The following is a 114407-nucleotide window of genomic DNA, read 5'->3' on the forward strand; positions in this document are numbered from 1 at the left end:
GGATGCAGTTGTGATTGTGTTTGTTGTCGCGGTCGGCAAGCGAGAACATTCAGCCGTCTATCACGATGCAAACAAACGGCTTTAGCGATCAACGCAAATGATGCACGACCTGGTTGCTGCTACCGCGCCAGATAAGCGCCGGGTCTTTCAGGTCCTGCACAAATTTACCATCGACCAGCACGTTGATGAGATCGACCACCTGCATCTGTGCGGCGTTGAGTTCATCGAGCTTGTAGCCGGTCCACACCCAGATATCTTTCCCCGGACACTCAGCGTGAATACGCTGTACCAGTTGCAGAATATCCGGCACGTTTTGCGGATGCAGCGGATCGCCGCCCGACAGCGAGATCCCCTGACGGTGAATTCGCGTGTCGTTCAGATCGGCAATGATCTTATCTTCCATCTCTTTGGTAAACGGTTCGCCGGAATTGAGCCGCCAGGTGCTTTTGTTATAGCAACCGGGGCATTCGTGCACGCACCCGGAAACAAACAGGGTACAGCGGGTTCCTGGGCCGTTAACGATGTCGACGGGATAGTATTGATGGTAGCGCATAGCGGGTGTCCAGAAAGCATGTAGGCCGGATAAGGTGCTTGCACCGCATCCGGCAACATTGTGATGCCTGATGACGACGCGATTGCGTCTTATCAGGCCTACGGCCTTTGCAAACGGATATTAACCGATCTGCCCATTGCCTAAATGCTTAACGCGGCGCTTCACTTCTTCCTGTTTGCCGGCGTTAAACGGACGTGCGTCCGGGCTGCCTAAATAACCGCACACGCGACGGGTGACCGACACGCGCGCGGCGTCGTGGTTACCACATTTCGGGCAGGTGAAGCCTTTGCTGGTACACTCGAACTCACCGGTAAAGCCGCACTCGTAGCACTCATCGATTGGCGTGTTGGTTCCGTAATACGGCACGTGCTGATAGCTGTAATCCCAAACATCTTCCAGCGCTTTCAGGTTGTGCTGAATATTCGGGTATTCGCCGTAGCAAATGAAGCCCCCGCTCGCCAGCGGCGGATATGGCGCTTCGAAATCGATCTTATCGTACGGGTTCACCTTCTTCTCCACGTCGAGGTGGAAGCTGTTGGTATAGTAACCTTTGTCGGTTACGCCCGGCACCACGCCAAACTCGGCGGTATCCAGACGGCAGAAGCGGTCACACAGGTTTTCACTCGGCGTGCTGTACAGGCTAAAGCCGTAGCCAGTCTCATCTTTCCATTGATCGACCGCCTGACGCAGACGTTCCACAATGGCGATACCTTTGGCGCGCAGCTGCTCGCTGTCATACACATGCTTGTCGCCAAACAGCGCGTTGATGGTTTCGTGAATACCGATGTAGCCCAGAGAGATAGATGCGCGACCGTTTTTAAAGATTTCAGACACGTCATCGTCCGCTTTCAGACGCACGCCGCAGGCACCTTCCATATACAGAATGGGTGCAACGCGGGCTTTTACGCCTTCCAGACGCGCGATACGGGTCATCAGTGCTTTACGCGCCAGCACCAGACGGTCGTCGAGCAGTTTCCAGAAGGTGGCTTCATCGCCATGGGCTTCCAGCGCGATACGCGGCAGATTGAGGCTGATAACGCCGAGGTTGTTGCGACCATCGTGAACCTGTTCACCGTTCTCGTTTTCCCACACGCCGAGGAAGCTGCGGCAGCCCATTGGTGTTTTGAACGAACCAGTGACTTTGACCACCTGATCGTAGTTCAGGATGTCCGGATACATACGCTTGCTCGCGCACTCCAGCGCCAGCTGCTTGATATCGTAGTTCGGATCGCCAAACTTGTGGTTCAGACCATCGCGAATCGCGAACACCAGTTTCGGGAACACCGCGGTTTTACGGTTTTTACCCAGGCCAGCAATGCGGTTACGCAGAATAGACTGCTGAATCAAACGCGATTCCCAACTGGTTCCCAGGCCAAAACCAAAGGTGACGAACGGCGTCTGACCGTTGGCGGTATGCAGGGTGTTCACTTCATATTCGAGGGACTGGAATGCGTCGTAGCACTCTTTCTCGGTACGGGAATGGGCATAACCGTCGGCGTCCGGGATCTGCCATTCTTCAGCGGTTTTACGATGTTTATTAAAGCTCTCGGTCACGAACGGCGCGAGAACCTCGTCAATACGGTTAATGGTGGTACCGCCATAAATATGGCTGGCAACCTGCGCGATAATTTGCGCGGTCACGGCGGTCGCGGTAGAGATGGATTTTGGCGGTTCAATCTCCGCGTTACCCATCTTAAAGCCCTGCGTCAGCATGCCTTTCAGGTCGATCAGCATGCAGTTAAACATCGGGAAGAACGGCGAGTAGTCGAGATCGTGATAGTGAATATCACCACGCTCGTGCGCCTGGACTACATCACGCGGCAGCAGGTGTTGGCGCGCATAGTGTTTGGCGACGATACCGGCCAGCAGGTCGCGCTGGGTCGGGATCACTTTACTGTCTTTGTTGGCGTTTTCGTTCAGCAGAGCAGAATTGGTTTGCTCAACCAGACCACGAATTTCCTGGTTCAGACGGCCACGTTTTTCACGCTGGATATCACGGTCGTGGCGATATTCGATGTACGCACGGGCGAGTTGTTTGTACGGGCCAGACATCAGCTGGTTTTCTACCGCTGTCTGGATCTCGTTGATATCGACCTGGCTGCGCTCATTCATCAGGCTACTAACGACTTCTGCGACGGTGGCACAGTAATCTGCGTCATCGACTCCCGCTGCTTTAGCTGCACGCAGAATGGCTTCTTTGATGCGCTCTGATTTAAACGGCACTTTACAGCCATCTCGTTTCATCACATGCGGTGTCATGATCACTCCATATTTATAAGAACAGGTTATCCACAGAGGTTGGGGAAGCGGCCATGGCTTTATTCATCTCTATTGCCAATGACTTCCCGCAATCCTGACCCACGTTATCCACAATTCCACCGTGAAGCGGTGCATTGTAGTTGTAGCAATTATAGGCGATTAATACAACATATTGGGTCGGCGTGCATTTTAAGTTCTATATGTAGTGATTTGCATCAAGGATGTTTACGATTTTTTTGATGTAGCGCAAAGTAAAAATCGGAGCGTACAGATGACGGGCGCTACAGCCGATTGTAAATTACCCTTGGAAAATTCTGATTATTTATTCAGCAAAAACAGGAAGGTAAAGCTGGACGTAGGCAACAACGCCCGGCAGCGCTATTCGCACCGGGCTAACAAGAGATTGCAAGCTATTTTTGCAACCACCAGACGGCTTCAAAAGGACGCAGCGTCATGTCAACGGGTTGGCTGGCGACCTCGTCATAGTTGTGCATAAGCACCTGCCAGTTTCCGTTGGTATGAGTCGGTTGCCAGTTCTGGAAGGTATCACTCAGGTTGGCAATGACCAGCAGCCGCTGTCCTTGCCATTCGCGCTGATAACACCATACGAGTGGGCTGTCTGGTAACAGATCCTGGTAGTCGCCCCAGGTAATAACCGGCTCCGTTTTGCGCAAGGCGATCAGCTTCTGATAGGTGTAAAACACGGAATCGGCATCATCAAGCGCGGCTGCCACGTTAATATCCGTCGCATTGTCGCACAGTGCGATCCACGGCTCGCCCTGGGTAAATCCGGCATGTTTGCTGCCGTCCCATTGCATCGGCGTGCGGCTGTTATCGCGAGATTTACTGGCGAGGATTGCCAGCAACTCTTCGGCATCGCGTCCCTGAGCGTTCAGTTCCGCGAACATGTTAAGGCTTTCTACGTCGCGGTAATCGGTAATCTGGCGGAAGTGCGGGTTGGTCATGCCAATCTCTTCCCCCTGGTAGATATAGGGCGTGCCCTGCATGCCGTGCAGCACCATCGCCAGCATTTTGGCGGCTGGCACACGGTATTTCCCTTCCTCGCCAAAACGCGACACGATGCGCGGCTGGTCGTGGTTACACCAGAAAAGCGCGTTCCATGCCTGATTGTGCATCCCTTGCTGCCAGTGGCAGAACAGAGTTTTGAGCGCCACGTAGTCCGGTTTGGCTAACGTCCATTTTTCACCGTTGGGATAATCCACCTTCAGGTGGTGGAAGTTAAAAGTCATCGACAGTTCGCTGCCGTCCAGCGCGGCGTATTGCTGACAGTTTTCCAGCGTGGTGGAAGACATTTCGCCGACCGTCATCAGGCTACGTGGGGTGAAGACGTCGCGGTTCATCTCGCGTAAAAACTCATGCGCGCGCGGGCCGTCGGTATAAAAACGGCGGCCATCGCCGTCGGGATCGTTCGGGAAGTCCTGATCTTTGGAGATAAGATTGACTACGTCGAGACGCAGGCCGTCCACGCCGCGAGCGGCCCAGAACTCGCAGACTTTTTTCAGCTCGGCGCGTACCGCCGGGTTTTCCCAGTTCAGGTCGGCCTGCTCCGGGGCAAAGAGATGCAGATAATACTGCTCGCTTTCGGCGTGCCAGCCCCAGGCGCTGCCGCCAAATTTTGACTGCCAGTTGTTCGGCGGGGTGGTCGGTTCGCCGTCACGCCAGAAATAAAACTGACGATACGGGCTGTCTTTATCCAGCGCCTCACGAAACCAGGAATGCTGGGTTGAGGTGTGGTTAAACACCATATCCAGAATAATGCGTATGCCGCGCGCTTTCGCCGCTGCTACCAGTTCGTCAAAGTCTGCAAGCGTGCCGTAAGCCGGATCGACAGACATGTAGTCGGCGACGTCGTAGCCGTTATCAACCTGCGGCGAAATGTAGAAGGGTGTCAACCAGATGGCATCAACGCCCAGTTTTTGCAGATAGTCGAGACGCTGCGTTACGCCGCGTAAATCACCCGTGCCGCTGCCGGTGGTGTCCTGAAAGCTCTTGGGGTACACCTGATAGATAACGCCGTTTTGCCACCAGTGTGGAATATTCATTGCTGTTTCCTGGAGATACGATGGGGCGCAACTGCGCCCCGAAGAAAAGTTAAACAATCTGTAATGTGCCCTGACGGTATTTACGCTGGTAGACGAATGAGGTCAGTACCATCGGGATAACAATCGCGATGACCATCGCCATGCCAAATACCTGCCAGTAAGTTGGCTGAATGGAGAGGATACCCGGCAGGCCGCCGACGCCAATGCCGTTCGCCATCACGCCGTTCAGGCCGCACAGCAGACCGGCGAGACCGGAGCCGATCATCGCGCACAGCATCGGGAAGCGGTATTTCAGGTTGATGCCGTACATCGCCGGTTCCGTTACCCCGAGATAAGCCGAGATCGCCGCAGGTACTGATATTTCGCGTTCATTGTGTTTGCGGCTGGAGATAATGATGCCGACCACCGCGGAAGCCTGAGCGATGTTTGACAGCGCAATCAGCGGCCATACCGGCGTACCGCCCATGCTCTGGATCATCTGCATGTCGATAGCCAGCGTGGTCTGGTGTACGCCGGTGATCACCAGCGGCGCATACAGGAAGCCGAACAGCGCCGCGCCAATCGGCGCAAAGCTGCCGGTCATCAGATGACGAACCGCGAACGCCACGCCGTCGCCGATCATGCGGCCAAACGGACCGATAAAGGCGTGCGCAAGGAACACCGCGAGGATCAGCGAGCACACCGGGACGATCACCAGATACAGATAATCCGGGACGATGCGTTTCAGGCGCGTTTCAATAAACCCGAGCGCCAGACCGGCCAGCAGGGCCGGAATAACCTGCGCCTGGTAGCCCACTTTCTCAATGCTGAACAGGCCGAAGTTCCACACTTCCGGCACCTGTTGACCGAGCAGATAGGCGTTCATCAGCTGTGGCGAAACCAGCGTAACGCCCAGCACAATACCGAGGATCGGCGTGCCGCCCATTTTCTTCACCGCTGACCAGCAGATCCCGACAGGCAGATAGAAGAAGATCGCTTCGCCAATTAGCCACAGGAAGTCGTAGAGGGTTTTCAGCGACGGATGCATCTGCGCCAGCGTCTGCCCGTTACTCATTGGCAGATCGCCGATCACATTGCGAAAACCCAAGATCAAGCCGCCGCTAATCAGCGCTGGCAGCAGAGGGAAGAAGATCTCTGCAAAATGGGAAATCAGCTGTTCATGCCACTTCATGTTCTGCCGCGCGGCTTTTTTCGCCTGCTCTTTGTCGGCACTGGCCTGGCCGGTGGTCGCCAGCAGTGCTTTGTAGTAATCGCCCACCTCGGTGCCAATCACTACCTGAAACTGCCCGGCGTTGGTGAAGCAGCCTTTGACCATCGGCAACTGCTCGATCTCTTTCGGCCTGGCATTCGCAGGCTGATTCAGTACAAAACGCAGGCGAGTGATGCAGTGACTCACCGTAGCGATATTGTCGCGCCCGCCTACCAGCTCAATCAGCCGGTCGATGTCTGCTTGTTTTACTTTGCTCATTATTAAGCCCTGTTGTTGACCTGCCGCCAGAGTATCTCTTCGATGAATATTTAAAAATGGGAACGTTCCCGAAACGCAGCGAAGATCACAAATTAGCGCTCAGAAAGCGATCAGGCGAGGGTGGAGGGAATAACGATTTGTCGCAGTTCGCTACGGCCGTTGATCTGCTCGATCAGCTGTGAGGCCGCTTGTCGTCCGGCCTCAGCGTAGCCTGGATCGACGGTGATAATTTCCGGATGGAGGAATTTCATCAGCGGTGTGCTGCCCACACTCGCCAACTGCAGATTTTCAATCCGCTGCTCCTGCAGATATTTGCTGACCCCAAGGGCAAGGGTATCCGTCGCACAGACTAAGGCGGTGGTTTCCGGGGTGATGACACTGGCGGCCTGCTCATAACCCTGCTTCATGGCCAGACCCGGCAGTGCGGCAACCGGATGCAGTTTGTGTTTCTTACAGAATGCCAGGTAGGCTTCATGACGGCGCTTACCAGTGGTCACGTCGCTATGGGGAACACCAAGAAAGCTAATATGGCGGTGGTCGCGATCGTATAAACGCTGCATCAGGTTATGAATAGCACCCTCATCGTCATAGCAGACGGAGGCAAAGCCTTTGGCATCTCTGGCCAGCAGTACCAGAGAATCCTGCCAGGAAGTGAGCATCGTTTCGGTAATGCCGGTAAAACCAAACAGCACCACACCGTCAATATTGCGGCGTCTGAGCATGCCCAGATGTTCTTCGACCAGTTCAGGCGAGAACTGGCTTTCCATCATGATCGGATCGTAACCTTGCTCATAAAAAGCGGGCAGCATGGTCTGCACGGCGAGATTTTCTGAAAGCGAATCCAGGCGCGTGACGATAATCGCCACCACCTTGTCGCTTTGCCCACGCATGGCGCGTGCGGAGCGGGAAGGGGAAAAACCGTGCTGATTCATCACCGCTTCGACGCGTTCACGGGTACGTTCGCTGACGCCGCTTTCGTTGTTGAGAACGCGGGAAACCGTGGATTTCCCCACACCGCTTAAGCGGGCGATGTCTTTAATGGTCAGCCGATTTTGCATCCTGTTTTCCCGTGTCGCGTGTGAAGTTATGCCAAAAGAGAATAACTTTACTCAAGCACAGTGCAATGGGCAAAGTCTGGTATACGTTTGGTTTAGTTTCTATGGTTTATCATACCGCCATAATTGCCACAAACCTTATGGTTTTCTGCGTATAATCCGCAGCGCTTATCTTTCACTTACCGGAGGCTATATGGATCCCGATCCCACCCCTCTCCCGAGACGGAGAAACAAAACTTTCCGGTAAGCCTGTCTTTCACTGTCTTACCGGATGCGTAAGACAGTGACGTTCTGACGTCCCTGTTGTGATTTGAAAATTGCCATCAGGCAAGGCTTTGCCACGCCTGAAGGATTTACTGCGCCCGTTAAGACTGGCGCAGGGGGACTGCCTATGTTCAAAAATATGACTCGCCAGCTGTTTGCCCGGCTTAACCGCCATTTACCGCATCGTCTGGTACATCGCGATCCGTTGCCCAATGCGCAAACCGTTGCCAGCACGCCGATCCCGCCCTCACTGAGCGAACATTGCCTGAAAATGGCGCTGATGGACGAAGCCGCGCTGTGGAAAACGTTTGGCGCGCACCCGGAAGGATTAAACGCTACAGAGGTCGAGAACGCTCGTGAAATCCATGGCGAAAACCAGTTGCCGGCGCAGAAGCCGTCGCCGTGGTGGGTGCATCTGTGGGTCTGCTATCGCAATCCGTTTAATATTCTGTTGACCATTCTTGGCGCCATTTCCTATGCCACTGAGGATCTGTTCGCTGCTGGCGTCATCGCGCTGATGGTCGCCATCTCGACGCTGCTGAATTTTGTGCAGGAGGCGCGTTCTACCAAAGCAGCAGACGCGCTGAAAGCGATGGTCAGCAACACCGCCACGGTGCTGCGTGTGATCAACGAAAAAGGGGAGAACGGTTGGGTTGAACTGCCGATCGACCAGTTGGTACCCGGTGATGTTATTAAGCTCGCGGCAGGGGATATGATCCCAGCGGATTTACGTATCGTCCAGGCGCGCGATCTGTTTGTGGCGCAGGCTTCGCTGACCGGTGAATCGCTGCCCGTGGAGAAGGTCGCAACCAGCCGCGACCCGCAGCAAAGCAACCCGCTGGAGTGCGATACCCTGTGCTTTATGGGCACCAACGTGGTGAGCGGTACAGCGCAGGCTATCGTGATTGCGACCGGAGCCAATACCTGGTTCGGGCAACTGGCGGGCCGCGTCAGCGAGCAGGAAAGCGAGCAGAATGCCTTCCAGAAAGGGATCAGCCGCGTCAGCATGTTGCTGATCCGCTTTATGCTGGTGATGGCGCCCATTGTGCTCATCATTAACGGCTATACCAAAGGCGACTGGTGGGAGGCGGCGCTGTTTGCGCTGTCTGTTGCGGTGGGGCTGACCCCGGAAATGCTGCCGATGATCGTCACCTCGACGCTGGCGCGCGGGGCGGTGAAGCTGTCTAAACAAAAGGTCATCGTCAAGCACCTTGATGCCATCCAGAACTTTGGCGCGATGGATATCCTGTGCACCGATAAAACCGGGACCCTGACCCAGGATAAAATTGTGCTGGAGAATCATACTGATATTTCCGGCAAACCCAGCGAGCACGTTCTGCATTCTGCGTGGCTGAACAGCCATTACCAGACCGGGCTGAAGAATCTGCTGGATACGGCGGTGCTGGAAGGCGTGGATGAAGAATCTGCCCGCCAGCTCTCTACCCGCTGGCAAAAAATCGATGAGATCCCGTTTGATTTCGAACGTCGCCGCATGTCGGTGGTGGTTGCTGAAGAAACTGATGTACATCAGCTGGTGTGCAAAGGCGCGCTGCAGGAGATCCTCAGCGTCTGCACCCAGGTGCGCCACAACGGCGAGATTGTCCCCCTGGATGAGGGCATGCTACGTCGGGTAAAGCGCGTCACGGATACGCTGAACCGTCAGGGGCTGCGCGTAGTGGCGGTAGCCACCAAGTACCTGCCCGCGCGTGAAGGTGATTACCAGCGTATTGATGAGTCGGATTTGATCCTCGAAGGCTATATCGCGTTCCTCGATCCGCCGAAAGAGACCACCGCTCCGGCGCTGAAAGCGCTGAAAGCCAGCGGTATTACGGTGAAAATTCTCACCGGTGATAGCGAGCTGGTGGCGGCAAAAGTGTGCCATGAAGTGGGGCTGGATGCGGGCGATGTGGTGATTGGCAGCAGCATTGAAGGGTTAAGCGATGACGAACTGGCAAAACTGGCCCAGCGCACCACGCTGTTTGCCCGCCTGACGCCGATGCACAAAGAGCGCATTGTTACGCTGCTCAAGCGTGAAGGCCACGTGGTTGGCTTTATGGGCGATGGCATCAATGACGCTCCTGCGCTGCGCGCGGCGGACATCGGTATCTCTGTTGATGGCGCGGTCGATATTGCGCGTGAAGCGGCAGATATTATCCTGCTGGAAAAGAGCCTGATGGTGCTGGAAGAAGGGGTGATCGAAGGACGCCGTACTTTTTCTAACATGTTGAAGTACATCAAAATGACGGCCAGTTCTAACTTCGGTAACGTGTTTAGCGTACTGGTGGCGAGCGCCTTTTTGCCGTTCCTGCCGATGTTGCCGTTGCACTTACTGATCCAGAACCTGCTGTACGATGTATCTCAGGTGGCGATTCCGTTTGATAACGTCGACGAAGAGCAGATCAAAAAGCCACAGCGCTGGAATCCCGCCGAACTGGGCCGCTTTATGATCTTCTTTGGGCCGATCAGCTCGATCTTTGACATTCTGACCTTTTGCCTGATGTGGTTTGTCTTCCATGCCAATACGCCAGAGCATCAGACATTGTTCCAGTCGGGCTGGTTCGTGGTGGGCCTGCTGTCGCAAACGCTGATTGTGCATATGATCCGTACCCGTCGTGTGCCGTTCATCCAAAGTCGCGCCGCATGGCCGCTGATGCTAATGACGCTGGTCGTGATGGTGGTGGGCATTGCATTACCGTTCTCGCCGCTGGCCAGCTATCTGCAATTGCAGGCGCTGCCGCTGACCTACTTCCCGTGGCTGATTGCGATTCTGGCGGGCTACATGACATTGACCCAATTAGTGAAAGGTTTTTATAGCCGTCGCTACGGTTGGCAGTAAACATCAAACTTCTCAGCAGGATGGTGTAAATACCATCCTGCATTTCTCTTTTTCATTCGAAAGATATTCCCACGAAATATTAGTGTTTTATTTTTATTGAAATACTAGCGGAGGGAATTAGTATCAAATCGCCTTCCTTGCGTTGTTTTTTTATCAAGAAAACGATCTGCGTTGCAAAAATGAAACACTGTGCTAAAAATTATTATCATCTGCGATTTTTTGTGAACACAGTCATCGAAATAAATTGTTACACCAGCTAGTCTGCACAGGTAACGTCGTTAAGAAAGTTTCTCGCTGCCCGTTTTAATTCCGGCAGTCATTTGCTCTGCAAGCTATTCCTGTTAATGGATATTATGAACTTCTGGAGAAGGACAAATGAAACTGACAAAAAAACTGTTAAGTCTGTGTATTGGCGCGTCCGTATTACTGGCGAGTCATGCAACGCTGGCACAAACTTTTCGCGCCGCGGATGTGCATCCGGCTGATTACCCGAACGTTGTCGCAGTGAAACATATGGGGGAGAAACTCAGCGCTGCGACAGATGGCCGTCTGGAGATTAAAACATTTCCAGGTGGCGTGTTAGGTGATGAAAAACAGATGATTGAGCAGGCGCAATTAGGCGCTATCGATATTATTCGCGTCTCAATGACGCCTGTTGCCGCCATTCTTCCTGAAATTAACGTGTTTACCCTGCCGTATATCTTTCGCGATGAAGACCATCTGCATAAGGTCCTTGACGGCATGATCGGTCAAGAGATTGGCGACCGTCTGACGGCTAATACGAAATCGCGGTTGGTATTTCTTGGTTGGATGGATGCCGGGACGCGCAACCTGATTACCAAAAATCCGGTGGTGAAACCGGAAGATTTACACGGTATGAAAATCCGCGTTCAAGGGAGTCCGATAGCACTGGATACCTTAAAAGCGATGGGAGCTAACGCCATCGTGATGGGCGTCAGTGAAGTGTTTAGCGGTATGCAAACCGGCGTTATTGATGGCACAGAGAATAACCCGCCAACATTTGTTGCGCACAACTATTTACCGGTCGTTAAAAACTATACCTGGAGCAAACACTTTATTATTCCTGAGCTTTTTCTGTTCTCCAAAGCCAAATGGGATAAATTGAAAAAAGAAGACCAGGAACTCATTATTAAGCTCGCCAAAGAAGCGCAGATAGAACAACGCAAACTTTGGCAAGAATATAATGCGAAATCTTTGGAGACCATGAAAGCCAATGGCGTTCAGTTCCACGATATTGATACTGACTATTTCTATAAAGCCACGCAGTCAGTGCGGGATAATTACGGTAAAGACCACCAGGATTTGATCAAACGTATTCAGGATGTGAAGTAATTCATCAGGCGGAGGGAAGCAATCCTCTGCCTGAGTCTTTTGATTAATTCGAGGTGATAATTATGGGTGAATGCTATTCATCGGTAATGGATTTTCTTTATCGGGTCTCTATGTGGATTGCCGGTGTCGCATTATTGGTTATGGTCGCTATTATCCCCATTGGCATATTTGCACGCTATGTCCTGAACAATGCCCTGTCATGGCCTGAACCGGTCGCCATTCTTTGTATGGTGACGTTCACCTTTATTGGCGCGGCGGTGAGCTATCGTGCAGGTTCACATATCGCGGTGAGCATGGTCATTGACCGTCTGGGGGAGTCCGCCCGTCGTTACTGCTCGATTGTCGCAGATATCATGTTGGTGGCGATCAGCCTGTTTATTCTCTGGTATGGAACCAATCTGTGTCTTGAGCTGTGGGATCAGCCCGTAGCGGAATTCCCGCTTTTAAGCGCCGGGCAAAACTATCTGCCGTTGCCTATTGGCTCCGCTATCACGCTGTTGTTTATCGCAGAAAAGATATTTCGCGGCCCGCAGTATCAACGTCCCGTTGTCATGCTGGGTTCAACCAGCTAGTTACCGCCCCCATTTCATTAAGGAAAGCAGATGGATGCATTTATTCTCGTCTTTACGCTTGGCATTATGCTGGCGATTGGGGTACCGGTAGCGTACGCGGTTGGCATTAGCGCCATCATTGGAGCCTGGTATATTGATATTCCGCTGGAAGCAGTAATGATCCAACTGACCAGCGGAGTAAACAAGTTTTCGCTACTGGCGATCCCATTCTTTATTCTGGCCGGGGCAATCATGGCGGAAGGGGGAATCGCGCGGCGACTGGTGAATTTTGCCTATATTTTTGTTGGCTTTATCCGCGGTGGGCTGTCGCTGGTAAACATCGTCGCCTCGACCTTTTTTGGCGCAATTTCAGGATCGTCGGTGGCCGATACCGCTTCTATCGGTTCAGTGATGATCCCGGAGATGGACAAAAAAGGCTACCCGCGCGACTTTGCCGCGGCGGTAACGGCCAGCGGCTCGGTGCAGGCGATCCTCACGCCGCCCAGCCATAATTCGGTTATCTACTCGCTGGCAACGGGCGGGACGGTGTCGATTGCCGCGCTGTTCATCGCCGGGATCCTGCCGGGCCTGTTGCTGAGCTTTAGCCTGATGGTGATGTGCGTGGCTTTTGCCCATAAACGCGGTTATCCAAAAGGGGAGCGCGTACCGTTTCGCCAGGCGCTGAAGATTTTCGTCGATACGCTGTGGGGATTAATGACGGTAGTGATCATCATGGGCGGGATCCTGTCAGGTATCTTTACCGCAACGGAATCCGCGGCGATTGCCTGTCTGTGGGCCTTCTTTGTCACTATGTTTATCTATCGTGACTATAAATGGTCAGAGCTGCCGAAGCTGATGTTCCGCACGGTGAAAACGGTCACTATCGTCATGATCCTGATAGGTTTTGCCGCCGCGTTTGGGGCCGTCATGACTTATATGCAGTTGCCGATGCGGATTACCGAAGCCTTCACCAGCATCTCGGATAACAAATATGTCATCCTGATGTGCATTAACATCATGCTGCTGCTGATCGGTACGCTGATGGACATGGCGCCGCTGATCCTGATCCTGACGCCGGTGCTACTACCGGTAACCAACGCGCTCGGCATTGATCCGGTCCATTTTGGCATGATCATGCTGGTGAACTTAGGGATCGGTCTGATTACGCCGCCGGTGGGGTCGGTGCTGTTTGTGGCCAGTGCGGTGAGTAAGCAGAAAATCGAGCAGGTGGTGAAGGCGATGCTGCCATTCTACCTGGTGCTGTTCCTGGTGCTGATGCTGGTGACGTACATTCCGGCGATTTCTCTATTCCTGCCGAAACTGTTTGGCGTGATGTGATAAATGCCCGGTGGCGCTCGCGCTTACCGGGCCTACAAACTACGCTTGCGTAGGCCGGATTACGCGAAGCCGCCATCCGGCACAAGCAGATTTAGCGACGAACGGCGATCGCTTCAATCTCGATTTTCACGTCTTTCGGCAGACGGGCAACTTCCACGCAAGAACGCGCCGGGAAGGTCGCGTTGTGCTCAGTGAAGAACGCTTCGTAGGTGGCGTTGACGGTAGCGAAATCGTTCAGGTCTTTCACGAAGACGGTCGTTTTTACGATGTCGCCCACTTTCAGACCTGCTGCTTCAACGATAGCTTTTACGTTTTCCAGCGACTGACGCGCCTGAGCGGACACGTCTTCCGCTACGGCGCCGGTTTTCGGATCGACTGGGATCTGACCGGAAGTGATTACCATGCTACCCAGGTCAACACCCTGTACGTATGGGCCGATTGCTGCTGGTGCATTTTCCGTCGCGATAGTCTTGCTCATGATTTCTCCTGAATTACAGCGGTAATAGAATGTTCCCGGCCATTATAGAGAGGCCACATTTCATAACCAACCCAAATTAGTTGGCCAGCACCACATAATGCGAAAACTCTTTTTCACAGTATTTGCATTTGAGTGCGATGTCATCAGCACGCTTTTTCACTGCAAAACTGGAAGAAACCGGCTCAGCATGACTGATACAGTTGCTGTTCGGGCACACCAGCACGTTGTCGATGCGCTCTGGCAGACTCGGACGTGATTTACCCACAACATCGTAATCGTCAATGCGGTTCACCGTTGCCTGCGGGGCATACAGAGAGAGCTGGTTAACCTGCTCGTCGGTCAGGAAGGTATTTTCGATTTTAATCAAGTCCTTACGACCCATCTCACCGGACGGCAGGTTCAGACCGATGGTGATTCGCTGGTCGGTTTCTGTCAGCTTGAACAGCGTCAGCAATTTAAAACCAACCTGTGCGGGAATATGGTCAATCACGGTGCCACGTTTGATGGCTTCAACCTGCAGTTTGTTATCGTGTGTCATCTCTTTTTCTCCCTTACAGTGCCAGTTCGCTATTCAGTACCAGTGCCAGTAACGCCTGGCGGGCGAAGATGCCGTTGCCAGCCTGCTGGAAATACCAGGCGTGCGGCGTCTTATCGACGTCGGTGGTGATTTCATCAATACGCGGCAGCGGATGTAGTACCTTCATGTTGGCTCTGGCGCCGTTCAGGTCGCTGGCGCGCAGGACAAACTGGGCTTTCACGTTGGCGTATTCGGATGGGTCCAGACGCTCTTTTTGTACGCGGGTCATATAGAGGATATCGACCTCCGCCATTACCTCTTCGATAGTGCCATGCAGGCTCCAGGCGATGCCCTTTTCAGTCAGCATATCCAGAATGTACTGCGGCATGGCCAGCGCATCCGGGGCAATGAAGTAGAAGCGGTTGCCTTCAAATTTCGCCAGCGCCTGAGTTAAGGAGTGGACAGTGCGGCCATATTTCAGATCACCCACCATGGCGATTTGCAGATTGTCCAGGCGGCCCTGTGTCTCCTGAATGGTAAACAGATCCAGCAGCGTTTGGGTTGGATGCTGGTTAGAGCCGTCGCCCGCGTTAAGAACCGGAACGTTACCAGAGAATTCTGTTGCCAGACGCGCGGCGCCTTCCTGCGGATGACGCATGACGATGGCGTCGACATAGGTGCTGATGACGGAAATGGTGTCAGCCAGCGTTTCGCCTTTTTTGCCCAGAGACGTGTTGCTGCTGTCAGAGAAACCTACCACGCTGGCACCCAGACGGTGCATTGAGGTTTCAAAGGATAAACGGGTGCGGGTGGACGCCTCAAAGAAGCAACTGGCGATGACCTTATGCTTTAACAGCTCCGGCTGTGGGTTCGCTTTTAATTTCGCCGCCGTTGCGAGGACCAGATTGAGGTCATCGCGGCTGAGGTCGTTTATGGAAATGATGTGTTTTTGATAGAGCGGGTTAGCCATGTTTATCTCCTGACGCCTGGGCAAAAAAAAAGCCCCTCAATTGAGGGGCTCGGAATGGGTGATCAACGGAAAGAAAAACGGCAGGCCAGCGTCCTTTTTCAGACGCGGTAAGACAAAATGTCGTACACACTGAACCATACATCCTCCCGGCAAATTGTCCGCGATTATACTCAGCTACGTTATGGGATCAAGCGAAAAATGCACGATTTATTCATCGCAAACGGTTCTTCTGAATTTTAATTCATTTTAAAGAGATAATTAATCTGCTTGTGAACCAGGCCCGTTCGCTGCACGACGCGCGGCGCGACCCAGACGATACTGCTACCGGCAATGACGCCCAGAACTTCCGGCAAGGCGTGATAATCGAGGATTCTGGCAACCGCGCGACCATATCCTGCTGCGGTGTGAATGAGGATAAACTCGCTATTGTGTTCTATGCTGACCACCATTTCAGCGATCGATCGCGCGGCATCTGGAGCGGGTCGTGACTGAGGATTCACAGAATAAATTTTTTGCCCTTTTGTGTTTCTTATTTTTATGGCCCCGAGCAACTTCAGCAAACGAGACACCGTCGACTGACTAATACTGGTAAAGCCGTGGCTTTGCAGGTCGCGGCGCAGCGCTTCCTGAGACAGGTAGCTTTTTTCGCTAATCAGGCGCTGACACATCGCCAGCTGTTTTTGCTCTTTGGCAGAGTAATCATCGAATTCCTTCATAAAATCACCTTATATTTATTATCTGTATCAATGCGATGGCGAAATTCACCACATTTGCAGTATCAATAACGGCTCAAACGGGCGGTTGTGCAGAAAAACGAGAGAACGATCAAAAAAGCCGCCGGTATCCGACGGCTAAAAGGGTTACAGCATCGCGCCGATACTCAGGACGACCATGTTCAGTAACGTCAAAATGAGCAGTAACGGAGCGACCCATTTCAGGTAACGCACATAGGGAACGCGCGCGATGGCCAGCCCACCCATCACAACCGCAGAGGTGGGCGTAATCAGATTCACAATGCCGGAAGCGGATTGATACGCGGTGACGACCAGATCCCTCTGTACATGCGCGAAGTCGGCCAGCGGGGCCATAATGGGCATGGTGAGGACCGCCAGCCCAGAGGACGATGGGACCAGGAAGGAGAGCAAAACTTCCAGCCAATAGGTCACATTGATGAAAATGGTGGTGGAAAGGCCGGAGACTAAATTTTCAGCGCTGTGCAGAATGGTGTGAGTGATCATGCCGTTATCCATCACCACGACGATGCCGCGCGCAATACCGATAATCAGCGCTACGCCAAGCAGATCCCGCGCACCGTCAATGAACGTACTGGTAAATGCCTCTTCACTCATGCGGGCGATTACGCCGACGATAATCGCAGCAGCCAGAAAAACACCGGATATTTCTGCCATCCACCACCCGAGTACCGCTACTCCATAGATCATTACCGCAAAGGCGGCGGCGAAAATCAGCAGGATCCATTTCCGCGTTGCCGTGAATTCCAGATTGGTATTGGTGCGACTACCGAGAAAATGGGCGCGGTTTTCCTCCATTTTATCCGCCACGATAGACAGCTCAGGATGGCTGCGAACTTTCCGGGCATAGCGCATGACCCACACCACACAGATCACATAGCCGATGACCAGCAGCAGAATGCGCATCAGCATTCCCTGAGTGAAGGGGATCCCGGCAGCGTTGGCAGCGATAACCGTTGCGAAAGGGTTAATTGTCGAACCGAGTGTGCCGATACCTGCGCCGAGCAAAACGGTCGCAGCAGCAACCAGTGGATCAAAGCGGGCCGCCATCATTACCGGGACGAGCAGCGTGTAAAAAGGAAGCGACTCTTCCGCCATCCCGTAAATCGTACCTCCGGCAGCGAAAAGTCCCATCAGGATGGGGATCATCCACTCTTCTTTGCCGTTAAGCCTGACCGTCACGCGTTCGATACCGGCGTCGATGGCCCCCGTTTTGTTTACTACGCCGAGAAACCCGCCGATGATCAGGACAAACAGCGCCACATCAATGGCGCCAGCGGTGTAGGTCTCGTGATTATAAAGACCGTCAATCGGTGCCAGCAGTACAGCGGTAATACCTTGGGGATGCGCCTCGGTGGGGGCATAAGTCCCGGCAACCGGCACTTCTTTGCCCAGGGTCGCATTCATCGCCATCTGATATTTCCCTGCCGGGACAATCCAGGTCATAACAGCGACGAGTGCAATAAGAATAAACAGGATGGTATACGCGCTGGGAAATTTGAATTTGCCCATGATGTTCTCCGGATAACTCGGGCATATGCCGTCAGGCGACATATGCCCGCAGGGGTTAGTCGCCGAGTGTCGCTACCATGACCGCTTTAATGGTATGCATCCGGTTTTCTGCTTCGTCGAAGACGATGGAGTGTGCTGACTCGAACACCTCCTCCGTGACCTCAAGCCCTTTCAGGCCGTAAGCCGCTTCGATTTCACGTCCAACTTTGGTGTGTTCGTTATGGAAGGCGGGCAGACAGTGCATAAATTTCACATTGGGGTTGCCGGTTGCGTTGATGACTCGCTGGTTAATCTGATAAGGCGTCATCAGGCTTACGCGTTCTGCCCATGCCTCTTTGGGTTCACCCATGGAGACCCAGACATCGGTATAGAGGAAATCCACGTCGTAAACGCCTTCCTCAACGTCCTCCGTGAGCGTAATGCGCGCGCCCGTCACGCCGGCGATCTCACGGCATTCGGCAACCAGTTTTTCATCCGGCCAGAAGGATTTAGGGGCGACGAGGCGGATGTCCATCCCCATTTTCGCCGCGCCAACCATCAGTGAATTACCCATGTTATTGCGGGCGTCACCGAGGTAGGCGAAGCTCAGTTCAGGTAAGGTTTTGCCCGGCGCGTGTTCCAGCATGGTCATCAGATCCGCGAGGATCTGCGTAGGGTGAAATTCGTTGGTCAGCCCGTTCCATACCGGAACACCGGCGAACTGCCCCAGCTCTTCCACGATCTCCTGGCCATATCCGCGATATTCGATGCCGTCGTACATACGGCCTAACACGCGGGCGGTATCTTTCATCGATTCTTTGTGACCAATCTGTGAGCCGCTTGGGCCGAGGTAGGTCACCTGTGCGCCCTGATCAAAAGCGCCAACTTCAAAGGCGCAGCGGGTGCGGGTTGAGGTTTTTTCGAAGATTAGCGCGATATTTTTACCGACCAGCGTCTGTCTTTCGCGTCCGGCCTTTTTCGCCGTTTTTAATTCGATAGCCAGATCGATCAGGTACTGGATCTCTGCCGGGGTGTAGTCGAGCAATTTAAGAAAATTGCGATTTTTTAAGTTAACAGTCATCAGAATGTCCTTGTGTAGGCCGGATAAGGCGCAGTCGCCCATCCGGCAAAATGGGTCATGCGTCGTAAGCAATGGTTTCGGGCCGAATCAATGTGCCTTTCTCTCCCGAGAGAATGGCCGGACCGTCGGCCAACGAGCCGATGCCTGCTATCCCATGGCATTGAGAGACAAAATTCGCGCAGGCGGTAACTTTTGGACCCATAGAACCGGCGTCGAACTGCATCTCGCCGAGTATCTCGGGGGTGACCTGAGCCAAAGGCCGTTGGGTGGGTTTGCCCCAGTCGAGGTACACCGCGTCGGCGTCGGTCAGGATGAGCAACGCATCAGCATGAAGCTGGCTGGCGAGTAGGGCGGCGGAGAGATCTTTGTCGATCACGGCTTCAATACCGTGGTAGCCATCGGCCTTTTCCACGACCGGCACACCGCCACCGCCGTTGCAAATGACCAGATGATCGCGGGCGATCAACGCCTGGATCGCGTCACTTTCAACAATGCGTTTGGGCTGCGGAGAGGGCACAACGCGACGGAACGCTTTACCATCGGCTTTGAAAACCCAGCCTTTTTCCACCTGCAATGCATTGGCCTGGGTTTGGTCGTAAATGGGGCCGATATATTTGGTTGGATTGCTGAAGGCTGGATCGTGGGCATCGACTTCAACCTGAGTCAGCAGGACGCTAATTTCCCGCTGTGGAAGCTGGTTTTTCAGCGCCTGTTGCAACATATAGCCAATCATTCCCTGACTTTCCGCGCCGAGAATGTCGAGCGGATAGGGGGTGACGCTGGCGTAAGCGCTGTTTTGTAACGCCAGCAGTCCAACCTGTGGGCCATTGCCGTGTACCAGAATCACACGCCACTGTTGCGTAAGCCGGGCGATGGTTTTTGCCGCCAGCTCAATATTCTTACGTTGGATGTCAGCTTCCAGCGGCTCGCCGCGTTTGAGCAGCGCATTGCCGCCCAGAGCCACAACCAGGGTCGGTTTATTTTCCATGACGTCTCCTTAAATGCCGTCGCGTTCCAGTGGGCAGCTCATGCAGCGCGCGCCGCCGCGTCCGCGTCCAAGTTCGTCGCCAGGAATGGGTAAAACGGTGATGCCGGCTTTGTCGTATTTCTCGTTGGTCCAGATATTGCGCTCGTAACCTACAACCACACCGGGACGTAGCGTCAGGACGTTGTTGGCGTCATTCCACTGTTCACGTTCGGCTTCGAAGGCGTCACCGCCGGTAGTAATCAGGCGAATTTGATCGAGCCCCAGCGCTTTTTCCAGGGCATGGACCAGCGTACTTTCCTGCGTCCGTTTCAGGCCGCCGCGCCCGTCTGGCGTCAGAGTCCAGCACTGCACGTCCGGGCGCACCACTTCCGGGTAGACAGAGAAGGTATCGATATCGATGTGGGTCATCACGGTGTCGAGATGCATACAGGAACGATGCTTAGGCAGTTCGACCGCGATGACGCGCTCTGCCTGGCGATGCTTGAAGAGTGACTGGGCAAGGAACTCGATTCCCTGTGGCGTGGTGCGCTCAGACATGCCAATAAGTACCGCACCGCGACCAATGACCAGCACATCTCCACCTTCTAATGTGGCGTGGTCGTAATTAATATTTTCATCACCGAAATATTTAATAAATTCGCCATCGGCAAATTGTGGGTGCCAACGGTAAATCGCCCGCAGATTATTAGTTTCTCGTTGCCGGGCAGTTTTAGCCATCGGATTAATCGACACGCCGTTATATATCCAGCAGGAGGTGTCGCGGGTAAATAAATGGTTGGGCAATGGCTTCATAATAAAATCATTAATATCATGAGTATCCACCACCATATTTTTTATAGAGGCAGGGATTTCGCCATAGGTCAGCCCGCCGCTTAAATGCCGTGCCAGTTCCCGGTGCTGCATGTCCGCAAGCCAGGCGCGGACATCGGCGGCGAAAGTGGGGCCAAGGCGATAATCAGAAATTTGCGTATCCAGCAGCCAGCTTTTAGCGTCGGGAATATCCAAGGTTTGTGTTAATAAATCAGTGAGTAACAGAACCTCAATTCCCTCCTGGCGCAGCGTGTTGGCGAAAATGTCGTGCTCTTCACCTGCACGTTCTACCGAAAGCACATCATCAAAAAGCAGCTCCTGACAATTGGATGGCGTCAGCCTTTTTAAGCTGAGATTAGGGCGATGCAGCATCACGCTACGTAATTGACCGATTTCGGAACCGACATAATGCTTTTCCATCATTATTCCTTTAATACGATTTTAAAAAATAAAGAGGAGATGGCTGCAAATGCAATTTATTGCAGTCATGATTTTTCAGCTGATTTCAGAATCTATATTTAGATCTTATTTGATACGGAAACGTGATTTGTTTCACAGTCGGTTCGATATTTGAATTTGCTTTCCTAATATATGAGATGGCTCTGAGATTTTAAAAAATAATAAATACAATAACTGAATTGCTACGCATGAATATGTCTTGTTATTTATCTATGTTAATTTTATGTACATTTTTAAAAATATATACACTTAATAATCAATTGATTTTTATGTGTTTTTTATTATGAGGTGAATGTTTATGCGGTTCTGTGATTCTATTATTTGTACGGGACAGTTTATTGCCAAATAAATATGGTGGCGAACAAAGCGAGTGGGGGAGGTGTGAATTGTGATCGACGGCTGGGTTTTATCATAACACTTTCAAAACCAGCAAGTTACCAGCAAAGAGAAAAATGAGAGGGTAAGAGTTATGCAGTGTTTATGCATAACCTGATGTGTTAGGTTAACAACTATCTAACATCATCAGCGATAAACATGCGTTGCCGCAAAATATCGGTAATTAGGAGTGGTATGGCAGGCCGTTTTTTCGTATAACAACAAAAATGAAACGATGTTTTAATTAAGGGGTTTGAGATGATTGTCGGCAATATTCACAACCTGGGTGCCTGGCTGCCGGAAGAGCTGCGTCAGGCGATTGAGCACATTAAAACGCATGTTACGGATGCGACGGAAAAGGGTAAGCACGACATCGATGGCGATCGCCTGTTTTATCTGATTGCCGAAGATATGACGGAGCCGTTTGCACAGCGCCGTGCCGAATATCATGCCCGCTATCTGGATATTCAGATCCTGCTCAAAGGGCAGGAAGGCATGACCTTTAGTACGCAGCCTGCGGGCGCGCCGGAAACTGACTGGCTGGCGGATAAAGATATTGCCTTCCTGCCGGAAGGGGCACAGGAGAAAACGGTGGTGCTGAACGAGGGTGACTTTGTGGTGTTCTATCCGGGGGAAGTGCACAAACCGCTGTGCGCAGTCGGTGCTCCGGCGCTGGTACGCAAAGCGGTGGTTAAGCTGTTGGTTGAGTGACGGACCGTAGGCCTGATAAGCGTAGCGCCATCAGGCACAACGGTGCAGATTGCCGGATAAGATGCTTAGCATCGCCATCCGGCAAATCAATCATGCAACGTTATTTTTTGGAAAGCGTCGCCACCATTACCGCTTTAATAGTGTGCATCCGGTTTTCCGCCTGATCAAATACGATGCTGGCGGGTGACTCAAAGACGTCGTCGGTCACTTCCATCCCGCCGTGCAAACCGTACTGTTGCGCCATTTGTTTGCCAAGCGTGGTTTGATCATCATGGAACGCGGGCAGGCAGTGCAGAAATTTCACCTGCGGATTGCCGGTGAACGCCATCATCGCGCTGTTTACCTGATATTTGCGCAGCAGCGCAATACGCTCGGCCCACTTCTCTTTCGCTTCGCCCATTGACACCCATACGTCGGTGTAGATGAAGTCTGCACCTTTTACGCCCGTGGCGATATCTTCGGTCAGCGTAATATTGCCACCGTTTTTCTGTGCCAGCGCTTTGCATTCTGCCACCAGACTCTCTTCCGGCCAGCAGGCCTGCGGTGCAACCAGACGCAGATCTAACCCGGTTAACGCGGCGGCTTCCAGCATTGAATTGCCCATATTGTTACGGGCATCGCCGGTGTAGACCAACGCCATCTCATTAAATGCTTTACCCGGCAGGTGCTCCTGCATAGTTAACAGATCCGCCAGTAACTGGGTGGGATGAAACTCGTTAGTTAATCCATTCCACACCGGCACCCCGGCATATTCCGCCAGCGTTTCCACCACTTCCTGACCGTGACCCCGATACTGAATACCGTCGTACATGCGGCCAAGCACGCGGGCAGTATCTTTAATCGACTCTTTATGTCCAATCTGGCTGCCGCTTGGCCCGAGATATGTCACACGAGCGCCCTGATCGTATGCGGCAACTTCGAAAGAGCAACGAGTACGAGTCGAGTCTTTTTCGAAGATGAGCGCGATATTTTTACCGGTGAGTTGAGCGACCTCGGTGCCGTTTTTCTTATCTGCCTTGAGCTGCGCGGCGAGCTTGAGCAGTGACGTGAGTTCAGCAGAGGTGAAATCGAGCAATTTCAAAAAGTGCTTCTGATAAAACGTAGACATGGTTTCCTCACATGGCTTAAGCCATTTATTGAATTAAAATTCAATTTATATGGATGTTTATTCACTTGCAACCTTGTTTAACAAATCTTTCCTGGAAAGGTGGAGGCAATGACAGCGGTATGTGACAATAAGAGTATCGGCAGGACATTATGAGGAACGAGCCATGGCAAACCCGGAACTACTGGAAGAGCAGCGTGAAGAAACACGCTTGATTATTGAAGAGTTACTCGAAGATGGCAGCGATCCAGACGCGCTGTACACCATTGAGCATCACCTTTCCGCGGACGACTTTGAAACCCTGGAAAAAGCGGCAGTAGAAGCCTTCAAGCTGGGTTATGAAGTGACCGAGCCGGAAGAGCTGGAAGTGGAAGAAGGCGACACGGTTATTTGCTGTGACATCCTCAGCGAATGCGCCCTGAATGCCGAGCTGATTGACGCGCAGGTTGAGCAACTGATGAACCTGGCTGAAAAATTTGAAGTGGAATACGACGGTTGGGGCACTTATTTTGAAGACCCGAACGGCGAAGAAGGTGAAGACGGCGACGATGAAGACCTCGTCGACGAAGATGATGACGGCGTGCGTCACTAAGTCATCTGCTGACCTGCGGTAGCACAGGCTGCCGCAGGCCAAGGACAACGTATGGATTACCCGCAAATACTCTCCCCGATCCACAACTTCCTGAAATGCAAAACGCCCCAGGCCTGGCTTGATAAAGCGCGAGACCCGGCGAATCTGCCGCTGTTATTGACCGATCACCTCGTCTGCGAACTGAAAGCGGCGCAAACGGCAATGCTGCTGGTGCGTAAGTATGTCGCGGATAAACAGGGATCGCAGGCGCTGTTGGACTGGCTGAAACCCTATGAAGCGTTTGCTTTCAGAGAAGGGGATGAGCCGGATTTTATCGCGCTGAATAAACAGATAAGCAAAAGCGTCATGCCGCAGACCGACGACCCGTGGGGACGAAAGCTTATCGACAGCATGGTGTTGCTGATTAAAGAAGAGCTACATCACTTCTCGCAGGTACGCGAGGCGATGATGAGCCGCAATATTCCTTACATCAAAATTACCGCCAGCCGTTACGCCAAAGGCATGCTCAAAGAGGTACGCACCCACGAGCCGCTGACGCTGATCGACAAGCTGATTTGCGGGGCGTATATCGAAGCCCGCTCCTGTGAACGTTTTGCCGCGCTGGCACCGTATCTGGAGGCTGATTTGCAGGCGTTTTATCTGTCGCTGCTGCGATCCGAGGCGCGGCACTATCAGGATTATCTGGCGCTGGCGCAGCAGGTTTCTGCTGATGATATCAGCGACCGGGTGCGATTTTTTGGCGAAGTCGAAGCCGCGCTGATTACCTCTCCTGACGACGAGTTCCGCTTTCACAGCGGCGTACCGGCTTGATTCTTTCCGTGACGTGCGGTGTTCAATCATCGCGCGTATTACCTCTTCCCCCATTTCCGCTAGCAAAATCTGGTGGCTGGAAATCGCTCGCCGCTGCCGTAATAATCAAAACACACAAAGGGGGAAATATATCCCCTTACCAGAGATTGTTTTGCATAAGGATGGTTAATGAACTGGGCACACGTATGGTTAGCGTGCTATATCGGGGTGGTGATTGCCATCGTCGTTGGCATGTTTCGTAAAAAAGGCTGGCTGGGCAAGATCTCAGGCGCGGTGGTCTTTGTGGTGGCGATTATTGCGTGGAATCTGTTTGATGTGCACTACCTGATCCCACGTGAAAACCCGGATTATGGTCTGACCGAAGAGCAGCAGTTTGAAAAGGCGATGCTCTCTAATCCGGCGTTTCAGGTGATTAAGGAACAGGAGCCCGCGCTGACACAAAAAATTATCAGCCAGGCAGCGCAGATGAAGAAAGCGGGGAGCAGCGAACAGCAGGTTATCGACGCGATACAGCCGCAGATTCTTCAGTTGCAGATGGCACGATTGCAGCAAGCTCCTGATGCCAATGTCATTGAATATATGAAAATTAATCTTGAGCAGATCGCCGCCGTGGCCAAAATAGGTGATGACGAATGCTTCCGCTTCCTGTTTCCGGCAGTAAAAGGGGGGATTAACCCGGCACGTCTGGTTCCGCATGAGATCATGAACCGTCGTATGGCGAGTGATATGAGTATGATGCGTGCTGCCTATGGTCCGAACAAACATACGGTCACGGCAGAAGAGAAACAGCTGGCGTTGCAGGATCTGCAAGCAATAAGTCCTGGACTAGTACAGCGCTATGGACCGGATATTCAAATCATGGCCGATCCGACTAAAGCTGTCGGCAAAGAGAAGATTGCCTGTGAGATAGTGCAGGATCTCTGGTCACAGGTGTTGAAGCTGCCGACCGCGCGTTCGGCCGGCGTGATTCGTCTGATGCTTTCAGCTGAGATGCAGTAAGGTTGCCATAGCCCCTCAGCGTAAGGTCAGAGGGGCTTTAACATCCGTACTTCACAATCCACGTGCCCAGTGCAGCCCAGCGCTTCGCTGATATGCTCAAAGCCTAAATGTTCATACAGGCGTATAGCCTCGGTCAGAAACGCGGTCGTTTCCAGATAGCACTGCTTAAAACCCTGCTCACGGGCGTGATCCAGCGCCATCAGCGCCAGCTTTTTCGCCAGCCCCTGACCGCGTGCGCTCGACAGGAAGTACATCTTTTGCAGCTCGCAAATGTCCGGTTCGCTACACCCTAACGGAGCAACACCGCCGCCGCCCACGATTTCACCGTTTTGCTCCACCACCCAGTACGCCGCGCCAGGCTGACTGTAAACCTGGAATAGTTCGTCCAGGTTAGGATCGGCAACGGTATAGCCTTTATCAGCGGTAAGCCCGTATTCTGCGGAAACCTGACGGATTACCGCAGCGATGGCGGCATTGTCTGTTTCGGTGATTCGACGTAGCTTCAGCGTGGAGGACAGCACAATATTCATAATATGGCTCAATTCTAAAAATACATTTATATATTTATTTAATACCACTCTCTTCTGTCGTGTGCAAGACGTTCCTTAATTGGAGAAAAATAAAAAACATTAAGTAATTAAAAATAGTATCGTAAGCGAACCAGTAATTAAATGCTGGTTTTTATTTTTTCTATTAATAGAATGCATGTTAGGGATATTATTCATGAATGAGTTTGTTCGTGGTCAGGAGAATCAAAGCCACACATTTGTTTTTACCGGTAAAGGATGGCAGTATTTTGTGCTTTGTCTTATCAATTTTTTGTTGAGTTGCATTACCCTGGGTATTTATATGCCGTGGGCGATAGTGAAATGTCGCCGTTATATTTATGAGAATATGACTCTTAATGGTCAGGCTTTTACCTATAAGGCAACGGGTGGCGCTATTTTTGTTAGCTTCCTGTTGATCATGGTGATTTATGGCGCGAGCGTGAGTTTCATCGCTCACGGTAGTCATCTCATTGGATTTACTTTGATCGGCTTACTGATAGCGGCCATTCCGTTAATGGCAATAAAAAGCCTGCAATATCAGGCGGCGATGACATCGCTTAACGGTGTCTGCTTTGGTTTTTCCTGCTCAAAATTACAGGCCTGGCTCTTTATGCTGCTCGTGCCAGTGGTGCTTTCTCTGGTTAACTGGGGTGTGGTTTATCTTCTGAGCCTGGCTACAGAATGGCTGGATGGCAGCACGGGAACGCTGATCAGAATAGCGTTTATTGCGCTGGTGGGCATTGTCGGTATGGGTATCACCTATGGTATTACCTATGCAAAATGGATGCAGTTGGTTGGTAATGGCGGGAGTTTTGGTATTCACCGTTTTGCCATTGACGTTAATATGAAAGCGTGCGTTGTAGGTTGTATTAAAGCCGTGCTGGTACTGCTGCCATTTGTTGTGGTGATAGCCTGGCTGATTGCTCCTATTTTTCTGCAAATGGTGATGCTGGCTGTGTTAGGCGTGGCTGATGACGCGTTTATCATGGAAAATCACAGCAGAATAATGGCTTGCTATTTCCTCTATTTCGTCGGGATTATTGTCGCCGTAAGTTATTTATATGTCACGCTACGCAATCTGTTTATGAATAACCTGGTACTGGCAGAGGGTAAGATTCGTTTTCATTCTTCAGTAACGGCGCATGGTCTGGTCTGGCGTTTTGTGCTGGTGATGTTTATTTCGGGTATAACGCTTGGGTTGGCTTATCCGTGGATGAAAATGTGGCTTGTCAGTTGGCTGGCCAGCAACTCCCATGTTCAGGGCGATTTGGATTCGCTGGCGCTGACTAACGACGACAATGCGCTGGAAACCGGCCCGGCGATGTGGCTTTCTCGTGGTGTGATGACCTACTTCCCGTTCATCTGATACAACAAGGCCGGAGCATGCTCCGGCCTTAAATTTTTGTGCCTGTTTGCCGGATTAGCGTAGCGCCATCCGGCAAACAGTGTTACAGCGCGGCGATGACCGCCTGCTGCTCAATCAGCTTCGCTTTCGCTTCTGCGTAACCGTCCAACTTCTCACGCTCTTTGGCGATCACCGCTTCCGGTGCGCGAGCGACGAAACCTTCGTTGGAGAGTTTGCCTTCGATACGGGCAATCTCACCTTCGATTTTCGCCACTTCTTTCGCCAGACGCGCCAGCTCATCTTCTTTGTTGATGAGGCCAGCCATCGGGATCAGCAGTTCAGCTCCGTCGATGATTTTGGTCACGGAAACCGGACCTTTGTCATCGGCAGGCAGCACGGTGATGCTTTCCAGACGCGCCAGGTTCAGCAGGAAGCTGCGGTTGTCGTTCACACGACGCATCGCGTCAGCGCTGCAACCACGCAGCAGCAGCTCCAGCGGTTTACCCGGGGCGATGTTCATTTCCGCACGAATGTTACGCACGGCAACGATCGCCTGCTTCAGCCATTCGGTATCGGCCAACGCGGCTTCATCAACCTGCGCGGCGTTATATTCCGGGAACGGCTGCAGCATAATGGTATCGGCGGTAATACCGCAAATGACCTTCACGCGCTGCCAGATGGTTTCAGTGATGAACGGGATGATTGGGTGCGCCAGGCGCAGCAGACCTTCCAGCACGGTGACCAGCGTATTGCGGGTGCCGCGCAGTTCAGATTCGGAACCCCCGGTCATTACCGGCTTGGTCAGCTCCAGATACCAGTCGCAGAACTGGTTCCAGGTGAACTCGTACAGAATGCCCGCGGCGATATCGAAGCGGAAGTTATCCAGCGCTTCGCGGTACGCTTTCACGGTCTGGTTGAATTCAGCCAGGATCCAGCGGTCAGCCAGCGACAGCGTCATTTCACCGCCGTTGAAGCCGCAATCCTGATCTTCAGTGTTCATCAGCACGAAGCGGCTGGCGTTCCACAGCTTGTTACAGAAGTTACGGTAACCTTCCAGACGCTTCATATCCCAGTTGATATCGCGGCCGGTCGAAGCCAGCGCCGCCAGGGTAAAGCGCAGGGCGTCGGTGCCGTGCGGCTCGATACCGTTCGGGAACTGCTTCTCGGTACGCTTGGCAATCTTCTCAGCCAGCTGCGGCTGCATCATGTTGCCGGTACGTTTTTCCAGCAGCTCCGGCAGGGAGATGCCGTCGACCATATCCAGCGGGTCAATAACGTTACCCTTGGACTTGGACATCTTCTGGCCTTCGTCGTCGCGAATCAGACCGGTCATGTAGACGGTATGGAACGGAACCTGCGGCTTGCCGTTTTCATCTTTGATGAAGTGCATGGTCATCATGATCATGCGGGCAATCCAGAAGAAGATGATGTCGAAGCCGGAAACCATCACGCTGGTTGGGTGGAACTGACGCAGGGCGTCGGTATTTTCCGGCCAGCCGAGGGTGGAGAAGGTCCACAGCGCGGAGGAGAACCAGGTATCGAGAACGTCTTCGTCCTGACGAAGCGCAACGTCGGCGCCGAGGTCGTTTTCCTGACGCACTTCGTCTTCTGTACGGCCAACGTAGACGTTGCCGTCGTTGTCGTACCATGCCGGGATACGGTGACCCCACCACAGCTGACGGGAGATACACCAGTCCTGAATATCGCGCATCCAGGAGAAGTACATGTTTTCGTACTGCTTCGGCACGAACTGAATGCTACCGTTTTCAACGGCTTCAACCGCTGGTTTCGCCAGCACGTCAGCACGCACGTACCACTGGTCGGTCAGCATCGGTTCGATAACCACGCCGCCACGGTCGCCGTAAGGGACAGTCAGGTCGTGCGGTTTAATTTCTTCCAGCAGGCCCAGCGCGTCAACGGCAGCGACGATCGCCTTACGGGCAGCAAAACGTTCCAGCTTCTGGAATTCAGCCGGGATCGCGTTGGAGTAAACGTCAGACTCTTCGCCTTTGGTGTCGTACACTTCCGCGGTTTCGCGGATGTCGCCGTCAAAGGTCAGAATATTGATCATCGGCAGGGCGTGACGACGACCGACTTCGTAGTCGTTAAAGTCGTGCGCCGGGGTGATCTTCACGCAGCCGGTGCCTTTTTCCATATCGGCGTGTTCGTCGCCAACGATTGGAATACGGCGGTCAACCAGCGGCAGCATCACGAATTTGCCGATCAGATCTTTATAACGCGGATCTTCCGGGTTCACGGCCACGCCAGTATCGCCGAGAATGGTTTCCGGACGGGTAGTGGCGACGACCAGATAATCTTTACCATCTGCGGTTTTCGCGCCGTCGGCCAGCGGATAGCGGATGTGCCACATCGAGCCTTTGGACTCGCGGTTTTCCACTTCCAGGTCAGAGATGGCGGTGCGCAGTTTCGGGTCCCAGTTCACCAGGCGCTTGCCGCGGTAAATCAGGTCTTCTTTGTACAGGCGAACGAAGACTTCTTTCACGGCATTGGAAAGACCTTCGTCCATGGTGAAGCGCTCGCGCTCCCAGTCAACGGAGTTGCCGAGACGGCGCATCTGACGGGTAATGGTGCCGCCGGATTCCGCTTTCCACTGCCAGATTTTGTCGATGAACGCATCGCGACCGTAGTCGTGACGAGTTTTACCTTCTTCAGCGGCAATCTTACGCTCAACCACCATCTGGGTAGCGATACCCGCGTGGTCGGTACCGGCCTGCCACAGAGTGTTTTTGCCCTGCATGCGCTGGTAGCGAATCATGGTGTCCATGATGGTTTGCTGGAAAGCATGACCCATATGCAAACTGCCGGTGACGTTCGGCGGCGGGATCATGATGCAGAAGGACTCTTTGCTTTCATCGCCGTTAGGTTTGAAATAGCCCTGCTTTTCCCAGTGCTCGTAAAGCGGCTGTTCGATATCTTGTGGGTTATATGTCTTTTCCATTATTTCCAGGTTGCCGTATTCAGGTTAAAACCAGCCACGCGGTAAGCTTTGTAGCGATCGCGTGCCGATTGTTTCAAAGAATCTTCGTAAGGGACGAAGTCTATCACTTCTGTGAAAGCGGTGGCAAAATCTGCAAAGCCAACGCGCAAACTGATGAGCAGGTCGCGCGGGCTGCTGTTGCGTTTTTCCGGCCAGGCAATCTCTACCGGTGCGCCGCCTCTGGGACCTTCACCCGCCAGATTATGCGGCACGAAGCTTTCTGCCGGTCTTGCCCACAGGGCTTCATCAAGGCGAAAGGCCTGCTTTTCGTTTTCGCAGGCGATCAGCACACGCTTGCCAGCACGCCAACGTTCTGCGGCAATTTCACACACCAGTTGCTCGACGGCGCTTAAGCCATCAACGGTAGTGTCATTATCCAGAAGATAGAACGTCGCATTCTTCATATATGGGGCTTCTTGTGGTGGATTTAAATACAAAGCCGGGTGACCCGGCCTTATCGCCTGATGGCAACGCTCGCGCGTCTTATCAGGCCTACAGCTTGCTGCTTTGTAGGCCGGATAAGCGTAGCGCCATCCGGCATTTACACATTACTCGTCGCCGTTAAATCCGGCGCGATTGAGCAGGAACTGCGACAGCAGCGCTACCGGACGACCGGTGGCGCCTTTGGCTTTACCGGAACGCCATGCGGTACCCGCGATGTCCAGGTGCGCCCAGTTATATTTACGGGTAAAGCGCGACAGGAAGCAGCCCGCGGTGATAGCACCACCAGGACGGCCGCCTATGTTAGCCATATCCGCAAAGTTGGACTCCAGTTGTTCCTGGAATTCATCACCCAACGGCAGACGCCACGCGCGGTCGCCAGCCTGCTCGGATGCGCCGATCAGCTCATGCGCCAGCGGATTGTGGTTCGACATCAGGCCGGTGATGTGATGGCCCAGCGCAATCACGCACGCGCCGGTCAGGGTTGCGACGTCAATGACCGCTTCCGGTTCAAAACGCTCGACGTAGGTTAACACGTCGCACAGCACCAGACGGCCTTCAGCATCGGTGTTCAGCACTTCAACGGTTTGACCAGACATGGTCGTCAGCACATCGCCTGGGCGATACGCGCGACCACCCGGCATGTTTTCACAGCCCGCCAGTACGCCGACGACGTTGATTGGCAACTGTAGCTCTGCCACCATGCGCATCACGCCATACACAGCTGCCGCGCCGCACATATCGTATTTCATCTCATCCATGCCTTCGGCAGGTTTGATGGAGATACCGCCGGAGTCAAAGGTTAACCCTTTACCCACCAACACGATCGGGCGTACGTCTTCGGATTCGACACCTTTATACTCAATCACCGACATCAGCGACTCGTTTTGCGAACCATTGCCGACCGCAAGATAGGAGTGCATGCCCAGCTCTTTCATCTGCTGCTCACCGATCACGCGGGTCACAACATTTTTGCTATAGCTATCTGCCAGTTGGCGCGCCTGAGAGGCCAGGTAGGCGGCGTTACAGATGTTCGGCGGCATGTTGCCGAGATCTTTTGCCGCTTTAATGCCGGCGGCGATCGCCAGACCGTGCTGGATAGCACGCTCACCGCTGGTCAATTCGCGGCGGGTCGGTACGTTGAAGACCATTTTACGCAGCGGGCGACGTGGTTCGCTTTTGTTGGTTTTCAACTGATCAAAGCTGTACAGCGTTTCCTGTGCCGTCTCAACGGCCTGACGTACTTTCCAGTAGTTATTGCGACCTTTAACGTGCAGCTCAGTCAGGAAGCAGACGGCTTCCATTGAGCCAGTATCATTCAGCGTATTGATGGTTTTCTGAATGACCTGCTTGTACTGGCGCTCATCAAGTTCGCGCTCTTTGCCACACCCAATGAGGAGAATTCGCTCAGACAGAACGTTAGGAACATGGTGCAGCAACAGGGTTTGACCCGGTTTGCCTTCCAGTTCGCCACGACGCAGCAGTGCGCTGATGTACCCATCGCTGATTTTGTCGAGCTGCTCTGCAATCGGAGAGAGGCGGCGTGGTTCAAAGACGCCCACGACGATGCAGGCACTCCGCTGTTTCTCCGGGCTACCGCTTTTTACACTGAACTCCATGCACTACGCTCCTGAATCTTAAAGACAACGGCGGTGGCTACGGATAGAATTGCAAGCTTTCGTAACTCATTCCCGCTGTTGCGGTGACTTCGTGTTAATCTTAACGTTATTACGGCATTGGCACGTCAGAACAATTTCTGAGAGGTGGATCCGTTGAGTATAATGATCTTAGCGACGATTTCGACGACTCAAGAGAATAAATGACGTTTAAGCCATGAAACAAGCTAAATTCCGGCAAAAGACGGGTTTTTACGGGCGTATTTAAAGTGATAATCATAAGATATCTGGTTCGGGAAACGCTCAAAAGCCAACTTGCGATCCTATTCATCCTGCTTTTGATCTTCTTTTGTCAAAAGTTAGTCAGGATCCTTGGTGCGGCGGTTGACGGTGATATCCCGGCGAATCTGGTGCTCTCGCTGCTGGGGCTGGGCGTGCCAGAAATGGCGCAACTTATCTTGCCCTTAAGCCTGTTCCTCGGGCTGCTGATGACGCTGGGCAAACTGTATACCGAAAGTGAAATTACGGTCATGCACGCCTGTGGGCTGAGCAAGGCTGTGCTCGTGAAAGCGGCGATGGTGCTGGCGTTGTTTACCAGTATTATTGCGGCGGTTAACGTGATGTGGGCCGGACCATGGTCCTCCAGGCATCAGGACGAAGTGCTGGCGGAAGCGAAAGCTAACCCCGGCATGGCCGCGCTTGCTCAGGGGCAATTCCAGCAGGCGACTAACGGCGGTTCGGTGCTGTTTATCGAAAGCGTTGACGGCAGCAACTTCAAAGATGTGTTCCTCGCGCAAATCCGCCCGAAAGGTAATGCCCGTCCTTCGGTGGTGGTGGCTGATTCCGGACATCTTACCCAGATGCGCGATGGCTCCCAGGTCGTGACGCTGAACCAGGGTACGCGCTTTGAAGGGACCGCGCTGCTGCGTGATTTCCGCATCACTGACTTCCAGGATTATCAGGCGATTATTGGCCATCAGGCCGTGGCGCTGGATCCAAACGATACCGACCAGATGGATATGCGTACGCTGTGGACGACCGACAACGATCGTGCCCGTGCGGAGCTGACCTGGCGTATCACATTAGTATTCACTGTATTTATGATGGCGCTGATGGTCGTACCGCTGAGCGTGGTGAACCCACGTCAGGGGCGCGTACTGTCGATGCTGCCCGCAATGCTGCTCTATTTGCTGTTCTTCCTGGTCCAGACATCGCTGAAGTCGAATGGCGGCAAAGGTAAGCTGGATCCGGTGTTCTGGATGTGGGCGGTTAACCTGGCGTATCTGGCGCTGGCGATTGTACTTAACCTTTGGGATACGGTGCCGATGCGCCGCTTGCGTGCCCGTTTTATGCGTAAAGGAGCGGTATAATGCAGCCCTTTGGTGTACTTGACCGCTATATCGGTAAAACCATTTTCACCACCATCATGATGACGTTGTTCATGCTGGTGTCGCTCTCCGGGATCATCAAGTTTGTCGACCAGCTGAAAAAAGCCGGGCAGGGGAGCTACGATGCGATGGGCGCCGGGCTGTATACCCTGCTCAGCGCACCAAAAGATATCCAGATTTTCTTCCCGATGGCGGCGCTGCTCGGCGCGTTGTTGGGGCTGGGCATGTTGGCTCAGCGCAGTGAACTGGTGGTGATGCAGGCTTCCGGCTTTACCCGTATGCAGGTGGCGCTGTCGGTGATGAAAACCGCGATTCCGCTGGTGCTGTTGACGATGGCCATCGGTGAATGGGTGGCGCCGCAGGGCGAACAGATGGCGCGTAACTACCGTGCGCAGCAGATGTACGGTGGCTCGCTGCTCTCTACCCAGCAGGGTCTGTGGGCGAAAGATGGTGACAGCTTTGTCTACATCGAGCGGGTGAAAGGCGACGCCGAATTAGGCGGGATTAGCATCTACTCCTTTAACGATAAGCGTCGTTTGCAGTCCGTTCGCTATGCTGCGAGCGCGACGTTTGACCCGGAGCAGAAGGTCTGGCGTCTGTCGCAGGTGGATGAATCTAACCTGACCAATCCAAAGCAAATCACCGGTTCGCAGATGGTTAGCGGGACCTGGAAAACCAACCTTACGCCGGACAAGCTCGGCGTTGTCGCGCTGGACCCTGATGCGCTCTCGATTAGCGGTCTGCATAACTACGTGAAGTACCTGAAGTCGAGCGGCCAGGACGCCGGACGTTACCAGCTCAATATGTGGAGCAAAGTCTTCCAGCCGCTGTCAGTGGCGGTCATGATGCTGATGGCGCTGTCGTTTATCTTTGGCCCGCTGCGTAGCGTCCCGATGGGCGTTCGCGTGGTGACAGGGATTAGCTTCGGTTTTGTGTTCTATGTGCTGGACCAAATCTTTGGCCCATTAACGCTGGTGTACGGCATTCCGCCGATTATCGGCGCGTTGCTGCCTAGCGCCAGCTTCTTCCTGATAAGCCTGTGGCTGATGCTGCGTAAGTCATAATATCCGCCCCTCCCGTAGTGCGGGAGGGGCATTTCACTGCTAGCGTTTTCTGCCGCCCATCAAACTTCCCAACATGCCGCGAATTATCTGATTAGTGACCTGTCGCGCCGCGCTTTTCGCCACGCTCTGTACTACGCCATCGCGCTTACCGCCGCGTGGTCCGGTGCTGCCAAACAGAATATCTTTCAACCCCCCGAGAATACCGCCATCCACGTCGATCGCTTTACCGTTGGCGGGAGGTGTATTTTGCTGCTCGGTGCTGGCCTGTACGCCTTGCTGTAAACGCTCATAGGCGGACTCACGGTCGACCTCTTCCTTATATTTTCCATACAATGAGGAGTGATTAATCAGCCCGTTGCGCTCGTCGTCGGTTACCGGCCCCATGCGCGAGCACGGCGCAATCACCATCGCCCTTTCCACCACCGACGGGCTACCTTTGGCATCGAGGAAGGAAATTAGCGCTTCGCCGGTGCCCAGCTCCTGAATGGCTTTTTCAGTATCAAAGGCTGGGTTGGCGCGCATAGTTTGCGCCGCGGTTTTCACCGCTTTCTGATCTTTCGGCGTGAAGGCGCGCAGGGCATGTTGCACGCGGTTCCCCAACTGGCCGAGTACGTTGTCCGGAATATCGGACGGGTTTTGCGAAACGAACCACACGCCGACCCCTTTCGAGCGGATCAGGCGGATCACCTGTTCAATTTTATCCAGCAGCACCTGTGGAGCGTCGTTGAACAGCAGGTGGGCTTCATCGAAGAAGAACACCAGTTTTGGTTTCTCCAGATCGCCGGCTTCCGGTAATTGTTCATACAGCTCGGAGAGCATCCACAACAGGCTGGCGGCGTACAGTTTGGGCATCTGGTACAGCTTTTCGGCGCTGAGGATGTTGATCATCCCTTTACCGCTGGCATCGGTACGCATCCAGTCTTTGATATCCAGCATCGGCTCGCCAAAGAAGTGCGCCGCTCCCTGTTGTTCCAGTGACAACAGTCCGCGCTGGATAGCGCCCACCGAGGCGCTGCTGATGTTGCCGTACTGGTTCTGGAACGATTTAGCGTTATCGCCGATGTACTGCGTAATGGCCCGCAGATCTTTGAAATCCAGCAGCAACAGACCCTGGTCATCGGCAATGCGGAAGATAATATCCAGCACGCCGGACTGCACATCGTTGAGATTCAGCAGACGCGCCAGCAGCAGCGGCCCGAGGTCAGAGACCGTGGCCCGCACCGGGTGGCCTTTTTCGCCGAAGATATCCCACACCGTGACCGGATTAGCATGCGGTTGCCAGTCGGTAATGCCGATGTTTTTCAGGCGGGCGAGCAGCTTTTCAGAGGCTTGTCCTTCCTGCGCTACGCCGGTTAAGTCACCTTTTACGTCAGCCATAAATACCGGCACGCCAATCTCAGACAGCGATTCGGCCAGTTTCTGTAGCGTGACGGTTTTACCGGTCCCGGTCGCGCCGGTAATCAGCCCGTGACGGTTGGCCATGCCTGGGAGTAATAACAGTTCGGTGTCCGGCGTGCGGGCGATTAGCAGGGGTGCGCTCATTGAGATTTCCTCCATTTATCCTGCCTGGAGTATAGGCAACCGTGACGCACTCTTCACCGCTAAATTGCGGAGATTGCGAGGAGAATTCCAAAGTGGCGGGAATAGCCGGGAGGTTTACTCCCCCCGGCAGAGATAATCAGAAGTCGGCTTTCAGCACCACTCTGTAGCGGGCCTTGCCGTCGCGCACGTGCTGGATAGCTTCGTTAATTTGCGACATCGGGTACAGTTCGGTGGTCGGCGATACCTTGCTGCGCCCGGCGAACTTCATCAGTTTGCGCAGCTCGAAGGGTGTACCGGTCGCCGAACCGGAGATGCTACGATCGCCGGCAATTAAGGTAAATGCCGGTACCGGCAACGGTTTCAGCACCGCACCGACGGTATGGAAGTTACCGCCGTAGGCCAGCGCTTCAAAATAGGGCTGCCAGTCGAGGTCGACGTTAACCGTGTTAATGATGAGATCGAACTGGCCCGCCAGCGCTTTTAGCGCATCCGGATCGCGGCTGTTGACCACCTTATCCGCTCCCATCGCCAGCACCTCCTGCTCTTTCGCCGGATTGGAGCTGAACGCGGTCACCTCGCAGCCCATCGCGTGTAACAGCTTAATGGCGATATGCCCCAGCCCGCCGATGCCGATCACCCCGACGCGGCTGGTGGCAGTGATGTGGTGCATCAGTAGCGGTTTGAACACCGTGATACCGCCGCACAGCAATGGGCCAGCTGCCGCCAGATCGATGCTCTCCGGCAGCGGGATCACCCACTGCCAGTCTGCCCGCAGCTTCTCGGCAAAGCCACCCCGATTGAGAATTGTGGGAACGGAACCTTGCAGGCAGTTAATCTGATTACCGCTGATACAGGCGTCGCAATGCCCACAGCTGCGCGCCGTCCAGCCAACGCCGACGCGCTGGCCAACTTTCAGCCCCTTATCCTGCGCCGCGCTGCCGAGCGCCGCCACGCGACCAATCACCTCATGCCCGGCAACCAGCGGATACTGAGAGAACCCCCATTCGTTGTCGATCATCGACAAATCGGAATGGCAGATACCGCAGTAATCGACCTGTACCTCGACATCTTCCGGCTTAAGCTCGCCCGCATCATATTCATAGAGTTCGAGTTCGCTGCCCGCCGCTTTTGCGGCGTAGCTTTTTATCATCGACATCGTGTTTCCCTCAGTGTGGTGTTGAACTGGAAGTGTAGAGTATGGGGAAACGGGACGCTTCGCAGAAGGGGGGATTAAGGAGGTTATTGCGCGGGCTAAACCGTGATGTTGATTACAGCTCCGAAAGGTAATGCTGAAATTTTCAACACTTAGCGAGCCAGACGCACGCTGGCGCTTGCATGGTGGCGCATGACAGGTATAATCCACAACGTTTTCCGCATCCCTTCCGTGCCGGAGTGGCGAAATCGGTAGACGCAGTTGATTCAAAATCAACCGTAGAAATACGTGCCGGTTCGAGTCCGGCCTTCGGCACCAAGTGATGCAATAATTAGCTACCTAAGGGTGGCTTTTTTTGTGTCCATTTCCGTCCAAATTCGTCCATATCCGTCTGTAATTCAAAGATAATTTATTTTTCGACAATAGCCATATTTATTTTGTGTTCTTTCCGTGTTGGTCATTTTTCATCCATTGACATCCACACGATTTGGGGGCCAAATTGGGGGCTTAGACGTAGTTCGATAATAGTGAGGCCCCCAAATGGCACTAACAGATCGCGCTATAGTCCACGCCAAGCCTTGTGGCAAGCCGTATAAGCTCAGTGACTCGCATGGACTTTACCTGCTGGTTAACCCTAACGGTTCAAAACGCTGGTACATCAAGTACCGCTTTGTAAACAAAGAGAAAAAGCTCGCTTTAGGACCTTATCCGCTTTTGACGCTTGCACAGGCAAGACGCATGCGTGAAGAGGCCCAATTACTGCTGATTTCCGGCATCGATCCGAGCGCACACCGAAAGGCTGAACGCCTTGCTATAACGCCGGAACATACGTTTGAGTCTGTGGCACGCGAATGGGTCACCAGTAACGTGAACTGGTCGGCGGAACATAAGAAGCGGGTGCTGCGTTACTTCGAGCTTTATGTGTTCCCCACGAACGGCAGCTGTGACATCACCAAAATGAAGGTTAAAGACCTGCTGGTACCCATCAAAGAGGTGGAGAAAGCGGGCAAGCTGGATGTTGCTTCCCGGCTTCAGCAGCGCACTGCCTGCGTGATGCGCTACGCCGTCCAGAACGGCATTATCGATCATAACCCCGCATCGGATTTAACCGGCGCGGTCTCTACGCCCAAAGTTCGTCACCACCCGGCGCTGGATCTGAATCTTATCCCTGATTTCCTGGAAAGAATCGACGATTACAAAGGCCGTCAACTGACTCAACTGGCGGTAAAGCTGGCTCTGCTGCTGTTTATCCGTTCCAGCGAACTGCGCTTTGCCCGCTGGGATGAAATTGATCTGCGTAACGCCATGTGGACCATCCCCGCTGAGCGTGAGCCGATCCCCGGCGTTAAATATTCAGCGCGTGGGGCGAAGATGCACTCCCCACACTTGGTCCCATTGTCGCGTCAGGCAATCGAACTGCTGCACGAGGTGCGGCAGCATTGCCGACCGGGAGCTGAACTGGTGTTCCCCGGCGATCACAATTACCGCAAACCGATGAGCGAAAACACCATCAACAAAGCGCTGCGGGTGATGGGCTACGACACCCAGAAAGATGTCTGCGGCCACGGTTTTCGCACCATGGCCTGTAGCGCGCTGGTGGAGTCAGGCCTGTGGTCAAGCGACGCGGTAGAGCGCCAGATGAGCCATCAGGAGCGCAAGCGCGTGCGGGCGGCGTATATCCACAAGGCGCAGCATCTCGAAGAACGTCGGGAGATGATGCAGTGGTGGGCGGATTATCTGGATGCAAATCGGTTCAGGCATGTTGTGCCGTATGGCTTCAAAAAATCGCAGGGAGGCGCACTCGACCATATGAGCTTCCAGGAGCGCAATGACCGGCAACTAGAGGAGCTGAAAGCCAGAATACTGGCTGACTCGGAATGGCTGACGGCATCTGAGCTATCGGCAAAAGCGGGTTTCCGTTCTGCCGATCCTGAGGCAGGCCCGAAAGGCTGGAAAGCCGCCGGGAAGATATTCTCGCTGAAGGTCGACGGGGAGGATTTGTATCCGGATTATGTTCTGGATGAGAAAATGCGGCCTCTCAAGGTTGTCAGGCTGATTCTCTCGCTGTTCAAAGAACGCAAAACGCCCTGGGGACTGGCTATCTGGTTCGGTTCGGCAAACCGCAGGCTGCGTGGTGCCAAGCCGAAAGATTTGTTGGTATCAAAGTCAGAGTTGGTTCTGCTGGCGGCGCAGGATGAGGTTGAGTTGGGAGACACAATTTAAACAGCTGTCTAAGAGTCTATGAAATGTAAATGAATACATTTTTCAGATTCTGGCAAACTTATGGTACCTGAGTAAATCAACCGATAACCCGTTTTGAGGTGTTTAACGGCAGTCCGCGGATGAATGTTTGAACATTCACTGGTTTTTTTGTCACTGGAAGGTGCGTATTACAAAACAACAACTAGCGCAAGGCATGCAATCATGAACGGTTACAACAACATGACTCCAGATAAATTCATCTGGAGTTTGCAAAAGAAGAAGTGCTTTGATTTAGCATGGCACTGATATAATAAGTAAACTATATCAAATTTATATACATTTTACGGTAAATTTACTCCTATAAATCAGTGTATTCTAGTAGTGATTTCCATTTCTTATACTTTTCAGCAGCCATTTGTAAGATGGCTTGTGAAAATGAATCAGGATCAAAACCAAAACTATGCCTCACAGGATTGCTAGAAACAGTTGATACACATCGAAGTTCTTCGCCAAAAACATTTGGATTTAAAAAGAAATGTCTTTGAACTTCATATTCAACAGCTTTCCTGGCAATCTTCCTATTATACTCGTTTTCATTATCAATTATATTAGTTGCTACACTTGCAAAAAATATTTCTTCCTTTTCATTAATGTCATCCTCTTCAAATTTCCTCAGGTTTTCCCTGAGTGTTCCTCCTTTACAAAGATGTCCTCCCCATCGAACGGATGGATGTCCTCCAGTCTCACCGATATATAAATATCCATTGTGAATAATAAAATATATATTGGAGCAATATCTTGCTCCAACTAATACACCATTACTCTTAATCATTATTCGGCCAGGTTTATATTTTCACCTGACCACTCGGCCAGCCAGTTATTAATGTTGTTGTGGAATTTTTTAAAAATCTTATTAAATATTTCCACGTCAACTTCCACGAAATTATCCCGTGTATTTCTTTCGGCAAGTCCGACTGAAAATATCAATGCCTCAGAAACAATTCGCTCGGTGCTATTTTCTGGGAATTTTGACAGAAATTCTTTGTAAAAAGGATGGTTCTTATTCACGCCCACAAAGACGCCCTCTGTTGCATCATAAAATGCTTTCCAAACCATCCCATAATCGACCTTTTCTGAATAAACTATTTTCCTGAAGCTATGAGTGGAACTATCATTTATCTTAATATCTAAATCTTGCTTAGCATTTTCACCATCTACAGCGCTTTCATTTCTTCTCTTAATGATTTCAGAGTTTAACTGCCCTGTAATTAAATCAGGATCATCCTCTGATACATTTTCTATCGTTGCAGTAAACCCTAATCCCTCTTCATTTTTGGTTGATTTTAATTTAAACTTACAATCACTTCTAATATTTTCGGCTGTAATAAGAGCTTTATCAACAATTGCTTTTAGTTTATTTCTAGTCTCATCATCAATTTCTAATCTCTGCTTTGTAATATCAACATGTAAAACATCATCATGAGCAGTTTCTAAATCCATTCTGATACGAACATTAATATCATCTTTAGTTATAATTCCATCAATGTCATCCCCCCAGCGAATTAGTCGGCCATTTCTATAGATGAAAAAGCCACTATTTTCTTTAGATATTTCATATGATGAAATTTTTTCTTTCAACTCTTGTGGAAGTGGCGATTTTGATTCGGCCATGCTAGCTTGAGGGAAAACAACAGCTTTGATTTCTATTACTGGGAGATCATTTCCATTTACATCTTGAAGCGTCCACTTATCCTTCATGGCCAATATAGGGCTATAATAATCGTAAGCATCAGGAATATATCTTTCCTTAAAGTCAGGGCTATCCATAAATAACATGTCTCTTGGCTGGATAGGTATTTCAGTACCAGTTTGACCATAAGGTTTAATATTTAATGTTATTTTTAAAGGATTGTCTCTCTTTAAGAATGAAAAATAGGTAACACCAAGGCGTTTTTTTAGTTTTTCAGTTGTTAACTTTGGCGACGCTTGGTTGATTCGTCCGCAGCCTTGTACTAAAACTACTGTCCCTGACGGACTATTATTAAAAGAATTTGGTAGTATGCTTGTAAAATCAGAAATTTTTGTTTTATTTATAAATAGTATATTTTGTTTTTTTATAGCATCACTATCAAATGTGAAAGGTCCGTATATGATATTATTTATCTTGCTTATAATAGTAATCGACGTACCTAATGAAAGTCCTGCGGATTTTAGACCGAGACCATATTTCGATAAACTGTTTAATGTGTAATTATTATTGTTTGAACCTAGTGAAAAGGCATTCTTTATCCCATCAGTATCCATGCCACAACCATTATCTGTGATTACGTATGTTGATACTGCATTTCTTGATTTTAGATTTTTACCTTCCGCAAGAATTAGGTTTACACTGATATCATTTGCACCAGCTGTTACCGAGTTATCAATTATATCCATGATTGCAGTATGTGGCTCATAGCCAATTTTAGCAATAGCCTCACATATTCGCCCTGCATTAAAATCAATCTCTATTTTACTGGTCATTTTTTCTCCAAAAACATTGGATTTCTTTACAAGATATTAGGTAAACTTTAGGCATTGTAAGATACATATGTCACCCAATATTTCATGAGTTACTGTGTAACAAATTAAAAACATGAACAATATCACATTTTGCTCAGAGCATACTATAGTGTGAAGAGAGTAGTCCATAAGCATATGTGAGTGCTATTTTATACCTCAAACTCCAGCAGAACACAAAATGAACTATCATTGTGGAATAGCATAGCTGAATATTATATTGAGTTATGATGACTCAATTTATATTAATGGCGCTGACTATTTTAGTGCAGTCTGTGAAGAGATTTAACCCTCCACGGCTTGTTTTTCATGCAGAATGCCAGACTGAAAGTACTGACTATCGTTCCATTAGTCATGATACATATCTGACATCTATCAGCACCTGGACGTAGAGAATGGTTGATAAATTGGCGCAGTATTCTAATGGGATAGTGCAGTCTCCTGCAAAACTTGTAAACGTGAAAAATGCCCCTATTTCATGGCTAATTAACCGCGAAATTCTAGCCATGGAGGAAACTACCGATGTCACTCCGGACACACCGCCAGCTCGTAAGCGTTGAAGTGATGTGGCCTGCTCAGACGCTACCACTTCCCCTGCAACAGGTAGTCGAAGCATTGAATCAGGGCGCAACGCCCGATCAGATTATTAACCGTATGAACCAACAGGGTCTGTTGGCGTGGCGCGAAGACGCATCCGTGCAGGATACACACGATGTCTTTCAGGTTCGGCTGGACAATCAGCATGAGGCGCGGTTTCTTTGTCGCTATGTAACGCTGCCGTTGCACTGATTGGTAAGGATATGAAGGCAAAAATGGCTATCTTGCATTACTGAGATATTTATAAAGTTTTTAGTAAGCCAGAATAGATATGGTGCTTTTCTAGGGATAACCTCAGGAGCGATAAATCCATAATAAAAATCGCTCACCAGACGAGAAAATGGTGACGTTATGCACTGCAGTCAAAAGCGTTTAGCTATCTGGATGAATGGCATACCAGTTGGATTCTGGGAGAAGACCCGAGGTGAAGACCGGTTTCAGTACCTGTCTGAGTGGGTTGCTGATGAGCAAGGCATCCCCTTGTCGCTGTCATTACCGTTTACAGTGGGTAATCAACTCTGCTGTGGTGACGTGGTACGCAACTATTTCGATAATTTATTACCCGACAGCGAGAACATCCGTAGGCGCTTAGCGAGGCGTTATCGTGCTGGAAGCTTCGATCCTTTAGATCTGCTTGCTGAACTGGGGAGGGACTGTGCTGGCGCTATCCAACTGCTTATGCCAGGAGAAGAACCCGCAGATGTTTTTTCTGTAAATTACCGCCCACTTTCCGAAACGGAAGTTGCCACAATATTACGCAATACTACCGTGGATTTGGCGAGCTGCCATGAAGATGTTCGCGCGCACCGTTTTTGTATTGCCGGGGCTCAGGAGAAAACGGCATTACTATGGCATAAAGGGAAGTGGTGCCTTCCTGAAGGCCATACGCCAACAACGCATATTTTCAAACTACCACTGGGACTGGTTGGCAATATGCAGGCGGATATGAGTACTTCAGTTGAAAATGAATGGCTGTGTTCTCTGATTCTTGAACACTATGGAATGCCAGTAGCAAAAACTCAGATTGCGCAGTTTGAAGATCAAAAAGCATTAATCGTTGAACGGTTTGATCGAGCATGGTCAGGCGATTGGCAGCGGATCGTTCGCTTACCACAAGAAGATATATGTCAGGCATTGGGGATTTCTCCACGAAAGAAATACCAATCTGAAGGTGGTCCGGGTGTCAGCGATATTATGGAAATTCTCCGCCATTCGGAACGGGCTAAGAGTGACATGGAACGTTTTTTTTAAAGCGCAGATCCTTTTCTGGGTGATGGCGGCTATTGATGGTCACGCAAAAAATTTCAGTATCGCGGTTGGTCCGCAAAATAGTTATCGCCTTACTCCTTTATATGACGTGTTATCGGCCTGGCCGGTAATGGGGCAGCAAAATAGCCAAATTTCGTGGAAAAAATGCAGACTGGCCATGGCCATTCGTGGCAGCAGTAATTATTACCTTCTTTGGAAAATTCAGCGTCGGCATTGGATCCATCACGGTGAGCTAACTGGCCTGACTAAACAACAGGTCGAGTTAATGATAGATGAGATTATTTCCAGCGCGCCGGAAGTGATTGAGCGCGTATCTCGTTTATTGCCAGACTCGTTTCCATTTGCGCTGGCTGAAAGTGTTTTTCAGGGCATACGGCGGCAGTGTGGGCGTTTGGCTAAAAATTATAGGGTGTAACGCGACGGTATTTTTACTCAGAAGCGCTTTATCATTATTACAATTCCTCTGAATTTTGAGTTGATATCAACTTTAACCACGGATTATTCACCGGCATTTTCTCTCCAAGCACCAGCGCCGGCTTTTCCATCAGAAATCCTTTCAACTGCCCCGTTTTTTGTGGAGCGCGAACCTCGCAGGTCCAGATAAAACTGTCATCATTACAGCGCAGGGCAAGCCCTGACTCCTGAAACATTCGCTGTGCCAGTTTCCAGCCGTCGCCGGTATCGCCTGTAGTTTCTGCTGCGTATGTCTTAAAGATCCCCGGCGAAATCAAGAAAAGATGGTTTTCCACCACATGTACCTTGCCGTTTCGGGTATTCACCGTGGCTGAAGGGCTGGTGTGGTTCTTCAGCCACTGCAGGAAATTATTATTGTCACCAAGCCTCGGGTCGTCTGCTATCTCCGGCAGCGGTTGAGTGGGGGCGCTAAGTTCAGGGACGGGTTCAGCTTCGCTTACCGGCGTCACATCACCGGCAAAACCGGCGGGACGTTGTTCGCCTGGCTCCCATATTGCAGACGGTGTCAGGCGCAGCAGCGTCAGCGGTTCAACGGGCGACCAGCCCTTATCCGATCGGATAATGCAGCGCCAGATCGCTTTATCCTCATTGGCAACGATAAGCTGATGTGCCAGCAGTTCGTCAAACAGGCGGTTATTATTTTCCGGTACGCTGGCTACGCCATGCTGGAGCAGCCAGGCGCGAACCCGGTCGGCGGTGGTTTTGCTGATAAGCCACAACGCATCCTCCGTCAACCAGCCATCGGATCCGCATTCGGGATTATTGAGCCGGTACTCGTTCTGTACCAGCGACCGCAAGGCTGTAAGAAGTTGCTGGGGGAAGGAAGAGGGCTTTTGCGCCAGCGCGGTTTTGATATTGCCGCCGAGGTATCGGGCGACAGAGGCTTTATCGGCCTGCTGCACCAGTTCAGCCAGTGCGCCAGCCCGTTCGTAGTGTCCGGTGAGCTGATAAATCAGGGACGCAAAAGCCGGCGGGTATCCGGCCAGCCAGTCCAGTAATGGCGAGGGTATCAACTGATTAATCAGCATTGCGCCAGCCGCCGGATGTAGATGATAGTCGCGACCATGGCTCTGGTACTGCCAGCGATAAGGCTGCGCCAGATTCCCATGCCACGGACGCCAGCGGGCGCCATCCAGTTGATGGATCTCCATATCCACGGCGATTTTTCCCGTGTCGTGCAGCAATGCCGCGCAGACTACTGTGACCGTCCATGCGCTGGCTTGCCGGGCCTGTTCTTCCGCACCCGCTTCCGGTGGCAGCAGATAACCCTGGCGCAGTCGGATGGCGTTGCAGGCAACTTCCAGCGAATGGTCCAGTAGTCCGCCGGGAATGGAATGGTGATGACTTTGTGAGGCGGGTAGCAGTTGTACCAACGTGGCGAAGCGATGAATCACCGTGAGGATCCAGCTATCAAACAGGGTATCCGGCAGCGGGGTCAGTTGCCGTAACTGATGCAAACAGGACTGGCGTAACGGTGTCGCCAGCAACCGTTCTGCGGATTGTGGCGCATACCAACCCGTCGGCAGCACAGCGTCTGGCGCAGGTAGCTGGCTCTGGAATGATCTTTGTAGCCACTTCAGCATATTTCCCCTTTCCGGGCAGGCCCCTTTGCCCTTGTCGCCCTTCCTTTGAAGTGTCTCCCTTTGGGCCTTTTACATTTTTATTAGTAAAAATTTATACTCTCATGTGCATATTTTGCGGTGTATTTCTGGTTGACGTGTGAAAAGTGACCGACGTATTGTCGGCCACTTTAAAACTACCACCAGGCATAAAACATCAGCCTGTCTCGTTCAAAATCAAACGTCTCCAGCGTCTCTTTCACCCAGTGAGTGACGGCGCGAACGTCTTTCCAGTAGTGTTCTCCATAATCGGTATAACCATAGAAAAAGCCGTCAATGGTGGGATAAACCGCGCCGCAGTTATCCGGCGTCAGGCTCTGCAGGTCACTCAGAAGCGCCTGCAAATGTGCTTTTGTGACTTCTAACAGCACCTGGTTGCGCACCAGCCCAACGTGTTTATCCACCCATTTGAGTAACGGGTTCACCTTGCGGAAATAACCCACTCTGGCGTACTGGCTTTCATCGGGCGCGTTTTTTGCCCGTTCGAAAAAGAAGAGATCGAGTCCCATACGTTGATCCTCAGAAAAAGGGAGCAACTTCCCGGCGGGGAAGGCTCCCCGTGCGGGTGGGCTGTCAGGCGCTAAGCTGACAGGGTTGTGGTACCGCGTTGAGCAGCCATTCACTGGCCTGGCGAGCCATACCGCTGGCGCGAATCAGCGCCCGTTTGTCCTAGCGCAGGATATCCAGCCAGTGGCCGATATAGCTGGCGTGCTGGAGACTGCCCTGAATGCCGCAATGGGCGCACAGGAAGGCGCTGCCCATCTCCGCCACCATTTCTTCGGCAGCGTAGAGCGCTTCGGTGCGTTCCGCGCCGGCAATACCGGGGCGGTTGAGGCGTGAAGCGTGGCCGGTGGCGTGCGTCAGTTCATGCAGTAGCGTGGCGTAGTACGCCTCGCTGCTTTCAAACTGCTGCGGGTGCGGCATCATCACCAGATCGGTCGCGGGTCTGTAATACGCTTCCGACTGGCGGCGATGGCGCAGCGTCACGCCGCTGTTCATCGCAATGGCTTCGGCGGCCTCCACGGGATCTGCGGACCGGATAAACGGCTCAGACAGCGTCTGCGGCAGGCCGTCGCACTGCGACAGATTAAACAGCCGGAACTCACGAATGATCCCGAAATGCCGCACCTTCGGCTCGCCGTCTTTATCCAGCAACGGCTGGCCGCTGGCGTCAGTTTCTTCCTGCGAGCGCGGCAGATACAGCACCGCCAGAGAGGAATTGTCCCCCCGGCGCACCTGCCCGCCGAGCGCGCTGACCTGATGGAACGTCAGCCAGCGGTCGCTGGCGAAACTCTGTTTATCCGCACTGTTCCACAACAGCGGCACGTTAATGCCGTGATACGGACGACCGGATAACGCATTGATCGGGAACGGCGGCTCGCCGTCGCGCCACGGGCGGATCCACGGCACATTGCCGTTTTCCAGTTCAGCAATAATCTGGTCGGTGACTTTCTGGTAGATATCGTTGCTTCTGTCCATTGTGCGATCCTCATGGAAGAAGCCGGAGCTGCCTCCATCCGGAAGCGACTCCGGCGGGGAGAGGTTATGCCTGTTCAGCCATCGATACCTGCACATAATGGCCGTGATAGTTGAGCGACAGCGGTAATGCGACAGGGACTTTCATATCTCCCTGTGGCGGCTGGCAGTAGATCGTAAAGGTGACTTTCTTGCGGGATGCCCCGGCGGTGCGCAGGGTCAGCAGTACGGCGAGCAACAGATTGCCCAGCCGTTCTTCCACCTGCTGCGGGTCGGCGGGAAATTCCACAGCGGATTGCCAGACATCAGGGGCGATAACCACCGGCATTAACGACGGTTTTTTATCGAAAAGCGACATGGTGTTTCTCCTGTAAATGAGCAGGGAACACCCTTCGCAGGGCGTTTCCCTGCGGGATGGAATGGTACGTGTATCCTGCGCATTTGCGCCGTTCGCACCTTCCGGATACATGGCGAACTTACTGCATGGCTGGCGGTAGTGTTTTCTGCGCGGGTGATAAAAGGGAGGGGAAAATCATTACCGGCGCTGAAGAGTTTTGTCGTTCCTGAAATGTGAACGCAGGCAGATTGATGCGCACGCATCGCTCAAAAAATGATCTTTTTCAGGCGGATACTGAAATCAGAAAAGCATATGACCTTGAACAGTAAACACAATGACTGGAGGGATATGCTAATGAACCGACAAGATATAAACGCATTGAAGAATTTTGATTTTCTGGCACGCAGTTTTGCCCGTATGCAAGCCCTGGGCCAGCCAGTGGATATCGATGCTGTGACCGGCAATATGAGTGATGAACAGCAAGCATGGTTCCGGGAGCGATACGACCACTACCGAAAGCAGGCTGAGCGGGCGAGAGTGATAGAACTGCGGTGATATAACGAACAACGGGCTTAACGGCCCGTTGCGTATTTTCAGGCTTTGAAAATCTGTTTACGGTGCCAGCCAACATACTGTTCAGCAGGCCACTGCGTTTTGTCATAAGGGAGGAATAACTGCTGGCCGTCCTGGTGCCAGAACAGATGGTCTACTACCGGGCTGCGACTGATGCCACCGGAGATGTGGATGGTCATACTCTCATCGAGCCTAAATGCCCTGTATCGAACGTATTGTGGGTGATAAGTGTGAAGAGCAATATCCTGGAAACACAGCTAATGATTTCTTGAACAATTGTTCGTGATTTTCTGGGAAAGTTAGTTGAACATCTCCGGATATGTGGTGTACATGGGGCCTCTGGTGTAAGGCAGAGATATAATCCATTGTGTATTGCAGCCTTTTAGGAAACTTAAAGTCCATCATAATTATTTGATATTATTGGTGTTTTTTTAAAGTTTATGTTTCTCTTGGAGGATGACAGAGGGGGCATTAGTGTAATGGGAGTTGCAATGTTAGAATAAAATATGTTTATGTATTTCTTATGACAACTTGATTTAATTCAAAGGCTTGAACTTGATGGACAATAAGCTCTACACACAAGACGATTATAATAAAGACTTTAAATCTGACCCTGAAATTCAAAAAAAAGCATTAGAATTCGCATTGGATATTAGGAAGTTTGAAATAGATTTATATTGGAAACGTGCTGCATATTTCTGGGCTTTTATTGCGGCAATTTTTACTGGCTATATTAGCGTAAGTGCTATTTCTATTGATATACTCAAAAACAAGAACGAAATAATATTGATTCTTTCATGTTTAGGTATTGTATTCTCTTTCGCTTGGGTACTAGTAAATAGAGGGAGTAAGCAATGGCAGGAGAATTGGGAGAACCATGTGGATTTATTGGAAGACGAAGTTACGGGGCCGCTTTATAAAGTAACTCTGTCGAGAAATCCTCCGCGTGGAAAATATGAGAAGTTTTCACATATCTTATCCGGCCCTTCATTTGTCTCTGTGTCAAAAATTAATCAATTGATTAGTCTATTTATTCTTATGATATGGATGTATATTTTTATAAGTAATATACTTCCATCCGGAGTATATGGTGGTACTAGTATTCTTATATCTATCACTGTGCTTACTTGTGTTTTCTTTACAATGCCTAGTGTTGGAAAAACTCATTCGGGAGAGCATTGGCATCAGGCTAAAAAAAGAGAGTCAACAATTTATAGAAAAATAAAACAACTTAAATAAGTTTTGATTTACATCCGCTAACGGAATATTGTTTTACTTAAATGGGCTCCTGCCTTTTTAAGATCATGAACACTATTTCCAATAGAGACAGCCACAGCTCCACCAACCCTCACCCCTGCCCACGTCAGTCCTCCTAGCCAAAACGTGGGCAACACAACAAACATCGTCCCCATCACCATATTGACGATCAGATCATCAGAAGTGTTCTGTAAGCCGTACAGGTTGAAATGTGAAGCGCCGTTCTCGCTATAAATCATCTCCATCAGCCAGCTATCCAGCCAACGGGCCAGTTCCCACCAGAAGGTAAGAAAGAACAGGGCGAACTGCACGAAGCTCAGCGTAACCACGGTTTTTAATTCCCACGCAGAGAACAGCAGGATCACAGGAATACAAATCACTAGGGCCATTCCAAGGAATGCCTGCACCATCGGCAACGCCTGACGCACGCCATCGAAGGTAGGGAACAGCGCGAGGCTGGAAACCGACATTCCGGCGATACTCCCCAACCGGCTTAACGCTTGCGATGCATTCAAGTTATCTCCCGCGTTCCCACCAAACCCGTTGTATACCAGCCCACCCTGCGACACCTGCATATTGCGTGGGCTCACCAGCGAGCGCAGCACCGCCTCGTCATACTCGTCTTTCGACTGTCCCAGCCTCTGCAGTTGCTGCCAGAGTGTGGCATCCACCTGTTTCAGCAGCCGATTTTTCAACCCCGCATCATCATCGGACCACCACTCCTTACACGCTGGATAGCCACCGCCACCCGTATCGTTCAGGCCATCATCGCGGCTGGCGTCATAAGGCCAGGCGGTGCGGGGCGAACGGGAATGATCGTGGTCGTAATAACCCGGCGTGGAGAGGTAAAAAGACGATCCCACCCAGTCCAATTCCCGGCTCTGTTCCTCGCTGATATCGCTGCCCAGCCGCTTGAGCCTTGCCCGCGACGGCCCGTAGCAGTCGTTAACGAAATCCTGTAGCTCCTGCGCCAGTGCCGGATCGGCGATCCGGGTGTGCTGCACCTCAAAGCGCAACTGGCGCAAGTCCGGTTTGCAGGGCAATACCGCGACGGCGGCGCTGGTGATGCCTTTGCCCAGCGCATGAGTGAAGTACCACCACACCGGAACAGAAGCGCTCTGGCCGCTGAGTTCATTAATCAAAGGTGCATAGCCGGAATCACTGGGCTGTACAACCGACCAGCCGCACTGTTTTGTGCGCTGGCTGTCGTAGGTGAGGGTGTTGATATCGACATTGAGGAACGGCACGCCCGCAAAGAGGATCACCAGCAGAGCACTGTAGAGCGAGTGCTCCATCCAGACGACCAGCAGGCGGGCGACGTTGCCTTCATCCGCCCCCTGGCCGCGCGCTTTCAGCCACAGGGCAATCAGTTTTGCCAGCAGGGGCAGGGCGAATAGCCCGGTGGCGGTCAGCGTCTGCCACACGCTGTTGTTCACCAGCCAGCCGAGCAGGGTGAGTACGTACTCAAAATAGCTGTTGGCGGTCATCGCGGGTTGTCCGACTGCGGATTATTGAGATTGTGCAGGCGGCGATCGCTGTCGTCCGGCACTTCCACCACCTGTCCCTGAAGCTGATCGCGCTGCTGTTTGCGTTGTAGGATCTGGCTGGCGGTATTGCGCGTCAGCGCCTGGCGGAAATCGAGTTCCAGCTTAAGCTGGCTCAGCTCTTCATCCAGTTGGGCGGTGGTTTTGCCTAAGCCGTCCTGCGCTTCTTTGACGTTGGCGATATTCGGCTCGCGCATGCCCGCGAGCAGCGTGCGCCGGGCCAGCAGCGCCTGCTCGGTGATGCGGGCCAACGCCAGTTCTCCCGCCAGTCGTTCAGTGAGGACGGCAACATCCGGATCGTCGCGTAGCGCCTCGACCACGCCGCGGGTAAGCTGCATGGATCCGCCGGAGGCTTTCGCCAGATTGTCGAAACCGGGTTTCTGGCTGCCATTAACCAGATCAGCCAGAAGGGGCAGGATCTTCGCCTTTTCTTCATCGATCAGCGGATGCAGACCGATCCCAGCCTGAGCGCCGGAACGCGCATCCGGATCGTCGGTGGCCTGCGCCACGCTGATGGTCTGCTCGCCGACAACACGGGTCATCCATCCGGCGGCTTCTTCAGGGGATGTCCAGGTGTTACAAAGTTCCCCGTCGCATTCGGAGGCGGTAAGAGACGTGGTGCTGGTGGCGGGCTGCTGGTTGAGAATATTCCAGCCTGCGGCGGTGGCGTCATGGACTACCTTAATCGGCGGCTGGCCTTTGCCGCCGCGCTTTTCGCCACCCACCCAGCGTTTACCCTTTTCGGCGGCCTCTTTTGCCGCTTTCTGGTCGGTGCGAATGGCGTCATTATCGCTGGCGGCGAGGGACTGGTAATTCTCCGCTTTGGCTCCGGAAAACCAGGCGGAATCTGTCGCTAAATCGGTCATCTTCTCCGCCATTTTCTGGCAGTTCAGCAACGACTTATCAAAATCCAGCCGCCCCTGCAGTACGCCGTTGGTCAGCAGATCATAAAGCTGCGGATTGGCGCGCTGGATAATCATCGCGGGTAGGCTGGCAACCGCCCCGGTGGCACTCTGGATAACGTTGCCCATCAGCTGCTGGAAGCCGTCGGTGATCCCGTTTAGCTGGTTGCGCACCGTGGTGTCGATGTCGAAATTGCCGCACATCATATCGGCATTCCAGCCAATGCCCACACTGAGCGGCGAGGGGCTGCGGCGCACGGGTGGCGGCATTACCGCCTCGCCGCCGCCAATCTGGTAGTAAAGCAGGTCGTCAACCGCGCCTCGCGTGCGGAAGCTGTAGTCGTCTGCTGCCACGCAAACCCAGGCGAAAAACAGTAAGACCAGGCAAAGGACTCTCATCGCCGCCTCCGTTAACCCGTACTGCCGAGGAAGGTTTGCCCCCGGCGCGGACAGCATTTGTAAGGCCGCCACAGCGTCCAGGCGTACGCGCCATCCTCGGCCAGCTTGTCGGCGTAAGTGTCGGTGGCGCTGCCATCCGGGAACACCGAACAGGCGGCGGATTTTTTCGGCGTGAGCATCTGCCAGCGATGGTTATCGCTGTCGCCTTCGATAACTGGGGAGGGCGGCCAGTACCCGGCGCGGGATGAGGCCGTCAGCGGTGTGTAGATATGCGGTTGTCCGGTACGGGTCACCAGATCGGCCACGCGCTGGGCGATAACGGCGGCGGCTTTATAGTCGTGCGTCTGGCTGATGGCTCCGGCTCGGGGATAGATATTGCCCCACATATCACCGCTCTTGCCCACTTCACGCAGGCCCGGCGTCAGCGCTTCTGGCCATGTCATCTCCGGTACGCCACTGCGCCAGGCCAGCACATCCAGTTGACTCAGGAAATACGGTTCAAAAGGCTGCGATGACGGCGAGCAGATATAACCAAACTGGGTGAAAAATTTTGCCAGTTCATCACCCGCCGGGAAGCCGATGGCATCGGCATTCTTAAAGCGAATCTTGCTGTGCTGGCTGGCAGAACGAGGATTAGTATCGCCGCCGCCTTCGGCAACACCGGGCAACGGTGGGCTGAGTAACGACATCTCCGTCCACGAATTCTGCCCGGTGTTGCTGTAAGCCGACACCACCAGATCCGGGCGGAAATGACTGACCTTCACCGACGTGCGCACCGTACAGCCGAACGGCGTGCAATAGAGCCAGTAGCACAGGCCGACCACTCGGTAGTTCACGCAGTCCGGCGACAGGGCGGAGGCTGCAATTTCCGGCGTGGTAATGGCTCTGAGCGGGAAAGCGGCGCACAGCATCAGGGGCAACAGAAGAGGAAAGCGGTCTGGCATAACGCCTCCGACAACAGAGTTTTCTTCTGCCGGGTGTAGCGCAATGCACATACGATCACTGCTGAAAACTGGAACCCGCCTGTGAAAATTGTTGAGTCTGGCATCAACCTTTGCCGGGCTTTCTGGTGTTATTCTGTGGTTCAGGCCGGGCTACGAAAGTGGTTCCGGCCTGTTTTTTTCTTCATTTTTTATTGTGTTTAAGGAGCAAGACTTATGCCAGTAAAACGAAAACATCTGACCCGCCATGAAGTGGGGCAGATACTGCTTGCAGCGGACAGAGGGATCCATTTTGAGCGGGATTACTGCCTGATTCAGATGTGTTTTTTACACGGTCTGCGGGTCAGTGAACTGTGCGGAATGCGCCTGTCGGATATCGATTTGGTAGGGCGTTCGGTGTATGTCCGACGGCTTAAAAATAGTCTCTCGACACAGCATCCGCTGTTCGATACCGAATTGCCCGCATTGATGCGCTGGCTAAAGGTGCGCCGCCGCTGGCGGGAGGCAGACAGCGACTGGCTTTTTCTGTCGCAGAAAGGAGGCCCGCTGTCGCGTCACCAGGTTCGATTGTTGCTCAAACGTTACGGTGAACTGGGCGGCGTCAGCATTTCCGCATACCCACATATGTTGAGGCACGGATGCGGTTACGCGCTGGCGGATTTGGGGCGTGATACGCGTCTGATACAGGATTATCTGGGGCACCGGAACATCCGGCATACGGTGATTTATACCGCAACAAATACGCAGAGGTTTATGAATGTCTGGGGAAATGTGAGAGAAAACCACACAATTAGTGCCAGAATGTAAAGTAGTATCAGAAAAATTTAGCGAAGTGTCAAAATTTTTCTGAGACCCCTTTTGATAATGGATTATCTATTTGTTTTAAATAAAAATAAAACGTAGCAGATACATGATGTTCCTCTGGCCTTTGCTGGCAACGTGCTTTAGAGGTTCACGTTGCCAGTTTTCATTCGCTCACCGCTTTACTGTTTTATGCCATTCCGACCGTTCTTTTCAGCCAGCGCTGACATTTTATTTTTCACTGTCATCTTCCACCAGATTTTCTTCTGAACTCACCACTCTGGCACTAACGGGAAAGTCTCCCGCAGGTTTTTTCACCGCCAGAGTGAAGCAGGGCTGAGCCCTGAACGATTGTTCACAAGGAGAACTGTATGAAACAAATGATGTTAAGCGCGTGTTTTTTGCTGGTGGCGGGTAACGCTTTAGCCGCTGACGGAACCATTCATTTTACCGGAAGCATTACCGATCAAACCTGTACTGTCGATACCGGCTCACAAAATCTACCGGTTGATTTAGGCAACGTCGCGCAGACCGCTCTTAACGGTGCTGCAGGGATGAAGGCGGCACCTACGCGTTTCACGCTTAGCCTGAGTGATTGCCCTGACACCGTAACGGGGGCAAATGTGAAATTTGACGGTACCTCTGATGGCGTAAACCAGAATCTGCTGGCGCTGGATAGCGGCACCGGGATCGCTACCGGCGTGGGTATCGAAATTGCCGACAGAAATGGCACCGCGATCCCGCTGCACACAGCATCGACGGATTACCCGCTGGCAGAAGGTACCAATTCGCTGGACTTTATCGCTCGCTATGTCTCTACCGGCACCGCGGTCACGACCGGCACGGCGAACGGTACCTCGCAGTTCACCATTAACTACAAATAACGCTGTGCCGTCGCGGGGTACATTCCTCCTCCCATCCTACCCGGTGTACCGCCGCATAACAGGGAACGTTTCGCAGGGATGCGTATTTTTCGCCCGGAGATAACAAGATGAACAGGTATGCAGACGTTGTGCTGGCGCTATTGCTGGCCTCCTTTACCGTGCAGGCGCAGGCCGGAATAGTGATTGGCGGCACACGCGTCATTTATGACGGAGATAAAAAAGAGACCTCCGCATCCATCCGTAACCCCGAGAAATCGAGTGTTTATCTGGTGCAGAGCTGGGTGGACAGCGGCGAGCAAAACGCGAAAGCGCCGTTTATCGTTACCCCGCCGCTGTTTCGTATTAACCCGGGTGAAGAGAATATCCTGCGCATTGTGCGTACCGGGGGAAATCTGCCGCAGGACCGGGAGTCGGTCTTCTGGCTGAATGTAAAATCCATCCCCGCGACTGATGACAGTAAACCGCGCACCAATGTGCTGCAGGTGGTGGTGAAGTCGCGCCTGAAGTTGTTTTACCGTCCCGTAGGGCTGGAAGGTCGGCCAGAAACGGCCTATCACCAGTTATCCGTAGCCCGCAGTGGCAACCGCCTCACCGTCAGTAACCCCACGTCGTATTACGTCACGCTATTTACTCTCAAGGTTGACGGGCAGGATATCAAGAGTGCCGATATGGTGCCGCCCAAAGGCAGCGTGAGCTTCACTTTGCCTTCTGCTTCAGCATCCGCCGTCAGCTGGCAGGCCATCAGTGACTACGGCGGCGTCAGCCAGACTGAAAGCCGCAGGCTGTGAGGGAGGAAGAGATGAAAAATCCAACTTCCCGGCTGATGGTATTTCTGCTGGCGCTGCTGCTGGTGATGGTTCTGCTGCTGGGGTATCTCCGTCACGCGGAGGCCCGTGAGATCTTCAACCCTCATGCATTGGAGATCGACAATCCCGGCCAGCCGGTGGCGGATTTATCCACCTTTGCTGAAGCCGACGGCCAGCTACCCGGCACCTATCGGGTCACGGTTTATGTGAATGGTGAACGGCAGGGACAGGCGCAGGATATTGCGTTTATCTCCGGGCCGGACAAAAAGCTCAGCGCGCAGGTCACGCCCGCGATGCTGAAAGCCTGGGGCGTCAAAACGGACGTCTTTCCCGCGCTGGCGGCGCTACCCCCTGAAAAGCCGCTGGAAAATATTGGCCACTACATCCCGATGGCCACCACCGATCTGCGTTTCAGCCAGCTGCAACTGAATGTGAGTATCCCGCAGGCGGCAATGGATGCCAGTGCCAGAGGCGCAGTGGATCCGTCAGAATGGGACGAAGGGGTACCTGCTGCGCTGCTCAACTATAACTTCAGCGGTAGCAACACCTGGCACGACGGAGAAAACGGTTCAGATAATAACTATTACGCTAACCTGCAAGGTGGGCTGAACCTCGGCGCATGGCGGCTGCGCAATTATTCCACCTGGAATTACGATGACGAAAACGGCAGCCACTGGGATTCGGTGAACACCTACCTTCAACGGGATATTCAAAGCCTGAAAGGGCAACTGACGCTCGGTGACAGCTATACGCCATCGGACATCTTTGACAGCGTGCAGTTTCGCGGCGCGCAGCTTGCCTCTGACGATAACATGCTGCCGGACAGCCTGCGCGGGTTCGCCCCGGTGATCCGCGGTATCGCGCAGTCGAACGCCCAGGTGACCATTAAGCAAAACGGCTACATCATCTACCAGAGCTATGTTGCGCCAGGGGCGTTTACCATCACCGACCTGTACCCGACCTCGGGCAGCGGTGACCTGGAAGTGACCATCAAAGAAGCCGATGGCAGCGAACGTACCTTCATTCAGCCTTTTTCTGCGGTACCGATTATGCAGCGTGAAGGGCATCTGAAATATGCCCTCACCGCCGGGAAGTACCGGAGCGGCAATGAGGACAGCGACGAACCGCAGTTCGGCCAGGTGACCGCGATTTACGGCCTGCCGCATGCCATCACCGTTTATGGCGGTACGCTGTACTCGGAGGATTATCTGTCCGGCGCGGCGGGGCTGGGTTTTGGCCTTGGCGAGCTGGGTTCGCTTTCGGCCGATATTACCGCCGCGCATACCACCCTCAACAACGATGAAACCCACGACGGCCAGTCGTACCGGGTTCAGTACTCGAAGGATTTTCAGACCACCGATACCAGCTTCACGCTCGCGGCTTACCGCTATTCCACGGAGGGTTTCTACACCTTCCAGGAGGCGAACGATCTGCGCTCGGACAGCGATGATGGCTGGCGGATGACATACAACAAACGCCAGCGGCTTCAGCTGGATCTCAGCCAGAGCGTAGGCAGCTACGGATCGATTTTTGTCTCCGGCTACCAGCAGGATTACTGGAAAGAGGACGGTTATGAACGCACGCTGAGCACCGGCTGGAACGGGAATATTAACGGGATCAGCTACAGCATCACCTACAGCTACAGCGATTACCCGGAAAGCACCCAGCCTGCCGATCAGCAACTGGCTTTTAACATCCAGGTGCCGCTCAGCAAATTCCTCTCTGGTGAGGCGGCAAATAACGCCTGGGCCAGCTACAGCGTTAACACCGCTAAACATGGTGATACCCGCCAGCAGGCCGGGCTCAACGGCACCCTGCTTGCTGACAACAACTTAAGCTACAGCCTCCAGCAGAGCTACACCAACCATGGCGTCGGTGGTTCCGGCAATATCAATGCCGATTACAAAGGCGGACAGGGGGAAATCACTGGCGGCTACAACTATGACGACGATACGCAGCAGGTCAACTATGGCCTGAAGGGCGGCGTGGTGGTGCATCCTCACGGGCTCACCCTTTCCCAGCCGCTCGGCGAGTCGCTGGCGGTGGTCAGCGCCCCGGGGGCGGATGAGGCGAAGGTGCAGAACAACACCGGCGTTTACACCGACGGACGCGGCTATGCGGTGGTGCCGTACGTTAACCCGTACAAGAAAAACCGTATTGCGCTGGATACCAGCACGCTGGGCGATGAGGTGGATATCGACACCGCCGTACAGACCGTGACGCCAACGCAGGGGGCGGTGGTGATGGCGGAGTTCAACACGCGCGTCGGGCGACGGGTGCTGATGACGCTACTGTATCGCGGACTGCCGGTACCGTTCGGCGCGCAGGCGAAGCTGAAAGAGGGGGGCAGCGGAATTGTCGGCGACGACGGCCAGGTATACCTCACTGGCGTGCCGGAAGCGGGCGAGATCGCGGTGAGCTGGAACGGGGCGCAGCAGTGCGTGGTGCATTATCGGCTGCCGGAACTGGAAAACTCGCCACCGGTCGTTACGGTGAGTCAGGAATGTCTTGAGGTTGGAAAATGAACATGTGGCGATGGATGATTATTCTGGTCGGGCTGATAGTGAGTCAGGCTTCATGGGCGTTGTGCTCCGCATCGGGGAGCTTTGCGATCAATGTGGGTACGATCGTAGTTCAGCGGGACGCGGTAGTCGGGCAGCCCATCAGCGACTGGCTGACGTCTAACCAGGGCGTGGCATACCAGAACTGTAATTACGACCCCACACCACAATATCTCATCGTAGCTGGTATCAAAAACACGGGCTCGAAGGCCAGTGTCACCTGGAATGGTGAGGCGGTGTTTAACACTAATGTGGCGGGAGTGGGATTCGTTTTTGAAGGCCGCACGTCATTCGACAGTAACCCCTTACCCGATAACTGGACGGGCATCGCCAGCGGCCAGTCACAGGTCTTTACTACCCAGACCAGCCACAGTTCCGGCTACCACCCTTCCATTAACGATCAGGCGCGGATCCGGCTGATTAAAACCGGCAATATCACGCCCGGTACCCTGACCGGTAACCTTGGACGTTTTATTGCCGGAACACGGGAAAATGCGCAGTGGTCGACAGAGATCCCTATCGCTTTTTCCGGGGGGCAAATCACGACCGTCGCCTGTACGGTGAACACGCCTGATGTTGACGTGAAGCTCGATCAACACAAAAAATCGGAGTTCAGCGGACCAGGTTCGGCAACCGAATGGAAGGCGTTTAACATCGAGCTGAATTGTGACAAAAGCTCGCGCATCAACGTCCGGATCGATGCCACTCAGGATCCGTCGAATGTCGCCGGTGTGATAAAGCTGGACAACGCGGCAGGCGATCTGGCGGCGACGGGGATTGGCGTCCAACTGTACTTTGTGCCGGATAACAGCGCGGTGCAGTTCGGGCAAACGAAATTCTATTACACCTCGCCGAATGGCGGTTCTGAAACGGTGCAGCTTAAGGCGCGTTATTACCAGACAACGTCTGCGATCACTGCTGGTGAGGCTAACGCCACGGCAACCTTCACGCTGACTTACCAGTAACCGCCCGGGGTCATCATATGAAAAAAATCATCTGCTTATTATTGCTGATAATGGCTATTGCGCCGTTGGTTGAGGCCAGTTGTTCCTTTTACAGCGGTGTGTCCGGAGAAGTGCCGGGCTATCTGAACTTCGGTAATGTGGTTGTCCAGCGCGATACGCCGATTGGCAGCGTCATAGCGACGACGGTGACCGGCGCTTATAACAACGGTAATGCCATTGCGGGCTGCAAGCGGGAGGCATGGACCGCTCGCTGGGAGCTGACGCAATGGGGAACGCTGAGTGGTTATGGCAACGGCGTCTACAATACCAATCTTGTCGGAGTCGGTTTACGGCTGAGCACTGCTCAATCGGGCAAAGTACTGCCGTATGAAGCCAGCTATCCCTACAATGCCGGGGGCTCATGGGCCTCCATTCCAGGAGATGGGATCAAGGGGGAGCTGATAAAAACCGGGGATATTACCAGTGGCACCTTAACCAACGGGGTACTGGCGCGCGCTTCGGTCGTCAACCAGTTTTACTTTGCTAACATCACGCTAAACGGAACCAACACCGTCACCTCTGCCGCCTGCTCGGTAACATCGGTGGATGAGCCGGTCCAGCTTGGCGATCACAACAAGCGGGAGTTCAGCGGCGTCGGCTACACCACGGACTGGAAGGGATTTAATATCGTGCTGGACTGCAATAAAAGCGCGCATATTTATGTACAGATTGATGCCACCCGGGATGCGTCGAATGCGCCAGGCGTGATGGCCATTGATTCCGAAAGCGGCAGTACCGCGGCGACGGGCATTGGGGTTCAGCTTTACTTCGCGCCGGACAACAGCGCGGCGCAGTTCGGGCAGGTAAAGGATTATTATACTTCGCCTAATGGCGGGATGGAGACCGTTCAGCTTAAGGCGCGTTATTACCAGACGGCTTCAGCGGTGACGGCAGGGCCCGCCAATGCGACGGCGACGTTTACTCTGACGTATAAATAGCTACCTGAATAATTTTAAAGGTTTTAGACTAACCCTCTGTTTATCAGGGAAGATGATAATGACCCAATATTGGTGGAAAGATCTTTTTGATCGCAATAATAACTGGCAGGGTCTGGAGCTGATACTCAAGAGCAGCCAGAGGACCGACGTGGCAATGGAAATGCTAAGTGGTCGGTATGGGCGAATGGCGCTACAGGTCTCCGGGAAGACATTATTCTGGGCATCAATGTTGAAAGATCATTCCGGTGTCTGGTTGGTGTTTAATGCAGATCATTCTGCTTGCCAGACATTATTACCGGCTGTCACATCTGAAGATATTGAGGGGATTAAAAGCAAAGGCGAACGGGCCTGGACAGGCGAATGGTGTCGCTATTTTTCCCGGCAATTAATGAATGCGCCAGTGCCTCTTCTGTCTCCTCGCCGATGGCTGATAAGGCCAATGGAGGCCAAATATCCATTACCGAAATTATCCGGACAGCGTGTTCCTGTAAATAGCTGGCGTTTTGATTCCCCAGAAAGCTGCGGGGATATCGGTTGTAGCTGGACGCTTTACGGCGAAGATTTTCCTGATTTGGTCAATCCTGACAAAGTTAGATTAGTGGATTGGTGGTGGGGAGGTAGCCTGCTACTTGGGCGTTATCCGATACAACCTGATGCCGGAAGGTTGAAATGGTGGCGTAAAAAATGCCGTGAGGGTGCGCTGCCTCCAGTACTTGTCTGGTATATAGCAGGACTGGGATCATTTGTTATTCTTGATGGTCATTATCGTTTACAGGCAGCGATTGCAGAAGAAATTCCACCTTCATTTCTGGTGCTCAGCGAATTGCAGGAACGGGATTTTGCTACCGATCAAGACCATCGTGCCCGCATTGTCCGGGCTTTAGAACAGCAGCTAAAAAATCCTAAATGCAAAATCGATGGTGTAAATCAGACGCTGATTAATCTTTATGATACACGCTATCTTTATGCCTCAACCCATAGCCGCGCGACGCTCGGCGAAGGAACGCGCTGGGCACAGGAGTTAGAAAGCTATCTACAACGGCATCAGTTGGAAGACTATCGGGACAGAGTACTTAATGGCGTTAACGATGAATGCTGAATTAAGGATAACAAATGGCGGCATTCTTTAGGGAATACAGAATAAACGGGCTTGCGGATACCAGCATCCCTGCTGGCTGACTATTTTAATGACACTGGTTTTTGACTTTCGAGACTCTGGTGTACCGCCTCACAAATACGGCTGACCGCCAGTCCGTCCACAGCGGTGACCGGGTAAGGCGCTTTATGTATGATCGCCCGCACAAAGTCATTGATCGGGTCGATACCGAAACCACTGGCGACGCCGTTGCGGTAGTTGATGAAATAGCTGTTGGGCGTGAGCGTCATGCCCGGCGTGGTGATTTCCAGCCCGCGATGCTGCGACGTGCTGCGGATATACGTTGCCTCGCAGAGGATATCAATACGCCCGTCGTTGTCCTTCGGAAAGCCCTCCGGCAATACCCACGAGTTTTCTACCACCCACGAACTGCCGTCGGCCATCGTCAGCAGGCTCTGCACGCTGTCGAAGGTGTCGAGGCCGCATTCGACCATCAGCCGCTTCTGCCCGACGGCATACACCGATACCACCTCCTGCCCGGAAAGATGGCGCACCAGGTCAAAGCAGTGTGAGCCGAGAAACCACACCGGGGAGCTTGCACCCGCCCAGTCCAGCCACTCCGTCGGCACGCTGATGACGTCATCCATGCTGATATGGCCGCGCAGGATGCGCCCGGCTTCCGGCTTCTCCAGTTCAGCTTTGATGCGCATCACCGCCGGGTCCCAGCGTTTGTGGAAATCGACGCCGACCAGCAGGTCCCGCTGCTGCGCCATCTCCACGATAAGCTCACATTCGCGTACCGAGGTGGCGAGCGGCTTTTCCGCCAGCACATGCTTGCCGTAGCGCAGGGCGGTGAGGATGGATTCGGTGTGGTACGGGTCCGGTGTCGCCACCGAGACGATATCAATAGCCTCCTGCTGTAGTAACCGATCCAGTCGTATGTAGCCCTGGATCCCGTACGCCATGGCAAGATCATCACAGCGTTCCTCATCTGTTTCGCAGATGGCGACCAGCACCGTGTCCGGGTTGTGGCGGTACGCGTTCATGTGATGTTTGCCGTAGATACCTGCGCCGACCACGGCGGCTCTGATTTTGTTCATGATGATGTCCTCAGAATAAGCCCAGGGAAAACAGCCAGCCGATAATGACGGCCAGCGGTCCGGTCAGTTGTCTCGACAGCAGAAAGGCGGGTACACCTTTTGCGATGGTCTCCGGCTTTGCCTCCTGCATCGAAAGGCCAACAGGCACGAAGTCGCAGCCGACCTGCACATTGATCGCAAACAGGGCGGGCAGGGCGAAGGCCGGAGATATCGCCCCTGCACCAATCTGTGTACCTATCATCACGCCAATCACCTGCGAGATGGCCGCGCCCGGTCCGAGCACCGGGGAGAGGAACGGAATGCCACAGATGAGCGACAGTAGCACCAGCCCCCACAGCGAGTTCGCCAGCGGCGTCAGGGCGTGGGCAATCAGGCTGCCGAGTGCGGTTTCTTGTACCAGGGCAATTAGCAGAGAGACAAAGGCCATAAACGGGATAACATTGCGCAACGACACGTCCACCGCCTCACGGCTGGCGGCGAACAGCAGGGCGATAACGTGCCCGACGGCGGTGCCGGTCTGCTCAACCATGCGTACCAGCTTCTCCGCGCCACGCGCAGGCGGCGGAGCGGTGGTAATGACTGGCTCTGGAGATGGAACTGGCTCAGGCCCGCTGTCCGGCGCTTCGGCGGTATCCACCAGAACCAGCTGCGCCATCGTGACGCCGGAGACGTAGTTCTCCTCGCTAATAAACTGCGCCAGCGGCCCGGCCCGCCAGGTAGGCAGGATGTTGATGATCGGGATGCCCTTCTGCGGATACAGGCCGCATCTCAGCGATCCAGCGCAGTTAATCACCACGCACAGGATGTCGTTATCCGGCGGAATGTCTGAGAAGCCGTTAACGATTTCCGATTCGGTGAGCGCGCCGATTTCTATCGCCACCGGATGGATTTCGCGTCCGGTGAGCGACAGCACCTTTTTGCTGCTGCCAACGGGCAGCCACAGCCCCTTGCCGTAGCCGCCTGGGCCGGGAGGAATAAGCACCGTGTTCATGGGCGTCCCTCCGCAATCACCAGTTCCCCGTGCAGGGACGAAAGTAGTGGCAACGGACCGGAGAGGTGGACTACGCCGGGATGGAAGGCATTCAGCCCGCCGTCAAACTTCATGGTCAGGTGACCGAGTTCAAACAGCGCCTGCTGCGCCCCTTTGCCCACGGCGGTAATGAGGTAGCTGAACCCGGCCAGCAACAGGGTGTCACCGGGCAGAATGAACAGGCTCTCTTCACGCAATACGGTCTCCAGCGACAGCGAGTAATCGAGGCAGTCCTTTGGCCCGTTGCTGTCGAAGGTGATGAGCATTTTGTCGGTGAGGCCGTCGGCGACAAACAGCCCGATGGCAGTAATGCGTGCGCAGTAAATCATCATGGCGCATTCCCCCGCTTGCTGAGCCGCAGGAACAGGTACTCGGTGATAATTCCGCGGATTAAACCAATCAGCATGGCGGCGGCGATATAGCGCAGCGCCAGCGAGGTGATGGGCAGGCCGAGCGCCTTAACCCCGGCGGCGACGCCGAGCCAGACAAACAGCTCCGACGGCACCACGTGGGGAAACAGGCTGGTGAGCGGATGGGCGGTGGTACCGAGCGCATCCTCATAGCCGGGCTTGCTCTTCTCAGGCAAGAGCTTGCCGAGCGTCAGTGCGCCGGGGCTGCTCATAAAGAACCAGCCGAGCACCGGCAGCACGCCGTAGGTGAGAATGCGTGAGCGGCCGAGCTGGGTGGCAACTTTCTCCATCCGTACGGTACCGACCAGCTTCATCAGGAAGTTGATGGCCAGCAGCAGGCAGATGAGCATCGGGATAAGCCCGGTCATCATGTCGAGGAAGATTTTGCCTGCCGCCTGGAACAGGTGGATAAAGCCTTCAGCCAGGGAGACCAGAAACATGGCGGCCTCCTGTACTCAGTGCGATGGTGTTGGGTTGTGGTTCGGTGTGCATAAACAACTCTCCTGTCAGGTGTCGTTGGTTAATGCGTCCTGCCACTCACAGCGCGGGTCGTTATGTCCCGGAGTTGTCGGTTGTTGTCATGGGGTGAGGCGGTTTTTTGGGTTGGCGTTTATTTCCAGCATTGAGGTAACGGCCCGGCCAGATCTCGGACGGATGAAGCTCCAGCGCGATGGCAATCAGCCACTCGCCTTTCGGCCACGGACGCGTCAGGGTATTCGACAGGGTTGACGAGGCCAGTCCCGCTTCCCGCGAGAGTTTCGCCAGACTGGTGCCGCGCTTGTGTAAGGCGGCAACGATGTCGGCGGGGTGCCAGTCTTTTTTAGTCATTCTGTTTACCTTCTTGTGTTACAAATCTGATGAAATATCCCATTTTGGGATATTTTTGTAAATGGCTGATATTCGATTTTGGGATATTAATCGGGTTTTATGAATGTCATCTATTTATTCTGGTGAATATCAGTTAGTTATAAAGTTACTGCGCTCTGCAAGGATTGATCGTGGGATTACTCAATCTCAACTGGCGGAATCGCTCGGCAAACCCCAGTCATTTGTTGCTAAGGTGGAAAATGGTGAGCGCCGTCTGGACGTGATTGAATTTGCTACTATTGCTCACCTGCTTTCACTTGATCCCGCAGAAATACTGAATGCAGTTATGAAGTGATTTGCTTGGGGGGGTATCCTTTTTTGGGATAATGACAAGGTCACCGGATAGTCAGTCTTTACATAGACTTGAGGCTGCCGGGATGACTTCTATCTACTCAAATGACTACCAGATGGTGATTAAGGCTCTCCGGGAAGCGCGGATTGCTTGTGGCATTACTCAGCAGGAGGTTGCCAGTGCTTTCGGAAGGCCGCAGTCATTTATCGCAAAGGTAGAGAGTGGAGAAAGGCGTCTGGATGTTGTGGAGTTTGTTCGTTTCTGTCGTGCGGTGAGTGTTGATCCAGTTAGTATTTTAGAAAAGTTATTGTGTGATAGCTGATTTCTTTCATCCTCAATAATGGAGGTTTTGTAGTAATGTCCAAATAAAAATATTTTTAGGTGCTCAGTTTTATTTTTTAATAATAGAGGTTTGTGACCTAATTAACGTAAAAGTGTAGTGTTAGTTTTTATTTTATGACCCGGCATCCTAACGATATTTAAAAAAAATCATATCATTCTTGATTGCTCTTATTTTAACGGAGTGCCTTTATTTTATATTAAGGCACTCTATTTGCATTTCAAAAAGCACTAGCGTGAATTGAGTATAGGGCCAAGCAACTGCATAAGAGGAGCTATTCCACTCGAATAATGGTGATCTATGTATTTACGATACAAAAACCGACGAACTGTATTTTCGTCAGTGCCACAATGTGTGCGAATATATCCTACAATTGAATCTAATTTTTGTTTAGCTACTTTACGAGGGGAGTCGCCAGTTATATTTTGATATTCTGGTAACATAATGTGGTTAGTAATATTTACGTTTGAACCATAGAGATTAATATTTAATTCAGTCGTGTTTGTGTTGTTGTAAAAATTTTGGAGCATATTTGTCACACCAATTTCAGGGGTGCAAGGTAGAAATGATACTTTATTCTGAATGCGATCATATAAATCTGTTATCGGACGTGATCTACGTCTTCTTGCCTCGGGAAGAGCCTCTGTTCGAACATCATCATCTAAAAAAATATGACGTTTCACGTGCTGAGGAATAATTAACGCTGATCTCTCTAGCATTTGCATAACTTGATAGTATCCACCAACTGGAACAACTTTAAACATAGGTTTATGAGCTGTTCTATTCTCTTCGAATTTTCCACAAAGTTGCTCTAATAGTAATTTTGCTTCTTCATCTTCTACGAAGAAAATAAAATCACTCTTAACTTCTTCATCAAAAGCTATTTCTCCGAGAACATGTGCAGGAAATACATCTCTTATAGTTGTACATACTCCATTTTCATCTTTTGAAATGAAAATTATTTTCTTTTTATCTGTATTTTTGATTAGAGTTGATGAGTGAGTTGAAAAAATTATTGTCAAATTTTTATCACTAGCTATCTCATTCAACTTATTGATCAGACGAACTTGGGCTTGTGGGTGTAAGGCCATCTCAACTTCATCTATTAGAATCAATGAGCCGTTTTCTACATCAACTATTTTTTGCGCAAGTTTCAGGATGCATAGTTCTCCGAGACTGAAGTTTTTTTCTGAATAGTAATGAGTTTCTCTTCCCGCCCTATAGGGAAGAAGGAATGCTTGGTTTCCAGTGCCTCGTCTGGTATTAACAAATTTTAAGGAATTCCAGTTATTATTATGAAGTACATAAGATAAGAAGCTACAGACTCCTGAGCTTACATCCTTTATTCTTCTAGTCGTTATTTCATCAGCATAAGGCTCCACTCTGTTACCGTTAGCTTGAATAAAATGGATGCTTGCGTAAGGAAAATTAGATAAAATATTAGCGTTTGCTCTTGGCGTTGGTGGCCATCTTTTCCCTCCATAGGAATACGTAACCTCACTTCCATTTATCTTATATGTAATTCTTGCATTTTTGAAAGTATCTAATTTTTCTTGTGTCGCTGTAGTCTTGTAATGATCTTGAAAAGCTCGACTATGTCTTATTCGATACAAAGCAGCTAATAGGCTAGTTTTGCCCGAGCCATTTAGACCAGTAAGGAGCCATAACCCTTGGCCAGGAATGTCGAAATTAAGCTCGGAAATACCTTTTAAGTTTTTTATTTCGATTCTCATTTCTTTTCCATATACATGAACGCATGTTAGTTTTTATAACTTAAATTATCTTGGTGACTTATCAATTTTGCACTGATATTTATCAAATAATCTCATGTTTAATGCAAATGTCAGATAATGTTTTAAACGTCACAGCATTAACATTACGATATTTTCTATTGTTATTCAAGCGACAGTAATCAAAATGGCAGATTTTAAACACGATAAGAACTAGGCGGGTATATCATTGAGAGCACAAATTTTGTATGTAACGATATAGAGGGTCGTATAAATGTGATACGGAATAAGTTAATAATTATGGACATGTGCTTCCGCTAACATTATTGCCGCTTCCACCTCACTACATCCCGTCTCCCGTATAATTCGCATTCGCTCAGCCTTTTCATGTTTCTCGGTCATCGCCAGCGCCAGATACAGCGCTGGCGGCACCACCCGAAACAGCGCCTCAACCCGTGGGGATAGCACCACACCCTCGGTATATTGTCCCGGCGATTTCACCGCTGAGCGCAATAGTTGTCGTTGTTCTTCGGTCAGCGCTTTAAACCGGCATACTTGGTCAATTTCTTCTGGCGGCATCACCAGTAGTTCCCACCACTCGATCATGTTGAGCAGCTTCTTCGCCTCGTCGGGAAAATCCGCCAGGTTCTGGGTCGCCAGCCACAGCCAGATGCCGAGCTTGCGCCACATCTTCGAGCCCTTCGTGAGGAACCGTGCCAGCAGCGGGTTAACGGTAATGATATGTGCCTCATCGGTGATGTTGACGATTGGCCGCGCCAGATGCTGGTCGCGTTCGCCGAGGTTATTAATATGGTTAATCAGTGAGATATAGCTGATGGCAAGCTGGGCTTCGTAGCCTTCGCGGGCAAAGGTGGCGAGATCCACGAGGGTGATATCCGCCTCCGGCCACATCTGGCCTTCACGGTTAAACAGTTCACCTTCAAACCCGGCGCAGAACAGATTGATGGATTCCGCCATCTCATACGCCCGCTGGCGGCGGGTTTCTGGCAGGCTGGCATCGCGGGAAAGGGCGAACAGTGCATCGCGGATATCCTGGGTCAGCGTCTGGCGTTTTTCCTCGTAGCAGGTATGCGCGGCGGCGATAATCGCCTGACGGATCATCGCCCTGTCTGGTCGGGTGAGGCGTGCATCCTCTTTCGCTTCGCCGCCGGTGATCATCAGCCGGGCGGTGATCTCCATTTCGCCCAGTACGTCGCGCTTGTCGTCGCCCTCGCTCTCTTCGTCCTCCGGCGGTTCGGCATCAGTGACAGCCTGTTCCACCAGTCGCCACGCGTCGGCGAACAGCGGCAGGGTGACGCCGGAGCCGGGGCGCAGGCTGATTTTATTCACCGTCAGGCCGTGGGCGGCGGCGTAGTCCGCCATCAGGCCAAACGAGTTCCCGGCCTCAATGATAAACAGGCGCGGACGATGCAGCGCCATCAGTTGCGCGATTTTGGCGTTCAGCGTGGCGGACTTGCCCGCTCCGGTCGGGCCGAGCAACAGCAGATGGCCGTTCTGGGCGCGGTCCAGCTTGTTCAGTGGATCGAAGCACAGTGGCGCGCCGCCACGGTTAAAGTAGCAAATCCCAGGATGTCCGGTGCCGGTTTCCCGCCCGTACACTGGCAGCAGCCCGGCAATATGCTGAACGAAGTTGAGCCGGGTATACAGCCCACGAGGATCGCGCAGGGGATCGAAGCACATCGGCAGCCAGCGCAGCCAGTGGCTGAGCGGGGCAACTTCATGCTGTTCCTGCACTGGCACCAGTCCGGTATTCAGCAACAGGCTGTGCAACTGGCGCTGCTGGCGAAACAGGGTATCGGTGTCGGGCGCATGCAGGTAAAACGCCAGCGTACTGCGGTACAGCTTATGGCCGTCCTTGAGATAGCTGCGCACCTCGCGGCAGTCGCGGCGGGTGTATTCCGAATCAGTATTGTCGCCAATCGCCCGTTCGGAAAGGTGGCTGATATGCTGCTCCAGTTTGTCCTGCGGATACACCACCACCGTCAGGTTCATGATGGTGCCTGCTGGTAACAGGTCGAACAGGGCGTTGATGCCGTCACCGCGCGCGGTTTCCCCGGTCAGCAGGCCGGGCGGCGGTGCTTTGCGCAGGCGGTCGACAACCACCACTTTATGCGGGCGGTTATCCAGCCACCAGACACCGTTTTCCACGTCTGAGCGCGGTTCGCTCGTCAGCAGTCGTTCAGCGAAATCGGTGATGACGGGCAGGGATTCAGCTTCCGGTAAATCCAGTTGTCGCCAGAAGGCTTTTTTATCTTCAACGGGCGGCGCAGGGTTAAACCAGCGCACCAGCCAGCGGTGGATGGCCTGTTCATTCTGACGGACTGCGCTGATACCCGCTGCTTTTAGCCCGGCGGTGAGACGCTCGCAGATATTATTCAGCGTCTCTTCCGGCGACGGTTCATCCGGCAACGGCGCGGGCAGCCAGCGGTAGACCACCATCCGCGTGCGCCGCCACGTCGCCCGCCAGCGGGTACGGGTAACGGTATTATCCTGAAACAGCCCCTCATCGCGGGTGAGGGCGGCCATATGGTTTGCCATCTGCGCAAGCCATTCGCGGGTAAAGGCGGAATCACGGATCTCCGGCGCGGCATAAGCAGCAAGTGATGCCAGCCATGCCTCGCTGTCGTCCTCATCCTGACAGAAAAACTGTACCACCCACGGGGCGCGCTCATGCTCGTCAAAGGTATCCTGTAAGGCGTCAGTGACGGTATCGCGCACCTGTTCCAGAAACGCCGTCGAACGGCCTTCGGTACCCACGGGATTTAGCTCAAATACGGCACCCACCGAGCGTCCATCCTCCAGCAGCAGCGTCTGCGACTCCGGTAAAAATTCCACCCACGGCAGCCAGTCGACAAATGATGGTCCCTTGCGGTAGCTGGCATTCAGTGCCTGTTCGGTCAGGCCGCGCCGTTCACTCATGGCGGCGTCAGGCGTTCGCCCGGCAGCGCATACTGCGGACGGGTATAGAAGGGGAAGACGGTGCTGTAACCAGGCACCGGGGTGTTGCCGTTGAGGTGCGGGAAGACGTAAAGCACCATATCCGGGTTGGGCAGGCGCGGAAACTGGCTGCGAATGGTGTTCGCATCAGGTTGCGCCACCGGACCATCCGGCGGGCGGCGCAATTGGGCACGGGCATCCAGCAGAGCCGCGCTGCCGCCGCTTTGCTGCTGCCACAGGGTGAACATACTGGCATCGGGGGCGACTGGCATCAGTTCTTCCTGCGAGGTGCTGCACCCGGCCAGTAAAAACAGCAACGTTAATATGACGCGTATCATTCCAGACCTCCCGGTGTGCTGGCCTGCTGGTATTTCACCTGGCTGCCTTCCGGTTCATAGTCGATAGCCAGCTGTTCGGTAAGATGCACCGCCACTTTGTGGCCCGGCGGCACGTATACGGCGTCGAACATCTGGCCGTAATGCTGTTTCATCCAGTCGGCAGTCTCTTTTAATCCGCCGCCAATGGCTTGGCCGAGGACGTACTGGCCGTTGTTGCCCGTCACTGCGCTGGTGATGCTGCCGTCCTCCACCACGGTGGTGCTTTCCCCATTGCCGAAGGCCTGTGCCGCCGCGCCGGAGCCCGCCAGCAGGAACTGCGAGGTCAGGTACTCCTTCGCATTGCTTTTGCGTTCGCCGGGAATACACGGCAGCCCCTGGTTATCCGAGAGCCAGCCGATCTCCTGCTGTTTGTTGCCGGATTTGCCGCCCTGCGGGACGGTGCGGATGGTGCCGTCATGAAACACAAAGGTCATGGAGGTGATTTGCCCGCGCACGCAGGAGAGCGTCCAGTCGCCCGAGGCGATACCGGAGACCACTGCACCCGCCACGTCCGGCAGTTCGATGCCGTTGGCGGTGAGATTGTCCTCGCCAATCAGCAGCTTGAACGGGTAGGGATCGCTGACGGTGCCGTTAAGCGGTACACGGCCAATCAGCGCCGTCATCGCCACCGATCCGGTCAGCGTGGCGTTCTGCGGCAGGGTGTAGGTCTTCACGTCAGGTTTTGGTAGCGGTTTATCTGCCGCTTTCAGAGGGACGCGCAGCAGCTTTTCATCCACAGGCGGGGGCGCGTCCAGCGGCTCCAGCCAGCGGATATCGGGTTGAACGTCGGCAGGTAATTCGCCGGGCGTCAGGCCTAAGCCGGGCGGGATATCATCCGGGCGTTTCGCCATCAGACGGTCGAATTTATCCAGCAACCCACGCTGGCTTTTCAGCAACTCATCGCGCATCTGATCCTGCTGTCTGCGCATATCGCCGCGTAACTCCGATACCAGCGTCGCCTGCTGGGCTTTCAGCCGCTTTTCGCGCGCCTGCTGGTCTTCGCTATCGTTCTGAATCGCCTGAAGCTCCCGGCGGTACTGCTTCATCTGGCCGACCAGCGTGGCGACGGTATCGGCAGGCGTGTCGCCGTCGATACCCAGATCGCGCAGTTCCTGCGGCGTTAATGCTGCCACGCTGCGGGACGGGGATTTCTCAGTGGTGTTTTTGTTGGCCGGGCGCAGCAGCAGCCATACCGTTACCAGCACAATCACGGGCAGCAGGATTTTCAGCAGAAGACTCTGGCGCGGCATCATGGTTTCGGCTCCGGCAGCAGGGCGCGGGAAACCGGGCCTTCCGTCACCAGGTACACCACGGTGGTGTCTTCTGCCAGACCACGCGGGCCGAGCCAGCCATGCTGGAACGCGGCGGCGGTGAACTGCCCCTGAAGCTCGCGCGGATCGAGCGTGATGCGCTGCCCGCTGCGGTTTTGCAGGCGGATGGCGGTGACGGTGGTGGCGTTAACCTGCCATGAAGCCAGCGGGATGGCGGTAACAGGCTGCTGAGGCAGTAAGGTGGTGATGCGTTTCGCCAGCCGGATGGGGGCGGGCGTCACGCCTGGCAGGGCTTCGACGGTGCGCAGCGGCGCATACAGGTTCTGTGCGGCATAGCGTACCAGCAGAACGGGCAGGGGCTCTGTTGATGCTGTTATTGGAACGGATGCTTTTGCTGTGGCAGGCGTCTGTGGTGTATAGCTAATTTGCACGGGTTCAAGTGGCGAAGTGCCCTGAATGGCATGAATATCCAGCAGGATCAGCTCACCGCTTCCCGTATCCCGCAACTGGATGCGGGTGGTCGGGAACGCCGTATTCGCCAGCAGGAAGACCTTACTGCCCGCGCTTTGCAGACGCACTTTGCCTTCCAGCGTGGCGGGATAGCCAATACGTACCGATTTGCCTACATCGACAATCCGCTCCTGCCCGACATGCAGAGTGACGGGCAGGGGGATGTTTTCCCACTGCACCACTTCCGTGGCGAAGGCCGGGAGACTGAATAACAAAGCAAAGAAGATGTACTTCATTCTTTTTCCTCCGCCACCAGACGCTGCGGTGCGGCGTCAGTACAGTCGATCGCCAGCCCCCACGGATTTTTCTCCGCATCAATGGCGTATCGCACCACCTGCAGCGGGTAGCGCACCAGCGCTTTTTTCACCGGCTCGTTCTGGTAATACTCTTCAACCGCCACGTCCAGCGTCACCCGCCAGGCATCCCGGCTTAAGGTTTCGACGCGCGGGACGGGGCGCTTATCGCCATCATGCACCAGGCTGCTGTAGCCGTGACCGGGAAGCTCATACACGCCTCGCGTCCGCTCGCGCAGTTCACCGTTGTTGCGCCGTACCTGAAAATCGTGCTCCAGCCGGGTGTAACAGGCGGGCGTCAGATAGGCGCGCAGCGAGCGCAGGTTGCGGGAATAGTCCTCCTCGCCGTTATCCGGCCAGCGGTTTAGCTGCTGGAAGATATAAAAGGTGAAGGCGTAGACGCTGGCGGGCGGTACTTCCCACCACGGGCGGGTGCTGCCGCTGCGCAGATCCGGCGGGAACCAGAGGGTGAGCTTTTGCGGCGCGCTGTACCAGCCGTAGCCGACGCCCGCCAGACACAGGCACAGCAGAACAATCACTGCCCGCAGCGTCAGGATATGGTTATCGCGCTCGGCCAGCGCGTGGCGAAAGCGGCTCATCGCGGACTCCTGCGCACTACCCATACGGTACTGTGCTGCACCAGTTGTGCGCCGCGAAGATGATGACGTTCCAGCCAGGCAAGAATCGCCTGCGGTAGCCAGCTGTCGGGCTTACCGCGTTTCGCGCGGGCCAGGATGCGTCCGCCGCCCTGAATCAACATCGCTGCACCTGCCAGCGCCGAGCCGGGGATTAACGGCCAGTAGTGGGTTATCAGGGCCAGCAGAATGCCGAGCGCACAGCCACCCCCAAGACCGCTTGTCAGCGCCAGAAACAGCTCGCTGGTGGTCAGGCCGCGCCAGACCACTGGCTCGCGGTTGAGGCGGTCGGGGAGAAAGGGGATAGTCGTCATATTACAGGACGTCCGAAGCCTGGTTGAGCAGCCAGATGATGACCACCAGCAGAATGCTGCCGACGCCCGCCATCGAGCCCAAATCTTTCCACTGTTTGCGCCCGCTCTGGATCTCGGAGTAAGTAGCAATGCAGTTGTTCGCCACCACCAGAAAACCGACGGCGCAGATGGCCAGCGCCAGCAGCACCACAATATCAAAACCGTAGTTTTGCAGCGTCTCCATAATGCCTTGGCCCTGGCCGCGCGACGGATCTTCCATCGTCGGCAGGTCGGCGAGGGCGTTAAATGTGGCGAACAGCAGTAACAGAAGCCAGCGCATGATGCCTCCTCAGCTCAGGACCAGCCAGAAACTGACCAGAACCAGTAATAGTGAACGGGCCGCCACCGCGCCAAAACTCTGCCAGCTCAGGCGCTGGCGACAGACGCCCTGCCAGGCGACCAGCAGCGTCCAGGCGCACCACAGCAACAGGACGCTGGTAAACAGTCCGAGCACCAGCAGGCTGACGGTTTCCGGTTTGCTCAGGCTGGCGGCCTGGAAGGCGGCGAGTTGGGAGTCAGTCATCGGGATGCTCCCGCTGGTAGCTGGCGCTCAGGGGCTGGACGGCGCGCGGCTGCGCTCTCGCCGGGCTAAGGTAGCGGCGGATGCCCTGTTCAACGGCGGAGATGTCCTGCTGCGCCTGTAAGTAGTCGAGGAAGTAGCGTGACTGCGGATCCGTGCTGGCACTCGTTTGGGCGCGCTCCAGCGAGGTTTTTACGCCGTCGAGTTGCTTCAGCGCGAGGGCGAGCTGGGTGGATTCAGGGGAGGCAAAGACCTGAGATCCTATGAGCAAAGTCAGCAAAAATAAAAAGCTATGACACATTTCAGGATTTCCCAGAAGTTTGTTTCGGGTAGGGTAAATGAGATGTATTGGAAGGAGCTACTAAGAAATGGTTGTATCATATAAAAGTTTTTAGGATAGAAGTATATCTATATTTCCACATGTTTTTAATAAGTGGGTTGCCTGGTTTAGAGTGATTTCAACAGTAAACTATGTTGCGTCTAAAAATATTAACTGGTATTTGCAAAATGAAAATTAACTCTATTATTTTAAAATGGCACTATTGTTTTGTGAATGCCCCCAGTTAAAACCTGGGGGATTTGATGATTACAAATCTCGGAATATATCCTCTAGGGCATCTGTCTCAAATTTTTTTGCTTGCCATGTGTGGTAGTTTTTATTTTTTGATATGTTGAAAGTTGAATCCATTAATTTCATATCTTCATAAAATGGCGGTTCAACACCAAGTCCTTTATGATAAGTAAAAGAGTAACGGAAGTCTAAATATAACTTTTTATATTCTTCGGTATCATACACACTATCGAGTTCGAAAAGCATTTGGTTGAGTATGAAATCATCATTTTCCTTAATTTTGAAGTTTACGGAATTATCCATGACGTTATATGTAAAGTCAAAAACCTGATGATCATTTACACCAGTGAGTAATGGATTCATATAGCCATCAAACATATCTATATCTGATTTAAAAGACGTATTGCAACGGCCTCCAATAGGAATTAGATTATATAAAGTGACTGCTAGATAAGGATATTTTGACTTTGCGTAAAAATGATCTAATGCTGGTCTATGATTTTTAGTCCTACCTCTTACTATATTTATTTTTTCTTCATTGCAAAAAGGACAAACTAAAAGTCCACTTGAGGTCACAATGTCATAGCCAAATTTAGAGCTAAAAAGATCATAGTTAAAAATATCTGAAAATTGACTGACCCACGATGGGAATAAACTATCAATAATTAATTTCACTTCTTTTGGAAATCCTTTCTTTAGCTTTTGAATGTATTTTAATTCTTTTTTTACTAAGCTCGCAGTAGATGCTAAAATTAAACGATTACGAAAATGACTTGCACAATATGATTTTTCTATTCTTTCTAATCTGGTTAATTCAACGATCATCACGTTTTTGTATTCTAAAATAGCTTGTTTGTTTTTATCTGATTTAATATTTATATTCACTAACGAATCATCAATGATTAATTTTTTGAAAAATATTGCTGGATTATAGCGCTCACTGATTAAAGAAAGATCTTTTGTGAATTCATCTTTTATGTTTAGTATGCTGTTTGCCTTCGCAAAAACAATTTTTATTAAACTTTCATATTGTAAATGCTTATGTAATGCTGGGTACCATTCTGGGCTTTCTGTTTTACAGATTGCAAGAACCTCTAATGCTTTTACTTGCATATAATTTTTAATAAACTGATTTTTGATATCAATAATTAAAGATGGGCATAGTGTATAATTGAATTTAATCATTTTGTTAGCATCCTTTTAATGCTGCTGTCTTTTAAATTCGATATTAACCAATGATCCTTTTCTGTAAGACGATTCTCTTTTTTATTATCTATTAATTCCAGTATTTTATTCCGTGAATGCTCGCCAAAAGTAGATGATATATGCATTCCTGATATATAAGCGTCTGTTATTTCAGTTCCAAAACCATATGATTCACTCTGATAGGGTTTATTATTAGAATCTAATTGCAGAGAAATTATATCATCAGGTAAAAAATCCCCTATAATTAAAGGGGAGTGAGTTGTGATTAGCAGTTGAATTTTATTGGTGTCGGTTTCATTTTCTAGGAAGGATATTAGTTCACTAATGAATGTCCTTTGCCACTCTGGATGTAAATATAGATCTGTTTCATCTAATATAAACAACGTGCTTTCTGTTTTTTTATTCTGAATGTAATTATATATAGATGAGAAAATATTTAACTTCGCTAGTTCCCCTGTACTAAACCCTACCCATCCATAACTAAAGTTATTATTAATGTTTTTGGGGAGTTTAGCTATCAGTTCAAGTAAATGCAGAATAACTTCAGGGTCATTAATTATTAAACCATCAGAAACTATAACTGTGCTAGTTGTAGATAGATAATTGTGAATTACATGGGATATTTTATCGAAAATCATAAAGATATGACTAATGTTGGATTTTAATATGTCAGCATCAAATTTTGTAATGTTGCTTTTGTTTTCTCTTTTTCCTTCCCATTCAGTATAAACGTTATCAAGTAAATATATAAAATGATTAGGATTTATATGATTTTTAGTGAGTATATGATGTATTATCTTGCTTGCTAGTTTGTCAGAGAATTCATTGTCTACAAGAGAAGTTGATGAAATATATCGAATGCAACTAAAAATATTTCTTTCTATCAAATACTGAAATATTGAATAACGGGTTGCGAGGTTTCCACTTATTGATTTGTTGTTACCGAAAAAATAATCGTACCAATCATTGAACTTGTATTTTAAAAGATGTTCTTTAACATCGGGGTTTTCCTTTTTATAGAGACTGAATATCCAGTTTCTTATTACATTGCTTGGTGTTTTAAATTTGAAATTATATCTGTAATTTGCATTTTTATTATATAACCATGAACTTTCATTGAAGAAAGTGATTAGGTTACGTAGATTTGTATTTCTGGTATTACCCGTAAGGGAATTTTGTTTACTCAAAGATAAATCTATAATGCTGTTGTTTTTCTTTGATTTTACATACGGTAGGAAAGTGCTAAGATTATTTATTTTTACGATATTGTGTTTGTATTTCTTTAGGTGCTTTTTATCTAAGGTTGATATGGAATGAGGATGGCAAAAGTCAAAGTGCAAACTGCCAGTGTCGTAATTGACACTTTGAATCAAAAAATTTTTATCGTCTCGTTTAAACCAGATCATGAATCCACTTGATTCAGTGTAATTGAAACTTTCCTCAATGAATTCCAAGAAGGTAGATTTCCCACATCCATTTTTCCCAATTATTGCTTTAATTTTTACACCGTTATAATACTGGATTATTTTGTCATTTTTATTTGTGATTTTGATTTTATTATTAATAAACTCAACATTAAATAAAGGGTGTGTGATAAAAGATATCTTGTTCAATATCTTATGCTCTGCGATATATACAAAGACCAACTCCATTATCATTCTCCAAAAAATGGTGCATTAATAATATTGCAATGAGATTTCAACATTATTGTAATATACCATAATGAATATAAATTTGAAACTAATAATCTATTAGTTGAAATGACTATGAATTAATAAATGTGTTTATATGTATATTTAAGTTATAGGGTGTATAAAATAACGCACCTTGTATAAGAACGATAATCGATTTGATTTATTCTTATGTTGGTTGGTATTTATAAGGTTGTATTGATATTAAATAGATTATTTTAAGCCAAAGAATTCATAAACACCGTTTAAAACTCCCTGCCGCTATCCATACCGTTATCCCAAACCATAAGCCTGCAGTTAGTAAAACCAGCATTGCGGGCAGAAACAGCGGCTGCGCCAGATAAAACACCCACAGCGTTGTGGCGACGGAACTGCCGGACCTGATGATATAACGATAGAGAAAAACGGATTCCAGCCCGGAGCCAAACCGCCGTAAATCTCGCCGCACCAGACCTTCTGTCAGCCCGATTAAAACACACAGGCAGAGCAGGGGGAGCATGGCGGCCAGCCATATCAGGCGCTGCATAAAACTCACCAGAGTATAAGTCAGGCCGGTGAACGGTTTCTGCAGGAGCCTGTTGACCAAAAACACGTGAGTTGCCCCTTTTTCCAGCAGCATCACAACGTCATTCCCGAACGGATGCGGTTGTAGTGCAATAACCAATTCCGACTGTTCCCGCTTCATCACCTGGAAAACATGTCTGCTCCCCTCCTGTGGCCACCAGAAATAGAGCCCCGCCAGTTCCAGCACCACCCGCAACACCAGCGCCCCAATAACCAGCACAATAATCCGCCCAGCCAGTGACAATAGCCATCCGATCGGCCCTTGTGGTGGAGGCGAAGGTGGGGCCCGTTGTTCGCTCATTCCGGCTGTCGCTGCTGACGTGCCTGCAACCATGCCGCCAGTTGCGCGACGGGCTCCGGCAGCGGGCAGTGCTTATCCTCAACTGGCAGTGGCAGACGAATTTTCCACAGCTGCCCGCCTTCGAGCAGAGCAAATGCCTGGCCTTTGGGGAGCTGGATCAGCGCGGCGGTATCGAGTAGTGGCACATGACTGGTGGTCACCTGTTCACGGGTGTTGCTGGTAAAGCTGTTGATGCCGCCCGGCGTGTCGGTGACGCCGGAGCTAACCTGGCGGCTGCGCACTTCCACCTGCGGCAGTTGCTTCGTCAGCAGCTCAGCGGTGGCGGTTTCGCGCACCCGCAGCATAATCAGGTTGTTGAAATTACCCACCACCTGGCCCGCTTTGGGTGCGCTGCCGATGCGGGCCTGAATATCGCTCAGCGTCTGGGTGTAGGCGGTGACCTGAATGCCCGCGCCGCCGCCCTTGTTGACCAGCGGGATAAATTCCTCGCCCATCAGTTCGTTAAATTCATCGCAGTGCAGGTTGATGGGCGGGGTTTTTTCACTGCTGCCGGGCAGTCCTTCGTTGAGGCCGAATTTGTAGAGATGTCCGGCGACGCTCACCAGGTCAGCAAACATTGCATTACCGACGGCGGCAGCGACCACTGAATCAGAGAGCGCGTCCAGCCCGACATAGACTACCGCCTTCTGGCGGATCGCCTGCTGCCAGTCGAGGATCGGACGCGTGTCGTTCAGATCGTGGTAGTCCGGGGCCAGCAGGGCGGCGAGCGTGCCGGTGGTCAGCTTTTCCAGCAACGGCAGCAGCGAGGCGACAATCTTGTCGAAATAGGTTTTGTCGTAGCGCACGGCTGAGAGCAGGCCGTCGAGGATCGGATCGTATAATTTTTCCGCGTTGAGGTACTGCTCCAGCGCCACCACGTGAGGATCGCGGCCCAGCATATGGCGCGGTGTGTTTTTGTCGTTAATGCGCTCCGCCAGTTGCGCCACCACTTCCCACGCCCGTGCGTTGTGGCGCGGCAGCACGATGCGGGCATAGTCGATAAACAGGGCGTCGATATTGACGACGTGGCGGGAAATCAACTGGTAGTCGGGGCGCTGGCCGAGCGCTACTAGGGCGCGGGCGATGATGTTGACAAAACGCCAGGCGAACTCGCGAAAGGCCGCCGAGTTGCCTTCGCCGGAAAGCTGTCCGGTGAGGCGCGACGCCACTTCCGAAATGCGGCCAAAGCGCCCGATGGCGTTGTAGCGGGCGGAGATCTCCGGGTAGGCCAGATGGAACAGGATAAAGCGGTCGCCGCGTCCGGCACGCTGCGTTTCTGTCCACAGACGCTTCAGCAGATCCGCGTCGCCTTTCGGATCAAAGACGATCACCACCTCACCACGGCGGATGTCCTGAGTGGCAAGCAGTTCCGCCAGACGGGTTTTACCGACGCGGGTGGTACCGAGCACCAGCGTGTGGCCGGGGCGTTCACTGAGCGGCAGGGTGACGTCGCACTCTTTCAGCTCCACGCCGTGCAACCACGGATTGCCGCCGACGGGCGGCAGCGGACGTACTGGGTTCAGCCAGCGATCGGCGCTGAGCAGGCGGGCAAGACTGGGCAGGGTATGTTCACTGCGTTTTTCGATATGCCTTGCCAGGCGGTAACACCACCCCGGGCGCAGCCTGCGTGCGGCTTCCGGTTGCAGGCAGTCGTACAGACGCTGGGTGTGGATGGGCTGCCAGCGAAAGCCCTTACCGAGAAACAGCCTCTGGCGGCTGACCGGGATTTTCCGGCTGGTCAGCGCGTAGCGCGGCAGGCGCAGGAGGTTACGCTGGTAGCGTATGATTTGCCATCCCTGCCAGCCGCGTCGTAGGGCCAGCAGCATAAGGGCGCAGGCCATCAGGCGGGCTTGCCACGGCGTCAGCATCAGCAGCGGGGCTTGCGTCAGGCAGATTAATGCACCACAGCCAGCGGTGACGGTGCTGTAAAACTCCACAGGCGGGCGCAGCAGCGCTTCCAGCGCGTAGCGGCTCATGGTGATGTGGCCCGTTGCAGATGGCGACTGACCAGCTTGCGGTAGCGTGTGGCAGGCGCGCCGCCAGCAGGACGGTGATAGCGGGCGGCGGCATTGAGCCAGCTTCCGGGACGTTCGTCGTAGCGCTGACGCAGCAGTTGTGCGGTGAGCGACAGGTTCTGCAGGGGATGCAGGGCGTCGCAGGGAGAGTCAAAATACGCCCGGTGCCAGCCGATATTGATTTGCCCGAGCCCCACATCAATGCGCTTCGGGCTGGTGCGGCGGATGGCGGCCAGCAGTGCCTGACAGGCCTGCTCCCGGCTGGCGTAGCGGTAGCCGGTGCCTTTGATATTGAGCGTCCACGGCCACGGGCGATGTCTGCCGTTCAGGTTTGCGCCGCTTTCGGTCTGTGTGACGGCCCACAGCAGTTCCGGCGGCACGCGGAAATGCTCCGCGGCGCGCAGGTACGCTTCCGGCAGAGGCTGTGCCAGCGCCAGACAGGGCAGCAACAGGATCAGGGCAGGACCTCGCGCCATTGCTCCCCCTTACGCTCCAGCGCCACCGGGATTTTGCTCTGCCCTAAAAGTAGCCAGCGGCCCGCGTCGTGGTTAAGCGTGATGCTGTGTTCACTCACCAGCTTTGCGTCAATACCGTGCGCCATCGCCCAGCGTCGCACCCGGTTATCATCACCTTCGCTGTTGACCAGCCAGATATCCAGCGGACGCTGCTGCGCCAGCAGGGTACGTAGCAGGCTGTCGCAGGGCGGGCAGTCATCCTGGACAAACAGCGAAACGCGGGAAGTGCTGGTGGAGGTGGTTTTCAGCGGCGTCAGGCCCGGATAGAGGCGTTGCCAGGCGGCGTCATAGGCGCGCTGGAAGGCGAGTTCTTTCTCCAGCCGCTGGTATTCCTGCCTGACCAGCAGTTCGGCGAAGCGTTGACGTTCGTGGTCAGTGTCGGCTTCAACGCCCAGAGTGGTCAGCGGATCGAGCCCCGGCGACCAGACGCCGCGCACCTGTTGTTTCAGCATGAGATAGCGCTGCCACTCTTCCGGCGTGATACCCCAGGCGGTGGCCTGCTGTCGCGTGGTCAGCGGCCTGAGAGCGGAGTCCGCATTCTGGCTGGTCTGCACCTGAAGCGGTTGCGCCCACGCGCTGGCGGTGAACAGTAACAGAAGAAACAGGCGTTTCATCGCTTACTCCGGCATCTTCAGCGTTAGCTGGCGTTTGCCGTGACGGAATACCGCCCGGCGCTCATCAAACCGCTCCAGCCGCCAGCTACGCCACTGTTCTCCGCTGCGCAGCCACACCACCTGATGGAGGTAAACGGCTTCCGGCGGCACGATTACGGCCAGTCGGATATCGCCACGCTGTACGGTTCCGGCGAGAAAAAACGGGGCCGTTAACGGCCCCAAAGGGTGGAGGGACACGGGATGACGGTAAGCCACCGTCGGGGAGAGGGAATGGTCGCTGGCGAAACAGACTTCGCGGCGGTTTTCGTCGGTGGTTATTCGCCACGCCGGGCCCACCAGTAGTTGCAGGGCGGCCTTCAGGCGCAGCGGGCCGGTGTTGTACTGGCTCAGCGGTAACGGGAGGCTATAAAGCTGCGCCCGGCGCGCATCGGCGAGACACAAAGACCAGCAGCTGTCGCGCAGGAGGTACTGCAACGTTTCCCCTACCGTCGGATGAAAACCGGGCGGAACGGCCAGGGCGGTAAGCTGTTCGAGTGGCGGCTGTTGCGGTGACGTGCTGACCAGCAGATAGCGGTCGTAGCGGACGACTTCTGGCGTGGCAGGGGAGGCTGCGGCCACGCCGTTGAAAATAAACAGGAGCAGAGCTGTCAGTAGTCGTTTCATCACATCCTCCACAGTGCTTTGACAGGAGCGTGCAGGATGAGAGGACAAGGAACTACCGACAACTGTTTGCGGCGTCAAAAAATAGCGCCCGTTATTTCGGGCGCGGAATCAGTTCAGTAAGGGAATCTTTCCCCCATCAGCCCCAGCGTAGCGGCAATGGGGATGCCTTGCTCAGAAAAATGAACGCGTAACGTCAATCTGACGGTTTGCTGCTGCGTGCTGCCGTTAGTTTTTTGCGACAGCACCCAGCGGTAGTCGATACGAATGGTGCGCTGCGGCGGTTGGTGGGAGATAAAGGCCACTACCGCCGCCATTTCAACACCTTTCAGCAAGTCCCTGATGGCGTTGTCATTCCGGTCTTCAAGACAGTGCTTGTGGGCCGGAAGAGTAATGGCCAGATCCAGCGGCAAGCCTGCGTCCAGCGCCTCGTCATCAAGGTTAATCAGTTTACCTCGGTTAAGGGCTTCTTCGCGTGAGTTCAATACGGTATTCATCATGCGTCTCTCCGGTAAAAGGCCAGGGAAACGCCCCGACGGGGAATTTCCCCGGCAGGGTGAATGCTGTGCGTCAGAACTGCGGTACAGACTCTGCTGGCGGTGCGGCTGGCGCTGGCTGGGATTCAGCTTCGCGCTCTGCCCGGTAAACTTCTTCACCGTCAATTTTGATGAGCCCGATGTGCAGCAGATGGGCTTTCAGGCTGACACCGGTTTCGCCTTTACGGTCGCCTTTGCTGTAGACAAAGGTGTCGGCATACAGATCGCCGAGGCGGAACTGGATCAGCACCTTGCGTTTCTGCTCGCAGGCGTCGATACAGCGGCGCACCAGTTTCTGCGCTTCCTTGCCGCTGACGCGGCAGTCGAACCAGGTGTGCTCCGCGTTGCTGGCTTCGCCCCGCAGTGCGGCAATGTCGCAACACAGGAACGGTTCGCCTTTTTTCGGGGTCACTTCCCGGATCCGGTTGAGGTAGCCCAGACCGCTGGTGTACAGATTGAAGTAATGGGTATCGTTCATGGTGGTATCTCCGTGTTGAAGAGGCGGAGGCCCCATGCGCGGGGATGCCCCGCTTCGGGTTTGGCTCATTGGCTGCAAGGCCTCTGAGTTACTGGCAGTACGGGCATTCCGCGCTGTGCGCCTCCGCGTTTCAGGAATGCATGGCGGACTTTGGGTTGACCCGTTTAGTTGAATCTTTGACTGGGGGAAGCGAAAGGAGGAATTGTTTTTATTGTGTGAAAGTTGGTGGAGTTGGCAGCAAAAAGGCCTTAGCTATAAATATGCTGAAAGATCATGATGTTTTATGACACATACTCTTCATTGAAATATTGACGTTCAATTTGTAAGGTTAATAGAACTTAGATAATGGAGAACAAAGATGACAACTGAACAAGAAAAAAGAATCTCTGAAGAAGAGTTTGAAACGATGTACCCCCGTGGCAAGTATGATTACATTCGCACTAAGCGCCTAGAAAAAGGACATTTAGGACAAACTGAAATCGATAGCTACGATATCAAAGACAAAACAACTGGTGAGACGGTCTTAAAAGCTACCTTTACCGATCACACCAATGTCAATGGATTACAATCGTTTAGATACTGGGAGATTTAAATGGTAGGTTGTTTTTTACCCATGTCTTAATGATTTAATCAGGTCCGTGATGTTTTGCTGCTGCTGCGTCAGAAACGCCTCCAGCCCCATTTTCCCCGTCGCGATGTCATCCAGCATCTGCTCCCACAGCGCAGTGGTGCCCGGATCTTTCAGCGCTTCTGGCAGGGTGTCAATCAGTGTGCTGGCGGTATCCGTTGCCAGCAGAAAGCGACGTTGCTTAATCAGATAGCCGCGCTTAAGGAGCGTCTGGATGATCCCGGCCCGGGTGGCTTCGGTGCCAATACCGGCGTTCTCTTTCAGCCGTTGCTTCAGGCGTTCATCGCTGACAAAACGGGCGGCATTTTTCATCGCGGCAATCAGCGTCCCTTCCGTGTAGTGCTCCGGCGGCTGGGTCTGACGGGCGCGAACGTCCACCTGTTCCACCTCGCAGGTCTGTCCCTGTTGCAGGGCGGGAAGTGCCTGAGTTTCTTCCGGCGATTGGGTTGCCATCTCGCGCAAAAATAGTTGCCGCCAGCCGCTGACAATGACCACTGAGCCACGGGCAACCAGCGTTTCCCCGGCGCAGTTCAGGCGCAGGTCGGTTTTATCCACTTCATAGTCCGGTAAAAACTGCGCCAGAAAATGGCTGCGTACCAGGCCATAGACTTTGCGCTCGCTGTCGTTCATCTGCGTCAGATCTACCGTTTTACGGGTCGGGATGATGCCGTGGTGGGCGGTGATTTTGCTGTCGTCCCACAACCGGGAGTGCTGCTGCAAATTTAGCTGTGTGGCGAGGGGCTGGAGTGTGGCGTCGCTGGCTACCAGCGCGGCAAGCACCTGCGGCGCTTCAGCGTGCATGGAAAGCGGCAGATAGCCACAGTCGGTACGCGGATAGGTGGCGGCTTTATGGGTTTCATACAGGCGCTGGGCGATATCCAGCACCTCCTGCGCACCCATGCCCCACTGTTTTGAGCAGACCTGTTGCAGGGCGCTGAGGGTGAAGGCCAGCGGTGGCGGCGTTTTCTCCCGCCGGGTTGTCACGTCCATTACCAGCGCGGTTCCGGCCTGTTGCAGGTGCGCAGTGGCCTCGCGGGCGGCGGATTCGCGGATACAGCGGCCTTCGTCGTCGCAGTACGCTTTATCCGGCTGCCACTGCGCCAGAAAGGAACAACCCTCTGCATGCAGTCGGGCATCCACTCGCCACCAGGGGCGGGGCGTGAAGCGGGCGATTTCCCGGTCGCGCTCCACCACCAGGCGTAAGGTCGGCGTCTGCACCCGGCCCACGGAGAGCACGCCTTTGTGCCGCCGGTTCATCAGCGTGCAGGCGCGGGTCATGTTGATGCCGACCAGCCAGTCAGCGCGGGCGCGCGCCAGTCCAGCCAGATATAGCGGAAACGTACTGTCGCCGGGTCGCAGCGCAGCGAGCGCCTTGTGGATACTGGCCTCATCCAGCGCCGACAGCCACAGTCGCTGGACCGGACCGCGCCAGCGGCATTGTTCCAGAATTTCGCGGGCGATTGTTTCGCCTTCGCGATCGGCGTCGGTGGCGATCACCACCGCATCAGCCTGTTTCAGTAGCTTCTCGATGATGCGAAACTGCTTGCGTACCTCCGGGCGGATCACCAGCCGCCATGCCGGGGGAATTAACGGCAGATGCTCTGCCCGCCAGTGTTTCAGCGCCGGATCGTAATCCTCCGGCGCGGCCATGCTCAGCAGATGGCCGAAGCACCAGGTGACGGTTACGGTGGCGTTATGCAGGTAGCCATCGCTGCGGTTGTGGGCGTCAAGAACGCGGGCAATATCGCGCGCCTGAGAGGGTTTTTCGCACAGGTAAAGTTGCATGGGCTGTCTCCGGTGAAAGGGAGTTCAGCATGGTGTGCCGGAGGGATAAGGTGACAGGGGAAACTGGAGGGCGAAGGTAAAAATTGCACCTTAAAACGTGCATTAAGCGGATAGTGCCTGTTTTTAGGTGCATGAGGTGAGTTTAAAATTTTCGCTAAAGTGACACTCAGGGTTTAACTTTGCACAAAATTTTAAACCAGCGTGGTTAACGGCCGTATCCGCCGTAGCATAAACATCACCACTGAAAGCTGCGTATTCAGGACCTGCCGCCGCCATTCGAGCACCATCAGCGCGTCGCGCAGTTCATCGCTCGCGTCCGGCTGTTGAATGGCTTCCTGCAACGCCACGCCTCCCGAACGGTTGTTGTCCAGATTACGCCAGCGTAGATAGCTGACGCCGGATCGCGCCGGGTTGCTGCACAGGATCAGCGGTACGTTACGCCCCGGCAATTCATATACCGCCTGTTTTAGCACCGGCTGGCATTGTTGCAGTTGTGCACGCAGCGTCTGTAATTCCTGCACCAGCGCTCGCAGCTCTCCCTTACCCTTAAAGGCCTTTAAAAGGCCCTTTAGCGAGCTTTTGCGGGCGGAGCGTTCATCATCATCGTCATTGAACATCGCGCTGTATCTCCGCAAGAATCTTTTTGGGCAAATTCCCGAGCTTATGCGCCATCGTCTGCGCCAGCGGACTGTTCGCCCGCACGTCAGCGCGGGTCACGCCAGTGGTGCGAAAGCGGTTTACGAAGCTGAACACCTGAAGCATCAGGCGTGGAATCGTGGCAATGAAATCGCGCTTTTCCGCCTGGGTGATAAGGCCGAGATGCCAGGCAAGCAGAGTGCGGCGGACCAGCAGATCGTAATCAATCAACTGTTGCAGCAGGCGCGAACCGGGCGGTGAGAACAGCGCCAGCGGCAGGATGAATTCGGTCGGGGACGGGTTACTGACCTGCGTGGTGTGGATAGCGTCCGGCAGGCTGGCGAAAGCCTGGTCCAGCCGACGGTTTTTTTGCTTCAGCAGGTGCGCGATCAGGTTCAGGCGGATGCGCAGTTGCTTCAGCCAGTGGGCGGCCCACGGATCGTCGGCCTCTTCGGCGCGCAGCAGACGCCTGAGTAACGCCAGACAGAGCAGCATTCCGGTGGGATGCGCCTGCCAAAGCCGGGCGGCGACGCGGGTGTGCAGGGTGATGCGGATATCGCTGAACAGGGTTGTGCCAGGCATCGGAAATTCTCCATGGATTCAGATGCCCGCAGTGTCGGTCCGCGCAATGAGCCAGGCGACAGGAAACCCATCTGGTTCACAGAAAGTTAATTTCGCCGATGAATGAGGTTTGATTGATAGCTGGTACACCGGCTTTATGCGGTGCGCATAAAATCGGGGCTATCTGCGCCTGCGCCGAAGCTGATTGAACTCGCCCCGTCTGGCCTTCTCCAGCGTAGCCAGAAGATAGGCTAGGGGGCGGTGGATATCGTGGGCGGCGATCCGCCACAGGCAGTCGTCCAGCACCTGCTGGCAGAGAGCAGGATCCAGATTACGCATCGCGCGTTCGGCGGCGCGGCGCTCGCTGGCGCTGAAGGGATTATCCACAGGCCAGTGCAGCAGTTGTGTACGCTTTTGATGTTTATTGTTTAAATCTGTACCAGTATGTATGCAATGCGGCTCCGGCTGCCCGCCAGCTCCTGCCACATCACTGAGTCTTAATTGAAGACTCGGGCATTTTTTACTGAGTCCTCGATTAAGACCAGGGGCGGTCCTCAATGGAGACTCAGTGCAGGTTCGTCCACCGTCCACAGGTTGTTGCAGGGTGAGCAGCAATCCGATGGCGATGTTGCGGATACGCCGGTTGCGGTGGCGGGAGCAGGCGGTGAGCAGCGCCAGATATTCGCTGTCCATCCGACAGGCATCGGCATGATTCAGCGGTGCATCATGCAGGGCGTAGAGGTTGCCGGTGATCCTGCCGCTTTCTTCGTCGCGCAGCCGCTGGCACAGGCTCAGCCAGCGGGTGATCCGCAGCATCATCAGCGCGTTGCTGACGGTACTGCGCGAGGCCTTCTCGCCTTCAGGCTGGTCGGAGAGCCAGCCCTGTAGTTCGTTGTAGGAGGGAAAGACGCCGCTGCCGTCGTCGCGGGCATGCAGGCGCAGCAGTTGCCACGCGAACTTGTCGCGCGGGGAGAGGTTGCGCGCCAGCAGCAGGCGCTTCGGCACGCTCTGCTGCGGGTTGCCGAGAAACAGCAGCCGATCGTCACTCTTCATGCAGCAGCTTCTCCTGAGTCCACTGGCGCAGCAGGTTCCAGATGACCGTCAGCGACAGATCGTGTTCGCGGGCCATTGCCATCATGGCGGTCAGCGCTTCGGGTGAGTCGAGCTTGTTCACGCCTGTCTTCTGCCACTCATTCCACACCAGCGTCTCCACCTGCTCATCCGGAGCATTGTTGCGCCCTTGCCGGACAAACAGGCCAATCAGCCGCCGCCGGGCGCAGACCTCCGGTGTGGAAAGGCCAAAGTAGTGGTTGATGAACTCGATGGACGCGCCCAGCGACAGGGCTTCCTCCAGACGCTGCTGGAACAGCCGCTCCTGCTCCATCCTCGCCAGCATCCGGCCCAGCATCTCGTGGTCAATGTGGGTGGTGATGAACTGCACCGCGCTGTTGCTGAGAAACAGGATGTCGTCGGCGGTGAGGCGCGTCAGCTCGCACAGCTCCTGCGGGCTGAAGCCGAGCGATTCGCAATAGCGGATCTGCCCCTCCTTCAGCGCCTGGACGATGTGGGTGAGCACCGCCTGGTTAACTGAGGGCGTCATGGCGAACCTCCCTCAGCCGCCGCTGGCGGCACAGGCTGATAAGCTGCATCAGTTGCTGGATCTGAGCGTTGTCGTAGTCCGGCGACAACAGCAATTCGAGGGCGGGCATCGGTGCGCTGGTGTCGCCATTCAGGGCAGCCAGCACCTGATAGCAGCGCTGTGCCGCCGGGTGGGGAAAATCGTGGCAGGGCGCGAGGGTGAAACCGGCCGGAGCGCTGTCGTCCGGCTGGATACAGGCGTCCAGTCCCCAGCAGGCACACAGCGACCGTGCCGTATGCACCAGCGGTGAGGGCTTTGGCTCATCGGGCGCGGCGGGCTCATTAGGTGGCTCAGGCTCTGGTAGTGGTGCTTTTTCCACTTCCGGTGGTGGCGGCCAGAGGACCTTTTCGACCGGGGGCCCCAGCAGAGCCTGCCGCTTGCTCTGTCCATCGGTCAGTTCCGCTAGTAACGTATTCCAGCTCATGCCGCTGCGACAGCTCATCTCGCCGAGCAGTTCGTCCTGCACCAGTTGCGGTACTACGGCTTCCGGCTCGCCGTTGAAGGTGGCGAGGGCGGTGCTGAACAGGTCGGTAAATTCGGGCTGGCGTTCCATCGGCATCAGCTTTACCCAGACCTGTTCCGCCGCGCTGCGTAGTGACAGCAGGCGATCGATAACCTTTCGGGTAAGGCCGCCATACAGCGCGTTAGGGATGCAGGGCAGCAGCCAGTCGACGGTCTGTAGCATCCGGCTGATTTGCGACTGGCTGACGGGATAGCCGTCGCGGGTGAGTTGCTCCGCCAGCGCCAGCTGCGTCGGGCATTCAATACCTGCCTCGAGGTAAAGATCGCGCAGGTGCAGGACCCCTTCCGCCCGTTCGATAAACATCAATCCGTTATGCAGGTCGCTTTCGGCCAGATGGCCGATCAGGCACTGGACTTCGCCCTGCTGTGGTGACAGCGTTTCCGGCCACGGTCTGAATGGCCAGCAGACGCGATGGTAACGCTCATCCTGCGTCTCCTGCCACAGTTCATTGAGAATGGCGAGGCGCGTATTCCCGCCGCTGGCGAGCATATATTTTTCATCACCGGGGCGGCGGGTTAACACCGGCGGGTTATCCAGCCCGCGGGCGAGAATTGACGCTTTCAGTACGTCATAGCCGGGGTTGCGGGTGACGCGGGGATTGAGGGAAAACGGCTGGATTTGCTCCAGACTGACCTGGACCATCTCCTGTTCTCCGGTATTGCTGACGCCGTGAAGCCAGCGGTTGAGCAGGTGTGAAGCGCACATAATCTTCCTCCGGCATTCAGACATCGCGGGTAAGCCGGATGCGCTGGTGGATCCACGCGTCCACCTCGCTTTCCAGCCATGCGACGTGGCGGCTGTTGAGTCGAATGGATGGCGGAAACTGTTGCAGCTGGATTTGCCGGTAAATCCACGATTTACCGAAGCCGATTTTGTCTTCCACCTGGCGTAAGCGTAAAAATCTGTCGCTATTCATAACCATTCCTCCTGTGTCCAGATTCGTTCACATCAGCACGATGGGCGTGGTTATCAAAGCAGCAGCGTCCCTGCCAGGCAGTAAAAATCCTTATCTGGGTTAGTGAGAGTTGTTAGTTGAAAGGGTTAGTTGATCGCGTTACGGCGGTGCGCCGCGCTGGAGTGCGGTTTTCAACGTCTCGGGACTCAACGGCAGGTGCATACCATCCTCACGCGCCCAGCATTCGAAAATGTTCAACAGTTTGTAGGGATGGTCCAGCAATTCATCATCCAGTTGTGGGTTGTGCTTGCAGGCCAGCCACAGCAAACGGGAGAGCGCTGAGGTGATCCGCTCCTTTGATTCCGGCTGATGACGGGTCAGGAAGGCTTCGAGATGCGTGCGGCGGATGACGAACAGTGCGTCAGGAGGTAGCGTGTCCTGCAGGTAGCAGACGGACAGACTGAGCCGGGATTTCAGGTCATTGCGGCCATTGCCATACAACTGACCAATCAGCAGATGTAACTCTTCCTGAAGGTTGTTTTGCGTGGCGAGCAGTTCCAGTAAAAGCTCCCGCAACGATTTGCGGCAACAGAGTTGGTAGTAGCTGTCGTTCTCATCGCAGACCACAATGCCAATCTGATTGCAGCAGTGGGTATCATTGGGGCAAGGGCGATTCAACGTTTTCGCCAGTTGCTGGTGGAGCAGCAGGCGTTCAAGGCCGATTAACGGCAAATTCCACAGATGGCTGGTGGTCAGTTGCAAAGTCGGGTCGCGTCTGCATGGTGGAGAGTTCGCCATCACTTTGCGGTTGCCGGGTTTATTGCACTGAGAAGGTGGAAAGGGCGGCTTGCTGAATCGGCAGGCAAAGCGGCAAGGAGGATTGAGTGGTCTCAGAAGTACGGGAGAAGGGAAGTAGACCGAGAGAGGCAGATCGCCGTGCAGAGCATGGCGGATCAGGTCGGCGGGCAGCAACGTGATGTTGTGCTGCCGGATGACTTCTGCGGCCTCATCCAGCGTCAGCCACTCCTGGCGGATTTTGTGTAGGGGCATGGCGTGTTCCTTTTTGTGTTTTGAGTGCGTACGAAAGTAATTGTAAATAGCCATAAATTATAGGTTGTGTTGTTTTGTTCTTATAAAACAATTGGTTATGTATTTTCTGTTTGTAGATAAAACTGTTGGATAGCTTGACAATGAGAAAGATACGAGAATAATGAATCCCATAGAAAGATAATGGGATGTATACATCGCAACACATTAAATCTAAAAGGAAAAAAGAATGCCAAAACTCACATTTGAATATCCCGCAATAAAAATCAAACAAAATGAAATGTGTAGTGATGTTGTGTTGTTTGGTGCTTCTGCTTATGAGATTCATCAATGGGCAGGCGTTCCACAAAAAAAATCATTTGAAGATATAGAAACAGTTGGTTTTCAGCGTGTTGACAATAGAGCAAGATTAAATGAACTGAAAAAATTTTATCTGAATCAGAAAAATGTAGTTCAAAATACACTTATTTGTGCAATAAGAGATATAGCTGGGTGTAAGGTTAGCTTCAAGGGTAAGGATAGCAATGATTGTGCTGGGACTTTAAAAATTGAATTTCCTAGCTTTTATGATATGCCTATAATCGATTTGTTTGGCATCTTAAGACAGTCTCTTGAAAATCGGTTAAATGGTAAAGTAAAAATTTCAATTTCGGAAGAAGATAAGCAGGAACTTAAGAAACAACTATCAATTCTGAATGAAGCGAAAATAGATGACCAAGAAGATAAACATCCGCTAGATGATTTAGAAAGTGAGAATATTGAAGAAATAAAAGAGTCCGAACAGGATTCTTTGATTTTTGATGAATCACATATCGCTGATTTTATTAAAGAAATAGCTTTACGTCACGAAATTCTGAAAGAAAACCCTGACTTATATATAGAGCGGGACGAATTTTTAGGATTTAAAAAAGATTCTCTTATTTCGTTTATTCTTCCTGTTTCATTAGTTGATGGACAGCATAGATTGTTAGGTGCTATTGGTGAAATAAATACCAGATTGGAAACGGGTGAGTTCGATGATGAGTTATCAGTATCTTTGAATAATGGTACCGATGCTACAATGGCTAATACTGAAATTTTGAAAAAACATACACGAGTTTTGCCAGTTTCGTTATTAATGTCAGATAGTCCATCTGAACAAGTATTTCAGTTTGTTGTTATTAACCAGAAAGCTACACCAATTGAACGCTCATTGCTAGGAACTATAGTATCAACAACATTAACTAATGATGAAATGGAAGTTGTATCTCAGCGCTTAATGGATTCTGGTATCAAGCTCGAAGAAGCTCGTGCTATAACATGGATAGCTAAAAACCCAGTCAGCCCATTTTCAAACCTTGTAGAGCGTGGTGTAAACAGCGATTCTAAAGATATGTTGCAATGGTCTGTTATGGGGAAAATCATAAATATTTTTAAAGAGTTGAGAGGCGGGGTTTTATTTGGTGAAAGGAACGACTACGCTAAAATTTGGCAAGAAAAATACCTTTCCACATCTGGGGTTGTTTCTGAGTTTGATGATAATGTATTTTCATCAGCATATGATTATTGGCGTTCTCTCGAAGGGCCTTGGAGAGAATTATTTGTTTGTTTTTGGAACAAAGTTAGCGATAAACTCGCTCAACGTGAAAATAAAGATAGGAAAAATTTTTGGGGAGCACCTCGAGAATCTAATATTTTTAACAAAATATCTTTAATGATCCTGTCTTCAGATTTTTTCCAATTTCTTGTTGAAACGCGAACTGGGATTGACTCTAAAGAGCATCTAGAGTCTTTAGTTGATGAATGGTTACAGGATATTAAACCAGCATATTTTGATCGTGATTGGGAATTATCTGGTGTTAAAAAAGACTCAAAAGGAATCAGAGACCGATGGGCTCAGCTGTGGTCTGATTATAGAAAAAATCCATCAGTTTTACCTCAAATTAGAATGTATCGTAACCCTAAAAAGACTGACTGACTTATGGAAAGAGACTTCAATTTTGTCATCAATAGTATATTAAACATACAAAAAGCATGGTGTAATGATACGCAAAATGAGTTGTCTCATATGTCTTTTCCGGATCCAATGCTTGGATTCAGAAGAGATCTTTTAAAAGGCGATATGTATCGAGAATGGGGGCGTTGGTTTATTGAGCAATTTATTGATGTAAAATACCTATCGAGTAATGTGACTTATCCTGAAATATTTTATGATGTCTTTCGCATTATTGATACAATATGTGGATGGACTTATGACCGAACTGATAAGATGGAAGTGTCGGGTATAATATCAAGATATGTTTTGCAAAGGGTAAAAATCATCACTGAGAGTAATAAACGAAGGAGAGTTTCTTTATCAGAACGACGTGAATTATTGGATCTTCTTGGTGAAAAACCTCGTTGCTGGTTGACTGGCATGCCTTTTTCACCTGAGGCTATTGCTATTTTTTTAGGTGAGCGCGATGTCAAAATAAAATTGCCTGATTATGTAGATAAATATATGCCAATTGGTTTGGTTGAACGAGATCTAAAAATAGAAGTAGATCATCTCTATCCTTTTGCATTAGGAGGCGATGATTCTATCGAAAACTTTAGATTAATTTGCGGGTGGGCCAATATGGTGAAAAGTTCGCAGGTATCAATGTATGGTCGAGGAACCAAATATACTAAATCTATACGGCCTTATCAAAGTATTGATAATTATTATTGGGCTATAAGGACATTAGGGTTAAAGAGAAAATGTGAATGTGATGGGTGTAAAAATAATTTGGAAAATTCACAGTTAACAATATCGTCATTTCATGGTGTTGGAAAAATAATAAATCCTATAAGTATGAAAATCATGTGCTACGAACATGCTTATGAAAATGACCGTTTTGTTTTGCGCACGGATTTTGAGCTTTAATGATCAGTAAATTTTATAATTTAACTCAAAAGGCACATATTATATATGTGCCTTTTTTGGTATATAATTACATTTCTATTATGTCATCAATGCTATTGACTTTATTTATCATATATGAAATGCCACGGTGCAAGTGAATTTTGAATAGATAATTTATATCTATATTTTCATGATGTTCATTATAATCATCATGAATTCGTTGTTTTAATATCGCTAAATATATTTCTGATTGATCACCAGAAAACGTTTTCCATGTCATTTCAATTGAGCTATCGGTGATAATATCCTCATGCGGAGGAACGGCTTTCTCAGCAAGAGATAGGCAAAATGCCCAACGACACAGTACATTCCAATTTTCGATGCCAGTTCGTCGTTTTAGAGTGATCAGCTGCTGTTTTGCTTTTTCGGAAAGTCTTACATGCTCGATACTCATAATGCACTCTCCAGATATCCATTTGAAAAATATGAAGATTTCTCTGTTTCATTATAGACAATATTATATTCTTGAGCTATGAATGGCTTCAATTTGGAATAGTATTGACCATAAATCTCTTCATCCGTAGATAAAAGAATAACTTGTGAGGCAGCATTTGGAAAATATTTCTCTATCAGGCGAGTTCTGTGTTCTCCATCTAGTCTTCCCATAGGAGTATCAATTATTGTTGGTAATTCTTTTCCCGAACTATCGGCTAATCCCCAGAGAATAGCTATGGCGAGTAATTGTCTCTCTCCGGCAGAAAGGCGATCTGCTGGGATTTCTAGTCTACCCGAGGTATACAAAGTCATAGAATAATCAGTCGGACTAATTTCTATCCTATTCACTAAACTTTCTTTTCTTTTCAATTGATCAAACTTTGATTTTATTTTTTTCTCAAGCTTGCTAATATTTTCACTTACAAGTTGTTTATTAAAGGATATAATTATTTCTTTTAATGTATCAATATGATTAATAATTTGACTCTGTCTTTTCTGCTCGAAATGGGCCGAGTTGCTACTAATTAAAAGAGTATTATACTCAGCTTCATTGCTTTTTATCTCGTTATCTATTTCTTCTAATAAAACCAATAACATTTCTTTTTCTTTTCTGACTGAGCGTAATTTTTCTTCTTGTTTTGCATGTTCTGAAAATAAGCCTTTTACTGATTCAAAGGTTGGGATTGTATTTATTTTTCGATCTATTAAAATAATTTCTTCTTCTATCTTTTTCTTTACTAAAAGTAGGTTGACTGCAGAATTTTTGTCTTGATGAATTCGGCTATTTAAATCAAAAAAATACAGAGGATCGGTGTTTATATAACAATCTACCGTATGTTTTTCCTTTTCGATGATTTGTGCTTCATCAAATTTCATTTTTAGATCAGACAGTTCGACACTATCAACTTTATCAGAAAGCATATTTAAGAGTTGTTCTTTCTGTTTCTGTAAAAGTGATTCAGCATCATTAAATATTCTATAATTTTTTTCAAGCAAAGCCTGTTTTTCTGCTTTAATAGCTACATGTTGTACTAATCCTAAAGGCAGTACTCCAGAGGCTAATTTTAATAATTCATGTTTAACCACGAAAAGTTTTTGTTCTAATTCTTTTTTTTCTTTTTCAAAAGATGTTTTTAATTCTAACTTGTCAGCACCGCTAGACTGTAACTTTTCTTGGAGAAACGACAAGTTTTCATCTTCATCTTTCTCTTTCTCCTCTAGAATGTCTATCTGAGAAGTTAACTGGTTTTTCTGTTCGTTTAATGACGCTATTTTTGTTTTTATTTCATCTACACTGGCAGCATCTTCTTTTTTAAGTAGTTTTTCTTGTTTTTTCTTTTGTAATTCGTTTAAATCACTCGATAGAGTTGAAAGTAGTTCTAGCCCTAATAAAGCTTCTATTCCCGTTTTAAGTAATTCGGCAGAACGCTTAGGATCTGCTAAATTTTCTATTTTTTCTCCATCAAAGAAAAATAACTCTGATATTGACTGCGGGATAAATTCGTTGACAAATTCCTCCCAATGTTCACTGATCAATTGATCATACTTGCCATTAAAATGAACAGCGATATTTTCTTTACATTCTTTATTCCCATCTTTTTTCCAGGATCTCTTAATTTCATATATTTGAGGGGTCTTTTTGTTATCTCCATGACGAAACCGTAAAGTGATGCTCGCAGATCTGTCTGTAGAAAATGAATTAATGTTTTTTTCAAGATAGGTTAGGTAACCTAACCGCCCTCTGTTGGAACATTTCGCAAATTTTCCATATAGTGCCAACTGGAGAGCATCAAGGAAAGTAGTTTTCCCTGCGCCATTAAGAGCACCTATCAATATAATTGGTTTTTTATGATCAGGACTATCAAGGGAGATAGTATGATGTCCTTGATATATTCCAAAGTTATAAAGCCTTATTTCTTCAAAAATCATAATTGTATCTCTTGAACATCAATTTGTTCTAATTGCAAATAATCATAGTTAATGAGAGATTTCTCTATTTTTTCTATTTCCCATTGTAGTTTGTTTCTCTCATCGTCATTTATATTTTTATCTTCAATCTTATAGATGTTCTCATTTAATCGTTTTTCAAGTGCGAATTTTCGAGCTTCTGAAATATCATTAAAGGCAGTTTTGTCTAAAGCTGATTCTAACTCTTTATAAAGTGTCGAACGTCGTAGAAGATGTTTGTGCTTGTCTGCAATCGTAAGTAATTCACGGACCTGTTCATATTTCAAACCATCAGTATCATCAAATTCAGCACATTTTTCTTTTAATTTTTGCATAATGTTACGGTTCAACAATGGATGATTTTTACCTTTACTACCTGGATAAGGTTTATTCATCACTGACTGGTAAATTGTAGGTACGCTATCCTCAACTTCATTTTTGCTTTCTACCCACAATTCTCTGATAGCTTCCAGATCATCAATTGTGAGAAGCTCCAATTCTTTCACTTCTTCAGGGCCCAGAGCTTGAACTTGAAGTTGAGCCTCCAGTACTTTACGTAACATATGTTCACGGAAAGCCTGTCGATAAGGTCCTCGAACCAAGTCTGCGCCATATTCATTAATATGAACTGTTAAGCTTCCATTCATTCGCCTAAAATCGCGACGGTCTTTATCTGCTTGTATTTTTTTAGATTTTTTGTCTTTGTTTGAATCATTTATGTCGATCTCGTTACGTAGTGCAAGAAGTGGATACATCCACTCTTTTTCACTATCGTTCTGAATCATTGCCGACATTGACTTATCTTCTCCTACCATCGTGCAGACATAACATCCAAAACGGCTATCACCGCAGCTTGGAGTTGATTTGTCGACGACTAAGGGGCATTCCCCGTCTTCCGTTGCACCTTGATACATAGTTAGTAGTTCTTGGTTTCTAAAACCCCAAGGATTTTTTACTTGCATCAAAAATTGCCATACATCGTCGTTGCTCCAGTCAGCAATTGGGGTATATACCCAGACTCTGTCTAGTTCCTTATTAACAGACAAACCAGCAGCACGTCGGGTGTTATCTGCACGATTTTCGTAGACTTCCATTGTTGTTGCACGAGCTGTACTCTCTGCTTTACGTGTCCCTAGAACCAAAATTGCTTCGCCATTATTCTGGACAACGCTTTTAATGAAGTTGTTTGATGGACTAATTTTTAAGCGATCTGTACACCATCTGAACTTATAACGTGGAGCAGGGTAACCTCTACCGATTAAGTTCACCCAAAATCGATCGTTTACTGCTGGTGTCAAACGGTGAGGTATCAATGGAATTTTTTGCTCCTCTACAGCTCTTTCCATCTGTTTGAGAGAGCGGGTTACCCACAAAGCAACAATAGGGTTTTCGACTAACGTATCAGTGCTGATGACATGCACCTGCTTATGAGCCTTATTGTCAAGAGCGAGCTCTGAAAGCGCCTGCCAGACTAGCTGAAGAATTGCTGTTGAGTCTTTGCCCCCGCTATAGCCGATAACCCAAGGGATGTCATCACTCAAGTAGAGGTCCTTTGTTTGCTGTACTAGCCTGACAACAGTCTCTCTGAATCCAAGATCGTCAAAGGCTGAGCGGGTTGATTGATGATTCTGTACTGTCATTTTCTACCTTTGGTTAGTCTGAGAGCTTGAAGCGCTACTTGAGCAACAACTACAACATCCACAATTGGCGTACCACTATGTAAACCACGAGAGCAACCTCTAACTTTACAACCTATGATGGATTTTGTCTCTTAAATGCGATATCGGGAGGAATCGTACTATTTTTGGCGGAGAAACGTTAACTTGCAGACAAATCTATCTATTTATCACTACATTCTATGTGGATAATTTGGTTATCAAGTCCTCTTTCATGATGGCTATCTTAAGGTGTTGGCGGATGGCGTCAATAGTTAACCTACTATAAGCACTATATGTCTATACAGCTAATTGATTTAGACAGTGAGCTTACACTTCTTGATGTACCAAGGTCGGTATGTCAGCATATAGTGCCCAAGAACCTGTAATCTTATGTGAGTGGAACCTTGATGACTATCTACCTTGATTGCAATGCAACAGCCCCTATTTCTCCCTCGGTTTCAGCTCTGGTTACACATTACATGTGTGAGGAATTTGGGAACGCAGGGAGTCGTACACATGAGTTTGGTTTGAAGGCGAAGCAGGCTGTGGAGAAGGCTCGAGGACAAGTAGCATCTTTGGCCGACGCAGATAGAAGCGAAGTATTTTTTACCAGTGGCGCGACAGAAAGTAATAATATTGCCATTTTAGGGTTGAGAGCAGAAGCAGCTAAGAGTGGGAAAAAACATATAATTACAACCTCCATTGAACATAAAGCTGTTCTCGAGCCTATTGATTACCTTGCCAAAAATGGGTTTGATGTAACATATTTAAAGGTCAACAAAAGTGGTATTGTAGATCCGACAGATCTTCGAAAGGCATTACGTGAAGATACTCTTTTAGTATCTATTATGCATATAAATAATGAAACAGGTTCAATTCAACCTGTTAGTGAGATTTGTAAAGTACTCGCAGACCATAGTGCTTATTTTCATATTGATGCAGCGCAAGGTTATGGAAAATATCCCGAAGAGCTAACAAACAAAAGAATTGATATGTTGAGTGTGAGCGGGCATAAATTATATGCCCCTAAAGGTATCGGTGCACTTATTGTCAGAAGACGAGATTTTGTAAAAATTCCTTTGGAACCATTAATGTTTGGTGGTGGGCAGGAGAAGGGGTTACGACCGGGAACACTTCCAGTTGCATTGATTGTAGGACTGGGTTTAGCCTGTTTTGAAGCCCAGGAAAAACATTTGGAGTGGCGTGAGAAATGCCAAAAAATTAAATCTTCACTACTCGATACTCTTTTGCCACTCGGAGCTAAAGTGAATGGAGAAAATACTGCTAGTCATGTTTTAAATATTTCTATACCGCATGTGAATTCTGAAGCCGCAATGGTCGCTTTAAAAGGGGTAGTAGCAGTATCGAATGGTTCAGCCTGCACTTCCCAAAATTATACTGCAAGCCATGTTCTTGAGGCGATGGGCTGTGATGAAGAACGTATTGATGGGGCAATCCGCATTTCATGGTGTCATATGACAGAATCGCTTCCTCTAGATATCATTTTTGAGAAAATTCAGGGATTGCTGTGATATCGAAAAGTATAGCAAAAGCAGCCATTGAGGCATTAAATATACTCAATCGTGCATCATCTGTTTCTGATATATATAATGCCATTATTGAGTATAAACTATATGAATTTGGAGCCAGAGATCCAAAGTCTGTCGTAAGAATAACTTTGGATCGACATTGTATAAATAAGGCTATTGGTGCTATACATCAAAAACGTTTTTTTAAGAAACTAAATGATGGTCGATATGCATTAATGTCTAATATAAAGAGTGAGAGCGAATGCGTATTGAATGAAAATAAAACTAATACAGATGATGTTGAGCGCTCAATACTAGAACTTTATTCTTTAGCATCTTTACAGAAAGATAGGGTAAAAAAAGAAATTATTGAATATTTAAGAGGCTTAACTGCGGAACAATTTGAAGACTTTTGTCGAATATTTTTAATAAAATATGGTTTTCTAGAAATGAAATTAACGAAAAGAGGGCGTGATGGTGGTGTCGATGTCAGTGGATTATTGAGAGTAGGTTTGGCAAGCATGAGGGTTGCTGTGCAATGTAAAAAATACGCAGCAGAGAATAAAATAGGAAGGAGCATGATATCAGCATTTCGTGGGGATATTACTGGGGAGTTTGAACAAGGTATATTTATCACAACTAGCAGTTATACAAAAGAGGCTTTGGAAATATCTTTTAAACCATCATGTGTTCCAGTTGTGCTTATCGATGGTGAACAATTGGCAGACTTTATGATTGATAAAAGAATTGGAGTTCAGAGGGAGTTAATTGAAATATATGACTTTGAACAAGATCTACTATGGGACTAAAATAATAAATTGTAGTTATATATCTTTGTTTAGATCTAATTTTATAGGTATCCCTATGCTTCAATCTCTGAACCACTTAACCCTGGCCGTCAGTAATTTGCAACGCAGCCTGACCTTCTGGCGTGATTTGCTGGGGTTGCAGCTACATGCTGAGTGGGATACCGGCGCTTACCTTACCTGTGGCGATCTTTGGATTTGCCTTTCTTACGACGTATCACGTAATTACGTGGCACCGCAGGAAAGTGACTATACCCACTACGCATTCAGCATCGCGCCAGAGGATTTTGAGCGGTTCTCGTATAAGCTGAAACAGGCGGGAGTGACGGTCTGGAGAGACAATAAAAGCGAAGGGCAATCTTTCTATTTTCTTGACCCGGATGGTCACAAGCTGGAGTTGCATGTGGGAGATTTAGCATCTCGACTGGTGCAATGCCGTGAGAAGCCTTACTCTGGAATGCGTTTCGGATCTGGAAAATAATCACGCAACTTTGTGATCTTCCACCCAGTATTCAATTTCATGTCCCATTCTGGGGGCAAATCCCCAAACTAAAATCTCACAACCCATTAATTTTCAATTAATTAAACGAAAAGGCGAGTCCGGCCTTCACCCTCTAAATACCTCTTTCCTGTGCCACTCCACAAACCCATCTTTTGGATAATTCTCGCGCATCATCGGCAGCGCTATCGATTTACCGTCGAAATCCCAGAACAGTCTGCCCACCATGCTGCTGCCATTCACTGCGGGTGACACCTGTACCCGCATACTCTCATCCAGCCCAATCGAACCTTTATCAAAGGCTTTATGGTGGATTGCGCACAGCGCCAGTCCGTTTGAAATCTCGCACGGGCCGCCGTGCTGTTTCCATTTAATATGGGCAGCTTCCAGGGCGACAGAGGTGCTGTCGTGGCGCATATTGAAGCCACAAATGGCGCACTCATAATTATAGGCACGCAGAACCTGCTGGCGGAACAACGGGTCCCGCTGTTTGCGGATTTGCAGGATATCAAATCCCAGTTCATCCGCGATCTCTTCCTGAATGCTTTCGGTGAAGTGCGCCTCGAGGATTTGCTGGGCCAGGGCATTAATGAGATTCTTGTTCTTTTTCAGCAGGGCAAAATGCTGTTCATCAAAGCCTCCGGCAACGTTATGCGTCACCAGTTCTCCGGCAGGGGGCTGTTTGCTGCTGCCGGATGTTGAACAATGCTCGGCGTTTTGTAGCTCCCAGAACCCATCTCCCTGTAAGCGCCAGAAGGGCATATCCGGGCGGTACTGCGCGCGTTGTGGTCCAAATCGTTCCAGCAGGCTATGCAACGGGTCGCGAACTTCCGTACCGTAGTCAAACAGGCGACCGTGACCCTGCTGATAACCCGCCAGCACATGAAGCAGCAGCAGGGGCTTGTGCGGCGCGCGCTGCTCGCCTTTACGCCAGATGGTGATGTCGGCAATTGCCTGTTGCAGGGTTTTACTGGAACTCATTGATTTCATTATCAGGTAAATAATTGCGATGATGCTCGCAAAATATCACCTGATCAAGGGGGGATGAGACCGATACACTATCTTCGGTATTATTCATCGTACTTACTCATTATCTTTCACACTCCTGAATATCCCCATGCTCCAGAAAACAACGCCTGTAGGCATCTGGCCAAAAATGCGATCTAACTCACTGAAGCAAATAGCAAACTCTGAAACAACACTGATTTGTACACTTTGCTTTACACTTTTAGTGATGTGAATCACAAATAGTGACCCGCGAAGTGATCCGACTCTCACAAAATGGGGTGTACTCATTCACCAATACAAAATGAGAACAGCCTGGAAAGTAAAGTTTTCAGTATTTCCGGTCGCAGATAACGCTCAACAGCGAACGACAAAACAACATGCAAAAAAAACTTGTTGAATATGAATAGTTAAAAAAATGACGTGTGATTTGCATCACTCACATTTACAGCTTTTTGAATTATTGCCAGTGATTAATGTTGCTCGGACTATTTCCATAATCAATTAAATCTTGCATAGTGCCTGCACATTATTTCACCCCCTGACGCAGGAGGCGAATAGTTATATTTCATCAGACTTTATTGATGAACCAGGTATGCTTTACTTCACATTAATACGTACATGACCACTGTTACTGGAGAAACAAAATGAATTATCCGGCAGAACCCTTCCGTATTAAAAGCGTTGAAACTGTATCTATGATCCCGCGTGATGAACGCCTTAAGAAAATGCAGGAAGCGGGTTACAATACTTTCCTGTTAAATTCGAAAGATATTTATATTGACCTGCTGACCGACAGTGGCACCAACGCAATGAGCGACAAGCAGTGGGCCGGAATGATGATGGGTGATGAAGCGTACGCGGGCAGCGAAAACTTCTATCATCTGGAAAGAACGGTTCAGGAACTGTTTGGCTTTAAACATATTGTTCCGACTCACCAGGGACGCGGTGCTGAAAACCTGTTATCGCAGTTGGCAATTAAACCAGGGCAGTATGTTGCCGGGAATATGTATTTCACCACTACCCGTTATCACCAGGAAAAAAATGGCGCGGTGTTTGTTGATATTGTTCGTGACGAAGCGCACGATGCCGGTCTGAATATTGCGTTTAAAGGTGATATCGATCTTAAAAAATTACAAAAGCTGATTGACGAAAAAGGCGCCGAGAATATTGCCTATATCTGCCTGGCGGTGACGGTTAACCTCGCGGGCGGGCAGCCGGTATCGATGGCAAACATGCGTGCGGTACGTGAACTGACAAAAGCACACGGCATTAAAGTGTTCTACGATGCCACCCGCTGCGTAGAAAACGCCTACTTTATCAAAGAGCAAGAGCAGGGCTTTGAGAACAAGAGCATTGCAGAGATCGTGCATGAGATGTTCAGCTACGCCGACGGTTGTACCATGAGTGGTAAAAAAGACTGTCTGGTGAATATCGGCGGTTTCCTGTGCATGAATGATGACGAAATGTTCTCTGCTGCCAAAGAGTTAGTCGTGGTCTACGAAGGGATGCCATCCTACGGCGGCCTGGCCGGACGCGACATGGAAGCCATGGCGATTGGCCTGCGCGAAGCCATGCAGTATGAGTACATTGAGCACCGCGTGAAGCAGGTTCGCTACCTGGGCGACAAGCTGAAAGCTGCTGGCGTACCGATTGTTGAACCGGTGGGTGGTCACGCGGTATTCCTCGATGCGCGTCGCTTCTGCGAGCACCTGACGCAGGATGAGTTCCCGGCGCAAAGCCTGGCTGCCAGCATCTATGTGGAAACTGGTGTACGTAGTATGGAGCGCGGTATTATCTCTGCGGGCCGTAATAACGTGACCGGCGAACACCACAGACCGAAACTGGAAACCGTGCGTCTGACGATTCCACGCCGCGTTTATACCTACGCGCATATGGATGTCGTGGCTGACGGTATTATTAAACTTTACCAGCACAAAGAAGATATTCGCGGGCTGAAGTTTATTTATGAGCCGAAGCAGTTGCGTTTCTTTACTGCACGCTTTGACTATATCTAAACAATAATTATGGCCCCATCTCAGGATGGGGCTTTTTTGTATTTCTTTTCCATGAACAGGAAGCCTTTGCGGTGCCCGTTACCGTGACATAACTAAAAAAAGTAAACCCTGACTCCGACATTTTTATTATCCGCATGATGTACAAATGACAGCTGTAATTATAACGAATAGTCTACAGGAACATTTATCATGGATATTAATGCCATTGAGCGACAGAGTAGTACCCCCGGACTGATTAGCGGAACCATGTTGGTTATCGCGACCGTAGTGGGTGGCGGAATGTTTTCCCTGCCGATTGCGATGGCTGGCGTATGGTTCCCCGGTGCGTCGGTTATTCTTCTGTTTATTGCCATCATGATGTTATTAACCGGCCTGATGCTGGTTGAAGTTAACCTGCATTATGGCGCTGGTGCCAGTTTTAATACCTTTACCCAGGATTTATTAGGCCGTAAGTGGAATATCGTGGTGGGTATCGCTTTCGGTTTTGTGCTGTATATTCTGACCTATGCCTATATCTCCGGTTCATCGGCAGTGATGGCGCAAACCGTATTCAAATACAGTGGCGTACGTTTTCCGGCAAATATCTCGGTGATTATCGTCAGTATGCTGGTTGGGGCGATTGCCTGGTACAGCTCGTTGCTGGTTGGACGCATCACTACCGTGCTGATTATCGGTAAGTTTGTAGCGTTCTTTGCCACCTTCTCCGGACTGGTAGGCCATATCGAAGTGGCAAAACTTGTCGACAGCGTAGCGGTGGCGCTGCCTAATTCGCAGTATCTGCCGTATATCCTGATGACGCTGCCGTTCTGCATTATCTCGTTTGGTTTTCACGGTAACGTGCCGAGCCTGGTCAAGCTGTATGGCACGCGCGGGATTTCGAATATTACGCGCTCTATTATCATCGGCACGCTGTTTGCCCTGCTGCTGTATATCTTCTGGTTAGCCGTTACGATGGGCAACATTAGCCGTTCCGCATTCCCGCCGATTATCGCTAAAGGCGGCAATATCGACGTGTTTGTTGAAGCCATCAGCGGGTTGTTCACCAGCCGTTATATGGATCTAATCCTGACCTTCTTCGGCAACTTCGCGGTCGCCAGTTCCCTGCTGGCGGCGACGCTTGGCCTGTTTGATTATATCGCCGATCTTTTCCATTTCCCGGATGACGGCATGGGCCGCCTGAAAACCGCACTGGTGACCTACTTCCCGCCAGCCGCCGTGTGCTTCTTTTTCCCGAACGGTTTTGTGCACGCGATTGGTTACGCCGGTCTGGCCTTTACCATCTGGAGTGTGATCCTGCCGCCGTTCCTGGTGAAAGCCGCGCGGAAGCGTTTTCCGACCGCCAGCTATACCGCGCCCTGTAATAACACCGTGCTCAACCTGGTGATTATTTGTGGGGCGGTTGTCTATCTGACGGTGGTTCTGGACGTATTTGGTCTGCTGCCAACGTTTCGCTAGCGCAGGAGGCGTTATGTTTATGACATTGCTACGATTTCAGCATCCGCTGGTCTACCGTTTTGCGTGGCTTCGTCTGTGGGTCAGGGTGTTAAGGGCGTGCGGGCTGCGCAAGTGAAAGGGGGCTAGTTGCCGGATGCGGCGCTTGCGCCTTATCCGGCCGACAAATGAGCGTGAAACGCAGGCCTGATAAGCGAATCGCCATCAGGCATTACACGCGGAAGTAGCGTGGTGGGATCAACGCAGAAAAGGCGTCGAACTTCTTCACCATCTTTTTCCAGAACAACATAACAACAATCCTCGATTTGAAACATCGGCGCTATTTTAGTCAGCGCCGACAAATCGTAAAGCCTGTCACCTCGTTCCGATCCCGGGGCGGTGTAAACCTTTATGGTCACCGCTTCGTCAAATACGATTGCCGCGAATTTGGCGGGGTTGACAACGGGTTACGCCATAAACCAGTAATAAAAGAGACCGACTTTCAGGCCGAGGATCACAATGTAGGCGCAGCAGTATTTCATGGTGCCAGACATTATCTGGTTGGCCTGACCGTCCATTTTGGTAGCCGAAACTGCGATGGCGATGCTCTGTGGTGAAATCATTTTTCCGCCCGTTGCGCCGGAGGTGTTGGCCGCCGCCAGCCAGTTGGGATCGATATGCAGCTTACTGGCGGCAATGGTTTGCAGTTTACCGAACAGAATGTTCGAGTTGGTATCGCTGCCGGTGATAAATGTGCCCAGCGCGCCAATCACCGGGGCGAGGAAGACGTATGAGCTGCCGGTCAAATCAACAATCGACTGGGCCAGCGTGGAGATAATCCCACTGAGATCCATCACCGTGGCCAGCGCGACGATCGCCATAATCGCCACAATGGAATTTTTAAGCTGGAAAATAGTTTTGATAAACACTTCCAGCATCCCACGTGCCGATGCTCCCTGAATAAAACCGCCGATAATGGTCGCAAAGATGATCAGCATCCCCGGCGTGGTCACCCATTCAACTTTCAGCGCCAGCGTTTTGCCGTCGGCGAGCGTGAAATGCAGTACCGAGGCCAGTTGGGACGCCGCAGCTTTTATCGTCGGGAACAGCGGCGAACACAGCAGGATAAAGACAAAAATAAACAGATAGATAGAGCCCACGCGGAACAACACTTTTGCCGAGCGCGGCGTGGTTTCGCGGGTATGGCTGACCTCAATGCGCCATTCGGGATCGGTTTTCCCTTTGCGCAGGCGGCTGACCATCGCGACGGCAAGCAGGCTGACCAGGCTCCCGGCAAAGGCGGGCAATTCCGCGCCAAGATGGATAGCGACAAAATATTGCGGAACCAGCGTGGTGATGCCACACATCAGCGTGATCAGAAATACGCCGCGAATGGCTTTCAGGCCACCGCCAATTATGCAGACAATGACAAACGGCAGCAGGATATTAAACAGCGCCAGCTGCAAAATAATGGTTCCGCCTAAGGTATAAACCGGCAGATTAACCTGTTCCGCCAGAATAGAAACCGGGATCCCGACCGCGCCGAATGCGGTGGGAACGGTATTTGCCACCAGAGAGGCGATCGCCGCCTTCAGCGGGTTGAATCCGAGCGCAATAAGAATGCCGATCGGGATGGCGACCGCCGTGCCATAACCTGCCGCGGCTTCAAGAAATCCGCCAAAGCACCATGAAATCAGCAGCACCTGAATACGCTTATCTTCGCTAATGCTGGCGAGAATGTCGCGCAGAATATCCAGCGCTTTGGTCGCCTGCATGACGTTATAACTGAAGATAGCGCCGAGGATCACAATCACGATCGGCCATAATCCCTTCAGTGCGCCATAGCCTATCGCGGCTTTCAAATTCTGTACGGGCATTTCCCAGAATAGTGCCGATAGCGCGGCGGTGAATACTAAAGAGATTAGCACAGAATAATGGATGGGCATTTTCAATTTTAATATTAAAAATACCATCAGTAGTAACGGAGAGAGTGCCAGGGCAAACATAAAATATTCGTTCATTGCTATTCCCGATTGGTTCATTAAACCTGATTTATATTTATGGCGGGGAGGCTACCTTGCTGAATTAATAAAAGCTGTAAACTGAATCGCTTCAGTGGATAAAGTAATTATGATTTGTGGTTTTGTAACTATTGTAATCTTTTAATTAAGAATTAGCGCCGTGTAAATATACTTAAGATCAAGCTGAATACCCATAAGTAGTTATTTAACAACCTCTTTGATAATGGTAGTGACGAGAATAGTTATCCCCTGAAACTATTGTTAAGGTGTTAATAATGCTGTGATTTTAAATATAAAAATGTGAGCGATGCCGAAATAAATAAACCTGGGTATTGCATGTCCGAGTCGATTAGGGGATTATTTTGTTTTGTCATACAAATGAAAATGCAGACATTTGCGATTGTCCTGATATAAGAAATGGGGAGTCGCCATCAAAGGAAAACGATCTGAGCATCATTATGAACCCAGGCATTAGTAAAACGAGCAAACCGAAAAACTGGGTGTGAAAGACGATTGAACCTTTGCTTGATATAGCAATATCAAGCGCAATAAACAGAAATGAAGCAATGGAGTAGTTATTGTGAATGTAAATTTCTTTGTTACTTGCATTGGTGACGCACTGAAATCACGGATGGCACGAGACTCCGTATTGCTGCTGGAAAAACTTGGTTGTCGCGTGAATTTCCCCGAGAAGCAAGGGTGTTGCGGTCAGCCAGCCATCAACAGCGGTTACATTAAAGAAGCGATCCCCGGGATGAAAAACCTGATCGCCGCGCTGGAAGATAACGACGATCCGATTATCTCTCCGGCAGGCTCCTGCACCTATGCGGTAAAAAGCTACCCGACCTATCTGGCCGATGAACCTGAGTGGGCGATCCGTGCTGAGAACGTTGCCGCGCGTATGCAGGATCTTACCTCTTTTATCGTCAACAAACTCGGCGTGGTGGATGTCGGCGCCAGTCTGCATGGCCGTGCCGTATATCACCCCTCCTGTAGCCTGACCCGCAAGCTGGGGGTGAAGGAAGAGCCGCTCACATTGCTGAAAAACGTACGCGGGCTGGAACTGCTGACGTTTGCCGATCAGGACACCTGCTGCGGCTTTGGCGGGACGTTCTCGGTCAAGATGGCTGAAATATCCGGCGAGATGGTGAAAGAGAAAGTTTTCCACCTGATGGATGCGAAGCCGGAATATTTGATTGGCGCAGACGTCAGCTGCCTGCTGAACATTGGCGGTCGACTGCAACGGGAAGGTCAGCCGGTCAAAGTGATGCATATTGCTGAAGTGCTGATGAGCCGCTGAGGGAAAGTAAATGTCGATAAAAACCAGCGATGTAGAATTTAAACTGCGCATTCGTCAGCAGATTGAAGACCCGATCATGCGCAAAGCCGTGGCCAATGCGCAGGAGCGTATCGGCGCGAATCGACAGAAAATGGTCGATGAGTTAGGCCACTGGGAAGACTGGCGTGATCGTGCCAGCCAGATCCGCGATCACGTTCTGAGCAATCTCGATGCTTACTTGTATCAACTCTCCGAGAAAGTGACGCAAAACGGCGGGCACGTCTATTTCGCCAAAACCAAAGAAGAGGCCACCCGCTACATTCTGCAGGTCGCGCAGAATAAAAATGCGAAGAAAGTGGTGAAGTCCAAGTCGATGGTGACCGAAGAGATCGGCGTTAACCATGTGCTGCAGGATGCCGGAATTCAGGTGATCGAAACCGATCTCGGCGAGTACATCCTGCAATTGGATCAGGATCCGCCTTCGCACGTCGTGGTCCCAGCTATTCATAAAGATCGCTATCAGATCCGCCGTGTGCTGCACGAACGTCTGGGCTACGACGGCCCGGAAACGCCGGAAGCCATGACCTTATTCATTCGCCAGAAGATCCGCGAGGATTTCCTGAGTGCCGAAATCGGTATTACCGGTTGCAACTTTGCCGTGGCGGAAACCGGCTCGGTGTGTCTGGTGACCAACGAAGGTAACGCGCGCATGTGCACCACGCTGCCGAAAACGCACATTGCGGTAATGGGTATGGAGCGTATCGCACCGACGTTTGCCGATGTGGATGTGCTGATCACTATGCTGGCGCGCAGCGCCGTGGGCGCACGCCTGACGGGCTACAACACCTGGCTGACCGGCCCGCGTGAGGCGGATAACGTTGACGGACCGGAAGAATTTCATCTGGTGATTGTCGATAACGGGCGCTCGCAGGTGCTGGGTTCAGAGTTTCGTGATGTGCTGCGCTGTATCCGCTGCGGGGCCTGTATGAACACCTGTCCGGCGTATCGTCATATCGGCGGGCACGGCTATGGCTCTATCTATCCAGGCCCCATCGGCGCGGTGATCTCTCCGCTGCTCGGCGGCTATAAAGATTTTAAAGACCTGCCGTATGCCTGTTCACTGTGCACGGCCTGTGACAGCGTCTGTCCGGTGCGGATCCCTCTGTCAAAACTGATCCTGCGTCATCGCCGGGTGATGGCCGAGGAGGGCATTACCCCGAAAGCCGAGCGACGGGCGATCAAAATGTTCGCTTATGCCAACAGCCATCCAGGGCTGTGGAAGGTCGGCATGATGGCCGGGGCCCACGCGGCAAGCTGGTTTATCAATGGCGGTAAAACGCCGCTTAAGGTTGGCGCGATTGGTGACTGGATGGAGGCGCGCGATCTGCCTGATGCTGACGGCGAGAGTTTCCGCAGCTGGTTTAAGAAACATCAGGCGCAGGAGAAAAAAAATGGATAACCGTACCGCATTTTTAAACACCGTCGCCCAGGCGCTGGGTCGCCCGCTGCGTTTCGAGCCACAAGCGGATGCCGCGCCGGTTAACAACTATGCCAACGAGCGCCTGACCGAACTGAGCCCCGAGCTGCGCTGCGAGGCGTTTATCCAGTTTGCCAGCGAGGTGATGCTGGCCCACTGTGAACTGACCCGCGAGGATCAGGCGGCAGACGCGGCGCTCCGTCTGTGTGAGGAGCTGGGGTCGCAACCGGTGGTACTGAGCGGCGACAGTCGGCTGGTGGAACTGGGCATTACCGAACGCTTACAGCAGGCATGTAACGCCGTGGTCTGGGACCCGGCGCGCGGTAGCGAAAATATTACCCAGGCCGAGCAGGCTAAAGTCGGCGTGGTCTATGCCGAGTATGGCCTGACTGAGTCCGGCGGCGTGGTGCTGTTTTCTGCGCCGGAGCGTGGGCGTTCCCTGAGCCTGTTGCCGGAGTCGTCGATTTTCGTGCTGCGTAAAAGCACCATCCTGCCACGCGTGGCGCAACTGGCAGAAAAACTGCATCAGAAAGCGCAGGCCGGTGAGCGTATGCCGTCGTGCATTAACATTATCAGTGGACCCAGTTCGACGGCGGATATTGAGCTTATCAAGGTGGTTGGGGTGCATGGCCCGGTGAAGGCGGTGTATCTGATTATTGAGGATTGCTAAGACAGGATGGAAAACCGCTCTGGCGCGACTGGCCAGAGCGGGACAGACGTTATGCAATCATGCTGATGATCAACACGATTATCAGGCCCACCACGGAGTTCACCAGTTCCAGCAGACCCCAGGTTTTCAGCGTATCCTTCACCGACAGATCAAAGTAGCCTTTGAACAGCCAGAACGAGGCATCGTTGATGTGGGTTAGGGTGTTGGAGCCTGCCGCCGTTGCCAGCACCAGTAACGCAGGATCGACGCCCACCAGTTGACCGGTTGCCGGGTCGAGGATGGCTGCGCTGATAATTCCCGCCGCCGTCATGGCTGAAACCACGCCCTGGCCGGTTGCCAGACGAATCAGCACGGTTATCAACCACGCCATGATGTACGGAGAAATATTGCCGTGCGACATCAGCATACCGATGGTGTCGCCAATGCCGGTATCGATGATGGTCTGCTTCAGTACGCCGCCCGCGCCGATGATCAGGATCACCATAGCGATACTTTTCACCGCGTTTTCAAAGGCGTTCATGACCCATTGCATATCGTGACCACGCGCGGTACCAAACAGCACGAAGGCAACAATCATGGCGATGAACATCGCAATCGGTGAAGAGCCGAGGAAGTTGACCACTTCCCACGCTTGTGTCCCTTTTACCAGCCAGATATTGGCGATGGTGGTGGAGATCATGATGATCGCCGGGATCAGCGGCACCAGAATAGACACGCCAAATGACGGTAGATTGTTCTGGTCAACCGGGACGTCGGCTTTCATGAATGAAGGCGTCGGGCGATCGAGGTTGCCGAGAAACTTCGGCAGGATAAGCCCGGCGCAGATCACGCTCGGAATGGTCACCAGAATACCGTAGATGTAGACCATGCCCATGTCAGCGCCGTAGGCGTTAACCAGCGCCACCGGGCCAGGCTGCGGTGGGAACAGGGAGTGAGCGGTGGTGGCGGCGGCAACGGCGGGAATCGCCAACTTGAGGAAGGGGATCTTCGCTTCTGCAGCAATAACGATCACCAGCGGCGCCAGCATAATAAACGCCACTTCATAGAACATCGCCAGGCCGAAGATCAGACCAATAATGATCACCGACAGCTGCACATAGCGCAGGCCGAGGCGCGCCAGTAGCGTATGGGCAATCTGATGCGCCGCCCCGGAATCAACCATCAGCTTACCGATGACCGCCCCGAATACCACGATAATCGCCAGCTCTCCCAGCGTACTGCCGAAACCGGATTTCATGGTGTGCAGCAGTTCCATTAAATCCATACCCGCCAGCATACCGACCGAGAGCGCCGCCAGCAGCAGGGCGACCATCGAGTTTATTTTGAATCTTAGATTAAGTACCAGCATCAGACCGATGCCGAATACGACCCACAGAATATTGAGAACGTGCATAAAACGTCTACCTTCTTTTGGTTGAACCATTATGATTTTGGTTGAGATGTTACATATATTGGTTAACCATTGATGCGATAGATGTCACATTGCGTTACATGTTTACATATTTACCGTGTGTTTTTGCGCCATACATAGGATCTCAACGCCTTTCAGTGTGATTTGGTTAACCAATTTTGGCGCTGAGGTTGACATGTAATACCAAAAGGAGGAATTTATGCGCCATATCGTCGAGTCCATAACGTAAACGAGGAATAAAACATGGAACAGACATGGCGCTGGTATGGCCCTAACGATCCGGTCACCTTAGCGGATGTGCGTCAGGCGGGTGCCACGGGCGTTGTCACCGCCTTGCACCATATCCCGAACGGGGAAGTGTGGACGGTTGATGAGATCCTAAAGCGCAAAGCGATTGTTGAGCAGGCGGGCCTGGTCTGGTCGGTCGTCGAAAGTGTGCCGATCCACGAAGACATTAAAACCCGTTCTGGCAACTATCAGCAGTGGATCGCCAATTACCAGCAGAGCCTGCGTAACCTGGCCCAGTGCGGCATTCGTACGGTGTGCTACAACTTTATGCCGGTTCTCGACTGGACCCGTACCGATCTGGAATACGTCCTGCCGGACGGCTCCAAAGCGTTGCGTTTTGACCAGATTGAATTTGCCGCCTTTGAGTTGCATATCCTCAAACGCACGGGCGCGGAAGCGGACTACACCGCCGAAGAAATTGTTCAGGCGAATGAACGCTTCACCACCATGAGCGAGGAAGACAAAGCGCGTCTGACCCGCAATATCATCGCCGGTCTGCCTGGCGCGGAAGAAGGCTATACCCTCGATCAGTTCCGTCAGCACCTTGAGCGTTACAAAGATATCGATAAAGCTGCGCTGCGCGAGAATTTTGCCGTCTTCCTGAAAGCGATCATTCCGGTGGCAGAAGAAGTGGGTGTGCGTATGGCGGTCCATCCCGACGATCCGCCGCGCCCGATCCTCGGCCTGCCGCGTATTGTTTCCACCGTGGAAGATATGCAGTGGATGGTAGATACGGTCAGCAGCATGGCGAACGGTTTTACCATGTGCACTGGCTCCTACGGTGTCCGTGCGGACAACGATCTGGTTGATATGATCAAACAGTTTGGTCCGCGCATTTACTTCACCCATCTGCGCTCCACGCTACGTGAAGATAACCCGAAAACTTTCCATGAAGCGGCGCATCTTAACGGCGACGTTGACATGTACGAAGTGGTGAAAGCGATCGTCGAAGAAGAGCAACGTCGTAAAGCTGAGGGTAAAGAGGATCTGATCCCCATGCGGCCGGATCATGGTCACCAGATGCTTGACGATCTGAAAAAGAAAACCAACCCCGGCTACTCCGCGATTGGTCGCCTGAAGGGGCTGGCGGAAGTACGCGGTGTTGAAATGGCTATCCAGCGCGCTTTCTTCAGCCGTTAAAGCAGATTTGCCGGTCACCTGTCTGGCCGGCTTTTTCCTTTTCTCTTCCGTTGGTATTCCAACGGCTT

At 51.6% G+C, this 114407-nt stretch carries 108 protein-coding genes, 1 tRNA gene and 3 pseudogenes (1 of these 112 running past the window's edge); 42 read left to right on the plus strand and 70 right to left on the minus strand.

Going from position 1 to position 114407, the window contains the following annotated elements:
• On the plus strand, window positions 1-85 hold the end of the coding sequence (locus FDW96_RS00690; RefSeq protein ID WP_137365050.1) for a type II toxin-antitoxin system RelE/ParE family toxin. It extends 200 nt beyond the left edge of the window; only the last 85 of its 285 coding nucleotides appear in the window; the start codon falls outside the window, past its left edge; it ends in the stop codon at window positions 83-85.
• Between the two features lie 3 nt (window positions 86-88).
• Here FDW96_RS00690 and nrdG read toward each other — a convergent pair whose 3' ends face one another.
• From nrdG to treR, 5 genes are all read right to left on the minus strand, one after another.
• Window positions 89-553, minus strand: coding sequence for an anaerobic ribonucleoside-triphosphate reductase-activating protein (gene nrdG / locus FDW96_RS00695; RefSeq protein WP_079225613.1), 465 nt, complete (start codon window positions 551-553; stop codon window positions 89-91).
• A gap of 120 nt (window positions 554-673) precedes the next feature.
• Complete coding sequence (gene nrdD / locus FDW96_RS00700; RefSeq protein ID WP_038636715.1) at window positions 674-2812, minus strand: anaerobic ribonucleoside-triphosphate reductase; 2139 nt, start codon at window positions 2810-2812, stop codon at window positions 674-676.
• A gap of 410 nt (window positions 2813-3222) precedes the next feature.
• A complete protein-coding gene (treC, locus tag FDW96_RS00705) occupies window positions 3223-4875 on the minus strand; it encodes an alpha,alpha-phosphotrehalase (protein ID WP_137365051.1) in 1653 nt (550 codons plus the stop codon).
• A gap of 49 nt (window positions 4876-4924) precedes the next feature.
• Complete coding sequence (gene treB, locus FDW96_RS00710) at window positions 4925-6343, minus strand: PTS trehalose transporter subunit IIBC (protein WP_042312710.1); 1419 nt, start codon at window positions 6341-6343, stop codon at window positions 4925-4927.
• 110 nt (window positions 6344-6453) lie between these two features.
• On the minus strand, window positions 6454-7401 hold the full coding sequence (gene treR, locus FDW96_RS00715) for a trehalose operon repressor TreR (RefSeq protein WP_042312708.1): 948 nt from the start codon (window positions 7399-7401) through the stop codon (window positions 6454-6456).
• A gap of 190 nt (window positions 7402-7591) precedes the next feature.
• Here treR and mgtL point away from each other — a divergent pair, with 190 nt between their 5' ends.
• From mgtL to FDW96_RS00740, 5 genes are all read left to right on the plus strand, one after another.
• The gene (gene mgtL / locus FDW96_RS25140; protein ID WP_137350111.1) at window positions 7592-7645 is read left to right on the plus strand and encodes a mgtA regulatory leader peptide MgtL; all 54 of its coding nucleotides are present in this window, start codon (window positions 7592-7594) and stop codon (window positions 7643-7645) included.
• Window positions 7646-7789: 144 nt separating this feature from the next.
• Entirely contained in the window at window positions 7790-10498 is a 2709-nt protein-coding gene (mgtA, locus tag FDW96_RS00725) for a magnesium-translocating P-type ATPase (protein WP_137365052.1), read from the plus strand.
• 375 nt (window positions 10499-10873) lie between these two features.
• The gene (locus FDW96_RS00730; RefSeq protein WP_042312705.1) at window positions 10874-11851 is read left to right on the plus strand and encodes a TRAP transporter substrate-binding protein; all 978 of its coding nucleotides are present in this window, start codon (window positions 10874-10876) and stop codon (window positions 11849-11851) included.
• Between the two features lie 62 nt (window positions 11852-11913).
• Window positions 11914-12423, plus strand: a complete 510-nt coding sequence (locus tag FDW96_RS00735) for a TRAP transporter small permease (RefSeq protein WP_079225607.1) — start codon at window positions 11914-11916, stop codon at window positions 12421-12423.
• 30 nt (window positions 12424-12453) lie between these two features.
• On the plus strand, window positions 12454-13740 hold the full coding sequence (locus FDW96_RS00740; RefSeq protein WP_003839607.1) for a TRAP transporter large permease: 1287 nt from the start codon (window positions 12454-12456) through the stop codon (window positions 13738-13740).
• A gap of 91 nt (window positions 13741-13831) precedes the next feature.
• Here FDW96_RS00740 and ridA read toward each other — a convergent pair whose 3' ends face one another.
• From ridA to pyrL, 5 genes are all read right to left on the minus strand, one after another.
• Window positions 13832-14218, minus strand: coding sequence for a 2-iminobutanoate/2-iminopropanoate deaminase (ridA, locus tag FDW96_RS00745; RefSeq protein WP_000047544.1), 387 nt, complete (start codon window positions 14216-14218; stop codon window positions 13832-13834).
• Window positions 14219-14294: 76 nt separating this feature from the next.
• The gene (pyrI, locus tag FDW96_RS00750) at window positions 14295-14756 is read right to left on the minus strand and encodes an aspartate carbamoyltransferase regulatory subunit (RefSeq protein WP_003025816.1); all 462 of its coding nucleotides are present in this window, start codon (window positions 14754-14756) and stop codon (window positions 14295-14297) included.
• 13 nt (window positions 14757-14769) lie between these two features.
• Window positions 14770-15705 carry an aspartate carbamoyltransferase gene (pyrB, locus tag FDW96_RS00755; RefSeq protein WP_038636743.1) on the minus strand — a complete coding sequence of 312 codons (936 nt, stop codon included), beginning with the start codon at window positions 15703-15705 and terminating at the stop codon, window positions 14770-14772.
• Window positions 15706-15707: 2 nt separating this feature from the next.
• Entirely contained in the window at window positions 15708-15761 is a 54-nt protein-coding gene (locus FDW96_RS25615) for a pyrBI operon leader peptide (protein ID WP_106875647.1), read from the minus strand.
• Window positions 15742-15843, minus strand: coding sequence for a pyr operon leader peptide (pyrL, locus tag FDW96_RS00765; RefSeq protein WP_003025819.1), 102 nt, complete (start codon window positions 15841-15843; stop codon window positions 15742-15744). Before pyrL ends, FDW96_RS25615 begins: the two co-directional genes overlap by 20 nt.
• Between pyrL and FDW96_RS00770 the strand changes: the two genes are divergently transcribed.
• Window positions 15823-15945: a hypothetical protein gene (locus FDW96_RS00770; protein ID WP_087857458.1), complete on the plus strand. Its 123-nt coding sequence runs from the start codon at window positions 15823-15825 to the stop codon at window positions 15943-15945. The genes pyrL and FDW96_RS00770 overlap by 21 nt on opposite strands.
• On the opposite strand, the gene FDW96_RS00775 is transcribed toward FDW96_RS00770, so the two are convergent.
• From FDW96_RS00775 to arcA, 5 genes are all read right to left on the minus strand, one after another.
• Window positions 15942-16421, minus strand: coding sequence for an arginine repressor (locus FDW96_RS00775; RefSeq protein ID WP_042312701.1), 480 nt, complete (start codon window positions 16419-16421; stop codon window positions 15942-15944). The two genes, FDW96_RS00770 and FDW96_RS00775, sit on opposite strands and share 4 nt — an antisense overlap.
• 144 nt (window positions 16422-16565) lie before the next feature.
• Window positions 16566-17969: a YfcC family protein gene (locus FDW96_RS00780; protein WP_137365053.1), complete on the minus strand. Its 1404-nt coding sequence runs from the start codon at window positions 17967-17969 to the stop codon at window positions 16566-16568.
• A 55-nt stretch (window positions 17970-18024) separates the two neighbouring features.
• Window positions 18025-19029 (minus strand): ornithine carbamoyltransferase, encoded by a 1005-nt coding sequence (gene argF / locus FDW96_RS00785; RefSeq protein WP_079225606.1) that lies wholly within the window; start codon window positions 19027-19029, stop codon window positions 18025-18027.
• 55 nt (window positions 19030-19084) lie between these two features.
• Window positions 19085-20017: a carbamate kinase gene (arcC, locus tag FDW96_RS00790; RefSeq protein ID WP_042312696.1), complete on the minus strand. Its 933-nt coding sequence runs from the start codon at window positions 20015-20017 to the stop codon at window positions 19085-19087.
• A gap of 9 nt (window positions 20018-20026) precedes the next feature.
• On the minus strand, window positions 20027-21247 hold the full coding sequence (gene arcA, locus FDW96_RS00795; RefSeq protein WP_038636756.1) for an arginine deiminase: 1221 nt from the start codon (window positions 21245-21247) through the stop codon (window positions 20027-20029).
• A 672-nt stretch (window positions 21248-21919) separates the two neighbouring features.
• Here arcA and FDW96_RS00800 point away from each other — a divergent pair.
• Entirely contained in the window at window positions 21920-22372 is a 453-nt protein-coding gene (locus tag FDW96_RS00800) for a YhcH/YjgK/YiaL family protein (RefSeq protein ID WP_121529891.1), read from the plus strand.
• A 100-nt stretch (window positions 22373-22472) separates the two neighbouring features.
• Here the strand turns inward: FDW96_RS00800 and argF (FDW96_RS00805) are convergent, their stop codons facing one another.
• The gene (argF, locus tag FDW96_RS00805; RefSeq protein ID WP_137365054.1) at window positions 22473-23480 is read right to left on the minus strand and encodes an ornithine carbamoyltransferase; all 1008 of its coding nucleotides are present in this window, start codon (window positions 23478-23480) and stop codon (window positions 22473-22475) included.
• A 163-nt stretch (window positions 23481-23643) separates the two neighbouring features.
• Here argF (FDW96_RS00805) and rraB point away from each other — a divergent pair, with 163 nt between their 5' ends.
• From rraB to FDW96_RS00820, 3 genes are all read left to right on the plus strand, one after another.
• The gene (gene rraB / locus FDW96_RS00810; RefSeq protein ID WP_042312689.1) at window positions 23644-24069 is read left to right on the plus strand and encodes a ribonuclease E inhibitor RraB; all 426 of its coding nucleotides are present in this window, start codon (window positions 23644-23646) and stop codon (window positions 24067-24069) included.
• 51 nt (window positions 24070-24120) lie between these two features.
• Window positions 24121-24879, plus strand: coding sequence for a tRNA isopentenyl-2-thiomethyl-A-37 hydroxylase MiaE (gene miaE, locus FDW96_RS00815; protein WP_042312687.1), 759 nt, complete (start codon window positions 24121-24123; stop codon window positions 24877-24879).
• 168 nt (window positions 24880-25047) lie between these two features.
• Window positions 25048-25878: a topoisomerase II gene (locus FDW96_RS00820; protein ID WP_137365055.1), complete on the plus strand. Its 831-nt coding sequence runs from the start codon at window positions 25048-25050 to the stop codon at window positions 25876-25878.
• A 26-nt stretch (window positions 25879-25904) separates the two neighbouring features.
• Here FDW96_RS00820 and FDW96_RS00825 read toward each other — a convergent pair whose 3' ends face one another.
• A complete protein-coding gene (locus FDW96_RS00825) occupies window positions 25905-26408 on the minus strand; it encodes a GNAT family N-acetyltransferase (protein ID WP_137365056.1) in 504 nt (167 codons plus the stop codon).
• 193 nt (window positions 26409-26601) lie between these two features.
• Between FDW96_RS00825 and FDW96_RS00830 the strand changes: the two genes are divergently transcribed.
• Entirely contained in the window at window positions 26602-27792 is a 1191-nt protein-coding gene (locus tag FDW96_RS00830; protein ID WP_137365057.1) for a YjgN family protein, read from the plus strand.
• A gap of 82 nt (window positions 27793-27874) precedes the next feature.
• Here FDW96_RS00830 and FDW96_RS00835 read toward each other — a convergent pair whose 3' ends face one another.
• The 3 genes from FDW96_RS00835 to pepA all read right to left on the minus strand — a co-directional run bounded on the left by FDW96_RS00835 (window position 27875) and on the right by pepA (window position 32829).
• Window positions 27875-30730: a valine--tRNA ligase gene (locus FDW96_RS00835; protein WP_137365058.1), complete on the minus strand. Its 2856-nt coding sequence runs from the start codon at window positions 30728-30730 to the stop codon at window positions 27875-27877.
• Window positions 30730-31173: a DNA polymerase III subunit chi gene (gene holC, locus FDW96_RS00840; RefSeq protein ID WP_042312678.1), complete on the minus strand. Its 444-nt coding sequence runs from the start codon at window positions 31171-31173 to the stop codon at window positions 30730-30732. The genes FDW96_RS00835 and holC overlap by 1 nt, the downstream gene beginning before the upstream one ends.
• A 144-nt stretch (window positions 31174-31317) precedes the next feature.
• The gene (gene pepA, locus FDW96_RS00845; protein ID WP_038636783.1) at window positions 31318-32829 is read right to left on the minus strand and encodes a leucyl aminopeptidase; all 1512 of its coding nucleotides are present in this window, start codon (window positions 32827-32829) and stop codon (window positions 31318-31320) included.
• A gap of 153 nt (window positions 32830-32982) precedes the next feature.
• On the opposite strand from pepA, the gene FDW96_RS25145 reads away from it, so the two are divergent.
• The 3 genes from FDW96_RS25145 (at window position 32983) to lptG (ending at window position 35278) form a co-directional block, all read left to right on the plus strand.
• Window positions 32983-33033: a hypothetical protein gene (locus FDW96_RS25145; protein WP_212723231.1), complete on the plus strand. Its 51-nt coding sequence runs from the start codon at window positions 32983-32985 to the stop codon at window positions 33031-33033.
• 62 nt (window positions 33034-33095) lie between these two features.
• Window positions 33096-34196 (plus strand): LPS export ABC transporter permease LptF, encoded by a 1101-nt coding sequence (gene lptF / locus FDW96_RS00850; protein WP_042312675.1) that lies wholly within the window; start codon window positions 33096-33098, stop codon window positions 34194-34196.
• Complete coding sequence (lptG, locus tag FDW96_RS00855) at window positions 34196-35278, plus strand: LPS export ABC transporter permease LptG (protein WP_042312673.1); 1083 nt, start codon at window positions 34196-34198, stop codon at window positions 35276-35278. Before lptF ends, lptG begins: the two co-directional genes overlap by 1 nt.
• Window positions 35279-35317: 39 nt before the next feature.
• Here lptG and FDW96_RS00860 read toward each other — a convergent pair whose 3' ends face one another.
• Together FDW96_RS00860 and FDW96_RS00865 are read right to left on the minus strand one after the other, a co-directional pair.
• Window positions 35318-36820: a helicase HerA-like C-terminal domain-containing protein gene (locus FDW96_RS00860; RefSeq protein ID WP_137365059.1), complete on the minus strand. Its 1503-nt coding sequence runs from the start codon at window positions 36818-36820 to the stop codon at window positions 35318-35320.
• A 136-nt stretch (window positions 36821-36956) separates the two neighbouring features.
• Entirely contained in the window at window positions 36957-37976 is a 1020-nt protein-coding gene (locus FDW96_RS00865; protein ID WP_061382765.1) for an NAD(P)-dependent alcohol dehydrogenase, read from the minus strand.
• Window positions 37977-38206: 230 nt separating this feature from the next.
• Here FDW96_RS00865 and FDW96_RS00870 point away from each other — a divergent pair.
• Window positions 38207-38291, plus strand: a tRNA-Leu gene (locus tag FDW96_RS00870).
• A 222-nt stretch (window positions 38292-38513) separates the two neighbouring features.
• The gene (locus FDW96_RS00875; RefSeq protein ID WP_137365060.1) at window positions 38514-40196 is read left to right on the plus strand and encodes an integrase arm-type DNA-binding domain-containing protein; all 1683 of its coding nucleotides are present in this window, start codon (window positions 38514-38516) and stop codon (window positions 40194-40196) included.
• 337 nt (window positions 40197-40533) lie between these two features.
• Here the strand turns inward: FDW96_RS00875 and FDW96_RS00880 are convergent, their stop codons facing one another.
• Complete coding sequence (locus FDW96_RS00880; RefSeq protein ID WP_111771483.1) at window positions 40534-41007, minus strand: hypothetical protein; 474 nt, start codon at window positions 41005-41007, stop codon at window positions 40534-40536.
• Window positions 41007-42698, minus strand: a complete 1692-nt coding sequence (locus FDW96_RS00885; RefSeq protein WP_137365061.1) for an ATP-binding protein — start codon at window positions 42696-42698, stop codon at window positions 41007-41009. The genes FDW96_RS00880 and FDW96_RS00885 overlap by 1 nt, the downstream gene beginning before the upstream one ends.
• 600 nt (window positions 42699-43298) lie before the next feature.
• On the opposite strand from FDW96_RS00885, the gene FDW96_RS00890 reads away from it, so the two are divergent.
• Entirely contained in the window at window positions 43299-43523 is a 225-nt protein-coding gene (locus tag FDW96_RS00890; RefSeq protein ID WP_373562165.1) for a hypothetical protein, read from the plus strand.
• A 159-nt stretch (window positions 43524-43682) separates the two neighbouring features.
• Window positions 43683-45015: pseudogene (locus tag FDW96_RS00895) on the plus strand (type II toxin-antitoxin system HipA family toxin).
• 37 nt (window positions 45016-45052) lie between these two features.
• Here the strand turns inward: FDW96_RS00895 and mobH are convergent.
• From mobH to FDW96_RS00915, 4 genes and pseudogenes are all read right to left on the minus strand, one after another.
• Window positions 45053-46657: a MobH family relaxase gene (gene mobH, locus FDW96_RS00900; protein WP_137365063.1), complete on the minus strand. Its 1605-nt coding sequence runs from the start codon at window positions 46655-46657 to the stop codon at window positions 45053-45055.
• A gap of 173 nt (window positions 46658-46830) precedes the next feature.
• On the minus strand, window positions 46831-47202 hold the full coding sequence (locus FDW96_RS00905) for a hypothetical protein (RefSeq protein WP_009652327.1): 372 nt from the start codon (window positions 47200-47202) through the stop codon (window positions 46831-46833).
• A gap of 64 nt (window positions 47203-47266) precedes the next feature.
• Window positions 47267-48172: pseudogene (locus FDW96_RS00910) on the minus strand (ArdC family protein).
• 64 nt (window positions 48173-48236) lie between these two features.
• Window positions 48237-48527 carry a hypothetical protein gene (locus FDW96_RS00915; RefSeq protein ID WP_025713656.1) on the minus strand — a complete coding sequence of 97 codons (291 nt, stop codon included), beginning with the start codon at window positions 48525-48527 and terminating at the stop codon, window positions 48237-48239.
• A 333-nt stretch (window positions 48528-48860) separates the two neighbouring features.
• Between FDW96_RS00915 and glgS the strand changes: the two genes are divergently transcribed.
• On the plus strand, window positions 48861-49061 hold the full coding sequence (gene glgS, locus FDW96_RS00920) for a cell surface composition regulator GlgS (RefSeq protein WP_137365064.1): 201 nt from the start codon (window positions 48861-48863) through the stop codon (window positions 49059-49061).
• A 38-nt stretch (window positions 49062-49099) separates the two neighbouring features.
• On the opposite strand, the pseudogene FDW96_RS00925 reads toward glgS, so the two are convergent.
• Window positions 49100-49279: pseudogene (locus tag FDW96_RS00925) on the minus strand (restriction endonuclease); the annotation flags it as partial.
• A 358-nt stretch (window positions 49280-49637) separates the two neighbouring features.
• Here FDW96_RS00925 and FDW96_RS00930 point away from each other — a divergent pair.
• A complete protein-coding gene (locus tag FDW96_RS00930) occupies window positions 49638-50318 on the plus strand; it encodes a hypothetical protein (RefSeq protein WP_137365065.1) in 681 nt (226 codons plus the stop codon).
• A 17-nt stretch (window positions 50319-50335) separates the two neighbouring features.
• On the opposite strand, the gene FDW96_RS00935 is transcribed toward FDW96_RS00930, so the two are convergent.
• Genes FDW96_RS00935 through FDW96_RS00945 form a run of 3 tightly spaced genes read right to left on the minus strand, consistent with a single transcriptional unit; the run spans window position 50336 to window position 54125 of the window.
• The gene (locus FDW96_RS00935) at window positions 50336-51823 is read right to left on the minus strand and encodes a conjugal transfer protein TraG N-terminal domain-containing protein (RefSeq protein WP_137365066.1); all 1488 of its coding nucleotides are present in this window, start codon (window positions 51821-51823) and stop codon (window positions 50336-50338) included.
• The gene (locus FDW96_RS00940; RefSeq protein ID WP_137365067.1) at window positions 51820-53181 is read right to left on the minus strand and encodes an integrating conjugative element protein; all 1362 of its coding nucleotides are present in this window, start codon (window positions 53179-53181) and stop codon (window positions 51820-51822) included. Before FDW96_RS00940 ends, FDW96_RS00935 begins: the two co-directional genes overlap by 4 nt.
• An 11-nt stretch (window positions 53182-53192) precedes the next feature.
• Window positions 53193-54125 (minus strand): TIGR03756 family integrating conjugative element protein, encoded by a 933-nt coding sequence (locus FDW96_RS00945; protein WP_075209922.1) that lies wholly within the window; start codon window positions 54123-54125, stop codon window positions 53193-53195.
• 213 nt (window positions 54126-54338) lie between these two features.
• Here FDW96_RS00945 and FDW96_RS00950 point away from each other — a divergent pair, with 213 nt between their 5' ends.
• The 7 genes from FDW96_RS00950 to FDW96_RS00980 all read left to right on the plus strand — a co-directional run bounded on the left by FDW96_RS00950 (window position 54339) and on the right by FDW96_RS00980 (window position 62215).
• Window positions 54339-54929, plus strand: coding sequence for a tyrosine-type DNA invertase (locus FDW96_RS00950; protein WP_137365068.1), 591 nt, complete (start codon window positions 54339-54341; stop codon window positions 54927-54929).
• 365 nt (window positions 54930-55294) lie between these two features.
• Window positions 55295-55807, plus strand: a complete 513-nt coding sequence (locus FDW96_RS00955; RefSeq protein WP_032734432.1) for a fimbrial protein — start codon at window positions 55295-55297, stop codon at window positions 55805-55807.
• Window positions 55808-55914: 107 nt separating this feature from the next.
• Entirely contained in the window at window positions 55915-56595 is a 681-nt protein-coding gene (locus FDW96_RS00960) for a molecular chaperone (protein ID WP_137365069.1), read from the plus strand.
• 11 nt (window positions 56596-56606) lie between these two features.
• Window positions 56607-59138 (plus strand): fimbria/pilus outer membrane usher protein, encoded by a 2532-nt coding sequence (locus FDW96_RS00965; protein WP_137365070.1) that lies wholly within the window; start codon window positions 56607-56609, stop codon window positions 59136-59138.
• The gene (locus tag FDW96_RS00970; protein WP_137365071.1) at window positions 59135-60139 is read left to right on the plus strand and encodes a fimbrial protein; all 1005 of its coding nucleotides are present in this window, start codon (window positions 59135-59137) and stop codon (window positions 60137-60139) included. The genes FDW96_RS00965 and FDW96_RS00970 overlap by 4 nt, the downstream gene beginning before the upstream one ends.
• Window positions 60140-60156: 17 nt before the next feature.
• Window positions 60157-61116 (plus strand): fimbrial protein, encoded by a 960-nt coding sequence (locus tag FDW96_RS00975; protein WP_137365072.1) that lies wholly within the window; start codon window positions 60157-60159, stop codon window positions 61114-61116.
• Between the two features lie 58 nt (window positions 61117-61174).
• Window positions 61175-62215: a ParB/Srx family N-terminal domain-containing protein gene (locus FDW96_RS00980; RefSeq protein WP_137365073.1), complete on the plus strand. Its 1041-nt coding sequence runs from the start codon at window positions 61175-61177 to the stop codon at window positions 62213-62215.
• A gap of 80 nt (window positions 62216-62295) precedes the next feature.
• On the opposite strand, the gene FDW96_RS00985 is transcribed toward FDW96_RS00980, so the two are convergent.
• The 5 genes from FDW96_RS00985 to FDW96_RS01005 form a co-directional block, all read right to left on the minus strand.
• Window positions 62296-63312: a Gfo/Idh/MocA family protein gene (locus FDW96_RS00985; RefSeq protein WP_137365074.1), complete on the minus strand. Its 1017-nt coding sequence runs from the start codon at window positions 63310-63312 to the stop codon at window positions 62296-62298.
• A gap of 10 nt (window positions 63313-63322) precedes the next feature.
• Window positions 63323-64303 (minus strand): PTS glucitol/sorbitol transporter subunit IIB, encoded by a 981-nt coding sequence (locus FDW96_RS00990; protein WP_137365075.1) that lies wholly within the window; start codon window positions 64301-64303, stop codon window positions 63323-63325.
• Entirely contained in the window at window positions 64300-64674 is a 375-nt protein-coding gene (locus FDW96_RS00995; protein ID WP_137365076.1) for a PTS glucitol/sorbitol transporter subunit IIA, read from the minus strand. The genes FDW96_RS00990 and FDW96_RS00995 overlap by 4 nt, the downstream gene beginning before the upstream one ends.
• Window positions 64671-65192 carry a PTS glucitol/sorbitol transporter subunit IIC gene (locus tag FDW96_RS01000; RefSeq protein WP_137365077.1) on the minus strand — a complete coding sequence of 174 codons (522 nt, stop codon included), beginning with the start codon at window positions 65190-65192 and terminating at the stop codon, window positions 64671-64673. Before FDW96_RS01000 ends, FDW96_RS00995 begins: the two co-directional genes overlap by 4 nt.
• Before the next feature lie 112 nt (window positions 65193-65304).
• A complete protein-coding gene (locus tag FDW96_RS01005) occupies window positions 65305-65580 on the minus strand; it encodes a helix-turn-helix transcriptional regulator (protein ID WP_137365078.1) in 276 nt (91 codons plus the stop codon).
• 103 nt (window positions 65581-65683) lie between these two features.
• Between FDW96_RS01005 and FDW96_RS01010 the strand changes: the two genes are divergently transcribed.
• Window positions 65684-65914 (plus strand): helix-turn-helix domain-containing protein, encoded by a 231-nt coding sequence (locus FDW96_RS01010; protein WP_137365079.1) that lies wholly within the window; start codon window positions 65684-65686, stop codon window positions 65912-65914.
• Between the two features lie 82 nt (window positions 65915-65996).
• Window positions 65997-66233, plus strand: a complete 237-nt coding sequence (locus FDW96_RS01015; protein ID WP_137365080.1) for a helix-turn-helix domain-containing protein — start codon at window positions 65997-65999, stop codon at window positions 66231-66233.
• A 248-nt stretch (window positions 66234-66481) separates the two neighbouring features.
• Here the strand turns inward: FDW96_RS01015 and FDW96_RS01020 are convergent, their stop codons facing one another.
• From FDW96_RS01020 to FDW96_RS01110, 19 genes are all read right to left on the minus strand, one after another.
• A complete protein-coding gene (locus tag FDW96_RS01020; RefSeq protein WP_137365081.1) occupies window positions 66482-67984 on the minus strand; it encodes an ATP-dependent endonuclease in 1503 nt (500 codons plus the stop codon).
• 288 nt (window positions 67985-68272) lie between these two features.
• Window positions 68273-70921, minus strand: a complete 2649-nt coding sequence (locus FDW96_RS01025) for a conjugative transfer ATPase (RefSeq protein ID WP_137365082.1) — start codon at window positions 70919-70921, stop codon at window positions 68273-68275.
• Window positions 70918-71277 (minus strand): TIGR03751 family conjugal transfer lipoprotein, encoded by a 360-nt coding sequence (locus tag FDW96_RS01030; protein WP_137365083.1) that lies wholly within the window; start codon window positions 71275-71277, stop codon window positions 70918-70920. Before FDW96_RS01030 ends, FDW96_RS01025 begins: the two co-directional genes overlap by 4 nt.
• A complete protein-coding gene (locus FDW96_RS01035; protein WP_137365084.1) occupies window positions 71274-72569 on the minus strand; it encodes a TIGR03752 family integrating conjugative element protein in 1296 nt (431 codons plus the stop codon). Before FDW96_RS01035 ends, FDW96_RS01030 begins: the two co-directional genes overlap by 4 nt.
• Window positions 72566-73333: a TIGR03749 family integrating conjugative element protein gene (locus tag FDW96_RS01040; RefSeq protein ID WP_137365085.1), complete on the minus strand. Its 768-nt coding sequence runs from the start codon at window positions 73331-73333 to the stop codon at window positions 72566-72568. Before FDW96_RS01040 ends, FDW96_RS01035 begins: the two co-directional genes overlap by 4 nt.
• Window positions 73330-73989 (minus strand): PFL_4703 family integrating conjugative element protein, encoded by a 660-nt coding sequence (locus FDW96_RS01045; protein ID WP_137365086.1) that lies wholly within the window; start codon window positions 73987-73989, stop codon window positions 73330-73332. Before FDW96_RS01045 ends, FDW96_RS01040 begins: the two co-directional genes overlap by 4 nt.
• Window positions 73986-74339, minus strand: coding sequence for a TIGR03750 family conjugal transfer protein (locus FDW96_RS01050; protein ID WP_137365087.1), 354 nt, complete (start codon window positions 74337-74339; stop codon window positions 73986-73988). Before FDW96_RS01050 ends, FDW96_RS01045 begins: the two co-directional genes overlap by 4 nt.
• 1 nt (window position 74340) lies before the next feature.
• Window positions 74341-74658 carry a TIGR03745 family integrating conjugative element membrane protein gene (locus FDW96_RS01055; protein WP_001267431.1) on the minus strand — a complete coding sequence of 106 codons (318 nt, stop codon included), beginning with the start codon at window positions 74656-74658 and terminating at the stop codon, window positions 74341-74343.
• Between the two features lie 9 nt (window positions 74659-74667).
• Entirely contained in the window at window positions 74668-74901 is a 234-nt protein-coding gene (locus tag FDW96_RS01060) for a TIGR03758 family integrating conjugative element protein (RefSeq protein WP_032670664.1), read from the minus strand.
• Entirely contained in the window at window positions 74894-75199 is a 306-nt protein-coding gene (locus tag FDW96_RS01065; RefSeq protein WP_137365088.1) for an RAQPRD family integrative conjugative element protein, read from the minus strand. Before FDW96_RS01065 ends, FDW96_RS01060 begins: the two co-directional genes overlap by 8 nt.
• Before the next feature lie 285 nt (window positions 75200-75484).
• Window positions 75485-76654, minus strand: a complete 1170-nt coding sequence (locus FDW96_RS01070) for a hypothetical protein (RefSeq protein ID WP_137365089.1) — start codon at window positions 76652-76654, stop codon at window positions 75485-75487.
• Entirely contained in the window at window positions 76651-78327 is a 1677-nt protein-coding gene (locus tag FDW96_RS01075; protein WP_170974682.1) for an AAA family ATPase, read from the minus strand. Before FDW96_RS01075 ends, FDW96_RS01070 begins: the two co-directional genes overlap by 4 nt.
• 271 nt (window positions 78328-78598) lie before the next feature.
• A complete protein-coding gene (locus FDW96_RS01080) occupies window positions 78599-79231 on the minus strand; it encodes a DUF4400 domain-containing protein (RefSeq protein WP_137365091.1) in 633 nt (210 codons plus the stop codon).
• Complete coding sequence (traD, locus tag FDW96_RS01085) at window positions 79228-81246, minus strand: type IV conjugative transfer system coupling protein TraD (RefSeq protein WP_137365092.1); 2019 nt, start codon at window positions 81244-81246, stop codon at window positions 79228-79230. The genes FDW96_RS01080 and traD overlap by 4 nt, the downstream gene beginning before the upstream one ends.
• Window positions 81243-81761, minus strand: coding sequence for a transglycosylase SLT domain-containing protein (locus tag FDW96_RS01090; protein ID WP_137365093.1), 519 nt, complete (start codon window positions 81759-81761; stop codon window positions 81243-81245). The genes traD and FDW96_RS01090 overlap by 4 nt, the downstream gene beginning before the upstream one ends.
• Window positions 81740-82414 carry a TIGR03759 family integrating conjugative element protein gene (locus FDW96_RS01095; RefSeq protein ID WP_137365094.1) on the minus strand — a complete coding sequence of 225 codons (675 nt, stop codon included), beginning with the start codon at window positions 82412-82414 and terminating at the stop codon, window positions 81740-81742. Before FDW96_RS01095 ends, FDW96_RS01090 begins: the two co-directional genes overlap by 22 nt.
• A 3-nt stretch (window positions 82415-82417) precedes the next feature.
• On the minus strand, window positions 82418-83077 hold the full coding sequence (locus FDW96_RS01100) for a pilus assembly protein PilL (RefSeq protein ID WP_137365095.1): 660 nt from the start codon (window positions 83075-83077) through the stop codon (window positions 82418-82420).
• 113 nt (window positions 83078-83190) lie between these two features.
• Entirely contained in the window at window positions 83191-83574 is a 384-nt protein-coding gene (locus FDW96_RS01105) for a hypothetical protein (protein ID WP_137365096.1), read from the minus strand.
• A gap of 70 nt (window positions 83575-83644) precedes the next feature.
• The gene (locus tag FDW96_RS01110; protein ID WP_137365097.1) at window positions 83645-84088 is read right to left on the minus strand and encodes an STY4534 family ICE replication protein; all 444 of its coding nucleotides are present in this window, start codon (window positions 84086-84088) and stop codon (window positions 83645-83647) included.
• 358 nt (window positions 84089-84446) lie between these two features.
• Between FDW96_RS01110 and FDW96_RS01120 the strand changes: the two genes are divergently transcribed.
• Window positions 84447-84680 (plus strand): hypothetical protein, encoded by a 234-nt coding sequence (locus tag FDW96_RS01120; RefSeq protein WP_212732842.1) that lies wholly within the window; start codon window positions 84447-84449, stop codon window positions 84678-84680.
• 15 nt (window positions 84681-84695) lie between these two features.
• Here FDW96_RS01120 and FDW96_RS01125 read toward each other — a convergent pair whose 3' ends face one another.
• The 8 genes from FDW96_RS01125 to FDW96_RS01160 all read right to left on the minus strand — a co-directional run bounded on the left by FDW96_RS01125 (window position 84696) and on the right by FDW96_RS01160 (window position 91805).
• Window positions 84696-86501 (minus strand): DNA topoisomerase III, encoded by a 1806-nt coding sequence (locus tag FDW96_RS01125; RefSeq protein WP_137365099.1) that lies wholly within the window; start codon window positions 86499-86501, stop codon window positions 84696-84698.
• 191 nt (window positions 86502-86692) lie between these two features.
• Entirely contained in the window at window positions 86693-87118 is a 426-nt protein-coding gene (locus FDW96_RS01130; protein WP_061382803.1) for a DUF3158 family protein, read from the minus strand.
• Window positions 87108-87719, minus strand: coding sequence for a PFL_4669 family integrating conjugative element protein (locus tag FDW96_RS01135; protein WP_061382804.1), 612 nt, complete (start codon window positions 87717-87719; stop codon window positions 87108-87110). The genes FDW96_RS01130 and FDW96_RS01135 overlap by 11 nt, the downstream gene beginning before the upstream one ends.
• A 159-nt stretch (window positions 87720-87878) precedes the next feature.
• On the minus strand, window positions 87879-88751 hold the full coding sequence (locus tag FDW96_RS01140) for an STY4528 family pathogenicity island replication protein (protein ID WP_045292282.1): 873 nt from the start codon (window positions 88749-88751) through the stop codon (window positions 87879-87881).
• Window positions 88741-89298 carry a DUF2857 domain-containing protein gene (locus FDW96_RS01145; protein WP_032670637.1) on the minus strand — a complete coding sequence of 186 codons (558 nt, stop codon included), beginning with the start codon at window positions 89296-89298 and terminating at the stop codon, window positions 88741-88743. Before FDW96_RS01145 ends, FDW96_RS01140 begins: the two co-directional genes overlap by 11 nt.
• Window positions 89282-90565 (minus strand): ParB family protein, encoded by a 1284-nt coding sequence (locus FDW96_RS01150; RefSeq protein ID WP_032670635.1) that lies wholly within the window; start codon window positions 90563-90565, stop codon window positions 89282-89284. Before FDW96_RS01150 ends, FDW96_RS01145 begins: the two co-directional genes overlap by 17 nt.
• Before the next feature lie 16 nt (window positions 90566-90581).
• Window positions 90582-90776: an AlpA family transcriptional regulator gene (locus FDW96_RS01155; RefSeq protein ID WP_001561320.1), complete on the minus strand. Its 195-nt coding sequence runs from the start codon at window positions 90774-90776 to the stop codon at window positions 90582-90584.
• 138 nt (window positions 90777-90914) lie between these two features.
• Window positions 90915-91805, minus strand: a complete 891-nt coding sequence (locus FDW96_RS01160; RefSeq protein WP_137365100.1) for a hypothetical protein — start codon at window positions 91803-91805, stop codon at window positions 90915-90917.
• Window positions 91806-92031: 226 nt separating this feature from the next.
• Here FDW96_RS01160 and FDW96_RS01165 point away from each other — a divergent pair, with 226 nt between their 5' ends.
• Together FDW96_RS01165 and FDW96_RS01170 are read left to right on the plus strand one after the other, a co-directional pair.
• Window positions 92032-93759 (plus strand): hypothetical protein, encoded by a 1728-nt coding sequence (locus FDW96_RS01165; protein WP_137365101.1) that lies wholly within the window; start codon window positions 92032-92034, stop codon window positions 93757-93759.
• A gap of 3 nt (window positions 93760-93762) precedes the next feature.
• Entirely contained in the window at window positions 93763-94686 is a 924-nt protein-coding gene (locus tag FDW96_RS01170) for an HNH endonuclease domain-containing protein (protein WP_252362844.1), read from the plus strand.
• A 67-nt stretch (window positions 94687-94753) separates the two neighbouring features.
• Here the strand turns inward: FDW96_RS01170 and dndE are convergent, their stop codons facing one another.
• Genes dndE through dndC form a run of 3 tightly spaced genes read right to left on the minus strand, consistent with a single transcriptional unit; the run spans window position 94754 to window position 98747 of the window.
• Window positions 94754-95119 carry a DNA sulfur modification protein DndE gene (dndE, locus tag FDW96_RS01175; protein WP_111771465.1) on the minus strand — a complete coding sequence of 122 codons (366 nt, stop codon included), beginning with the start codon at window positions 95117-95119 and terminating at the stop codon, window positions 94754-94756.
• Complete coding sequence (gene dndD / locus FDW96_RS01180) at window positions 95116-97089, minus strand: DNA sulfur modification protein DndD (protein WP_137365102.1); 1974 nt, start codon at window positions 97087-97089, stop codon at window positions 95116-95118. Before dndD ends, dndE begins: the two co-directional genes overlap by 4 nt.
• Window positions 97086-98747: a DNA phosphorothioation system sulfurtransferase DndC gene (dndC, locus tag FDW96_RS01185; RefSeq protein ID WP_137365103.1), complete on the minus strand. Its 1662-nt coding sequence runs from the start codon at window positions 98745-98747 to the stop codon at window positions 97086-97088. Before dndC ends, dndD begins: the two co-directional genes overlap by 4 nt.
• 425 nt (window positions 98748-99172) lie before the next feature.
• On the opposite strand from dndC, the gene dndA reads away from it, so the two are divergent.
• Genes dndA through FDW96_RS01200 form a run of 3 tightly spaced genes read left to right on the plus strand, consistent with a single transcriptional unit; the run spans window position 99173 to window position 101581 of the window.
• Window positions 99173-100297: a cysteine desulfurase DndA gene (gene dndA / locus FDW96_RS01190; protein ID WP_111771462.1), complete on the plus strand. Its 1125-nt coding sequence runs from the start codon at window positions 99173-99175 to the stop codon at window positions 100295-100297.
• Window positions 100294-101103 (plus strand): restriction endonuclease, encoded by an 810-nt coding sequence (locus tag FDW96_RS01195; protein WP_137365104.1) that lies wholly within the window; start codon window positions 100294-100296, stop codon window positions 101101-101103. The genes dndA and FDW96_RS01195 overlap by 4 nt, the downstream gene beginning before the upstream one ends.
• A gap of 55 nt (window positions 101104-101158) precedes the next feature.
• Window positions 101159-101581, plus strand: a complete 423-nt coding sequence (locus tag FDW96_RS01200) for a FosA7 family fosfomycin resistance glutathione transferase (RefSeq protein WP_137365105.1) — start codon at window positions 101159-101161, stop codon at window positions 101579-101581.
• A 126-nt stretch (window positions 101582-101707) separates the two neighbouring features.
• Here FDW96_RS01200 and FDW96_RS01205 read toward each other — a convergent pair whose 3' ends face one another.
• Window positions 101708-102580 (minus strand): phosphorothioated DNA-binding restriction endonuclease, encoded by an 873-nt coding sequence (locus tag FDW96_RS01205; protein ID WP_137365106.1) that lies wholly within the window; start codon window positions 102578-102580, stop codon window positions 101708-101710.
• Between the two features lie 671 nt (window positions 102581-103251).
• Between FDW96_RS01205 and FDW96_RS01210 the strand changes: the two genes are divergently transcribed.
• Entirely contained in the window at window positions 103252-104622 is a 1371-nt protein-coding gene (locus tag FDW96_RS01210) for a tyrosine phenol-lyase (RefSeq protein WP_038636869.1), read from the plus strand.
• A 189-nt stretch (window positions 104623-104811) separates the two neighbouring features.
• On the plus strand, window positions 104812-106077 hold the full coding sequence (locus FDW96_RS01215; RefSeq protein WP_042312624.1) for an aromatic amino acid transporter: 1266 nt from the start codon (window positions 104812-104814) through the stop codon (window positions 106075-106077).
• Window positions 106078-106520: 443 nt separating this feature from the next.
• Here the strand turns inward: FDW96_RS01215 and FDW96_RS01220 are convergent, their stop codons facing one another.
• On the minus strand, window positions 106521-108074 hold the full coding sequence (locus FDW96_RS01220) for an L-lactate permease (RefSeq protein ID WP_137365107.1): 1554 nt from the start codon (window positions 108072-108074) through the stop codon (window positions 106521-106523).
• A gap of 580 nt (window positions 108075-108654) precedes the next feature.
• Between FDW96_RS01220 and FDW96_RS01225 the strand changes: the two genes are divergently transcribed.
• From FDW96_RS01225 to FDW96_RS01235, 3 genes are read left to right on the plus strand one after another with little or no spacing between them, the layout of a single operon-like run.
• A complete protein-coding gene (locus FDW96_RS01225) occupies window positions 108655-109374 on the plus strand; it encodes a (Fe-S)-binding protein (protein ID WP_042312620.1) in 720 nt (239 codons plus the stop codon).
• A gap of 10 nt (window positions 109375-109384) precedes the next feature.
• Window positions 109385-110812, plus strand: a complete 1428-nt coding sequence (locus FDW96_RS01230) for a LutB/LldF family L-lactate oxidation iron-sulfur protein (protein ID WP_079225573.1) — start codon at window positions 109385-109387, stop codon at window positions 110810-110812.
• A complete protein-coding gene (locus FDW96_RS01235; protein ID WP_137365108.1) occupies window positions 110805-111500 on the plus strand; it encodes a lactate utilization protein C in 696 nt (231 codons plus the stop codon). Before FDW96_RS01230 ends, FDW96_RS01235 begins: the two co-directional genes overlap by 8 nt.
• A gap of 49 nt (window positions 111501-111549) precedes the next feature.
• On the opposite strand, the gene gntP is transcribed toward FDW96_RS01235, so the two are convergent.
• Window positions 111550-112893, minus strand: a complete 1344-nt coding sequence (gntP, locus tag FDW96_RS01240) for a gluconate permease GntP (protein WP_038636883.1) — start codon at window positions 112891-112893, stop codon at window positions 111550-111552.
• 261 nt (window positions 112894-113154) lie between these two features.
• On the opposite strand from gntP, the gene uxuA reads away from it, so the two are divergent.
• Window positions 113155-114339 carry a mannonate dehydratase gene (gene uxuA / locus FDW96_RS01245; RefSeq protein ID WP_137365109.1) on the plus strand — a complete coding sequence of 395 codons (1185 nt, stop codon included), beginning with the start codon at window positions 113155-113157 and terminating at the stop codon, window positions 114337-114339.
• Window positions 114340-114407: the final 68 nt, after the last annotated feature.

The sequence above is a fragment of the Citrobacter sp. TBCS-15 genome, assembly GCF_005280815.1.
Lineage (GTDB): Bacteria > Pseudomonadota > Gammaproteobacteria > Enterobacterales > Enterobacteriaceae > Citrobacter > Citrobacter werkmanii.

Excerpts from the sequence above, each read along its gene's own strand:
- FDW96_RS00915 (WP_025713656.1), bottom strand. The coding sequence starts at position 48,527 with ATGTCGCTTTTCGATAAAAAACCGTCGTTAATGCCGGTGGTTATCGCC.
- FDW96_RS01200 (WP_137365105.1), top strand. The coding sequence starts at position 101,159 with ATGCTTCAATCTCTGAACCACTTAACCCTGGCCGTCAGTAATTTGCAA.
- FDW96_RS00825 (WP_137365056.1), bottom strand. The coding sequence starts at position 26,408 with ATGAATATTGTGCTGTCCTCCACGCTGAAGCTACGTCGAATCACCGAA.
- FDW96_RS00770 (WP_087857458.1), top strand. The coding sequence starts at position 15,823 with ATGTCGTACACACTGAACCATACATCCTCCCGGCAAATTGTCCGCGAT.
- holC (WP_042312678.1), bottom strand. The coding sequence starts at position 31,173 with ATGAAGAATGCGACGTTCTATCTTCTGGATAATGACACTACCGTTGAT.
- FDW96_RS01005 (WP_137365078.1), bottom strand. The coding sequence starts at position 65,580 with ATGACTAAAAAAGACTGGCACCCCGCCGACATCGTTGCCGCCTTACAC.
- FDW96_RS00820 (WP_137365055.1), top strand. The coding sequence starts at position 25,048 with ATGAACTGGGCACACGTATGGTTAGCGTGCTATATCGGGGTGGTGATT.
- uxuA (WP_137365109.1), top strand. The coding sequence starts at position 113,155 with ATGGAACAGACATGGCGCTGGTATGGCCCTAACGATCCGGTCACCTTA.
- FDW96_RS01135 (WP_061382804.1), bottom strand. The coding sequence starts at position 87,719 with ATGCCTGGCACAACCCTGTTCAGCGATATCCGCATCACCCTGCACACC.
- FDW96_RS01105 (WP_137365096.1), bottom strand. The coding sequence starts at position 83,574 with ATGATGAATACCGTATTGAACTCACGCGAAGAAGCCCTTAACCGAGGT.
- FDW96_RS00835 (WP_137365058.1), bottom strand. The coding sequence starts at position 30,730 with ATGGAAAAGACATATAACCCACAAGATATCGAACAGCCGCTTTACGAG.
- nrdG (WP_079225613.1), bottom strand. The coding sequence starts at position 553 with ATGCGCTACCATCAATACTATCCCGTCGACATCGTTAACGGCCCAGGA.
- FDW96_RS00780 (WP_137365053.1), bottom strand. The coding sequence starts at position 17,969 with ATGGGCAAATTCAAATTTCCCAGCGCGTATACCATCCTGTTTATTCTT.
- FDW96_RS01000 (WP_137365077.1), bottom strand. The coding sequence starts at position 65,192 with ATGTTTCTGGTCTCCCTGGCTGAAGGCTTTATCCACCTGTTCCAGGCG.
- FDW96_RS01015 (WP_137365080.1), top strand. The coding sequence starts at position 65,997 with ATGACTTCTATCTACTCAAATGACTACCAGATGGTGATTAAGGCTCTC.
- dndD (WP_137365102.1), bottom strand. The coding sequence starts at position 97,089 with ATGATTTTTGAAGAAATAAGGCTTTATAACTTTGGAATATATCAAGGA.
- FDW96_RS01170 (WP_252362844.1), top strand. The coding sequence starts at position 93,763 with ATGGAAAGAGACTTCAATTTTGTCATCAATAGTATATTAAACATACAA.
- FDW96_RS01035 (WP_137365084.1), bottom strand. The coding sequence starts at position 72,569 with ATGATGCCGCGCCAGAGTCTTCTGCTGAAAATCCTGCTGCCCGTGATT.
- FDW96_RS01095 (WP_137365094.1), bottom strand. The coding sequence starts at position 82,414 with ATGAAACGCCTGTTTCTTCTGTTACTGTTCACCGCCAGCGCGTGGGCG.
- FDW96_RS00860 (WP_137365059.1), bottom strand. The coding sequence starts at position 36,820 with ATGAGCGCACCCCTGCTAATCGCCCGCACGCCGGACACCGAACTGTTA.
- mobH (WP_137365063.1), bottom strand. The coding sequence starts at position 46,657 with ATGCTGAAGTGGCTACAAAGATCATTCCAGAGCCAGCTACCTGCGCCA.
- FDW96_RS01010 (WP_137365079.1), top strand. The coding sequence starts at position 65,684 with ATGTCATCTATTTATTCTGGTGAATATCAGTTAGTTATAAAGTTACTG.
- FDW96_RS01045 (WP_137365086.1), bottom strand. The coding sequence starts at position 73,989 with ATGAGCCGCTTTCGCCACGCGCTGGCCGAGCGCGATAACCATATCCTG.
- FDW96_RS01025 (WP_137365082.1), bottom strand. The coding sequence starts at position 70,921 with ATGAGTGAACGGCGCGGCCTGACCGAACAGGCACTGAATGCCAGCTAC.
- FDW96_RS00890 (WP_373562165.1), top strand. The coding sequence starts at position 43,299 with ATGTGGCCTGCTCAGACGCTACCACTTCCCCTGCAACAGGTAGTCGAA.
- FDW96_RS01130 (WP_061382803.1), bottom strand. The coding sequence starts at position 87,118 with ATGTTCAATGACGATGATGATGAACGCTCCGCCCGCAAAAGCTCGCTA.
- FDW96_RS01205 (WP_137365106.1), bottom strand. The coding sequence starts at position 102,580 with ATGAGTTCCAGTAAAACCCTGCAACAGGCAATTGCCGACATCACCATC.
- treC (WP_137365051.1), bottom strand. The coding sequence starts at position 4,875 with ATGAATATTCCACACTGGTGGCAAAACGGCGTTATCTATCAGGTGTAC.
- FDW96_RS00990 (WP_137365075.1), bottom strand. The coding sequence starts at position 64,303 with ATGAACACGGTGCTTATTCCTCCCGGCCCAGGCGGCTACGGCAAGGGG.
- FDW96_RS01100 (WP_137365095.1), bottom strand. The coding sequence starts at position 83,077 with ATGAAACGACTACTGACAGCTCTGCTCCTGTTTATTTTCAACGGCGTG.
- pyrI (WP_003025816.1), bottom strand. The coding sequence starts at position 14,756 with ATGACACACGATAACAAACTGCAGGTTGAAGCCATCAAACGTGGCACC.
- FDW96_RS00965 (WP_137365070.1), top strand. The coding sequence starts at position 56,607 with ATGAAAAATCCAACTTCCCGGCTGATGGTATTTCTGCTGGCGCTGCTG.
- FDW96_RS00930 (WP_137365065.1), top strand. The coding sequence starts at position 49,638 with ATGGACAATAAGCTCTACACACAAGACGATTATAATAAAGACTTTAAA.
- FDW96_RS00970 (WP_137365071.1), top strand. The coding sequence starts at position 59,135 with ATGAACATGTGGCGATGGATGATTATTCTGGTCGGGCTGATAGTGAGT.
- FDW96_RS01020 (WP_137365081.1), bottom strand. The coding sequence starts at position 67,984 with ATGAGAATCGAAATAAAAAACTTAAAAGGTATTTCCGAGCTTAATTTC.
- FDW96_RS00800 (WP_121529891.1), top strand. The coding sequence starts at position 21,920 with ATGATTGTCGGCAATATTCACAACCTGGGTGCCTGGCTGCCGGAAGAG.
- FDW96_RS01075 (WP_170974682.1), bottom strand. The coding sequence starts at position 78,327 with ATGGAGTTGGTCTTTGTATATATCGCAGAGCATAAGATATTGAACAAG.
- FDW96_RS01160 (WP_137365100.1), bottom strand. The coding sequence starts at position 91,805 with ATGCCCCTACACAAAATCCGCCAGGAGTGGCTGACGCTGGATGAGGCC.
- pyrL (WP_003025819.1), bottom strand. The coding sequence starts at position 15,843 with ATGGTTCAGTGTGTACGACATTTTGTCTTACCGCGTCTGAAAAAGGAC.
- ridA (WP_000047544.1), bottom strand. The coding sequence starts at position 14,218 with ATGAGCAAGACTATCGCGACGGAAAATGCACCAGCAGCAATCGGCCCA.
- FDW96_RS01050 (WP_137365087.1), bottom strand. The coding sequence starts at position 74,339 with ATGACGACTATCCCCTTTCTCCCCGACCGCCTCAACCGCGAGCCAGTG.
- miaE (WP_042312687.1), top strand. The coding sequence starts at position 24,121 with ATGGATTACCCGCAAATACTCTCCCCGATCCACAACTTCCTGAAATGC.
- FDW96_RS00935 (WP_137365066.1), bottom strand. The coding sequence starts at position 51,823 with ATGACCGCCAACAGCTATTTTGAGTACGTACTCACCCTGCTCGGCTGG.
- pepA (WP_038636783.1), bottom strand. The coding sequence starts at position 32,829 with ATGGAGTTCAGTGTAAAAAGCGGTAGCCCGGAGAAACAGCGGAGTGCC.
- pyrB (WP_038636743.1), bottom strand. The coding sequence starts at position 15,705 with ATGGCTAACCCGCTCTATCAAAAACACATCATTTCCATAAACGACCTC.
- nrdD (WP_038636715.1), bottom strand. The coding sequence starts at position 2,812 with ATGACACCGCATGTGATGAAACGAGATGGCTGTAAAGTGCCGTTTAAA.
- FDW96_RS00905 (WP_009652327.1), bottom strand. The coding sequence starts at position 47,202 with ATGGGACTCGATCTCTTCTTTTTCGAACGGGCAAAAAACGCGCCCGAT.
- arcA (WP_038636756.1), bottom strand. The coding sequence starts at position 21,247 with ATGGAAAAGCATTATGTCGGTTCCGAAATCGGTCAATTACGTAGCGTG.
- FDW96_RS00940 (WP_137365067.1), bottom strand. The coding sequence starts at position 53,181 with ATGAGAGTCCTTTGCCTGGTCTTACTGTTTTTCGCCTGGGTTTGCGTG.
- FDW96_RS01065 (WP_137365088.1), bottom strand. The coding sequence starts at position 75,199 with ATGTGTCATAGCTTTTTATTTTTGCTGACTTTGCTCATAGGATCTCAG.
- traD (WP_137365092.1), bottom strand. The coding sequence starts at position 81,246 with ATGAGCCGCTACGCGCTGGAAGCGCTGCTGCGCCCGCCTGTGGAGTTT.
- FDW96_RS01220 (WP_137365107.1), bottom strand. The coding sequence starts at position 108,074 with ATGAACGAATATTTTATGTTTGCCCTGGCACTCTCTCCGTTACTACTG.
- FDW96_RS01140 (WP_045292282.1), bottom strand. The coding sequence starts at position 88,751 with ATGAAGAGTGACGATCGGCTGCTGTTTCTCGGCAACCCGCAGCAGAGC.
- FDW96_RS01070 (WP_137365089.1), bottom strand. The coding sequence starts at position 76,654 with ATGATTAAATTCAATTATACACTATGCCCATCTTTAATTATTGATATC.
- FDW96_RS01230 (WP_079225573.1), top strand. The coding sequence starts at position 109,385 with ATGTCGATAAAAACCAGCGATGTAGAATTTAAACTGCGCATTCGTCAG.
- FDW96_RS00950 (WP_137365068.1), top strand. The coding sequence starts at position 54,339 with ATGCCAGTAAAACGAAAACATCTGACCCGCCATGAAGTGGGGCAGATA.
- argF (WP_137365054.1), bottom strand. The coding sequence starts at position 23,480 with ATGTCTACGTTTTATCAGAAGCACTTTTTGAAATTGCTCGATTTCACC.
- lptG (WP_042312673.1), top strand. The coding sequence starts at position 34,196 with ATGCAGCCCTTTGGTGTACTTGACCGCTATATCGGTAAAACCATTTTC.
- glgS (WP_137365064.1), top strand. The coding sequence starts at position 48,861 with ATGAACCGACAAGATATAAACGCATTGAAGAATTTTGATTTTCTGGCA.
- FDW96_RS01030 (WP_137365083.1), bottom strand. The coding sequence starts at position 71,277 with ATGATACGCGTCATATTAACGTTGCTGTTTTTACTGGCCGGGTGCAGC.
- treB (WP_042312710.1), bottom strand. The coding sequence starts at position 6,343 with ATGAGCAAAGTAAAACAAGCAGACATCGACCGGCTGATTGAGCTGGTA.
- FDW96_RS00735 (WP_079225607.1), top strand. The coding sequence starts at position 11,914 with ATGGGTGAATGCTATTCATCGGTAATGGATTTTCTTTATCGGGTCTCT.
- FDW96_RS01165 (WP_137365101.1), top strand. The coding sequence starts at position 92,032 with ATGCCAAAACTCACATTTGAATATCCCGCAATAAAAATCAAACAAAAT.
- FDW96_RS00740 (WP_003839607.1), top strand. The coding sequence starts at position 12,454 with ATGGATGCATTTATTCTCGTCTTTACGCTTGGCATTATGCTGGCGATT.
- mgtA (WP_137365052.1), top strand. The coding sequence starts at position 7,790 with ATGTTCAAAAATATGACTCGCCAGCTGTTTGCCCGGCTTAACCGCCAT.
- FDW96_RS00975 (WP_137365072.1), top strand. The coding sequence starts at position 60,157 with ATGAAAAAAATCATCTGCTTATTATTGCTGATAATGGCTATTGCGCCG.
- FDW96_RS01120 (WP_212732842.1), top strand. The coding sequence starts at position 84,447 with ATGACAACTGAACAAGAAAAAAGAATCTCTGAAGAAGAGTTTGAAACG.
- FDW96_RS00985 (WP_137365074.1), bottom strand. The coding sequence starts at position 63,312 with ATGAACAAAATCAGAGCCGCCGTGGTCGGCGCAGGTATCTACGGCAAA.
- FDW96_RS00960 (WP_137365069.1), top strand. The coding sequence starts at position 55,915 with ATGAACAGGTATGCAGACGTTGTGCTGGCGCTATTGCTGGCCTCCTTT.
- FDW96_RS01090 (WP_137365093.1), bottom strand. The coding sequence starts at position 81,761 with ATGGCGCGAGGTCCTGCCCTGATCCTGTTGCTGCCCTGTCTGGCGCTG.
- FDW96_RS01125 (WP_137365099.1), bottom strand. The coding sequence starts at position 86,501 with ATGCAACTTTACCTGTGCGAAAAACCCTCTCAGGCGCGCGATATTGCC.
- FDW96_RS01215 (WP_042312624.1), top strand. The coding sequence starts at position 104,812 with ATGGATATTAATGCCATTGAGCGACAGAGTAGTACCCCCGGACTGATT.
- FDW96_RS00875 (WP_137365060.1), top strand. The coding sequence starts at position 38,514 with ATGGCACTAACAGATCGCGCTATAGTCCACGCCAAGCCTTGTGGCAAG.
- FDW96_RS01055 (WP_001267431.1), bottom strand. The coding sequence starts at position 74,658 with ATGCGCTGGCTTCTGTTACTGCTGTTCGCCACATTTAACGCCCTCGCC.
- FDW96_RS00865 (WP_061382765.1), bottom strand. The coding sequence starts at position 37,976 with ATGTCGATGATAAAAAGCTACGCCGCAAAAGCGGCGGGCAGCGAACTC.
- FDW96_RS00880 (WP_111771483.1), bottom strand. The coding sequence starts at position 41,007 with ATGATTAAGAGTAATGGTGTATTAGTTGGAGCAAGATATTGCTCCAAT.
- dndE (WP_111771465.1), bottom strand. The coding sequence starts at position 95,119 with ATGAGTATCGAGCATGTAAGACTTTCCGAAAAAGCAAAACAGCAGCTG.
- treR (WP_042312708.1), bottom strand. The coding sequence starts at position 7,401 with ATGCAAAATCGGCTGACCATTAAAGACATCGCCCGCTTAAGCGGTGTG.
- arcC (WP_042312696.1), bottom strand. The coding sequence starts at position 20,017 with ATGGAAAATAAACCGACCCTGGTTGTGGCTCTGGGCGGCAATGCGCTG.
- dndA (WP_111771462.1), top strand. The coding sequence starts at position 99,173 with ATGACTATCTACCTTGATTGCAATGCAACAGCCCCTATTTCTCCCTCG.
- FDW96_RS00730 (WP_042312705.1), top strand. The coding sequence starts at position 10,874 with ATGAAACTGACAAAAAAACTGTTAAGTCTGTGTATTGGCGCGTCCGTA.
- FDW96_RS01080 (WP_137365091.1), bottom strand. The coding sequence starts at position 79,231 with ATGAGCGAACAACGGGCCCCACCTTCGCCTCCACCACAAGGGCCGATC.
- FDW96_RS00955 (WP_032734432.1), top strand. The coding sequence starts at position 55,295 with ATGAAACAAATGATGTTAAGCGCGTGTTTTTTGCTGGTGGCGGGTAAC.
- FDW96_RS01040 (WP_137365085.1), bottom strand. The coding sequence starts at position 73,333 with ATGAAGTACATCTTCTTTGCTTTGTTATTCAGTCTCCCGGCCTTCGCC.
- FDW96_RS01210 (WP_038636869.1), top strand. The coding sequence starts at position 103,252 with ATGAATTATCCGGCAGAACCCTTCCGTATTAAAAGCGTTGAAACTGTA.
- FDW96_RS00945 (WP_075209922.1), bottom strand. The coding sequence starts at position 54,125 with ATGCCAGACCGCTTTCCTCTTCTGTTGCCCCTGATGCTGTGCGCCGCT.
- argF (WP_079225606.1), bottom strand. The coding sequence starts at position 19,029 with ATGACTGTTAACTTAAAAAATCGCAATTTTCTTAAATTGCTCGACTAC.
- gntP (WP_038636883.1), bottom strand. The coding sequence starts at position 112,893 with ATGCACGTTCTCAATATTCTGTGGGTCGTATTCGGCATCGGTCTGATG.
- FDW96_RS01155 (WP_001561320.1), bottom strand. The coding sequence starts at position 90,776 with ATGAATAGCGACAGATTTTTACGCTTACGCCAGGTGGAAGACAAAATC.
- FDW96_RS01150 (WP_032670635.1), bottom strand. The coding sequence starts at position 90,565 with ATGTGCGCTTCACACCTGCTCAACCGCTGGCTTCACGGCGTCAGCAAT.
- FDW96_RS01145 (WP_032670637.1), bottom strand. The coding sequence starts at position 89,298 with ATGACGCCCTCAGTTAACCAGGCGGTGCTCACCCACATCGTCCAGGCG.
- FDW96_RS01110 (WP_137365097.1), bottom strand. The coding sequence starts at position 84,088 with ATGAACGATACCCATTACTTCAATCTGTACACCAGCGGTCTGGGCTAC.
- FDW96_RS01060 (WP_032670664.1), bottom strand. The coding sequence starts at position 74,901 with ATGACTGACTCCCAACTCGCCGCCTTCCAGGCCGCCAGCCTGAGCAAA.
- FDW96_RS00995 (WP_137365076.1), bottom strand. The coding sequence starts at position 64,674 with ATGATGATTTACTGCGCACGCATTACTGCCATCGGGCTGTTTGTCGCC.
- FDW96_RS00775 (WP_042312701.1), bottom strand. The coding sequence starts at position 16,421 with ATGAAGGAATTCGATGATTACTCTGCCAAAGAGCAAAAACAGCTGGCG.
- FDW96_RS00885 (WP_137365061.1), bottom strand. The coding sequence starts at position 42,698 with ATGACCAGTAAAATAGAGATTGATTTTAATGCAGGGCGAATATGTGAG.
- FDW96_RS00830 (WP_137365057.1), top strand. The coding sequence starts at position 26,602 with ATGAATGAGTTTGTTCGTGGTCAGGAGAATCAAAGCCACACATTTGTT.
- dndC (WP_137365103.1), bottom strand. The coding sequence starts at position 98,747 with ATGACAGTACAGAATCATCAATCAACCCGCTCAGCCTTTGACGATCTT.
- FDW96_RS00980 (WP_137365073.1), top strand. The coding sequence starts at position 61,175 with ATGACCCAATATTGGTGGAAAGATCTTTTTGATCGCAATAATAACTGG.
- FDW96_RS01235 (WP_137365108.1), top strand. The coding sequence starts at position 110,805 with ATGGATAACCGTACCGCATTTTTAAACACCGTCGCCCAGGCGCTGGGT.
- rraB (WP_042312689.1), top strand. The coding sequence starts at position 23,644 with ATGGCAAACCCGGAACTACTGGAAGAGCAGCGTGAAGAAACACGCTTG.